Raw genomic sequence first — 114,004 nt, 5'->3', positions numbered from 1 at the left:
ACGCACGACGACGCTCCGCTGCTGGCGGACCTCATGCCGTGGTCCGTCGCACCGCTGCGGCCGGGCCGCGCCTGGCCGACGGCACCCGACGCCGGCTCGCTGCGGGCCCGCTGGGACGCCCTGCTCAAGGCCGAGGGCCCCGTGCGGCAGGCCCTGTTCGAGCCGACCCGCTCCCGCACCCTCGACTCGGCGGTGGGCCAACTGCCCGGCCGGTCCACCGGCACCGAGCGGCTGGCCCGCGCCACGGGCCCCTGCGCGGAGCCGGCCCGCGTCCTGGCGGCGCCCTTCGACGAGCAGTGGCTGATCCCGGACCAGCGGCTGATCGACACCGCCCGCCCGGAGCTGTGGCGGGTGGCGGACGCGCACCAGGTCTTCACGGTGGAGACCGGCGACGCGGAGACCCCGCTGCTGGCCACCTCGCTCCTGCCCACGCTGCGCCCCGGCCGCGTCCGCCCCCTGCACCGCCGCCCCGGCGGCACCGAACCGAACCTGGCCCCCGGCCTCCTGGACCACCTCTCCGCCCGCCTGTCCGACCGCCCCACGGCGCCGGACGTGCTGGCCTGGATCCTGGCGACGATCCGCCCGGACCTCACCGTGCCGCTCACCGACGACACCCGACTGTGGCGTACGGGCGTCGAGTTGGGCCGCCGCATGCTGTGGCTGATGCGCCGGGACGGCGCACGCCCCAAGCTGCCGGGGGGCCGCCGCCCCTACGTCCGCGCACCGCTGCCGGCCCGGCCGCTGACCCTGCACTACGACGGGGACGAGGAGACCCTCCACCTGGACGAGGGCCGCATCTCCCCCGTCCCGCGGCAGGCCTGGGACTACGAGGTGGCCGGAGTCAGGGTCCTGGAGTCCTGGTTCACGTCCCGCACCACCCCGGCCGCGCCGGGCACCCTCAGCGCGATCCGCCCGGCGACCTGGCCGCAGGCCTGGACGTCGGAGCTCCTGGAACTGATCACGGTCCTGGCCCTGCTGGCGGAGCTGCGGCCGCAGCGGGCCGGCTTGAAGGCGACCTCCGCGATCACGGCGGGCGATCTGAGCGAGGCCGGCGTTCTCCCGGTCCCCGGCCAGGCCCGCCGTCCGGCCTCGGTCCTGGACCACCACGAGGAGGGCCCGGAGGGCCAGTTCGCGCTGATCTAGCGGCGCTCCAGGGCGGCCTCCCAGGCCTCCGGAGCCTGATCCCGGCCCGGCCGTGAGTACCGGTCCTTCCTGGTGCCGGGGCTGCTGGTGGCGACCGCGGCCCGCGGCCTGGTGACCGGCATGTTCCAGGCCGCCGCGGACACCCACCGAGGCGTGAGGGACCGGTTCCGCACGCTGCCGGTGAGCCGGGCCGCCGTACCGCTGGGGCAGGCGGTCGCCGACCTCGTCGTCACGGCCCCCGGTACCGTGCCGCTGCTGCTGGCCGGGCTCGCCGTGGGGTGGCGGATCAGGGGGTCGGCGATCGACGCGGCCGGCGCTGTGGGGCTGCTGCCGCTCTTCCGGTTCGCATGCACGTGTGCCGGGATCTTCCTCGGGCTGCTCACCCGCAGCGAGGACGCGGCCGGGCAGCTCGGCGCCTCCTCCTTCGTCCTGCCCCCGCTGTCCAACGCCTGCCGGGCCGGCTGCGCACGCTCGCCGAGTGGAACCCGGTCAGCGCGGTGACGACCCCGCTGCGGGACCTCTTCGGCAACGCGCCCGTCCCAGCGGACTCCGCCTGGCCGGTGGCCCACCCGGTAGCCGGGTCGCTCGCCTGGAGCCTCGCCCTGACCGCGGTGTTCCTGCCCCTCGCCGTACGCCGGTACGCACACGGGGAACGCTGCGGCAGCACGGCCGGGCTGCTGACAAACACGCCGGTCGCGGGCCATGATCCGGTCATGGAACAGCCCACGGATCAGCAGCCCCTGCCCCTCGCGGGCATCACCGTCGTCGCCGTCGAACAGGCCGTGTCAGCGCCTTTCGCGACCCGGCAGCTCGCCGACCTGGGTGCCCGGGTCATCAAGGTGGAACGGGTCGACGGCGGCGACTTCGCACGCGGCTACGACGCCGCGGCCCGCGGTCTGGCCTCGCACTTCGTGTGGTGCAACCGCGGCAAGGAGTCGCTGGCTCTGGACCTGAAGGACCCCCGCGGCCTGGACGTCGTACGGCGGCTGATCGCGGACGCCGACGTGTTCGTGCAGAACCTCGCCCACGGCGCCGCGGCCCGGCTCGGTCTGGACGCGGCCACGCTGTGCGCGGCGCATCCCCGGCTGATCGCCGTGGACATCTCCGGGTACGGGTCCTTCGGGCCGTACGCGGACAAGCGGGCGTACGACATGCTCGTGCAGTGCGAGGCGGGGCTCGTGTCGGTGACCGGGACGCCGGAGCAGCCGGTGAAGGCGGGGGTGCCGGCGGCGGACATCGCGGCGGCCATGTACGCGTTCTCGGGTGTCCTCGCGGCTCTTGTGCGGCGCGGGACGACCGGGCGCGGCGGTCCGGTGGAGGTGTCGATGCTGGAGGCGCTCGCGGAGTGGCTGGGGCATCCGCTGCACCATGCGATGCACGGGGGTGAGCCCCCGGCGCGTACCGGCCTCGCGCACGCCGTCATCGCGCCCTACGACGCCTATCCGACGGCGGACGGCGGACGGGTGCTGCTGTCCGTGCAGAACGACCGTGAGTGGCGGCGCCTGGCCGAACAGGTCATAGGACGGCCGGAACTCGGGAGGGATCCGGCCTACGCGACGAACGCGGCACGGGTCGCGCACCGGAGGAAGACGGACGAGCTGGTGGCGCGCGCACTCGGCGCGCTGGACGCCGAGGAGGCGCTGGCCCGGCTGGAGAAGGCGGGCATCGCGTGTGCCCGGTTGCGGGACCTGCACGAACTGGCCGGGCATCCGCAGCTGGCGGCCCGGGAGCGGTGGCGTGAGGTGGGGTCGCCGGTCGGGCCGTTGAAGGCGCTCCTGCCTCCCATCACGCTGCCGGGCGGGGACGAGGCGCGGATGGGTGATGTGCCCGCGCTCGGGCAGCACACCGAGGCGCTGCTGCATGCCGTGGGGATGACGGACGACGAGATCGCAGCGATGCGCCGGGACGGTGTGGCGGCCTGAGCGCCGACACCCCTGCGAGCGGACTTCGGGGGCGGCTCAGCAGCCGCTCAGTGTCCGCCGAACAGCGAGCGACGCAGCCTGCGCAGCGGCGCGAACAGGGAGACGCGGCTGACCCGCTTGCCCCGGTCACTGCGCTGGTGTGCCCTGTCACGCGCCGTCAGTTCGAGCATCAGCGAGGTCGCCTCGACCGTCTCCCGCTGCGGTATGGCGGGACCCGCCAGTACCGACAGATGGCGGTCGAGGCGCGAACTGGTCGCGCTGCTCCCGCAGGTGATCGCAGGGACCCTCGCCCTGCTGCGCACTGTTATCTGTTCCATGTCACTCCCCACCCGTACGAGTCCACCCGGCCCGGGCAGGGTAACCCTATCGCCCCAGGGGGGCACGCGTGTATCTCGGCCACAGGATTCACCTTCCCTGTAAGGCGGTTGACCATCCCTCACTGACTACTCTCCGAATCCGACCGAATTCAGGGAGAGTTGGACAACGGGCTGGCTGGTCGGCTGGGCTGAGCCGCCGCCAGGCTCGATGGTTACGGCGAGTGACGACGACGACGTGGCGAGGCCCTTGGCGACGAGGGGCGTGTCGCCCGCGAGGAGCCCGAGGGAGCGCGGCCCCGCGCCGGGGCGCACGAGCCAGAGCTGGTGGACGCGGCCGCCGGGCGGGGTGCCGTATCCGCTGAGGGTGACGACGGCCTCCCGCTCCGATGCGGAAGCGATCACTCCGATACCGCGGCCCCGAGCGTCCTTGCTGGTCGTCGCCCGGGCGTCGGGCGCGGCCAGAACGTGGGCGATCTCACGTGCCCGGGACCGCTCCGCGGTCAGCCGGTCCTGGGTGCGGTGCGCCTGCACGGCGAAGAGGGAGGCGACGACGAGGGCCGCCGCCGCGGTGGCCGTGGCGAACGGCACGAACAGGGAGCGCGTGCGGGGCGTACGGGTGCGTCCCGGAGGGGGCTGCGTGCCCCAGACGTGCGGAGGCAGTTGCGGCGTGCGCTCCCGGGCCGGGGCGGACCGCTCCTGCGGGGTGGTGCGTACGGCGGCGAGCACCCGCTCGCGCAGGGCGGCGGGCGCGGGGGCCGCCGTGGACCACGCCAGTCGTACGGCGTCCTCGGCGAGGTCCCGCACCTCCGCGGCACAACGGTCGCAGCCCTGCAGGTGTTTCGCGAACCTGCGCCGCTCGCCCGGCTCGAGGGCGTCGAGCGCGTAGGGCGCGGCGAGGGAGTGCGGGTCCTCCCGGCGCAGCAGCCGGCCGAGGATGCTCATGCGGCGCCTCCCAGGCACTCGCGGAGCCGCGTGAGCCCGTCGCGCATCCGCGTCTTGACCGTGCCGAGCGGCAGCGCGAGCCGCTCGGCCACCTCACGGTAGGTGTAGCCGTCGTAGTAGGCGAGGGTCACGGACTGGCGCTGCAGGTCCGTGAGCCGGCGCAGACAGCGGCGCACCCACTCGCGCTCCATGCCGGCCTCGACCTCCTCGGCGACCTGGTCGAAGGCGGGCTCCCCGGCCCGCAGGGCCTCCCGCTGCTCGCGTTCGCCGGCCGCGCGGGCGCTGCGCACCCGGTCGACGGCCCGGCGGTGGGCGAGGGTCAGGATCCAGGACAGCGCGCTGCCCCGGCCGGGGTCGTACCGGGCGGCCGAACGCCACATCTCCAGCAGCACCTCCTGGGCGACCTCCTCGGACTGGGCGGGGTCGCGCACCACCCGTCGCACGAGCCCGTACACCGGCCCGGACACCAGGGTGTACAGGTCCTCGAACGCCCGCTGGTCACCGCCCGCGACGAGCACCAGCAGCTCGTCCGCCCGCATGCGGGCCCCCTCTCCGTGGCCGCAACCGGCCCTTCCGTGCACTCCACGCATCCGCACGAACGCACACCTCCCGCGAGTGATACGGATCGGCGGGCCGAAAACGCGGGTCGGGAAGGGTCCAAAAGTTTTTCTCCGTCCGACCCATCCGATCGGGTCGTCGGCTCCGTATACCCGTCCGTCAAAGGCAAGTCGGCACTGAGGACGGACGGCATGACACCTCTCTTCTCCAGGAGCGGCACGGGACGCACCGGCCTGGTCACGCTCATCTGCGGTGCGCTGGCCGCCGGAGGGCTCACCGCCGCCGGCGCCGCCGCGCTGGCACCCGGGGAGGCCTCCGCCTCCTCCCACCGGGAGGCCCCGCTGATCTCGGGCACCCCGCAGTACGACAACACCGACCTGTACGCGTTCGTCAGCCCGGACAAGCCCGACACGACGACGATCGTGGCGAACTGGATCCCGTTCGAGGAGCCGGCGGGCGGTCCGAACTTCTACACGTTCGCCGACGACGCCCAGTACGACCTGCACATCGACAACAACGGTGACGCGCAGGACGACCTGGTGTTCCGCTACACCTTCACCACGCACACCAAGAACGGGAACACGTTCCTGTACAACACGGGCCCGGTCACCAACCTGGCGGATCCCGACCTCAACATCACGCAGACGTACGACATCGATCTGCTCCACCTCAAGCACGGGCACGCGGTGTCGAAGACGAAGGTCGCGGACGATGTGCCGGTGGCACCGTCGAACGTCGGCAAGGCGTCCATGCCGTACTACGGCAAGCTGCGTGACCAGGCCATCTACAAGGCCGCGGGCGGTGCCACGACCTTCGCCGGGCAGGCGGACGACCCGTTCTTCGCGGACCTGCGTGTCTTCGACCTGCTGTACGGCGGCAACCTGAGCGAGGTCGGCCGGGACACCCTGAAGGGCTACAACGTCAACACCATCGCCCTGCAGGTACCGAACGACCTGATCCGCGAGTCGGCGGGGCAGCCGGTCGTCGGCATCTGGTCCACCACCCAGCGCCGCAACGCGCAGGGCTACTACACGCAGGTCTCGCGCCTCGGCAACCCGCTGGTCAACGAGGTGGTCAACCCGCAGAAGGACAAGGACAGGTTCAACGCCTCCCAGCCCGCGTACGACGCCCAGTTCCTGAAGAACGTCACCAACCCCGAGCTGCCGAAGCTCATCGAGTCGATCTACAAGATCAAGGCGCCGGCCGAGCCGCGCAACGACCTGGTCGACGTCTTCCTGAAGGGCGTGAAGGGCCTGAACCAGCCGCCGAACGTGCGCCCCTCGGAGGAGCTGCGCCTGAACACCTCCGTCAAGCCGAGCATGCATCCCAAGCGGCTGGGCGTCCTGGACGGCGACAACGCGGGCTTCCCGAACGGGCGCCGGCTCACCGACGACGTGATCGACGAGGCGTTGCAGGTCGTCGAGGGTGAACTGGTCGGTTCCAAGAACGACCTGGGTGACGCGGTGGACAAGAACGACAAGGGCTTCGAGAAGTACTTCCCGTACGTCGCCGAGCCGACCTCCGGTTCGCGCGGCCCGCTCGCCAAGGGCACGACCGCGGGCACGGACGTGCGCAGCCAGCTCGGCGACGCCCTCCAGCCCGCCGATTCCGCCGGCGGCTCGGGTTCCGGCAACACGGTGCTGATCGCCGCGTCGGCGGCCTCGGGTGCCGCCGCGATCCTGCTGCTCGGCACGGCCATCGGATGGTGGCGCCGGCGCATCCGGCGCCCGTACTGACCCTCGCACCCCCTCAGACCGGCGCGGCCCGCATCCCCCTCCCCCACGGCGGGCCGCGCCCTCCCTCCGACCAGCACCAGGCGACCGAGGAGCGACCATGTCTCCGCGTACGAACGACGACGAGGCCGGCGAGCGGCAGGTGAACCCGCGGGAGGCGTCGGCCGCGGCGCGCCCCGCCGCAGGAGGCGCCCCGTCCGGGACGGGCGCCGACGGCGCCGGGCCCGCTTCGGCGGGCTCCCCGGCCGCCGGTCTCGAACGCACGCCTCCAGGTCCGGAGGAGCCCTCGGCCGGCGCCGCCGCGCCCGCGGCGCCCGGCTCCGAAACGCCCCCGGCCGACGACGGCGAGCACGCGGCACCCCGCGCGGAGCACACCTCCGCCTCCCCCCGCGAAGAACCCCCGGCCCACGCCGCCGGGTCCGGCTCCCACGAGCCCCCGGCCGACGGCGGCGCCGCGCCCGCGGCGCCCGGCTCCGGGGTGGCCCCGGCCGCCCGCCGCGACGAGCGCGTGGTCAGGCTCCGGCGGTTCGCCGCTGCCGGGCGGAGCTGGCGGGGCGTCCAACTGGCCGGCTGCGCCGCCCTGCTGGCGGTCGCGCTGACCGGAGGGGCGATCGCCATGGGGGCGGGCCCGGCGCCCGCCACCGTGCCGGCCGCCTCCACCGCCGTGGACCCCGGTGTCCTGGGCGGCGGGGACCTGGACGCGAGCATCACCGCTCTCCAGGCACATCTGCGCACCCAACCCCGGGACTTCGGCGGTTGGGCGACCCTGGGCCTGGCCTACGTCGAGCAGGCGCGGACCAAGGGCGACCCCTCCCGCTACCCGCAGGCCGACAAGGTACTGCGGCGCTCCCTCTCGCTGGCCCCGGACAACGACCAGGCGCTGGCCGGCCGCGCCGCGCTCGCCGCCGCCCGGCACGACTTCAAGGACGCCCTGACCTACGCGGACGAGGCGCTGCGGCAGAACCCTTACAGCGAGCGCGCACTGTCCTCCCGTATCGACGCCCTGGTGGAACTCGGCCGGTACACCGAGGCGGCGAAGGCGGCCGAGACCGCCGACGCCCGCAAGCCGGGCGTGCCCGTCTTCACGCGGTACGCGTACGTGCACGAGCTGCGCGGCGACGTGACGACGGCCCGCCGGGTGCTCGAACAGGCACTGGCCGGCGCCACTTCGAAGGGCGACGTCGCCTACGTGTCCGCCCAGCTCGGTCAACTCGCCTGGAACCAGGGCGACTACAAGACCGCCCTCGGCTGCTACGCCCGTGCCCTCGCCGCCGACGACACCTACCTCCCGGCGCTGGAGGGCCGGGCACGGGCGCAGGCGGCGAGCGGCGACCGCGCCGCGGCGGTCAAGGGGATGGAGACGGTGGTGTCCCGGTATCCGCTGCCGGGCCCGCTCGTCGAACTGGGCGAACTGTACGAGGCGCGCGGCGCGGCCGGCGACCGGGCCAGGGCACGGCGCCAGTACGCCCTCGTGGACACCTGGGTCGCGCTGGCCCGCGCCAACGGCGTCAACGCCGACCTCGACACCGCGCTGGCGGCCGCCGACCACGGCGACAAGGCGGCCGCCCTGCGCGCGGCCCGCGCCGAATGGTCCCGCCGCCGCACCGTACACACCGCGGACGCCCTGGCCTGGGCGCTGCATGTGAACGGCCATGACGCAGAGGCCCTGCCGTACGCCCGCAGGGCCACCGCCACCGGCTACCGCAACGCCGCCTTCCTCTACCACCGCGGCATGATCGAGCTGGCCACGGGCCACCGCACGGCCGGCCGCGCCTCCCTCACCTCGGCCCTGCGCCTGAACTCCGGTTTCTCCCCGCTCGGCGCGGCCGAGGCCCGCAAGGCGCTGGAGGCCGCGCGGTGAAGCTCCGCCTCCCCTTCCTGCTCCTCGCCATGACCGCGCTCGCGCTGCTGCCGGCCGGCCCGGCGAGCGCGCACCCGCTCGGGAACTTCACCGTCAACCGCTACGACGGCCTCGTCGCCGCACCCGGGCAGCTCCGCGTGGACCATGTGGAGGACCTCGCCGAGATCCCGGCGACCCAGGCCGAGCCGGACATCGAGCGGCTGGGCATGACGCGGTGGGCCCGACAGCGTTGCACGCAGGCCGCTCGGGGCAGCGCGGTGACGGTGGGCGGGCACAGGGTCGCCCTCACGGCGCGGGACGGCAGGGCCCGCCTGCGCCCTGGCCAGGCCGGCCTCAACACCCTGCGGGTGGAGTGCCGTTGGACCGCTGCACTCCCGCGGACCGGCGCGCTCACCCTCGGCTTCCGCAGCGCGGTGAACTGGTCCGGCCCCGGCTGGCGGGAGATCACCGCGCGCGGCGACCGTATGACGCTCACCGCGACCGACGTACCGAAGACCTCGGTCTCGCACGAACTGACCACGTACCCGAAGGACCTGCTGTCCTCCCCGGCCGACACCACCACCGCCTCCGTGCGGCTGCGCTCCGGCGGCCCGGCCCTCGCCGAGGAGGCGCGGCAGGAGCCGGGTGCCGCCGTCCTGCCGCGGGGCGCCGACCGCTGGACCCGCGCGCTCGACGACCTCGTGGCCCGGCACGACCTCACCGTCGGCTTCGCCTCGCTCGCGCTGCTCGTCGCGGTCGTCCTCGGTGCGATGCACGCGCTCGCGCCGGGCCACGGCAAGACCCTGATGGCCGCCGCGGCGGCGGCGCGCGGTGGCCGGGCCCGCCTGCGCGACGTGCTGCCGCTGGCCGCGTCGGTCACGGTGACCCACACCCTGGGCGTGGTCGCGCTGGGCCTGCTCGTCACGGCCGGCTCGGCCGCCGGCCCGTCGGTGATCGCCTGGCTGGGCCTCGCGAGCGGCGCGCTGGTCCTGGCGGCAGGCGCCAACCTCGCACGGCGGGCCTGGCGCAACCGGGCCCACGGACACGCCCCTTCCCCCGCCCACGACCACCCCCACGAGCGCCCCCACACCCACGCGCACTCCGACGACAACTCCCACACCCATGACCACCCCCACTCCCACGAACACGCTCACTCCCACGACCACGACCGCTCCCACGAACACGACAGCTCCCACGAACACGCTCACCCCGTCGAGCACACCCACGGGGGCCACACCCATACCCACCCCACCGCCCCCACCCTCCGCGGCACGATCCTGCTCGGCTTCGCCGGAGGGCTGGTGCCCAGTCCGTCCGCCGTGGTGGTCCTCGTCGGTGCCGCCGCGCTCGGCAAGGCCTGGTTCGGGCTGTTGCTCGTCGTGGCCTACGGTGCCGGACTCGCGCTGACGCTCACGGCCGCCGGGTTCGCCGTGGTCCGGCTGGGCTCGGGGATGACCCGGGTGCTGGAGCGGCGCCCGAGCTGGACCGCCCACCCGGTGGCCACGCTGGTGCGCCGGTCCGTGCCGCTCGCGTCCGCGCTGGTCGTCCTGGCCCTGGGCGCCGGATTGGTGCTCAGGGGGGCCGCATCCGCGCTCGGCTGAGCTACTTTGGGGAGACGTCACGCGACTTGCCTGGGGGCGCCCGTGTCCGAAGAACCGGGCCGCGAACGTGTGATCGCGGGCCGCTACCGACTGCTGTCCCCGCTGGGCGAGGGCGGCATGGGCGCCGTGTGGCGCGCCCGGGACGAGTTACTGCACCGCGAGGTGGCCGTCAAGGAGGTACGGATCCCGGCCGGTCTGCCGGCGTCCGACGTGGAGCGGATGTACGCGCGCCTGGAGCGCGAGGCGTGGGCGGCGGCGCGGGTCGCCCACCGGAACGTGGTCACGGTGTACGACGTGACGCTGGAGGCCGGCCGGCCGTGGATCGTGATGGAGCTGGTGCGCGGGCTGTCGCTCGCCGACCAGCTGGAGGCGGACGGTCCGCTGTCGCCGCAGCGGGCCGCGCACATCGGCGCCGAGGTGCTGGCCGCGCTGCGCGCCGCACACGCCGCCGGGGTGCTGCACCGGGATGTGAAGCCCGCCAATGTGCTGCTCGCGAACGACGGCCGGGTGGTGCTGACCGACTTCGGGATCGCCTCGGTCGAGGGCAGCTCGGCGCTGACCATGACCGGCGAGGTGGTCGGCTCCCCCGAATTCCTCGCCCCGGAGCGGGCGTTGGGGCGGACACCGGGGCCGGAGTCGGACCTGTGGTCGCTGGGGGTGCTGCTGTACGCGACCGTGGAAGGCGTCTCGCCGTTCCGGTACGACACCCCGATCAGCACCCTGCGGGCCGTGGTGGACGAGGAGTTGCCGCCGCCGCGCCGGGCCGGGCCGCTCGCCCCGGTCGTCGAGGGGCTGCTGCGCAAGGACCCCGCCGAGCGGCTGGACGCCGAGCGGGCGGAACACGAGCTGCTGGTCGTCGCGGCCGGGGGTGCCCCCGCGCAGGGCCGCACGCCGCGGACGGCGCCGCTGCCGGTGCCGCCGTACCCCGACCCGGCGGACGCGGGCCGGGCGCGTCAGCCGTCCCCGCAGTCCCCCACTCCGCCGGCGCAGCTGCCCGGCGGCACGCCGCCCGAGGTGCCGGAACGCTCCCGGCGGGCCGGTGCGGTGCTGGTGGCGGGCGTCCTCGCGGTCGTGCTCGCGCTGGCGGGGCTGACGTACGCGCTGCTGCACCGGGGCGAGGGCGGCGGTCAGGGGAAGCAGGGCGGCGGCCGGGCGAGCGGGAGCGCGCACTCGCCGACCGCTCACCGCAGCACGGACTCGGACACCGGGACGCCGGCCCCGAGCGGCAGCACCGCGTCGAGCGCCCAGCCGGCGCAGTCCGTGCGCGTCACCCTGGCCGGCACGGACACGACGTACTCCGGGGGCTGTCCGCCGCCGGCCGCGCAGACGCCGGCCTTCACGGCGACGTTCACCGTGGGGCGGCTGCCCGCGCGGCTGGAGTACCGGTGGGTGACGACCCGCGGGTCGGTGTCGGATCCGGGGTGGCGGACGCTGTCCTTCCCGGCCGGCGGCGAGAAGACCCAGCAGGTGCGGGTGACGCTGACGGTGTACTCCGGTTCGGGGACGACCGAGGACCGGATGGGGGTGAAGGTGCGCGGTCCCGTGCAGACCACGTCGAACGCCGTCCCGTTCTCGGTGAGCTGTACGGCGACGCCGACGCAGACGGCGACGGAGACCCCGACGGGCGGGGCCTCCGCTTCGGCCTCGGGCTCACCGCAGGCTTCACCCTGAGGGGCGAGCCCGTTCGGATCACGCGTTGTTCGTGAACACCGGCAGATAGCCGCCGGACTGGCCGGCCGCGGTGGGGTGGTACGACTCGCCGATGTCGAGCCAGTTGACGCTGTGCAGCCAGGAGTCGCCGGAGCAGATCTCATGGCTGGAGAACGCGGAACGGATGTCGCCGAAGACGAAGCCGTGGGCCTGGGCGCGCTTCTGGATGGCGGCGTCGATGTAGTCGGCCGCGCCGTTGATCGCCGACCGCTTGGTGTCGGAGAGTCCGAGGCAGGTCTGGCCGAGCAGGTAGAAGCGGGGGTAGCTGAGCACGACCACCCGGGCGCCGGGGGCCTTGGCGCTGATCGCGTTGTAGACGGTGTCGAGCTTGCCGGGGAGCGTGGAGTCGACGTACGCCTTGGCGGTGGCGATCCGGGAGAGGCAGGCGCTGTCGGACTGGATCACACAGGTCGTCATGACGTCGGAGAAGCCGGCGTCGTTGCCGCCGATGGTGAGGGACACCAGCGAGGTGGAGGAGTTCAGCGAGCCGAGCTGGTTCGCGAGGACGTCGTCGGTCGTGGCGCCCGAGCAGGCGTTGAAGGCGAACGAGGACGGGTTGTGCGCGGCGTTCCACAGATAGGGGTACGCCTTCGTGCTGCGGTCGCAGCTGCCGCTGGAGCTGATGTAGCTGCCGGCTCCGACTCCGGAGGAGTAGGAGTCGCCGAGTGCGACGTAACCACCGCTCGCGGCGGTCGAGGACGCCTGCGCCGAAGCGGCCCCGGTGAGACCGAGGCCGGCGGCGAGGAGGAGCGAGGTAACGAATCCGGTAAGTCGGGAACGTCTCATGGAACCTCCCTTTAGCAGGATCTCTGCCACAACTGTCGTAGCAACTACGCGTGTTGACGGGAAGTGTCCATGCCAAGACTATTCGGTTCTCAACAGGATCGACCCGAGACATTCACCGGTCATCTATTGCATGTGCATGCCAGATCTGTTGACGGTTCGACAATCGCCTTCTTGACGACCCCCCTCGGTCCGCGCCACAGTGAAGCCCGGCATCCGGCGCGTCGGGGGGCAAAGTCGCCAATGCAGACCTTAGGGATCAAGTCACCTTCATCAGACGGCGCCACCGAACACTCCGGCGCAGCGCGGACCGGGTCGGGGAGGGCCCTGTCACCGCTGCTCGGAGGGGCGGCGACCGCCATCGGGGGCGTCGGCGCGGTGCTCGCGCTCGTCGACTCCCCCTCGGTACTGCGGGGCCCGTGCGCCCTGTTCTTCCTGCTCGCGGCGCCGGCCGTGGCACTCGCCACGGTCCTGCGCGGGCTGGATCGGTTCGGCCGGACGCTCTGCGCGCTTGCGGGCTCGGTCGTCCTCAACATGCTGGTTGCCCAAGGCATGCTCGCGGTCCACCACTGGTCGGTACGCGGCGGGGTGGTCACCGTGACCGTGCTGAGCGTGCCGCTTCCGCTCGCGGTCCTGCTTCGGGAACGCATTTCCGGAAAACGCACATGAAACCGAACAACACCGGCCAAGGCTGTGTAACGGCCAAACCAACAAAAACGTGAGGGAGCCCTTCAGGGGTTGCCTTTCGGGTTCAATCGTCAATACCGTCGTACATCTCACCCGCACCGGCACGTCGGCACACGGCTCCAGGGGAGGGCTCAGGGCCGCGGCGTCACCGGCGCGGGGCGCGGTAGGGGGGTGCCGTGCTCGGTGACCGCACCAGTGACCGAGTCGTGCCGCGCGACCGGCTGCCGTTCTTCTCCGGCGGACCGGCCAGCTTTGCCAGCTCATCGGCGTGCACGGAGATCAGTTCGCCGCGCCGAAGATGAGTACCCCCCTTTCGAACCGGACACAGAGCCGGGCTGCCCGGGGGCGGGCGGTCCACCGGACGAGAGGGAAAAGACCCATGAGTTCTGTTCTGCGGCCGCCGAGTTCCGGGCGCGATCCTTCGATCGCCGCGCACTACCGGCCGATCTCCTCCCACCTGGCGATCACTCCGCCGGTGAGCGTGGTGATTCCCGCCATGAACGAGGCGGAGAATCTGCCCTACGTCTTCAAGACGCTTCCGGACTGGATACACGAGGTCGTCCTGGTGGACGGCAACTCCACCGACGACACCGTCGACGTGGCCCGTTCCCTGTGGCCGGACGTCAAGGTCGTCGAACAGCACGGCAGGGGCAAGGGGGATGCCCTGATCACCGGGTTCGAGGCGTGCAGCGGCGACATCATCGTGATGGTCGACGCGGACGGCTCGGCCGACGGCGGAGAGATCGTCAGTTACGTCTCCGCGCTGGTCTCCGGCGCCGACTTCGCCAAGGGCTCACGCTTCGCCAACGGCGGCGGCACCGACGACATGACCTTCATCCGCAAGCTCGGCAACTGGGCGCTGTGCACGGTCGTCAACCGCAAGTTCGGCGCCCGCTACACCGATCTGTGCTACGGCTACAACGCGTTCTGGCGGCACTGCCTCGACAAGATCGACCTCGACTGCACCGGCTTCGAGGTCGAGACGCTGATGAACATCAGAGTGGTCAAGGCCGGCCTGAAGGTGCAGGAGATCCCGAGCCACGAGTACCTGCGCATCCACGGCACCAGCAACCTGCGGGCCGTGCGCGACGGCATCCGGGTGCTGAAGGTCATCCTCAAGGAGCGCTCCAACCGGCGCGAACTGCGCCGCCAGGAACACCACTCGCCGATGCTCGACACGGTACCGGGAGAGGTGTCTTGACAGATCCCGGCATCTCCGTCGTGATCTGCGTGTACACCGAGGACCGCTGGGAGGACATCCTCGCGGCGGTCTCCTCGGTGCGCGCGCAGTCGTACCCGGCCCTGGAGACACTCCTGGTCGTGGACCACAACCCGGCCCTGAAGGACCGGCTGGCCCGCGCGTACGAGGACACTGAGGACGTCCGGGTCCTGCCCAACGCGGGCCCGCGCGGACTGTCCGCCGGCCGCAACACCGGCATCGCCGCCTCCCACGGCGAGGTGATCGCCTTCCTCGACGACGACGCCGTGGCCGAGCGGGACTGGCTGCGCCGCTTCGCCGAGGGGTACGCCGACCCGCGCGTGATGGCGGTCGGCGGCCGTACGGAACCGGTCTGGGCGTCGGGCCGGCGGCCTGCCTGGTTCCCGGAGGAGTTCGACTGGGTGATCGGCTGCACCTACAAGGGACTGCCACCGGGCCGGGTGCGGGTGCGCAACGTGCTCGGCGGAAACGCCTCCTTCCGGCGTACGGCCTTCGAGGCGGCGGGCGGCTTCGCCACCGGCATCGGCCGCGACGGCGACCGCCGCCCACTGGGCTGCGAGGAGACGGAACTGTGCATCCGTCTCACCCGCGCCCGCCCCGACGCCGTCCTCCTCATCGACGACCGCGCGGTGATCCACCACCGGGTGCCCGCACCCCGCGAGCACTTCGCCTACTTCCGCACCCGCACCTACGCCGAGGGGCTGTCCAAGGCGCTGGTCGCCCGCAGCGTCGGCGCCGGCGAGGGGCTGCGGTCCGAACGCCGGTACACCACCCGGGTACTGCCCGCAGGGGTCGCTCGTGGCCTGCGGGACGCCCTGCTGGCCCGGCCGGGCGGCGCCGGACGCGCGGGCGCCATCGTCGCGGGGGTGCTCAGCGCCGCCGGCGGCTACGCGCTGGGGACCCTGCGGGCGCGCCGGAACGGTACGGCCTTCTCACCGGTGCCGGTCCCCGAGGGCGGCGAACCGATCCGGCGCAGCACCGAACCGGAACCCGGTGCGGCCGCGCCGGCCCACGCCGAACGCGCCCGCGGCGGCGGAGAGCCGGCCCGGGGAGGCGGCCATGGCTGACACCCCCGTGCCCATCCTCATGTACCACTCCGTCGCCACCGCTCCCAACGACGCCACCCGCGCCCTGTCGGTCGCGCCCGAGGCGTTCGCCGAGCAGATGGCGCTGATCGGCGACCTGGGCCTGACCCCGGTCACCACCGCCGGCCTCGCGGCCCGCTGGCGCTCCGGACGCCCGCTGCCCGCGCGGCCGGTGCTGATCACCTTCGACGACGGCTACGAGGGCGTGCACCGGCACGCGCTGCCCGTCCTGTCCAGACACGGCTTCCCGGCCACGCTGTTCGTGTCCACCGGCTGGCTCAGGGGCGCCCACGACACCGGGGGCGGCCTGGACACCATGCTCGACTGGCCGCAGGTGCGGGACCTGGCCGCCGCCGGCGTCGAGATCGGCGGGCACAGCCACAGCCACCCGCAGCTCGACCAGCTCGACGACGCCCCGCTGCGCACCGAGCTGAGCCGCTGCACGGAGATCGTCGCGGACGAACTCGGCACGCGCCCGGTGTCGTTCGCCTACCCGTACGGCTACTCCAGCCGCCGGGTCCGCGAGGCCGTGCGCGCGGACGGGTACACGCAGGCGCTCGCCGTCGGCAACGCCCTCGCCCGCCGCCGTCAGGGGCCGTACGCGCTCCAGCGGGTCACGGTCCGGCGCGGCACCGGCGTGGAGGAGTTCGAGCGACTGCTCCAGGGCCGCGCCATCGCCCGCACCTTCGCCAGGGACCGTGCCCTCACCAAGGGGTACGCCCTCGTCCGCAGATCCCGCCAGGTCCGCCGGAAGGCCATCCGTTCCCGTGTCTGACACGACCACCACGACCGAGGCCGCGACGACCGGCGCCGAGCCGCCCGCGAAGTCCGGGCGCCGCCTGAGGCTGCCCGGTACGGGCCGGTCCCCCGGCGGCAGCCCGCTGTTCCGCAACGCCTACGCGCTGATGCTCAACACCGGCATCTCCGCCGTGCTCGGCCTCGGCTTCTGGCTGGCCGCGGCCCGCTACTACTCCGAGGACGCGGTCGGACAGGGCTCGGCCGCCATCGCCGCGATGAAGTTCCTCGCCGGACTGACCGCGGTGACCCTGACCGGCGCCCTGGCCCGCTTCATCCCGGTCGCCGGGGCACGCACCGGCAACCTGGTCTTCCGCACCTACGCGGGCAGTTCGCTGCTGGTGGCACTCGCGGGGGGCGTCTTCCTGCTGACCCTGGACACCTGGGGGCCGTCGTACCGGTTCCTGCACGGGACGGTCAACGGGCTCGGCTTCATCATGGCCGTCGTCGCCTGGAACGTGCTCACCCTGCAGGACGGCGTGCTGACCGGGCTGCGCAGCGCCACCTGGGTGCCGGTCGGCAACACCGTGTTCTCGGCCGTGAAGCTGGCCCTGCTGGTCGCCTTCGCCGCGGCCCTCCCGACCTCCGGTGTCTTCGTCTCCTGGGTGGCCGCGATCGCCACCTCGGTGGTGCCGTTGGGCTGGCTGGTGTTCCGCCGGCTGGCGCCCCGGCACGTCAAGGCGACCGAGGGCCACACCGAGCCGCCGACGCTGAAGCAGGTCGGCAGGTTCCTGGCGGGGGACTACACCGGCTCGCTGTTCTCGCTCGCCGTGATCTACCTCGTGCCCGTGCTCGTCGCCGCGCAGGTCAGCTCGGCGGAGAACGCCTACTTCTACATCGCCACCACCATCGGCGGCACCACCGACCTGCTCGCCATCAACATGGGCGCGTCCCTCACGGTCGAGGGCTCGCACGACCCGGCGCGGCTGGCCGCCAACACCCGGGCCGCGCTGCAGCGGATGGCCCGGATCATGCTGCCGATCGCGGCCCTGTGGATCATCGGCGCGCCCTGGATCCTCGGGGTGTTCGGCCAGGGCTACGCGCAGGCGGCGACCCCGCTGCTGCGCTGGCTCGCCGTGGGCTCGGTGCTGCGGGTCGTGATCGAGACGTACTTCGCGGTGCTGCGCGCGCGCAGCCGCACCGCCGGACTCGCCTGGCTGCAGGGCCTGTTGTGCCTGCTCGTGCTGGGCCTGACCCTGCTGCTCCTGCCCCGGATGGGGCTGACCGGCGCGGGCGTCGCCGAAGCCGCCAGCCTCGCGGTGATCGCGGCGATCGCCGCGCCGAGGCTCTGGAGGACGATCCGGACCGCGGCCGACGCCGTGCCCGACACCGCGGCCCCCGACGGCGATCTCGCCGACCTGGGGGCGCCCGAGGTCCTCCCGTCCGCGCCGGCGCGCCGGCGCAGCCCGGCCTGGGCGCTGGACTCCGACACCCTGGCCCTCGGCATCCACGTCGACTTCGACCATGTGGAACGCCGTCCGGACGTCCGCCCGGGGCCCGGCACCCCGCCCGCGGGTACGCCGGTGCCTCCGGGCGGGGTGCCGGCGGGGCTTCCCGTGGGGCTCCGGGCCGGACTTCCGGTGGGGCTTCCGGTGGAGGAGAGAGAGCCCGGCAGCGAGGCCTCGCTCGGCCCGGCCGAGGCCGAGCTGCTGCGGGAGGCGGAGGCGGCCCAGGTGGACGCCCCGTTCACCGAGGAGGAACGGCGGGCGACCTTCGACAAGCCCGGCCGGACCGCCCCGGACACCGCCGCCCCGGACGCCGCCGTACCGGACGAGACCGCGTTCGAGGAGCCCGTGCCCGACGAACCGCCGGCGCCCGTGCCGCTCCGGCAGCGGCTGCTGCCCACCCGCCCCGGCGTCGTCCTCGGCTGTCTGCTGATCGCCGCGCTGCTGCTGTACTGGGTGCCCGCGCTGCGGCTCGGCGAGGCCGATCTGCACGGGATGGGCGGCCTCGGGCTGATCTCGGTGCTGCCGCTGCCGACCCTCGTCGGAGCGGCCCTGCTGGTCGTCGTCTTCTCCGCGCTGCTCTGGCTGCGCCGCGAGCACCGGGCACTGCTGCTGGTCACGCTGGTGGCGACCGTGGTGTCGCTGCACGCGCTGCCCGCCGTGATCGAGACCGAGCCGCGGTTCCCGACCGCCTGGCAGCACCTCGGGTTCCTCGACTACATCGACCGCACCGGGTCCGCCGTACCGGACCTGGACGCCCGCTGGAGCTGGCCTGGCTTCTTCGCGGTGGCCGCGTTCGTCGGCAGGGCCTGCGGGGTCACCGACTTCACCGAGGTCATCCGCTGGTGGCCGACCGCCGTCCAGCTCGCCTATCTGGCCCCGATGTTCCTGCTCACCCGGTCACTGCGGGCGAGCTGGCGGGCGAAGTGGACCGGCGTGTGGCTGTTCGTGCTGTGCGGCTGGGTCGGCCAGGACTACTTCTCCCCGCAGGGCTTCACCTATCTGCTGTATCTGATGTTCGTGGCGATCCTGCTGGTCTGGTTCCGCCCGCCGCGCGTGATCTGGACGGGGTTCCGCCCGGGCGAGGCGGAGGTGGAGCCGGTGGACCGGCGCGGGCGGGCGGTCCTGCTCCTGGTGCTGATCGGTCTGTACGCGGCGAGCGTCCCCGCGCACCAGCTCACGCCGTTCGTCATGCTCGGTGTGCTCGCGGCCCTCGTCCTGCTCGGCCGGTCGGAACTGCGCGGCCTGCCGCTGCTGTTCGCGGTGCTGGTCGCGGTGTGGGTCGGCTTCATGGCCGAGCCGTACTGGTCAGGACACTTCAACGACCTGTTCGGCGGCGTCGGCGGGGTCGGCAGCAATGTCTCGACCTCTGTCTCCGGCCGGATCCAGGGCGGCAGTTCCACCCACAAGCTGGTGCTGTACACCCGGGTGCTGCTGGCGGGCTCGGTGCTGGCGTTCGCCTGCTGGGGCTGGTGGCGCCGCCGCTTCCACCGCTACCGGGAACGCACCCTGCTGGTGCTCACCTTCGTGCCGTTCCTGGGCTTCGGCATGCAGTCGTACGGCGGTGAGATGGCGCTGCGCGTCTTCATGTTCGCGGTGCCGGGCGCGACCCTGCTCGGCGCCCTCGCCCTCTTCCCGCGCACCGGCGTCACCGCGAAGGAGCGCGAGAAGGACCGGGTCAGCCTCGCCCCGCTGGCCGCGCTGCTGGCCGGGCTGCTGCTGATGGGCGGCTTCCTCGTGGCCCGCTGGGGCAACGAGCCGTTCGAGCGGGTCCGGCCCGGCGAGGTCGCGGCCATGAACTGGGTGTACGCCCACGACAAGCCGACGCTGCGGCTGCTGTGGCTCACCCAGGACACGGTCAACGACGTGACGCCGGCGATGCCGTGGGGCGCGAAGGACATGGAGCGGGTGGACTATGTGCCGACGCTCGCACCGACCGACCCGGTGCTGGTGTCGGGCCTGGTCAAGGCGCTCAAGGACGCCGGTCCGAACTCGTATCTGATGGTCGACCGGAGTCAGGTGACCTATCTGCAGCTGGACGCGGGCTACTCCGCGACCTGGGAGCCCCGGCTGGTCGAGAACCTGGACGACCGGCAGGAGCTGACGAAGGTCCTGGTCAACGACGACGTCACGGTGTTCGCGCTGCGCAGGCAGCCGGCGGGCGCGGTGCCGAAGCCGCACCCGGGCCCGATCGGGCCGCAGGTGACCTGGACCGCGTGGTCGGTGGTCGGCGCGCTGGCCGCCGTCGTCCTGGTCCTGCTGCTGGCCGCACGGGAGGTCGTACGGGTCGCGGTCCGGCCGGGGGTGCGCCAACTGCGGGTGATGCAGGGCACGTTCTGGTTCTCGCTGCCGATGCTGGCGGTGGTGCTGGCCTCGCTGGTGCAGCGGTTCCTGACCATGAAGTGAGGGTGGCCCGGCCGTTCAGCGGTCGAGCCACCTCACCTCGTACGGCCCCATGTCGAACCGCTTGCCGTCGACCTGGGCGCTGATCGTCCGGTTCAGCGTGTTGACCACCAGGGCCGTGCTGCCGCTCGCGAGGACGCGGACGTTGGGCAGGTCGTCCGGGGCCACGGACACGTTCTCGTACCGCGTCCCCGGCGGGAACGCCTTCGCGAACCGGGACACCAGGCCGTACATGGGCAGGACCCGGCCGCCGCCGGCGCGGTCGGTGGGGGTCCACAGACAGCCGGCGCAGCCTGTGCCCGTCTTGTCCTCCGGGTTCCAGTAGAAGCCGGAGTCGGCGCCGCCCTTGACCATGGCGATCATGCCGGTGGCCTGGACGGCGACGCGGTGCGGCTCGGTCCAGCCCTTGCGGTCGTCGTTGCCGTCGCCGGGCTCGACGTAGTACTCGGCCCACCACAGCGGCAGGTCGTGGGTCTGCCGCCGCACCCACGCGCCGACCGCCGTGAGCTTGTCGGTGGCCGCGAACGCGTCGGGGAGCAGCTCGTCGTCGCGGGTGTAGCTGGAGCCGTCGACCACGGTGAAGTCGGCGCCCGCCCTGTGGGCGTTCCAGTACGAGAAGGCGTCGAGCACCCGCTGGTCCATGGCGCCCCAGGGCCCCTTCAGCGCGGTGGAGGCGTTCGTGTCCCGTGGGTCGACGCTGTCCATCACCAGATAGGGGCCGCCGACCATGATGTCCTTGTCGACCTTCTTCAGCGCCTGGTACACGAGGTTGTACAGCCTGGTGTACCCCTCGTAGTCCCAGCGGCCCCTGGCGTCGTTCCAGAAGCCCTTGAACTCGTTCCAGACGATGAAGTGCCTCACGTCCGGGTAGCGCCGGGCGACGGTGGCGGCGAGGTCGGCGAAGTCCTGGTAGTGGTCGGGGGTGGGCGCCTTCTCCAGGGAGGGCCGGCTCCAGTCCGTGTGGTCGACCCCGGCCCTGCCGCCCTTCATCCAGTCCGGGGAGCAGCACAGGGTGATCACCGGGGTGCCCCCGGAGGCCCGCATGAAGTCGACACGGCGGTCCAGCGCGCCGAAGTCGTAGTGCCCCCGGACCGGTTCGGGGTTGTCGGCGCCCCAGCCCATGATGTGCTGGTTCTGCGCCAGCCCGGCGTTCCGCCCGAGCAGCTGCCGCACGCTCGCGGTGGCGGCCGTGGCGCCCTCGTCGGCGCTGTACTGGGTGTGGGTGAAGCCCCAGCCGACGTACGGCTCGGGTTTCGCGTCGGGCGTGGCGGGGGTGCCGTGCACCTTGTCGCCGTCGCGTATGGTGCCGGCCGTGCTGGGCCCGCCGGACAGCGTGCTGAAGAGGGTCACCACCAGGGCCAGCGCGGCCGCGCCGACACCGAGGAGAGCGGTGAGCCGCCACCGCCGAGCATCCGAATTCCACCCATGGCGTGCCATCAAGGACAACAGTAACGGCGGAACGGGCGGCTCGGGCGGGACTTGGGAACACAGGGGGCGCCGCTCCCGTGGGAGCGCCGCGGCGGGGGCGCGGGGCAGTGTCGTGGTGCGGCTCCGCCGCGTGGGCGCGACCGGCCGCGGACGGCCCGCGCATCAGAACCCGGCCCTGCCACCCCAGTGAAATGCCGTGCGCACAGCACATCCGTGCCGGATCATGGCGGCATGTCTGCGAACCCACACGACGCTCTGCCGATCCGGCTCCACGTCGACGACTCCGACTCGCCGTCCGACGTCGTCGACGCGCTGTTCCTCGGCCGCTTCGCGACGGGCGAGCAGCCGTACTCGCACGCGGCCAACATCGACCGGGTCCGCTCCGGCGCGACCCTGGTGCCCGACGGCGCCCGCGTGCTGCGGGTCGCCCGCGACGACGACCGCAGCGCCACCCTCGCCGAGGGCGACGGCTGGACGCTGCTGGTCTCCCGCTGGAACCGCGGCGCGGACGTCACGGTGACCGCGACCAGCGCCGAACTGGCCAAGCGGGTCCTGGACCAGGCCACGGACGGCGCCGCCGACGAGCCGGAACCCCAGCCCGAGAACGTGACGATGGGCTTCTGGTACGTCTCCCCCAGGCGCGGCCCGCACCGCACCACCCGCCAGATCTCCGCGGGCACCTGGGACGAGATCCGGCCCAACTACACGGCTCCGGTGGCGGACGCGATGGACCGCCTGATGAAGACGACCCCGGAGGACATCGCCGGCCGGCTGCTCCTGCTGCACGGCCCGCCCGGCACCGGCAAGACCTCCGCCCTGCGGACGCTGGCCCGCTCCTGGCGCGACTGGTGCCAGGTGGACTGTGTCCTGGACCCGGAGCGGCTCTTCTCCGACGTGGGCTATCTGATGGACATCGCGATCGGCGAGGAGGACAGCGCGGGCAAGGGCCGCTGGCGCCTGCTGCTCCTGGAGGACTGCGACGAGCTGATCCGCGGCGAGGCCAAGCACACGGCGGGCCAGGCCCTGTCCCGGCTGCTGAACCTCACCGACGGCCTGCTCGGCCAGGGCCGTAACGTGCTGGTCGGTGTCACCACCAACGAGGATCTGGAGCGCCTGCACCCGGCCGTGGTCCGCCCGGGCCGCTGCCTGGCCCGCATCGAGGTCGGTCCGCTGACCCGCCGGGAGGCGGTGAACTGGCTGGGCACCGAGGAGGGCGTCGGCCGGGAGGGAGCGACGCTCGCCGAGCTGTACGCGCTGCGCCGGGGCACGGCACCGACCTCGGTGCCGGGGGCCCGGGACGGCGCGGACGCGGGGCTGTACCTGTAGTGCTTTGATGGTGCTGTGACCTTGTTCGTCGGCACCTCCGGGTGGCAGTACAAGGACTGGCGGGACCTCGTCTATCCGGCCGGGGTCCCGGCGCGGCTGTGGCTGGAGGAGTACACGCGGCTGTTCGCCACGGTGGAGATCAACAACGCGTTCTACCGGCTTCCGTCCCGGGAGAACTTCGAGGCCTGGCGGGAACGGGTCCCCGCGGACTTCGTCGTCGCGGTCAAGGCCAGCCGCTACCTCACCCACATCAAGCGTCTGAAGGAGCCCGCGGAGCCGGTCCACCGCCTGATGAGCCACGCGGCGGGCCTCGGCGACCGGCTGGGCCCGGTCCTGCTCCAGCTCCCCCCGACCCTGCGCGCCGACCCGTCCCTGCTGGACACCTGCCTGGCCTGCTTCCAGCCCGGTACGAGGGTCGCGGTCGAACCCCGCCACGACTCCTGGTGGACACCCGAGGTGCGCGAGGTGCTGTCGGCCCGGGGCGCGGCGCTGTGCTGGGCGGATGTGCTGGCCCGCCCGGTCACCCCGCTGTGGCGCACCACCGGCTGGGGGTACGTCCGCTTCCACCAGGGCCGCGCCCACCCCTGGCCCCGCTACGGCCGCCGCTCCCTGGAGACCTGGCTGGACCGCATCGCGACGACCTGGCCGGACGGGGAGGACGTGTACGCGTACTTCAACAACGATCCGGGGGGCGCGGCGGTCCGGGACGCGGTGACCTTCGGACGGGCTGCGGGGAGGGCGGGTCTGACGGTGACACGCACACCGGAGCCTGCGACCCTCCCACACTGACGCCTCACGGGGCCGGACCGCGACTCCCCGGCCGCCATGACGGTGACTCCCGGGGCCCAGCTCTCGCTCCTCGGCCACAGCCGTGACGTCCCGGCCGCAGAGGTGACTCCTCGGTCGGCAACGGCGCCGGCTCCCCGGCCACGGCGGTGGCTCGCGGCCTCCTCGTGACTCCCCGGCCGCAGCCGCGACTCCTCGACCGCCGGCCGACTCCCTGTCCGCCGCAACCGCGCTCAGCCGCGACGGCGCTGTCCGGCGGCGCCGAACTCTCCTCAGCCGGGCACCAGGTCACTCCCCATACGCCGCCCGCAGGGCATCCCGCACGGCGGCCAACGCCTCCTCCTCGGTGAGCCCGAGCCTGCGCACCCGCTCGGCGTACGCCTGCGCGGCCGAGGACGCCTCGCGCACCGCGGCCGAGCCGGCGGCGGCCACGAACGTGCCGTTGCGCCCCCGCGTCTCGATCACCCCGTCGTTCTCCAGCGCCCGGTACGCCTTGGCCACGGTGTTCACGGCGAGGCCCAGGGACTCGGCCAGCCCCCGCACGGTCGGCAGCCGGTACCCCACCGGCAGCGCACCGGACCTGGCCTGCTCGGAAATCTGCGCCCGCACCTGCTCGTACGGGGGCGCACTGTCTTCGATGCGGATCTTCAGGCTCACGGGGCGATTGTCCCGCACCGGGCGGAAAATGAGAGGCAACCCCGGTCCGCCTCCGCCTACCGTGCCTGCTCATGACAGTGATCGTGCGCGACCTGCGCCCCGATGTGCCGGCTGACACCGAGGGTTTCGCCCGGGTCCGCCATCTGGCCCTTCCCTACATCCTGTTCACCCCGGACTCGATCCGCCACAACGCCCTCCACCTGCCGCCCGAGGCGCGGTACCGTCCGCTGATCGCGGAAGAGGACGGCGAGGTGATCGGCACGGCTCAGGTCCATCTGGCCCACGACAGCACCGAGCCGGGACAGGGCCTGCTGAACATCTACGTCCGGCCGGACCGGACCGGTCGCGGCGCCGGCCGGCTCCTGCTGCGGGCCGCCGAGGAGCACCTGACCGCCCAGGGAGCGACCCGGCTGCTCAGCTGGGTCCTCGACGAGCCGGCCAACCGCGCCTTCGCCGAGAGCCACGGCTACCACAGCAGCCGGTCCGCCCACTTCCTGCGCCTCGACCTGGCGGACTCCGCCCTGCCTCCCGTTCCCGGGACCCCGCCGGGCATCGAGCTGCGGACGGCCGCGGACTTCGCGGACGATCCGCGCCCGCTGTTCGAGCTGGACGCGGAGACGATGCGGGACGAACCGGGTGACCTCGACTACGAGTACAGCGACTACGAGGCCTGGATCGAGCAGCACTGGAAGCATCCGCTGCTGAACCACCACCTGACGGTGGCCGCGTGCGCCGAGGGCCGTCCCGTCGCCTTCAGCGTGGCCTACACCGACGGCGGCACCCGCTACACCACCGCGATGACCGGCACCGCCCGGTCCCATCGCGGGCGCGGCCTGGCCAAGCTCGCCAAGATCCACTCCCTGTACCGGGCCCGGGCGGCCGGCATCACCGAGGCCTTCACGGGCAACGACGCCGGGAACGAGCCGATGATCGCGATCAACAGATGGCTCGGCTACGAGATCTGCGCGACGGAGGTGCGCTATGCCCGCGATCTCGTCTGAACCGACGATCTGGTGGGAGGTCGTGCTGGTCAAGGCAGGCCGGACGAAGATCCGTTATCCGGCCGCGCTGGTCCAGGACGACGGCACCCGCATCACCGTACGCGCGCCCTGGGCGGGCTCCGGTGTCCGCGACTTCGGCTTCGTCCGCTTCGAACCCGGGGACGTCTTCACCGAGTACTACTGGCGCGACCGCTGGTACGCGGTGAAGGAGGTCCGCGCCGCGGACGGCACCCTGAAGGGCTGGTACTGCGACATCACCCGTCCGGCGGTCCGCGGCGACGGTGAACTGGTCGTCGAGGACCTCGACCTGGACCTGTGGCGCTCCGCCGACGGCTCGGACGTACGGCGTCTGGACGAGGACGAGTTCGCCGAGAGCGGGCTCACGCGGACGGACCCGGAGGCCGCGTCCGCCGCCGTGGCCGCCCTCGGCGAGCTGGAGACACTGGCCCGCACCGGCGGTTTCGAGGCGCTGCTGGCCTGACCCCCTCAGCCGCCGCCGGCCGCGCTCACACCGTCGCCACCACGGCGTACCGCTCGTCGTCCACGTCCCTCCCCCACAGCAGAGGGTCGTCGGACAGTCGCTCCACGCGTACGTCGGGGCTCAGCGGTGCGAGCAGCGCGGCGAGCCGGCCGGCGGGTATGCCGACGGGGTGGACGGTGCCCCAGACGCCCTCCACCAGCACGAAACGGCCTCCTGGCCGCAGCAGGGCCCGCCAGTGCCGCAGCACCCGGTCGGGCCCCGGCAACGTCCAGAGCACATGCCGTACGAGGATCACGTCGAAGCGCTGCTCCCCCACCGGCGGAGCCCCCGCCTCCCCGTGCAGGACCACCGCGTCGCGCCCGGCGAGCTTGGCGCGGGCCCGCTCGACCATCGCCGGGGACGCGTCGACGCCCGTCACCCGGTGTCCCTGTTCGGCCGCGAGGAGCGACAGGCTGCCGGTGCCGCAGCCGAGGTCGAGGACGTCGGCGGGGCGCTCGGGCAGCCAGGAGCGAAGCCGGTCCGCCCAGGCCGCGCGCACCCCGGGGTCGCGCAGGCCGTGGTCCGGCTCCTCGTCGAAGGCGGCCGCTTCGGCGTCCCAGTCCAGATCGCGGAGTTCAGGGGCGCCCACCGCACCTGTTCGGGCAGTCTCGTTCGTCATGCCGCAAGAGTGACACCCGCCACTGACAACCCGGCTCCGATGAGGAACGCTCCCCAGGAGCGTCTACCTTCGCGACAACGCGGAACTCGGTAGGCACTGAAGGAGGCAGCCATGCGCCGCGTGACCGTGCAGAAGCCCCTGAAGAGGACGGACAGCCGCCGGATCCCCGACGAGGCGGAGGAGCGCCCCACGAGGCGCCCCGAAGTGCGCAGGGACATCGCCCGCACCTGGTGGCCCGACGGTTGACCCGCCGGGACCCGTCAGTCCAGCCGCTTGCGGTAGTGAATCCGGTCGTACGGTCCGTCGACACGGCGTTCCACGACCTCGTATCCGTACTTCGGATAGATCTTCTGGTTCTCCCACATCAACGCGTTCGTGTAGAGCCTGATCTCGCCGAGCCCGAGCTCACGCGCGCGGGCGTCGACGAAGTGCAGCAGCCGCCGCCCGACGCCCGTGCCGTGGGCGTCGGGCCGGACGGCGATGCTGTCCAGGAAGAGATATCCGGCGAACGCCTCGATCACCACGAGCCCTTGGACGGGCTCGCCGGTGACGAACACCTTCCCGGCGGCCACGTTGGCGGCATGGTCCGCCTCCATGGGCTGCGGCACCACGCCGATGCGCTCGATGTAGGGCTGATAGGCCGCGTCCGTCACCGCGCCGACGGCCGCCACATCACCACCGACGGCCGCCCGCACGCGCTCCGGGTCGTTCTCGCTCATGGACGCACGTTACCTGTCCGAGCGCGGTCTGAGCCGGGTCGGTGCGGGCGCCCCGGGCGGACCGGGAGCGCTTCGACGCTGTTGCCGATGAAGCTGCGCTGGCGGGGCAGTTCGGCCTCGGGGACGGCGAGGTCGAGGTCCGGGAAGCGGGTGAAGAGCCGTTCCAGGGCGATCGTGGCCTCAAGGCGGGCGAGCGGGGCGCCCACGCAGTAGTGCGCGCCCTGTCCGAAGGAGAGGTGCCGGGCCGCGCCGGGCCGGGTGACGTCGAAGCGGTCGGCGTCCGGGCCGTGGAAGGCCTCGTCGCGCCCGGCGGCGGTGTAGCCGGCGAGGACCGGGGTGCCCTGCGGGATCACGGTGCCGCCGAGGGCCAGGTCGCGGGTGGGGTAGCGGAAGGGGAACCAGCTGACCGGGCCGTCCCAGCGCAGCGTCTCGTCCACCACGTCCGACCAGCTGGCCTCGCCCTCCAGGACCAGCGCCAGCTGGTCGCGGTGGGTGCACAGGGCCCGTACGGCATTGCTGATCAGGTTGAGGGTGGTCTCGTGCCCGGCGACCAGCATCAGGCGCATGGTGCCGATGAGTTCGGCCTCGCTGAGCCGGTCACCGCCGTCCTCGCGGGCGGCTATCAGGGCGCTGGTCAGGTCGTCGCCGGGGGCGGCCCGGCGGGCGGCCGCGATCGTGCCGAGCAGCTCGACGAGCTCGTGCACGGCGGCCATCACCTCCGCCGGGGTGGTGTCGGTGGCGATGACCACCGTGTAGGTGAGGTCGTGCAGCCGGGCGCGGTGCTCGGGGTCCACGCCGAGCAGCTCGCAGATGACGCTCATCGGGAGCGGGAGCGCGAAGTGGGTGCGCAGGTCCGCGACGCCGTGCGGGTCCTCGGCGGCGGCCCGGCCGAGGTCGTCGAGGAGGCCGGCTGTCAGCTCCTCGACGCGCGGCCGCAGCCGCTCCACCTGGCGGGCGGTGAAGGCGTTGCCGACGAGGGAGCGCAACCGGCGGTGGTCGGCGCCGTCGGCGGTGTGCATGCCCTGGGCGTTGGCGAAGACCCGCAGCGGCCAGTCGGCGGGGATCGTGCCGTCGTTCAGGGCCGGGCAGTGGCGGGCGTCCTTGGCCACCTCGGGGTGGGAGAGGAACTCCTTGAGCGCGTCGTGCCCCAGGACGACCGCCGCGGGCACCCCGCCGGGCAGGACGATGTCCGCAACGGGCCCCCGCCCCCGCAGGTCGGCGTTCAGAGCGTGCGGGCAGCCGCCGGCGGGGTCGACGACGTGAGCGGGGGTGTGCGTGGACAAGCCGGGACTCCTGACCGTATGGACGAATACCGGCCAACAGTGCGACGCCAAAGGCCGGTTACACAAGTCCGTCCTGCCTGAGCTGCCGGTTAGTCCGGCCTTAACGGCACCGTAAGAGCCCAAAGGCCCCGTAGAGCAGCGTTTCCGCAGTTCAGAGGCGGGGCCTTGGGGGCTCCTCTAGCCTTGGGGAGCCAAACAGGGAGCCACGGCTGCGAAATCAGGGGCCGTCTGGGCAGTCGTCCTCGACCGCCTCCTCATTGTCCCCAAAGATGTCGTCCATGGCCTCTGCTCCCTCGGAGATGACCGGGCGCAGTTGCTTGCGATAGACCCTCTCGGTCGTTCCACTGCCGTTGTGCCCAACGAGACGCGAGATGACTTCGATCGGGATCCCGTGGTCCGACAGCACGGACACAAAGCTTGTCCGCAGCTCGCGCGGAGTCCACTCCTTCGGGTTCGCGAAGCCGGCCTCCTTGAGCAGGGTCCTGAAGTTCCGGCGTACGTTCAGGGCACTGCGGAGTTCACCCGTCTCCGTCGGGAAGACGAGTCGTTCATCGGTCCACTCCCTGCCGGCTGCGACGCACGCAGCCTGCTCGCGGCGCTTGTGAGCCCTCATGACGACGACGGTCTGCTGCGGCATGGCCAGCGAGCGTCTGCTCTTTCGGGTCTTCGTCTCACCATGCCGGCGTACCGAACGCCACACGTCCACGTGCGGCTTTTCCTTTCCTGACCGTGACAGGTGAACGTGCGACCAGGTCAGGGGCCGTGCTTCCTCCGGCCGGACACCTACAAGTAGGGACAGAACTACGTAGGCGTGAATCCAGGTTCCTTCCTTCGCACGGAGAACAGCAGCAGCCTGCTTCAAAGAAAGCGACTTACTCGGCCGCCCCGATCGCCCCTCCGGTACCTCGACCAGGTCAGCGACGTTACGGACAGCCCTGCCTCTCCTCTGAGCATGGCTGATCGAGCGTCGTAGGACCGAGTGCACCATCTTCAGAGACTGCGTTGCGAGAACCTCGGCCTCAGCCTCCAACCACGCATCCAGGTCGTCAGCTTCAAGGTCCCGCAGCTTGCCTTTCCCGAGCTGCGGGATGATGTGGTTGTCAGCAAGGCTCCTGTACGTGTCGACGCTGGTCGCTTCCCTCCCCTTGAGTCCTTGGGCAAGCCAATCGCTCACAGCTTGAGCAACGGTGTAGTTGGCGGGCGTCTTGACGCCCGCAGCCAGCTCCTTCTTCAGCTCGCGGAGTTTCTGGCGAACTTCAGCCTTCGTCTTGCCTGACACCTTCGGCCGATTGCGCTTGCCAGCCGGGGTGTAGCCGAGAGACACGGCGCCGATGTACCTGTTCTTGGACTTGTCCCAGTAGATCGAGTCGTCGCCATGCCCGGCCCTGGTACGCCGCTCGGGCGCCTCAGTCATTGTCTTCCCTCCCAAAAGGAGCAGGGCCGCGCTCGGAGGCGCGGCCCTTCGTTGCGGCTGCGGTCAAGCGGAGGCCTCGGCCTCACGCTTGAGAAGTTCGACGTATTCGTCGATCCACTCGGTGGGCACCAGACGCCGGCGGCCACAACGGACGGTGCGAAGGCGCCCGAGGCGGATCGCGTCATAGGTCGCGGTACGACCGATCCCGATGAGCGCGGCCGCAGCTTCCACGCTGTGAAGACGGCGCTGTACCGAAGAGGCGGTAGCAGCCGTATCCATGGGTTCCTCCCTCATAGGTCGCTCGCTGCGTAGCCCTTCTGGAAATCCGCAACATCCGCCACGCCGCAACATTGCTGGTCAACGGCTTGAATTTGTGGCGGATGGCGGTTGTGTTGCGGATAGGTGCCGCCGCGTGGTGGCGCGGCGGCACCGTGGGAGCCGGGGGCGTCAGCCGACGGCGCGCAGCGGGCGTGTGTCGGCTTCCGCAGACGTGTGGCGGCTTTCGTCGGGGTCTTCCGCCACGGATTCACCCCCGTTGACCTGCGGTGTTGCGGCTGTTGCGGATGTTGCGGACTTCTCGGGGGGTGGGGGGCAGTAGCGGGCCCAGGCGTCGGTCAGATCCTCGGCGTAGTAGCCCTTGGGGGTTCCGCTGCCGACCCGGATGCCGCGGGGGCGGATGGGGGTGTTGTCGGGGCGGACGTACTGGCTGAGCAGCTTGGACAGGCCGCGGGCGGTGAGGGGTTTGCCGTCGTCGTTCAGGTCGGCCCAGGGGGCGTCATCGAGCCGGTGGAGGACTTCGAGGATGGCGGCGGTGGGCATGCGGTCGGCGCCGCAGAACACCTTGTCGCGCAGGTCGGTCAGCAGGCGGACCCCGAGGGAGGCTTCGTCGCCGTCCTGGGCGGCCTTGATGAGTTCGACGCAGGCGGCGCGGGCGCGCTCGGGCCAGTGGCCGCCGGCCGCGTCGGCGACGGCGAGCAGGGGTTCCCACACGTCGGCAGGCCGGTCGGAAACTCCGTCGGGCATCTCGGGCCAGGCTTCGGCTACCTGGTCGTGCACGGTGGCGGCCCACTCGGCGAGCCGGTCACGCAGGGCGTGGCCCTGCTTCTCGTGGACGCGCCGGCGGTACGGTTCGGCCTTCTCGTTGGGGGCCTTCTTGCGCATCCGGATGATGACCGAGCGAGTCAGGATCGTGTCCGGCAGGGAGCCGAGTCCGGCCATGGCGACGGCGCAGAACGAGGAGAACCACTCGGTGGACTGGTTCGAGCCGTCCCCGACGCAGCGCAGGGACTTCGCGCCGCGCCGGTAGCCGGAGTTCAGGAACCCGCGGACCTCTTCGTTGCCCCCGGCCTTGGGCCCGAACACGGTGTCGATCTCATCGAAGAGCAGCGTCGGGGTTCCACCGTCGGCCTCCACCAGCCGGAACAGGGCGTTGGCGGACGCGTTGACTGTAGTGACCGCACGCGGGGTGAGCGTCTCCACGATCTCCAGCGCGCGGGACTTGCCCGACCCCGGCTCGGGCGAGAGGAACGCGAGGCGGGCAGTGCCGTCGAAGGCGTCGATCAGGTGCGCGTGCGCGTCCCACAGCGTCACGGCCACGTACGCGGCCTCGGTGGGGAAGATGTTGAAGCGGCGGTGGAACGCTTCGACCTCATCGAGCAGGGCGGCGCCGTCGATGAACGGGGCGGACCCGTTGGTGTTGGTCATGCGGCGTTCCTCCTTTCGGTGTGCGTGACAGGCGTGCCGGTGCAGAAGTGCTTGTGAGCGGCGTAGTCGGTCACCAGGGCGGCCACGTCGTCCCGGCCGCGGGCCGTGCCGGTCTGGCCGCAGGGGCAGGCGTAGGCGGCCGTGGGGGTGTCGCCGTAGCGCTTGGACCAGCGCGCGCCGTCGTAGTGGTGGCGATAGAAGGGCGGGGCGTAGATGCGGATCCCCGGCCGGTCCGGCGTCGGATCCTCGCCGTCGGGGCGGGCGTGGCCGGTCGGGTGCGGGCCAGAACGAAGAGCTGAAAGGACGGCCTGTCGGCCGTCGCTCTTCGTGCCACGGCCTCCGTCGGCGCCGTGACCAGCCGGGCGCAAGCGCTCGGACGTGGGTGCGGTGGGCTTTTCAGGGCGGGGGGTCATGCGGCGTCCCTGGGCCGGCAGGTGCGAATCGACCAGTCCAGGGCGCTGCGGATGGTGGCCCGGCACTCGCCCGGTGCGAGTCCGGCCGCCTCGCCGGCCGCCTGAAAAGCCTCCTCCACCACGTCCCGCGGGATCTCGCCCCATGCGACGAACCGACCCAGGGCGCGGGCGCCCTCCAGCAGCCGGTTGTTCCGGCCGCCCTGTCCGGTGCCCCGGACGGCAGCGGTCTCGCGTTCCAGGGCGACCGTGGCTCGGCGGGTGGCCGCCCCGGGAACGATGAGCGGCGCGACGGTCACGGGGGCGGGGGCGGGGCGCTGTAGCTCCCGCATCAGCCACGTGGGCAGTTCCGTCACCGGGCACCGGTTGATGGCCTCGTAGACGCCCTGGGGGGTGATGCTGCCCGCCGCGACGACGTTGCCGCCCCATGCGCGGGTGTCGACGTACGGGGCGAGGGTGCGGGCGCTGTTGTGCAGCTGGGTGCCGGGCCCCACCGTGAAGTACAGGTGCATGCCGCCGCTGGGCGTCCGCACCGTGTAGGTGGTCGGCCATGGCTGTCCGGCGCGCTCGCAGAGCGCCGAAAAGGATGTCGCGCCGCAAGGCGCGTCCGAACTGTTCTTCCCGTTCTGCTTGGGGACGTCCAGGTCGATGACGACCAGGCCGGACGGGCCGGTGGCGATGCCGACGTTGTAGGGGCCCGTCGTCCAGGCGGCGCGGATGCGGTCGGGGTCGGTGGTGGCGCGCTGCTCCCACTTCACGTGGCCGCCGGCGCACGGGCCGCTATGCGGGCAGGCGTGCTCGCCGTGCAGCGCGGGGGCCTTGCCGCCGGGGCGGAGCGGGTGGACGTGCCAGCCGCGAGCGGCGGCGGCCAGAGCGGCGGAGAGCAGCGCCGCTGGGGTGGGTTGGTGCATGCTGGTGGTTCTCCTGTTCTGTGGTCAGGACAAGGGAGCCGGGGCGGCCACGGACTTTGGCGAGACGGTGGCTGCCCCGGGCGCTTCTACTGGCCGTGCGCGAGGGGGAGTTCCTCGCCGGTGATGGCTTCGGTGACCATGGCGACCAGGTCGCGTGCGGCGGGTGGGGTGACGGCGTTGCCGAGCATGAGCACGCGGGTGCGCTTGTCGCTGGCGAGCAGCTTGTAGCCGTCGGGGAAGGCCATCGCGGCGGCGTACTCGTGCGGCTCCAGCATTCGGAACCGGCACTCCTCCACCGTGCTGACGGTCCCGCCGTACAGGGCGCCGTGCCGGTCGACGGTGGTCACGGTGGGCAGCGGCCAGCTGGCCGGGCGGGCGGCTGAGTTGCTGTAGTACGGCACCACCAGGTCGGGAGCGGTGACGATGCCGTGGTGGTTGCCACCAGCGGTCACCGTCGCCAGCGGCTGGGTGATGGCGCGGTGCGAGGAGCCGCCACCGCGCAGTTCCACCATGTACGGCGGCAGGGCGAGCCCGGTTTCGTTCCGGGTCGTGACTGTCCGCAGTGGAGCCGAGACGGGTGCGGCGCGCTTGCCGTCGCGGCCCTCCACCGGCACGGCGACCGGTTCGGCGAACGCGGTGAACCCGGCCCGGATGCGGCGCAACGTGTCCGCGGCCAGGGGTCGTTTGCGCTCACCGATGCTCTGCGCGGGAAGGTTCCAGTCGATGACCTCCGCAGCCGGGCGCACGGCCGGCTCCACCACCTGGTTACGGCACTCCACCCGCGGGCAGCGCCACACGTACTGGGCACGCTTGCCGTACCGGCCCCAACGCCGGTCCGGCCTCTTGAAGCCCTGAATGGGCCGGATACGGCCGTGGACGGGGCAGTCGGCCTGCGGGCGGGTCCACTTGTCGAAGTCGGGGATGCGCTCGCCCTTGCGCCACAGCACCACATACATCCGGTCCCTCGACTGCGGGGCGGGCGGACCGTAGGCGGCGGCATGCATGGAGTTCATCCACACGATGCGGTGCTCGTATCCCCAGGCGTGCAGGGCGGACAGCCACGCGGAGAACGCCGCGCCGGGCGCCTGCTCGGGGCCCCACCAGTAGGCGTCCACCACGTTCTCCACGATGATCGCCCGGTAGCGGTGGACCTCGGCGAAGCGCGGCACGTCGTGCATCGTCGCCCGCGAACGTATCGCCGCTTCGTCAGCGCCGGAAGCGGCGAACAGGCCATCGGTGTGCTCGCCGTGGCCCCGGCGCCGCCCCTTGGCGATGGAGTGGTTGGTGCACTCCGGAGACGCCCACAGGATGTCCGTCGTCGGGTAGCGGCGCGGGTCGACCTGTGAGACGTCCGCGCAGTCGTGGTCGGTGTCGGGGTGGTTGGCCTGGTGAGTGTCGACCGCGTGGCGGGCGTGGTTGGCAGCCATCCGCACCCGCACGCCAGGCACGGCGACGGCGCCGGTGGAGGATCCGCCGGCGCCGCAGAACAGATCGGTCAGGGTCAGCACGTAGCAGCTCCTGTTGTGTGGTCAGGACAAGGGAGCCGGGGCGGCCACGGACTTTGGCGAGCGATGGCCGCCCCGGGCATCTCTAGAACGGCGGTTCGATGCCCTCCGCCCCGCTGGCCCCGCCGGTGGCGGGGGCGTTGGTCGCGACCCACGGGTCGTCACCGGCTTGGCCCTTCTGGGCGGGCCGCTTGCCGTTGATGGTCACGGTGGTGAAGCGGACGGACGCGCCGATGTCGTCGACCTCGACGGCGAGCATCGAGCGTTTCTCGCCGGTGTCGGTGGCCCAGTCGTGCTGTCGCATCCGGCCCATGGCCACCACGCGGGATCCCTTGCCCAGGGACTCTGCGACGTGTTCGGCGAGGGTGCGCCAGGCAGCGCAGCGGTAGAACGCGGTGGTGCCGTCCTTCCACTGGTTCGACGCGCGGTCGAAGCTGCGAGGGGTGACGGCGATGGTGAACTTCGCGAGCGCGGCACCGCCCTCGGTGAACTTCAGTTCCGGGTCGTCGGTCAGGTTGCCGACGAGGGTGATCGGGGTCTCTCCGAACGACATGTGATCACTCGCTTTCGGGTGTCGTGGGCTGGTGGTCGGCGGTGAAGTACAGGCGCACCCGCTTGCCGTCGCGGGTGGGGCACTGGCGTGTCGGGCCGGTGACGAACGCGGCGGCCAGGGTGTGGCCGATGCAGGCGGTGTCGGCTCGGTCGCAGATGACGCGGATCTCGAACACGGCGCTCCTCTCGGGTCAGCCGTGGAAGTGGTTGCGCTTGATGACGGCCTTGCGGATGTTGACCGTGGTCCCGCCGCGGTCGTGGTGGCCGGTGGCGCCGAAGATCTGCACGGCGATCCATCCGCCGAAGATGACGGCGGCCAGGATGATGAGCTGGGTGATGAAAGCGGTCAGGGCGGCGATGAACGAGGTGAGCAGGAACAGGCCGCCGCACACCGCGGCAAACCCGATGCCCCCGAGCGCGATGTTCACCGCTGTTCGCGAGACGGCCGGCCGCGTGTCGACCGGCGCCGGGGCGGGCGCGGAGGTGAGGGTGTAGCCGGTGACGACGCGGCCGTCCGGCAGGACGACGCTCTGCACGGCCGGCGGTGGGCCCGGCAGCACCGGTACGAAGGGCGCGGTGGGTGGGTGCACGGTGACCGGCTGGGGGTGGTGGATCTCGACGGCCGCGGGCCGCTCGGGGTGGCTCACGGGGACTCCCTTCGGGACGGCCGCGGGCCCGCGTCACCAGGGGTGAACGCGGGCCCGCGAGAGGGTGTTACGAGCAGGTGTTAGGCCGCGTCACCGGCCGCTGTTAGGGCGGGTAACACGCGTGCCTGCCTAGGGGTTTGGGTGTTAGGCGGGCGTAACGCGTTACGGGCGTCAGGCGGCCGTGAGGGCGGGGACGATGCGCCACCGGCCGGTGGTGTTCGTCGCCTCCAACCGGCCCTCCTGCGCCGCCTCCTTCAGCCGCAGGGACACCCAGGAGCGGGACAGGTTGTGCCGGTCGCACCAGTCGGTGAAGTCCTTCGGGCCCACGATCATCCGGCCCTCGCTCTCGAACTCCGCCAGCGCGTCCGCGAACAGGCGCCGGGCCTCCTCCGGCGACGGCTTGCGTCCCGTCTCCTGACCGAAGATCGGGGCATCATCGCCCTCCTCCGGCGCGGGGAGGGCGGCCTCCGGCTCGATGCCCTGGTCTTCCGGGTCGACCAGCAAGCCGCCCTGCTCCATGTCGTCCTCCTCCTGCTCGACGGCCCGCAGGGCGGTCGGCTGCTCGGTGCCGGACGCGGCCCGGCCGGTGTAGGCGCGTCCGGCGACGCTGGAGGCGGCGCCAGCGGTGACGGGGTCGGCCTTGGCGCCGTTGCGCTGTGCCCAGGTAGCGAGCAGTTCCATGACCGGCACCGCCCGGTGCGTGAAGCGCCGGGTACGGCCCGGCGAGGGATAGCGGTCCTCCGGGATGCCGGGCGAGACGACGTAGCAGTAGCCCGGACGCCGGTTGCCCCACGCCCCGGGGTGGGCGCCCGCGGCCAGGACCTCGTCCGGCAGCGAGAACCCCTCGTCGCGTGCGTCGCAGCCCAGCGCGATCACCGACGGCAGAGAGGCGCGGGTGGAGGTGGACATCTGGTCGTACGACGGCCGCTGTAGCGACACGATCAGCGAGATACCGGCGGAACGGGCTTCCTGCGCGATGCCAGTGAACGCGTCGTCGCCCAGCGCGCGCAGGGTGTTGGCGGCCTCCTCGAACCAGGCCACCAGGAACGGCATCCCCTCACAACCGCACGGCCGCCCGTCCGGGCGGCAGGTGTGCTCAGGGCTGTTCTGTGCCTGCGCCGCCTCCGGCACCCACTGCCGGTAGCCGTGGGCACCCAGCCAGCGCGTACGCGCCGGGATCGCGGCCTCGACGGCCGCAACCATGACTTCGGTCGGGGTGCCGCCCTCGACGCCCCAGTCCAGCCCGGGGCGCAGGGCAGCGAAGTCCTGGAACGCCTTCGGGTCGGAGAACCACACAATCACGTCCCGGCGGGACAGGATCTCTGTCAGCAGGTTCAGGGCCGTGTCGCCCTTGCCGGACCCGGTACCGCCTGCCACCAGGACGTGGGTGGAGTTACGGCCCGCCTCCGGGTCGCCCGGAAGCCAGATCACCAGCAGGGCGCCGTCGTCGTACCGGCCGATGACGAGCGGCCCAGCGATCGAACCGCCCAGGTTCGACGGCCCTTCCCATTCGACGACTTCCGCCAGCATATCTTCGGGCACGATGACCAGTTCCCCGCGCCGTGCGGAGCCCGGGTCCGGGGTGTAGCGGACGGCGGACTTCGGCAGGTCCAGGGCGGATGCGATGTTGCCCAGTGCCTTGGTCATGTCGTCGTTGGTCTGGGTGCCGGCTTCCAGCGCGACCGGTGCCGTGACGCGGTTCGGCTCCACCTTGGCGTTGCCGATCTGCGCCCTGGCCAGCCCCACCTTCTCCAGCAGCCCCTTGTCGGAGCTCTCGCCGGACGCGTCGGGGGTGTGCCGCAGGACCAGGCGCACGTTCCAGGACAGGGCCAGGGCGGGCCCGCCCATCAGGTACAGGTCCCCGACCGGATTCGCGGTGGGGCCCGCCAGGCAGGCAGCAGTCAGCCAGGCGGAGCCCGCGGCCACGGTGATGGCTGAGTGCAGGCGCCGCTGCTGGCTGGTGTTCTTGCCGATCAGCCAGGTGGCACCTGTCAGCACCACCGACCCAAGGGTGAGGCCCACGGCCGCCGGTGCGCTGTCGGCCCACCGCAGGTGACCCAGCACCCCGGCCAGGCCGGTCCCGACCCAGCCGAGCCACGGCGGGATGTGCGGCTTGGCCCGGTGCAGCAGGTACTTGCCCACCCCGCCGGCGTCCGAGCCGCCCCGGAGCTGAAGTTCCAGCAGCTCAGCGAGCTGATGCTGTGCGTCGCGCTCAGCCATCGAATGATCCCCCTTCTTACTGCTGAGCCCAGTTCATGACCGGTTGCTGCGGCCGGCGGGCGCGGTGGCGGACGCGGTTGATCTCTTCCTCGTACTGCTGCTGGAAGGTCGAGTAGCAGGCCGCGGCGTTCTTCGCGGCATCCCGCAGCGCGTCGGCGGACTTCTGCATCTTGCGGGCCACCTTCGCGGCGCGGGCCCGGGAGCCGAACGGGCGCCCCTCGGGGTCCGGGACCGCAGCGAGCACGCCCTTCATGATCTCCGCACCCATGGCCACCTCGATGGACAGCGTCACGGCCGCCGCGCGCAGGCTGTTGCAGTAGTTCCGCACCTGCGCGGGAGAGGTGAACTCCGGGGCCGGGAGCAGCGCTTCCGCGCTGCTACGGCCGTTGGCGCCGGAGCCGTTGGCGACGGCGGCCACGCCGTTGTTGGTCTTGTTGGCGTTGACGTTGATGGTGAAGCCGGGCGCGAACGTCGCGCCGAAGTTCTTGCTGTTCATCGCGCGCTTGGCCTGCGAGCCGTTGGCTCCGGCGGTGGGAGCGGCGTGGGAGGTTGCCATCAGACAGGTCCCTTCGGGTCAGCGGGAGCGCCGGACGATGAGCCACGCGGTCTGAGCGACCAGCCAGGCCAGGAGCCAGATCAGGGGCAGCGGTCCCGCGAGCGGCCCGAACCCGGCGGCCAGCGCCAGCCAGGCGAACCCGGCCGTGGCGAGCAGGGCCAGACCCGCCCGCCAGACGACCGCGGCCGTGCGCGCCGGGCGGCGGATCTGGACGAAGCCGAGCCACAGCACGGGAGCGACGGCCAGGGGCGCGATCAGCAGACCGGACCACCAGGCGAGCGCGTGCAGGATCCAGGCCAGCGGCCAGGCCAGCACGGCCAGGAAGGTGGGAGCGAGCGCCCCGCGGAAGCGCCACAGCACCCATCCCAGGAACCCGAGCGCTTCGCGGGTCAAGGAAGGCTGCTCCGGAACGACGACCACGAACGGCTGAGCACGCCGGCGCCCGCGCTGACGCGGGATGTGGATCGTGTGGACACCCGCGGCCGTCTTCACGCCGCGGGTGCGGGTACGGCTGGACACAGTGACGTCTCCTTGTCAGACGGTGCGGTGAGGGTGGTTGCCGGCGATCTCCTGCCAGCGGCGGTTCTCCGCGGCGTCCACGCCGGTCAGCCAAACCTGGAAGTCGCAGCCGGGACGGGAGCAGCGGTGCGTGGTCGACGACAGCGCGTCGACCAGTCGGAACAGCAGGCTCATGAGGCTGGTCTGAAGAGAGAAGGCACAGGCCAGCAGGAGCACGAGGGGAACGCCGTAGGCGTCCAGGCGTACCCCGATCACCACGGCTACCGCGGTAACGGCGGTGAAGCCGAGCAGGATCAGGCCGTGACGGGTGACGGATGTGCGGTTCACCAGGAAGTCCCCTTCAGAGGATGGAAGTTCAGACCGTGTGCTGAGGCTCACCGGGTCTGCTCACCGGGTCTGCGAGGGTGCCGCTCGCCGGGGCTCACCGGGTCTGCTTCACTGGTGCGGTCGACTGCTTCTGGCAGTCGCAATGAGGGCCAGCCCAATTGCCGTGGGCTGGCCCTCATTGATGGTGCCGGACTGTCGGTTCAGGCTTCCGATTCCTCGTGGGACATCAGCGAGCCCCACGCCTTACGCACCCGCTGCTCACCGCCGACGAACCCGCCCTCACGGAACGCGGTCACGGCCTGGCGGTAGGACAGCGGCGGGTCGTCGCTGTAGCGCAGGTGCCTAAGGACGACGATCAGTTGTTCATCCGTCAGCGGTTCCCCGGGCTGCGGGGTCGCAACGCCGGCCACAGCTGCGATCTCCTCCAGCGTCACGGGGGGTGTGACGGGAGGCGTCACGGGCGTAACGGCCCCGGCCGGGACCGTCTCGAACTCGGCGGTGACCTGCGTGTCTTCCTCCGTCACGGCAGGCGTGACGCCCGTGACGCCCTCATCGCTCGCAGCCTCGACGGCGGCCGGTTCGGGAGCGGCCGTCACGCCCGTGCCGGGGGCCGTGACGGGCAGGGCGAACATGCCCACGAGCGCGGCATCGGCGCCGGCCGTCATCCGCTCGCGCTGCACGTGGACCAGGTGCGCCCCGAGCAGAGCGTCACCCGCGCCGACCTTCTTCGCGAGCTTCCATGACTTCAGCTCCGAGTCCTTGCGCGCGCCCTCGTCGGGGTGGTTCGCGGCGCGGGCCCGGTGGTAGGCGAGCCGCTGCATGACGGCGGCGTTGCGGCGCTGCGCTTCGGTGTCCACTCCGGTGCGGTAGACCACGATCCGGCGGGCCAGCAGGCCCATGCCCTCCGCGGCCACGCACATGGCCATCGGGGTGAACGCGAACACCACCGACTCCGTTCCCGTCGGCGCGACTGCCGCGCCGGTCAGGGAGGCCACCGCCGGCAGCGTCCACAGACCGAATCGCACGGCCGCCGGGGAGGACTGGCCCAGCATGGTCAGGCCCACCAGGGTCAGCGCCAGGACCAGCGTGGCGCCCTCTCCCGCGGCGACCACACCGAGCGCGGTGGCGGAGCGGTGGAAAACGGATGTGATGTTGCTGTAGGTGCCCCACGCGCCCAGGCCGCCGAAGCCAACCATGGGCAGCGCCGTGGCGCCCAGTACGAGTGTCTGGCCCCAGCTTAGGGACTTCTCCGGGGGATGCTTCACTGCTCTGTCTCCTTGTCGGGTGGATGACCGCCTGACCGGGCCGGTCAGGCGGCGCGCTGGTCGTCGGGGTAGGCGCAGGGGACGCACACCCCGAGGGATGCGGGGATGACGTAGCCAGCGTCCGTGCGGCACTGCGGGCAGGTCCGGCGGGCGCGCATCGCGCTCTCCAGTGCCCGGCGCTTCGCGTCCGTCATCGGTCGGACCGGCTTGGCCTGGTCGAGCCGGTAGAGGTAGGCGACCAGCGGCCCTCGCCGGTGACGGAGGCGGAGGACCTGCGCGGCGACCGGCTGACCGCCCGGGCGCAGGCCATAGGCCCGTAACTGCCGCCTGGTGAGCAGCCCGTCCGGCGCACAGCGCCACGGGTAGGTGGGAATGCCGTGCCGGGCGCCGCTCGGGTCGAAGCACTCGGCCAGCGCCGCCATCAGGCCGCCGCTCCGACCAGCGCTGGGGCGGGCACGTCGGCGTAGGCGACCAGCTTCACCATGGCGCCCGTGTACTGGCCGAAGGCGAGCAGGACGCGCGTGCGGCCTTCGCTTTGCGCGCTGTGCGTCACGGCGTCCGGGGCGATGCCCAGCGCGTCGCGCCACGCCTCGAAGTCGGCCAGGTCGCCGTGGAACGACAGCTCCAGCCGGTCCGGCCAGATGGTGCTCACCCCGACGGTCGGGGCGGCGAGGTGACCGAAGTCCGCAGCGAGCAGGCGCAGCGCCCGCAGCGGCACGGCCAGGTCGTCCAGCGTCAGGCCCTCGTTCATGCCGCGACCCCCTTGCGCGGCACGCGGCGGGAGGGGCGGACCAGCGGGACCACGTTGAACAGGTCCGGGTGGTCCTCGACGACCCGCGCGGCCAGGCGAATCAGGTCGTCGGACAGGTCGCTGAACTGGGGATCGGAGAGGATGTCGCGCGCCGCGTCCAGACGGGCCGCACGCTCCTCCTCGCTCTCGCCGTCGACCCCGAGCCACAGCTCAACCGGGGTGCCCAGCGCCAGCTCCGCGAAATCCGCGCCGGTGACGGCCTCATGACCAGCAACGATGCACTTCATGGGATGGACTCCAGTGAGACGGGAACGGCCCGAACAACAGCGGCTCCGGTGTGCCAGCACCGGAGCCGCGAGCCGTTGAAGCGGGTAAGTCCGGCTCCCCGCGCCTCGCCCGTACGACCGACGCGCCAAGCGCGGGACCGGACGGGCGAGGGAGGCAACCGGCCGCAGCGCTAGCCGCTGCGATGGCAGGTACAGAGCGGACCGGATCGGCCGCGAGCGCACGTTCCGCTCACCGACCGGGATGACCTACTGGCGTCGCCGACCGGTCCGTCGCGGCGGCGCCCACAGTCTTCGTCGGTGCACTGGATTTCCCATCAGGCGAGATCAACAGGGGTGTGAAGCACTGCAAGGGGGACCACGTCCCCACTCTCCGGCCGTTGCTCGCGGTCACCGGGCCACCTCGCCAGTCGGGTCGAAGCCCTGTCCTCTGGCCTTCAGCGGGATTGCAGCGTCCCCGCCTTCTGCGCATGCGGCATGAAGCCGCCTTCCGACCGAGGTGTTTCGTTCGGTCGAGTAGTACCTGTTTTACAGGTACTGCATAAGGTCCCGTCAAGTACGCCGACGGAACCGCCTGGTTTTCGCGCCGGAACTTCTTGGCGCACACTCAGAATCGCGGCAGGTCAGGGGAGTTGGTCAGCCCGCACGTGGACAGCTCCCGGCCTTCTGGCTACGGTCAAGAAGTCCTAGAAGTCCCTACGGGGGTGCAGATGTCGAACGAGCGTCTACGGTCCGCCCTCCTCGCCCGCGGCATGACCGTGCAGAGCCTCGCCGAAGAGATCGGCGTCATCCCGAAAACCGTCGAACGCTGGATCACCCAGGGAAAAGTGCCGTACCGGCGTCACCAGTACGCAACAGCGGCGGCGTTGAACGTCGACGTGACGACGCTGTGGGATGACAGCCGGGCCGTCGACAGCGCTACGGATCTGACCAAAGCCGAGATCGTTGCTGTCTACCCGCATCGACACACGGTGCCGGCCAGTCTCTGGCGTGACCTCTACGAGCGAGCCGAGAGCAACCTAGACGTTCTCGTCTACTCCGGGCTCTTCCTGTCTGAGGATCCGTTGTTCCACGGGCTTCTGAAGAAGAAGGTGGAGGGGTCCACGCAGGTGCGGATCCTGCTCGGGGACCCAGACTGCGAAGCCGTCCGACAGCGTGGCATAGATGAGGGGCACCGAATCATGGATGGCAAGATCCGGAACGCCTTGGTGAACTATCGGCCCCTCATGGAGAGCCACCCTGAAATCGGCTTCCGGCTCCACGCGACCACGCTCTACAACTCCATCTACCGGTCCGATGACGAGATGCTCGTCAACCCCCACGTCTATGGCATCGGCGCCTACATGGCGCCCGTCTTCCACCTGCGGCGTATGCCGGGCGGCGGCCTGTTCGACACCTATGCGAATAGCATCGAACAGACCTGGGGAGGCGCCCGCCAGGTCACGAACCGCGACATCACAGGAGCCTGAGCATGGGACGCATTGATTACCTGCACGACCCCGACGCCCCGCCGGCCAATTCGGTCGTGCCGTCCGTCGTCGCGTTCGTGCAGAACAACGCTGGTCAGGTGCTGGTGATTCAGCGGTCCGACAACGGGCGCTGGGCACTGCCCGGGGGCGGTCACGACGTGGGCGAGTCGATCAGTGACACCGTCGTGCGTGAGGTCTGGGAAGAGACCGGGATCAAGGTGGAAGTCGTCGACGTGTCCGGGCTCTACACGGACCCCGGGCATGTGATGCAGTACGACGATGGCGAGGTGCGCCAGCAGTTCAGCATCTGCTTCCGTGCCCGGCCGGTCGGCGGTGAACTTCGTACGAGCGACGAGACGACTCAGGTCCGCTGGGTCGACCCTGCGGACCTGGCGTCGCTGGACGTGCACCCCACCATGCGCCTCCGGATCGAGCACGCCATGGACCAAACGCGCACGGCGCCCTACATCGGCTGACGTTTGGTCGCGGCAACCCGTTCAAGGACGCGGGACGTGCACGCGAGGATTTCGGGCTCCGCCCGGCGGATGAATGTACCGATCAGGCTGTCCGGCCCGTACCGCCCGGCGATCTCGTTGATCCGATCGACCGGGTTCGTGGGCGTGCCATCTGGTGTGGTGTTCATGTCGCAATAGCAGAGCGCGTCGTTCAGGTGCTCCCGCTCGCGAGGGAACTCACTTTCCAGCTCCTCCCGCATGCCGCGCGCTTCCGCCTCCATCCAGGCACAGGAGTGGTGGGCTACCAGGTTGATCACGCGTTCGTCGGCGCCAGCCACGTCCCGGAGGTAGCGTGCGCCGTCCAGCGGGTGAAAGCCCGTTTTGGCCAGGTCCGGCGCATAGCCGATGTCGTGCAGGACCGCTGAGGACTCCAGCAGATCCGCATCCTGGTCAAGGATGAACGCGACCGTACGCGCCCGCTCGGCGACCCCGAGGCAGTGCTTCCACCGCTGCGGCAACGATTCGGCGAGCAGGGACTCAGCCAGGGGATAGGCCCACTCCGTCAACTTCGGCAAGCTACGAACGCTCCTCTCGCGTCGGCACGGCGCGGACCGTCCGCACCCTGCCCTGTCCGCCCCCCGCCAGCACGCCGGCGGCCTCCAGCTTCTCCAACGCCTTGGTCACGGTCGGTCGTGAGACGTCGAACCGCTCGGCAAGCGCCGAAGCACTCGGAAAGGCTTCCCCTACTTCAAGGCCATCAGCCGTGATGACGTCCGCGATCCTCTGATGGAGCGGACGCCGGTCGACTTGCGCCCCCGAGCGCACGACGCGCCACCGTTCGCCCGGCGCGGGTTCGGCAACACCTTCCTGCTTCAGCACGCCGAACGCGCGGACAGCCACGCCACGCGAAACCTTGAAATCGCGCACGACCTCGGTCAGTGACGGCAGCACCGTCATGTCCGGGTCTTCCTCGATCCGCGTCTTCAGCGCGTCAGCGATCTTCAGGAAAGTTCCCCGAGGGTTGGCCTGCTGCGACACCCGCTCTCCCTCTCGGTCAGCCAATCGTCCCGTCCCAGCTTCCCACGCTGGAAAGGACCGTGAGGCTGGTCAGACCTCTCTGGCCCGTCGGCTTGATGGAATCTTCTCTACCTCGTCAAGGCGGCTCGCTCCGCTCCCCGCGCGCGGCCCGGCCCCCGGCCGGGCCTGCGCTCCTGCCTTCGTCCCGCTCCAGCCCGGCCGGCGCCCGTCCCGCGCGCACAGCGATCAGCCGCCTGACGTCAGAGAAGGGGTACGTCGTGGCTGGGGCGGTCGGCTCCGCGATTTTAGGCAGCCACTTTGGCGCGAGCCTCGCAGATCATGGCCCCAACGTCGTGCTTTACCGGGCAGGTCCACAGACTGCCCGACGTGCCGCAAGCTTACGGGGCCATGATCACTCGCGCCAAAGCAGCTCCAGCCCAAAATCGCTCCACCGACCGCTCGTATGGCGTCGCACAGAGCTGGGAACCATCCCCCTCAACGAGCCATGGACAAACAGCCTGGTAGCAGATTCCGGCAGAACGAAGAAACAAGGGGTAAAACATGAAACTCTGGCGAAACAGACACTTCCCGTGGGGTATCGCCGTTGCCACAATCGCCACCATCGCGCTGACCCCATTAGTCCTCAAGGGTCTCTCATTCCTCGGAGAAGACTGGCAATCACTCAGTAACGTCGGACAAGCCTACGGATTTCTCTCCGTGATCTTCTCGGGTGCAGCACTAATTGGGGTTGCAGTATCTCTCGCCTATCAAGCTCACCAGACCGACATATCCAACGAGGAAGAGCGGCGTGCTGCGCACCGCGAGCTGGCGCTTATGTCGATCAACGATCCTGAGCTTCTCGTTTGCTGGGCACCATCGCAGAGCCCACTCCCTTTGACTCTAGCAAGGCAACTCCACTTCACACATTTGATCGTTACACAATACTACTCCGATTATTTGCTTAAGCGTGTGAACGACGACGCAACACGTGTCCAGCTTGAGTTGCACTTCCGGGGCGAGCGAGCGCGAGATCATTGGGTCGATCGTTCCGCAGGCTGGCGCGAGTTTGCAGAGGCGACAGGGGATGCGCGGCAGATTCGATTTGTCGACCTGATGGACGAGGCATACGAAAATGCTGCGGCTGCCGGACCGTCGATAGCGGCCTCCTCTTATTTCGCCCCTGATCCGGGATCATAATTCCGCATGGATCTGTGATGACGTTGTACAGCAGCGGAGTACAGCAACCACAGCAACCGGCAGCGCCCCATACCGGCTCTCAGAAGCGTCATGGCAACCTGTTTGACCTTCAATGACCGACCTCTGTAGAGCTACGGATCAGAAGGTTGCGGCCGTGGTATGCGCACCATGGCCGCACCACAAGCGCACCACGGGAGCGCACGAGTGTTGTAGGGCGTATGGGACCGGCACGACCGGACGGCCAGAACGCTGACAGTGGTCGCCATCAGTCAGCGGTTGTTGGGGCTCAGCAGCGTGGCGGCCGCGGCGATGAAGGCGACGGATGCTTCCTTGGCCGCATGCCGCCGGGCGTCCAGCTCGGTCCGGTCGATGGCCTTGCGCAGCGCGTACGTGGCATCTGCGGCCTGCTGTGCGGGGCCGGCCAGCTCGGGGACCAGGACCTGAAGGCGGATGTGGGGCGCGGTGATTGCCGCCCGGGTGTCGTGGGACCTCGTCTGGGCCTCCAGCTGGTGCTCGGTGCCTGCCTCCGTCAGGGCCAGACGCTCCCGATGGAACATCGCCGAGCGGTGCGCGTCCAGGGCGGCCGCGAAGTCGGTGACGGCACCGAGCTGGTCCCGGCGGTGGTTGTCGGCGCGCTCCTCGGCGCGTGCGGTGCGTGCCGAACGGTGCTGGAGGAGTCCGGCGGTCAGGGCACCGGCGAGGGTACCGAGTACGGCAACGACCGAAGGCCATATGGACATCAGGTGTTGGTCCTCTCGGGTAGTCGGCTTCAGTGTGAGGTCGGCGGACAGCAAGGTACGCGGCGGCGCCATCGGTGGCGGGGTTACGCCTGCGGCGCTCCGGACCTACCCTGGCGGCCAGTCTGCGGCTGAGGGCAGAGATCTGGAGTCCGGGGCCATGATCACTTGCTCCGAGTCGACCAGCACACGAGACGGCCGGGGGCAAGTACCGGCGCGCTCCCAGAACTCAGCGACATGATTCTTGTCGCTGACGGAGCGTTTCCAGCGGTGACCAACAAACGTTGCTGGCTCCCGGCCGTAAAACCAGGGCACCGACGGAGTCGGCCATCCGAGCCGTCTGCTCGCCGCGTGCCACAGTCGTGCCAGATGCAGGGGTCAGCCGCGGTCAAGGGTGGTGACTGGCAGGCACCACCGTGCCGACTAGCTCGACCGAGGTATCCGCAGGTCGTCTGCCTTGTCACCCACCCTCTCTCCTAAAGCGGTGGTCACGGACACCGTGGGACTATCTGTGGACGGGCCTAAGCCAACCAAGCGGCACCTACCAGCAGCTTTCCCTGAGAGCCCAGGCGCCTCCGAAGCCATGTGCATAGGTTCCTGGCGCAGGATGCCTAGGCGCAGCCGGGAGCCAATCCGGGAGCCAATCGGGGCGTCCGGTCGCGGACGAACACGGACTGCCACGGACGCTAGGACTGCTCGGGTGCAGTTGGGCAGGACGGTCCCTCGTCCGCTTCCTGAGCCCTCGGTTAGTCCGGCCTTAACGGCACCATAAGGATCGCCTCCCCCCGCCCTCAGCAGGCGATCCGGCGGTTTCCTGGGGCTAGTTTCGGATCACCCCACGGGATCCAGCCCCGCCGGAGGACCGTCTTCGAGGAGTTCCGCATGTCCGCTCGTGCCCGTCGCACGGCCGCCGTCGTCGCCGTGCTCGGTCTGCCGCCGCTCGCCCTGACCGTGCTCGCCGCAGCCCCCGCGTCCGCGCACGGTTCGATGGGGGATCCGGTCAGCCGGGTCTCGCAGTGCTACGCGGAGGGGCCGGAGAGCCCGAAGTCGGCCGCGTGCCGGGCGGCCGTGGCGGCCGGGGGCGCGCAGGCGCTCTACGACTGGAACGGCGTCCGGATCGGCGACGCGGCCGGCCGGCACCGGCAGCTGATCCCGGACGGCAAGCTGTGCAGCGCGGACAACGAGGAGTTCAAGGGTCTCGACCTGGCCCGGGCCGACTGGCCCGCCACACGCGTGCACCGCGGGTCGTACACCTTCAGGTACCGGGTGACCGCCCCGCACAAGGGCACCTTCAAGGTCTATCTGACCAAGCCCGGTTACGCCCCCGCGAAGCCGCTGAGGTGGTCCGAGCTGGATCTGGGGCACCCGGTGGCCACGGTCACCGACCCGGTCGCCTCGGGCGGTTTCTACACGTTCTCCGGCACGCTTCCCGCGCGGTCCGGGCGGCAGTTGCTGTATGCGGTATGGCAGCGCTCGGACAGTCCGGAGGCGTTCTACTCCTGCTCGGACGTGGACTTCGGCGGCGCCGGTACGGGGCCCACGGGCGCCGGCCCCGCGCCGACGGCCTCCGCACCCTCCGACCAGCAGATCGCGGCCGGTGCCGACAAGTCGACGATGCTGCACCACGGTCACGGCGGCGACGGCGACGGCACGCCGGCCCGGCGACCGACGCCGTATACGACCCGGGGGGCCGCGCGGCAGGCCACCGCCGCTTCCTTTGCGCCCAAGGCGGCGGGTTCCTCGGACAACCTCGCGGAGACCGGTGCCTCCTCGGGCACCTCGTACGTCGCGCTCGGCGGCGCGGCGGCGCTGGCGCTCGGTTCGGCGGCGCTGTTCCTGTCGGTGCGGCGGCGCGCGGCGGGTGGCACCCACCGCCGGTGAGGGTTCCGGGGCCTGTCCGGCGGCTCAGGTCGGACAGGCCCCGGCGGCACGTCAGCTGAAGGCCGACGCGCAGGTGGTGGCCGTGGCGTGGGCCGGGTCGAGCGCGTTGGCCACCTCGTGGAAGGCGATGCGGTCGAACAGGCCGATGGCGACGTGTTCGGAGAGGTCGAGCGGGCACAGGTCCTGGAGCAGGACGTTGTGGACGTCGGAGCCGCTCAGGTACTGGCTCCGCCAGGGGGTGGCCACCTCGTCGTACTTGGTGGCGATGACCGTGTAGTGCACGCCGGGGACGGTGTCGCCGTCCGCGTTGAGCTTGGTGAGGAAGTCGGAGCCGGGGATCTGGTCGGCGAGGCCCGGGGTGGTGGCCTTGATCAGGTCGCCGGCGCCGGGGAAGTACGGCAGCAGGTTGGTGAGGCCGCTCATACTGGCGCCGTGGTTGTCCGGGGCCAGCCCGACGAGGGCGTTCACCTTGGCGGCTCCGCCGAGGAACTTCAGGTAGTAGCGGGGCATCATGCCGCCCTGGGAGTGCCCGACGAGGTCGGCCCTGCCGGTGCCGGTCGCGGCGAGCACCCTGTCGACGAAGGCGGAGAGCTGCTCGGCCGACTTGTCGATGGGGCCGAGGCCGTAGAAGAGGGGAACGCCGGACAACTGGCCGTAGTCGAGGGAGAAGACGCAGTATCCGCGGTCCTTCAGGTACGGGGCGAGGGAGAGCCAGTTGTCGACCGAGTTGCCCAGGGTGCCGTGCACCAGGACGACCGGGCGGGGATGGGTGGCGGAGGGCTTGCAGGAGAAGTCGTTCCAGCCGCTGCTCGGGGCGTCGGAGGCGTGGGCGGCGGCGGCCGGAACGGCGGCGACGGCGGCGGTGAGGAGCAGTGCGGCGAGGGGTCTGAGCGCTCGCTTCCAGGGCAGCATCGTGTGATCTCCTTGCGGCTCAAGGGAGGTGCGACGGCCTTACCTTGTGATCCGGATCACGAGGATGCTGTTCACTTGTCAAGTTACGGGCGAGTAGTGCAAGTGTGAAGTTACGCGTCAGTAAAAACTTCCAGTGATAACCAGCGCCCCACCGGACCCTGACGGATCGTCACCAGACGGGCCTGATCGGACCATGGGGAGCGATCCGCACCAAACGCTCCCTCAGCGCACGCATCTCCCCCTCGCCCAGCCGTCCGGCCCACTCCCCGACCACCTCGGCCGCCGCCTCCTCGGCCGCCCGGGTGCAGGTCCACCCGCGTTCGGTCAGCACGATCAGCCGGGCGCGCGCGTCCTCGGGATGCGGCCTGCGCTCGGCGTACCCCTTGCGTACGATCTCGTCCACCAGCTGGCTCGCCGCCTGCTTGGTCACCCCGAGGTGCGCGGCGAGGTCGGTGACGGTGGCGCCGCCCGGGGCGAGCCGGGCGAAGGCGAAGCCGTGGGCGGGCCGCAGGTCGGTGAAGCCACGGGCACTCACCCCGTCGTGGATGCGTTGCGTGAGGTCGCCCGCGGCGGCGAGCAGGGCGGCGGACAGGGCCATGGCTTCGGAGTTCTGCACGGAGGCATTGAAACACCCTTGACAGGAAGGTCAAGCAGCTTGACCATATAGTCAAGCTGCTTGACCTTATGAACGGAGACCACCGCCATGCCCATCGTCCGCTCGTCGGCCGCCGTCACCCACGAGATCCACGGCGCCCGCTTCGTCTCGTACGCCACCCCGCTCACCGGCAGCAAGGAGCTGTGCGCCTGGCGCGGTGAGATCCCGGCCGGCACCAAGGCGCCCGCCCACACCGTCAACCGGGAGGAGATCTTCCACCTGCTCGTCGGCGAGCTGCTGATGACCCTGGACGGTCACACCGAGCGGATCGCGGCGGGCGACACGGTGATCGTCAACCCCGGTGCGACCCTGGCCGTGGAGAACCCCACCGACCACACCGCGATCTCCTGGGTCACCACCTCCATCGGGCTGGAGGCGCGGCTCGCCGACGGCACCCGGGTCACCCCGCCCTGGGCCAACTAGGGCCTCACCATGGGGAGTCACGCGGCCAAGGTGCCCGGCATCACCGCCCTGGGCCCGAACTTCGCCCGCGCGCGGTCCGCGACCTCCTCGATACGGCGGACCTTCTCGTCCACGGGGTCGAAGGTGAGCTGGTGGGAGGCCTGGCCGGCGGGGGCCAGGCCCTCCGCGCGCAGGGCGAGCGCGCGGACCCGGGCGCGCTGCAGGCCGAGCACCTCGTACATGCCGTAGGCCACCTCGGTCAGGGCCGGCGAGTGCGCGGTCGGCTCCTTCAGGGTGCGGCTGCGGGTGGTCGAGGAGCGGTCGGCGTAGCGCACGGTGAGGGTCAGGGTGCGGCAGATCTTCTCCACCGCGCGCAGCCGGCCGCCCAGTTCCTCGGCGGCGGACAGCAGCGCCCTGCGGTGCCGGCCGGGGTCCAGCTCGTCGATGCCGAAGGCGCGCTCCGCCGTCAGCGACCGTGAGACGGCGTTCGGCACGACCCGGCCCCGGTCGAGGCCGCTCGCCCGCTCCCTCAGCTCGCGGGCCGCCTTCGCGCCGATCAGCCGCTGGAGCGTGGACAGCGGCGCGGCGGCGACCAGGCCCAGGGTGTCCAGGCCGTACTCGCCCAGGGTGCGGGCGGTCGCCGTGCCGACGCCGGGCAGCGCGGACACGGGCCGCCCGGCGAGGAACGCGGCGATGCCCTCCGGGTCCTCGGGTACGGCACACGTCACCCCCGGCCGGGCGTCGCGCAGCGCCACCCGGGCCAGCGTCGGCCCCGGACCGGCGCCGATCGCGCAGTCGACGCCGTACCGGGCGAGGGCACGCACCCGGATCACCGAGGCCAGCTCCACCGCGCTGCGCCCGAAGTACCGCTCGGCCCCGCGCAGGTCGGCCAGCGCCCCGTCCGGGGGCAGTGCCTCCACGACCGGGGTGAAGTCCTCCAGCAGACCGAGCAGTCCCGGCAGGGCCGCCTCGTACATCGGCGGCAGCTGGAAACGTACGCAGAGAATGGTCATCCCGCACTCCCCGGACTCTGGTGCCACAACTTCCGTATGGCAGCAGGCCCTTGTGAGGCCTCCTGCCCCGCGGGCCGCAGATCGGCCCACGGATGCATCTCGTATCCGGTGGGCAGCTGGATCCGGCGCCCACCGGTCGGGTCGCCGCCCGCACCCCCGGCCACCGGCTCCGCGAGCCGCGCCGCCACCTCGTCGAGACCGCCCGCGGCCCGCAGCTCCACCAGCTCGGCGAGGTTCCAGGCGGCGGAACCCACCACGCTCAGGCTGCGCGGACCACGCCGCTGCACCACTCCGCGCACCAACAGCAGCCATGAATGGAAGACGGTGTGGGCGCACGCCTCGTGCGAGTCGTCGAAGAACGCCAGATCGACCAGCCCCGTGCCGTCGTCCAGCGTGGAGAAGACGACCCGCTTGCCGGAGCGGATCGGCGGCGTCTGGGTGGCCGCCTTGGCGCCCGCGACCAGCACGGTCTCACCGTGCCGCACCTCGCGCAGCCGGCGTGCGGAGATCACGCCCAGCTCCTTGAGGAACTCCCGGTGGTCGTCCATCAGATTGCGCGAGGCGTCCATGGACAGCACACCCAGCTCGGCGCTGAGCCGCTCCGCCGACGTCAGATCCGGCAGGCCGGCCGAGGCGGTCCTCCGCCCGCCCGCCAGGGGAAGCTGCCCGCCGCCACCGCCCCGGGCGCCCCGGTGCAGTTCGGTCAGATGCAGCTGCAGATCCCGCCGGTTGGCGCCGAAGGCGTCCAGCGCCCCCACCTGAGCGAGTCTTTGGGCCAGCGGCCGGCTGGGCCGGGCCCGCTCCCAGAAGTCCACCAGCGAGGAGTACGGCTGCCCGGCCGCGATCCGTTCGGCCTCGGCCTCGCTGATGCCGTGCACGTCGTGGAGGGCGAGCCGCAGCCCCCACACCTTGGACTCGGACACCAGTTCGATCCGATGGGCGGCCCCGGACACATTCACGTCCAACGGCAGGATCGGCACCCCACGCCGCCGCGCGTCGGCCAGCAGCAGCCGCTTCGGATACATCCCGGGATCGTGGGTGAGCAGCCCGGCGTAGAAGGCGGCCGGGTGATGCGCCTTCAGCCAGGCCGACTGGTACGTCGGCACGGCGAAGGCGACCGCGTGCGCCTTGCAGAACCCGTAGGACCCGAACGCCGCCACGATCTCCCAGGTCCGCCGGATCGTTTCCGCGCCGTACCCCCGAGCCGCCGCGGCCTGCGCGAACCACACCTTGATCCGCCCCTGCGACTCCGGGTCGGACAGGCCGCGCCGCACCCGGTCGGCCTCGCCCCGCCCGCAACCGGTCAGGACAGCGACGATCTCGATGACCTGCTCGTGGAAGACGACGACGCCGTACGTCCCCTCCAGCGCCTCCTCCAGATCCGGGTGCGGACAGCGCACCGGGGCCCGCCCGTGCCGTGCCTCGATGAACGGCCGCACCATGTCGGCGGCCACGGGGCCGGGCCGGAACAGCGAGATGTCGACGACCAGATCGTGAAAGGTGCTCGGCTGCAGCCGCCCCACCAGATCCCGCTGGCCCGGCGACTCGATCTGGAAGCAGCCCAGCGTCTCGGTGGACCTGATCAGCCGATACGTCTCCGGATCCCCCTCCGGCACCGCGTCCAGATCGATCCGCTCCCCGCTCACCCGCTCCACCTCGGCGACCGCGTGCGCCATCGCCGACTGCATCCGCACGCCCAGCACATCCAGCTTGAGCAGCCCGAGGTCCTCCACGTCCTCCTTGTCGAACTGCGACATCGGCAGCCCCTCACCGCTGGTCGGCACCACCGGCGTACGCGCAAGGAGCGAGGCGTCGGACAGCAGCACCCCGCACGGATGCATGGCGACCCCGCGCGGCAGGGCGTCGAGCGCCTCGACCAGCTCCCACAGCCTGCCGTACCGCTCCCCCTCCCGCCGGAACTCCCTCGCGAGCTGCTTCAGCTCGGGCAGTTCCTCCAGCGCGGCCCGCGCGTCCCGGGCCCGGATGTGCGGAAAGGACTTGGCCACCCGGTCGATCTCGGCCGGGTCCATGGACAGCGCGGCCCCCACGTCCCGGATGGCATGGCGCACCCGATAGGTCTCCGGCATGGACACGGTCGCGACCCGCTCGGTGCCGAACCGGCCGATGATCGCCCGGTAGACCTCCAGCCGGCGCGCGGACTCCACATCGATGTCGATGTCCGGCAGCACGACGCGCTCCTTGGACAGGAAGCGCTCCATCAGCAACCCGTGCTCGACCGGATCGGCGTGCGCGATGCCCAGAAGATGATTGACGAGGGAGCCCGCACCGGAGCCGCGGGCGGCCACCCGGATCCCCATGCGCCGCACGTCGTCGACCACCTGGGCAACCGTCAGGAAGTAGGAGGCGAAACCGTGGTGGGCGATGATGTCCAGCTCGTGGTGCATCCGCTCCCAGTACGCGCGTTTCCCGCCGTACCCGAGCCGCACCATCCCCGCCACCGCCCGCGAGGCGAGGGCCCGCTGGGCGGTACGCCGCCCGGCGCCCACCAGATGCGCCTCGGGAAAGTGAACGGTCCCGACCCCGAGGTCCCCCTCGGGGTCGACCCGGCACTCCTCGGCCGTGGCCAGGGTCTGCTCCATCAGCCGCAGGGCGGCCTCCCGCCGGTACCCGGCGGCCTCCGCCACCCGCTCGGCGACCCCCGCCATCGCCCGCGCGTCCTTCAGCCACGCCTCCCCGGAGTCCAGCTGCCCGCGCGGGTCCACCGGAACCAGCCGGCGGGCGGCATCCAGCACATCGGCGACCGGGCCCGCCCCGGGATCGGCGTACCGGACGGCGTTGCCGAGCACCGGACGCACCCCCTGTTCGGCGGCGAACCCGACGGTACGGGCGGCCAGCCGCAGGGACCCGGGCCCCGTACCCGTACGCCCGTGCCACACGGCCTCCAGCCGCAGCGCGTCACCGTAGACCTCACGCCACGCACCCAGCAGCCTCGCGGCCCGATCGGGACGCCCCGCCGCGAGGGCCCGCCCCACATCCGACCCCGGCCCGAGCAGCACGGTCAGGCCGTCACCGTGGTTGCCCGGCCAGGGCAGCTCGGGCACACCCCCGCCCGCGTGCGCCGCCGAGACGAGCCGGCACAGATCAGCCCAGCCCCGGGCGCCGTCCCGGGCGAGAAAGACCACCCGAGGGGCCGACTCGTCGACGAAGGCCCCGCCCCGCACCGGCGCCCGCCGCCGCTCACGCCGTACGGCCTCGGCCTCGCCCAGCGCCAGATCCACCCCGAAGACCGGACGCACCCCCGTCCCGGCGCAGGCCTTGGCGAAGCGCACCGCACCGGCGACGGTGTCACGGTCGGTGAGAGCGAGGGCGTCCATCCCCCGCTCCGAGGCGCGCTCGGCCAGCCGCTCCGGATGGGATGCCCCGTATCTCAGGGAGAACCCGGAGACGGTGTGCAGATGCGCGAAGCCCGGCACACGCACCTCCCGCACTCGTGAGCCCCGAACAGCTCTCGAACATCAGTTCCCTACTTCCACCCCCACCATACCCCCATTCTCGAACATGCGTGCGACACCCGGGAGGGCGCCGCTCACCTGCGCGAACGCACACCAGGAAGCCCCGCTCCCACCCGGGAACGGGGCTCCACGCGACAGACGCCCGACGCGTCAGCCGATCTTCGCCCCTGTGGCGGAGAGCGCGGCGGTGACCGGCTGGAAGAACGTCTCGCCGCCGGAGGCGCAGTCACCACTGCCCCCGGAGGTCAGCCCGATGGCGTTGCTCCCCGAGAACAGCGAGCCGCCGCTGTCACCGGGCTCGGCGCACACATCGGTCTGGATGAGACCGCTGACGGTGCCCTCCTGGTAGTTCACCGTGGCGTTCAGGCCGGTGACCGTACCGTCGTGCACATGGGTCGTCGACCCGCTGCGCGTCACCTTCATCCCGACCGTCGCCTCGGCGGCACCGGTGATCTTCTGGGTGGACCCGTTGTACAGGTCCACCTCGCTCGGGTGGTCCACCTGCGCCGTGTACTTCACGAGTCCGAAGTCGGTCCCCGGGAAGTGCGACTCCGCGTTCTGCCCGATCTGCTTGCCGCTGGAGTCCGACCAGCTGGTGATGTCCGCGGTGCAGTGCCCGGCGGTCAGGAAGTACGGCTGTCCGTCCTTGACCACGTTGAAGCCGAGCGAGCAGCGCCCGCCCGACCCGCTGATCGCGTCGCCACCGGCGATGAAGGGCTTGAACCGCCCCTGCGACCGCTTCAGCTCGGCCTTGCCGCCGAGCCCGTCGACGACCTTGCTCAGCTTGGTCCACCGCGCGCCGGAGACCGTCTTGTCGGCGGTGACGACGACCTTGTTGCTGACCGGGTCGGTCGCCCACGAGGTGCCGGGGATGGTCGCGTCCTGCTTCAGCGTGGTCCGCGCGGCGTCGAGCGCGGCGAGCGAGTTGGTGACGAGTCTCGCCTTGGCCCCGGCCGCCTCGACGGTGTTCGCCGCGCCCTGGTCGAGCACGTTGACGACGAGACTCCTGGCCTGGGTGTCGTAGTAGCTGCCGGCCGCGCCGGAGCCGAGGTTCTTCAGCAGCGTCGATGCGAGGTTTCCAGCCGCCGGAGCGGACAGAACCCGCAGCTGCGGAGCGGACTTCGCAGGCTCGCTGGCGTTCGCATTCTGCAAGGTGACACCCGCGGCGACCAGTGCGGCGATTCCCGCACCGGCCAGGGCGGCCCGCCGCCCGGATATGCGTCGGTGCTTCAACTCACGTCCTCCTGTGGGGGGATGGTCCGCGAGTTGTGGGGACCCGACGGACCTGAAGGCTGGTTGACGAGCGCCCACTCTTCCGAACGACCCAGGGAGCACACAAGGTTGACTTCAGGACGCGCGCGCAGAGGGCTCGCACACCCCCGCAGATTTGACTGAGCACGGTCACGCCCGGAAATTCGCACTGCAAACACTACCCGCGAGGAGTCCACAGCGGAACGTCACGACAGTGCATGGCTCGTTCTCCACCCTCGCCGGGCAACGGAAGAGCCCCCGTACGCGCCTCGCGCACGGGGGCTCCCCAGCAGGCCGGACTCGCCACTCGCTAGGGCAGCGTGACCCCGTAGTAGCTCAACGCCTCGGTCACCGGCTGGAAGAACGTCGTACCGCCGGACGTGCAGTCACCGCTGCCCCCGGACGTCAGTCCGTAGGCCACGCTCCCCGCGTACAGCGGACCACCGCTGTCACCGCCCTCGGCGCACACCGTGGTCTGGATCAGCCCGTAGACGATGTCGCCGCCGCCGTAGTTGACGGTGGCGTTCAGCGCGGTGACCCGGCCGCTGTGCGTGCCGGTGGTGGAACCGCGCCGGTAGACGGTCGCGCCCACGGACGGCGTGGCCGCGCTCGTGATGGACTGGCTGCCCACGGAACTCGGGTGTGACACACCGGAGTTGGTGTACCGGACCAGCGCGAAGTCGTTGCCCGGGAAGCTGTAGCCGACGTTGGTGCCGAGCACCGTGCTGTGGCTGGAGTTGCTGTACCAGGTGGAGGCGACCTGGCCGCAGTGACCGGCGGTCAGGAAGTAGTAGGTGCTGCCGCTGTGCACGTTGAAGCCGAGCGAGCAGCGGTAGGAACCGCCGTAGATGGCGTCACCGCCGCTGATCAGCTTGCTGAACCTGCCGGGGGTGCGCTTGATGGTGAGCGCGCCCGCGCCGGAGCCGGCCTGCCGCTTGATCCTGGCGATCTCGGCCTTGGACACCGTGCTGTCGACGGTGACGACGACGCGGTCGGTCCTGCTGTCCACCGCCCAGGCCGTGCCGGGTACGTCGGCCTTCAGGACGGAGTCGTCGACCTTGCTGAGCTGGGCGGCGCTGAACGTGTGGCCGTCGTCGCCGGCGTTCGCGGTGGGGGCGGCGAACGCGGCCGCGGCCAGGAAGCCGGTGGCCACGGCGATCAGCCGGGTCCGTCTCGCGGTGCCGTTGCGGGGAGTGGTGCGCTTGATCCTCACTTTTCGTTCCCTCCCAGGGGAAGTCGGGGGCCCGCGTGGGGTCGGGGCCCGTGAGGCGCAGCCAGGGGGTGTGGCCGGATTCCGAACACGCATGCCCCCTGACAAGCGCTGAGGGGGAGTATTCGGCCGAACGACCGGTCGCCACAAGAGTGCCTTTCGGCCGTCCGACTTTAAACCACTCATACGCAGCAGCCTCCTGACGTCAGCTCAGCGCACGCTCGCCCGCCTCGATCGCCGCGTCGAGCGTGTTGCCCGGTGGCGGGAAGGGGCAGACGAAGTGGTCGGCGAAGGCGCACGGCGGCAACTGGGCGCGGTTGAAGTCGACGGTCGTACGCCCCTCGGTGTCCGGCGCGGCCGGGTACAGGAAGCGGAACCGGTAGCTGCTGTCACCGCTGGTGGCGTCGGCGAACACCGCCCACAGCCGCCCGTCGCCCTGCTGCGCGACCCGCAGCGTCAGTTCCCGGCCCGCCAGGGTGAAGGCCAGCTCGCCGGCGAGGGCGAGGCCGCGCTCGCGTCCGTCCGCGTTGCCGACCCGCACGGTGCGCGTGCCGTCGTACGGTGTGAACCGCCCCGGCACCGACCAGCGGGGGTCGTACGAAGTGGCCTCGACGCCCTTGAAGGCGCGCCGGGTCCCGGACTCGGGGTCGTAGACCCGCACGCCCCAGACGCCCTCGCGGACCAGCACGAACAGCCGCTTCCTCGCCAGCGCGACCCGCGAGTCGGCCTCCGGCCCGGGGTCGGCGGCGAGCCGGACCTCGCCCGCGAAGGGCTGCCCGTCCACGGTCAGTCCGTCGGTCTCGGCGGCGGTGAGCACCACGCCCTCCCCATCCGCCACCCAGGTCCCGGGAATGCCCGGAAGCCGCCCCTCCGGTTGGTCCGGGAGCCAGTGCGTGGCGGTCAGTGCGAGCGGCCCGTAGGGCGCCGAGACCGTCTCCACGCGTTTGTCGTGCCACTGCTGCCACGCCTCGGTCGCGTCCGTCGTCATCCGTCGGTTCCTTTCGTGGGCCGGGCCAGACCCAGGTGCTCGCGCAGGGTGCCGCCCGGGTAGAAGGTACGGAACAGGCCGCGGTGCTGCAGGAGCGCCACCGTGCCGTTGACCAGCCGCTCCAGGTCACGGCGCGGCTCGACGGGCCTGAGGTGGAAGCCGTCGGTGACACCGTCGGCGTACCAGCCGGCGACCAGTTCGGCGAGGTCGACCGGGCCACCCCGGTACAGCGGCCCCCGCGCGGTCGGCCGGGGGCCGCCGCCACCGTGTCCGGGTTCGGCCGCGTACTCGCCGTCGCCGAGGTCGATCAGCAGGCTCACCAGGGTCCGCAGGGTGTCCGGGTCCCGCCCGCACGCGGCGGCCCGCGTGCGTAGTTCGTCGCGTACGGCGGCGGCGTGCGCCGGGGTCGCGGCGCGGATCAGGGCCACGTCCGCGTGCCGGGCGGCGACGGTACGGGCCCGGCTCCCGGTGGCGTCGACCACGCGGACCGGGTGGCCGTGCGGCGGCCGGGGCACGGTCGAGGCGCCGCCGGCAAGGAGGTCGCCACCGGTGAAGTCCGCGCGGTGCGGCCTGTCCCGGTCCAGGAGCCGGACGGCCGGCACGTCCCGGCTCCCGGCGCCGTCCGCCCGGCCGTCCCGCGGTTTCACGGTGACGTCGGTGGCCTCGGTGACGGCGGTGACGGCGGTGACGGCGGTGGGAGCCTCGGTGACTTCACCCGCCTCGTCCCCCAGCGCCGCGGCGGGCGCCGTCCGGCGCCGTCCGAAGGGCCGGGCCTCGTCCTCGCCGGCGGACACCTCGATCCGCCAGCCGGCCCGGCCCCTGCTGACCCAGTCCAGCGTCGCCACGGCGGCCTGCGCCCGGAAGGGCCCGGGGGGCGCGGTGGGCGCGTTGGGCCCGGTGGGCGCGGTGACGACGGTCGGGACCAGGCCGATGCGCCGGGTCGCGGGCGCCGCCCGGGACAGCACGGCGAGCGCCGCGGGGCCGGGCCGGGTGGAGGAGTCGTCCAGCGTCACGAAGTCCAGCCCGCCGCGCTCGGCGAGCCGGACGAGTTCGACGTACGGTCCGGCGTCGAAGCAGCCCGGCAGATCGACGGCGGCGGCCAGACACAGCAGCCCGCGGCCGTAGCGCGCGCTCACTCCGACGCCTCCCGCCGCCACGCTCCGCCTGCCGGTCCGGGCCGGCGCGACGGCGGACGACCACGGCGGCGCGCACCGGCACTGTCCCGCCCGCCACGACCGGCCTCCCCGCCCATCCTCACAGCACCTTCGCCAGGAACGCCCGCGTCCGCTCCTCCCGCGGAGCGCCGAGCACCTCACCCGGCGGCCCCTGTTCGACGATCCTGCCGTCGGCCATGAACACCACCGTGTCGGCGACCTCACGGGCGAACGCGATCTCGTGCGTGACGACGATCATCGTCGTGCCCCGCTCCGCCAGGTCCCGGATGACGTCGAGGACTTCGCCGACCAGCTCGGGATCGAGCGCCGAGGTCGGCTCGTCGAACAGCAGCAGCTTCGGCTCCAGCGCGAGGGCCCGCGCGATGGCCACCCGCTGCTGCTGGCCGCCGGACAGCTGCCGGGGATAGGCGTCGGCCTTGTCGCCGAGCCCCACCCGCTCCAGCAGCCGGCGCGCGGCCGCCACCGCCTCCTTCCGGGGCCGTCTCAGCGCGGACACCGGCGCCTCGACGACGTTGTCCAAGGCCGTGAGGTGCGGGAAGAGGTGGAAGTTCTGGAAGACGAACCCGATCCGGGTGCGCTGGCGGAGCACCGCGCGCTCGGGCAGCTCGTACAGCTTGTCCCCGGCGCGCCGGTACCCCATCGGCGAACCGTCGACGCTGACCTCGCCGCGGTCGGCCTTCTCCAGATGGTTGATGGTGCGCAGCAGCGTCGACTTGCCGGAGCCGGAGGGGCCGAGCACGACGGTCACCTCGCCGGCGCGCACCGTCAGGTCGATGCCCTTGAGGACGTCGAGCGGGCCGAAGCTCTTGTGCACGGACCTGATGTCGACCATGACGCTCATCGCGCGAGTTCCTTTACGTGTGAGGCGCTCAGAAAGGCCAGCGCAGCCCGGGCGGTGGCGTCGTTCTGCCGGAACGCTGCCCCGCCGGTGCGGGGCCGGGTGAAGGCTCCGGGGGTACGGGCATCGGTGTAGGGGCCGAGCGCGAAGCGCCGGGGATGCGGTCTCCCGGCTCCGTCGAGGATCCGGCCGTCGCCGGGATCGACCCGGAGCAGCCCTTCGGGGGTCTCGGCGGCGCCGTCGGCGTGCAGTTCGCGCAGCAGGCTGTCGCGGGCCCGGCCGAGGGTGGGCTCGGGCAGCCGGGCCTCGACCAGCGCGCGGGCCTCGACCGAGAAGCCGGGCACGGTGGGGCTGGTGGCCCGGAACACCCCGTCCTCGGCGGTGACGGTCATGCCGGCGCCGACGAACTTCAGCAGGCCGGCCCGGGACAGCGCGAGCATCTGCCGCAGCCGGGGTCCGGGCGGCCCGGACGCCAGGTAGCTGAAGAATCCGTGCCACCAGGGGCCGGTGTTCCCGAGCCGCACGAGCTGCCCGTAGACGGAGAGCAGCCCGAGGAAGACGCCCAGGTCGGCGCTGTGCGACGGGTCGTGGCGTCGCTTCAGGTCGCCCTCGACGTACGCCCGCAGCCCGTCCTGGAAGTCCTCGTGCGAGGTGTACCGCACCCCCGCCAGCGGGTGGTCGAGCGCGGTGAGGTCGAGCCGGTCGGCGGGGTCCGGTACGGCGGCGGTGACCAGCGCCAGGGTCTCGGCGGGGCCGGCGGCGGCCGCGTACCTCTGCTCGAAGTCGGTCCAGGCCATCGCCGTGCGCTCGGCGTGGGCGGTGAACAGCCGGTGGTAGTGGGCGTAGCCCAGCTCCTTCTCCACCAGCGGCCACACATCGCGCCGGAAGTCGAAGCCGTCCGGGCGGGCCAGCAGCGCCTTCGCCTCGGCCGGGCCGAAGAAGCGGGGCAGCGGGGGCCGGTCGCCGGTCCAGTCGTAGCCGATCTTCGAGTGGTACGGCACTCCGCGCCGGGAGCCGACGTGGAGCACCGGCTCCCGGCCCGAGGGAAGGTACACCTCGCCCTCGTACCGCCCGCCGCGTCCCTCGGTGAGCAGCACCATCAGGTCGACGAAGGCCAGCCCGAAGCCCCGCACGAGGACCGGTTCGCCGGGCCGCAGCGGGGACAGGTCGCTGTCGGCGGTGAAGTCGGGCGGCAGGTGCACCAGGCCGTGTTCACGGGCGTAGGCGGCCAGGGCGGCCTGCTCGTCGTCGGGTTCGGCGTCGAGGTGGCCGAGGGCGAGGACCACCAGGTCGGCGAGGAGGGGGCGTGAGCGGCCCTCCAGCCACACCTGCTGGCGGCCCTCGCGCGGGCCGCTGACGCGCAGGGCGCGCCGGGGGTGGTGCCGGACGGTGACGCCCGGCGGCAGGTCGGCCAGGGCCTGCTCGTACACCCAGCGCAGGTAGCGGCCCTGGAGCTGCCGGTCGGCGAAGGTGCCGCCGTCCAGCGCGGCCCACTCGTGCAGGGTGGGGCCCGTGCGCACCGGGCCGTCCATGGTCACCGTCTCGTCCGTGAACATCGTGACGTCCTCGGCGTGCGAGTTCATCCACAGCAGCGGCGACTGGGCCTGGCGCCAGATGCGGCCGCCGCCGGGCGGGTGCGGGTCGACCAGATGGATGTCGAGTCCTGAACCGGTGTACAGCTCGGGGGCGTTGGCGGCGATGCGCTCCAGGAGTCCGGTCGCCCGCGGCCCGGCTCCCACGATCACCAGCTGCGGCCTCATCGGGCGTTCTCCGTCCCGCGCGCGTAGTACTTCTCGACGTAGTGCTGTCCGATGCCGAGCAACGAGGTGACGACCGCGTACCAGAGGGTCGCGACCATGAGCAGCGGAATGACCTGGTAGGTGCGGTGGTAGATCAACTGGGCGGAGAACAGCAGGTCGTTGACGGCGATGACGCTGACGATCGAGGTGCCCTTGAGGGTGCCGACGAGCATGTTGCCGGCGGGCGGCACGATGGAGCGCATGGCCTGGGGCAGCACGATCCGCCACCAGCGCCGCCACCGGCTCAGGCCGAGCGCCTGGGCGGCCTCGATCTGCCCGCGGTCCACGGAGAGGATGCCGGCCCGGACGACCTCGGCGGCGAAGGCGGCCTCGTGCAGGGTGAGTCCGACGATCGCGACGGCGACCGGGGTGAGCAGGTTGACGGTCCGCACGCCGAACACCTGTGGGTACAACGCCCCGATGTTGAACCACAGCAGCAGCTGCACCAGGATCGGGATCGACCGGAACAGCCACACATAGCCCCAGCCGACCGCCCGCAGCACCGGGTTGGCGGAGAGCCGGAAGGCGGCGAGCAGGGTGCCGAGGGCGAAGCCGAGGACCATCACGACCGCGGTCAGCCACAGGGTGAGCCACAGCCCGCGCAGGATGGAGTCGGTGGTGAGGTAGTCGGCGACGACGTCCCACTGGAACGCCTTGTTGCGCACGACGGAGTTGACGGCGAGCCCGAGCAGCACGAGGACGGCGGCGGCCGCCGCCCACTGGCCGTAGCGGCGTCGCGGGACGATCCGCGGGGCGTTTGCCGGCTCGGGGATCTGTGCTGCGGTGGGGAATTCGGCGAGGGTGTCGGATGACATGCGAAGGCTCCGTGACGCTTGGTCGAACGTCAGAACACGGGTGGTGCCTTCACACGGCCGAGCCCCTCAGCAGGGCCGTCCGACGAGAGTACGTGGGCGTTTCCCGCCGCTGTCAAGGCTGTCCGTACTGTGAGCCGTACGTCTCAGGTCAGTTGACGCGAAACCGGATGCCTGTTCCACTTGGCCCATGCATCCACAGCAGTGGCTGGTCACCCGCTCCCACATCGACTTCGGTCGCGTGTGGTCCTCTTCCTGTTGAGCTGACCCCCCTGCGCACGCCTGCCGGTCGGCAGGCGTGCTCGCGTTCTCCCGTTCCTCGCCTTCCGCCACGCCTTCACACGCGCACCCCTCCCCTCGCGCCCCCGCGTCACTTCCGCCCTCCGCGCCCTGCTGCCCACAGGAGACGACTGCTCGATGCGCTCACGCCTTTTGCTGCCTTTTGCCATGATCACGTCGGCCACCCTGTTCCTCACCGCCTGCGGCTCCGGCTCCGGCGGCCCGGGCGGAACGGGCGCATCCGCGGTGGCGGCCGGGTCCGGCGGGGTACCCACCACGGACGTCGTCTCCGCCGAACGGAAGGACGACGCGGCGGCCGCTCTGCTGCCCGCCGGCACCACCCGGCTCACCGTCGCGATCAGCGTCGGCGGCACCCCGCCCGGCACCACCTACCTGTCCGACGGCACGACGCTGACCGGCCAGGACGTCGACTTCACCAAGGCGGTCGCCAAGGTGCTCGGGATCCGGCTCAAGGTGGAGCAGGCGAGCTTCGAGGCGATCCTGCCCGCGCTGGACAGCGGCAAGTACGACTTCGGCGCGAGCAACTTCGGCGTCACGGACGAGCGCCGCAGGACCATCGACTTCGTCACCTACGTCAACGACGGCCAGGGCTTCGCCACTCGCGAGGACAGCCAGCTGACGAAGATCACCGACCTCAGGCAACTGTGCGGCCTGAACGTGGCGACCGGCGCCGGCACCACCTTCGAGGCCACGCTGGAGGAGAACAGGCACGTGTGCGCCGACGCGGGCAAGAAGGCGTACCAGGTGCAGACGTACTCCGAGCAGAGCGCGATCTGGTCGTCGGTGCAGCAGGGCCGCAGTGACGTCGTGATGTCCACGATCAACGGCCTGCGTTACGCCGTGGCCCACCAGCCGGGCCTGAAGTTCCTGGGCGAGTACCACCGCCTGGACGTGGGCTTCGCCTTCAGGAAGGGCACGAAGCTGGCCCCGGCCTTCCAGGCGGCGGTCAACAAACTGCTGGCCGACGGCACGTACGCCAGGATCCTGAAGAAGTGGGGCACGACGGGCTCGGCCATCGGGAAGTCCCGGATCAGCCCGCCGGAAGTGAAGAGCCCGGCGGACCACACGGCCTGATCCTCCGTCAGGAGCGAGCGCCGGTGCATGTCATCGTTCGTCACGATGAGCGCACAGTCTGACGATCCCGCACACGACGATCCCCGGTGATGTGGTACGAGGTTGACGTTCACCCGGACGCACCGGGCGTCACCCGTCCGCCGCCGACTATCATATTTCACTCTCAGTCAGCAGCCGTATGAGTCGGGACCCTTGGGGCACAAGGACTCTCGACGGATCGTCTGTGCACCAGTACCGTCACAAACCCCCCGCGCGGCGTCTATCCACTTGGCGCGCCGTCCGCATCATGGATGACCATAGGGATGCGGAAAGCAAGAATGACCGCTGTGAGAGGAGGCGTCCATGGGATCGGTACGCAAGGCGAGTGCGTGGCTCGGCCTCGTCGACGACAACGATGACGAGCGTTACTACGACGACGAGTACTCCGAGGGCACCGAGTCCGGGTCCGGGGACGCCTGGGTCACGGACCCCCGGGTGAAGGTGGCCGCGGACACGGCCGAGGAGAAGGGCCGCCGGATCGGCACGGTCACCCCGGACAGCTTCCGGGACGCCCGCGCCATCGGCGAGCTGTTCCGGGAGGGGGTCCCGGTCATCATGAACCTCACCGCGATGGAGCCCGCCGACGCCAAGCGCGTGGTGGACTTCGCGGCGGGGCTCATCTTCGGTCTGCGCGGCTCGATCGACCGCGTGTCCAACCGGGTGTTCCTGCTGACGCCCGCCGACACGGAGATCATCAGCGGCGAGGCGTCCGCCCACCGCGAGGACGGCTTCTTCAACCAGAGCTGAGGCAGGGCCGCTCACCGGCCCTGCCTCCTTGGGGGGCTCACCGGAAGGCGTCGAGCCCGGTGAGCGCCTTGCCCAGCACGAGCTGGTGCATCTCGACGGTGCCCTCGTAGGTGAGCACCGACTCCAGGTTGGTCGCGTGCCGCATCACGGGGTATTCGAGGGAGATCCCGTTGGCGCCGAGGATCGTGCGTGCCGTACGACAGATCTCGATGGCCTCGCGGACGTTGTTGAGCTTGCCGAAACTGACCTGCTCGGGACGCAGGCGGCCGGCGTCCATCCGCCGCCCGAGATGGTGGGCGAGCAGGATTCCCTTGTGCAGTTCGACCGCCATGTCGGCGAGCTTGGCCTGGGTGAGCTGGAAACCGCCGATGGGGCGCCCGAACTGCTCGCGCGTCCTCGAGTAGTCCAGGGCCGCCTCGAAGCTGCTGCGCGCCGCGCCCATCGCGCCCCAGACGATGCCGTACCGGGCGTGGGACAGACAGCTGAGCGGTCCGCGCAGGCCGGTGACGCCGGGAAGCGCGGCGGTGGCGGGCAGCCGTACGTCGTCCAGTACGAGCTCGCTGGTGACGGAGGCGCGCAGGGACCACTTGTGCTTGATCTCGGGCGCCGAGAAGCCTCGGCTGTCGGTGGGCACGACGAATCCGCGGATGCCGTCCTCGGTCTGCGCCCAGACGACGGCCACGCCGGCGACCGACCCGTTGGTGATCCACATCTTGCGGCCGTTGAGGATCCAGTCGTCGCCGTCGCGCTTGGCGTGGGTGCGCATGGCGGCGGGGTCGGAGCCGTGGTCGGGCTCGGTCAGCCCGAAGCAGCCGATCACCTCGCCGGCCGCCATGCGGGGCAGCCACCGCTGCTTCTGCTCCTCGCTGCCGAACCGGTGGATCGCGTACATGGCGAGGGAGCCCTGCACGGAGACGAGGGACCGGATCCCGGAGTCGGCGGCCTCCAGCTCCAGACAGGCGAGCCCGTACTGCACGGCGCTGGCCCCCGCGCAGCCGTACCCGCTGAGCGACATGCCGAGCGCCCCGATCGCGCCGAGCTCCTGCGCGAGCTCATGGACACCGGGCAGCTCCCCCTGCTCGTACCACTCGGCGATGTGCGGCAGCACCCGGTCCGCCGCCCAGGCCCGCACGGTGTCCCGTACGGCCAGGTCTTCCGGTTCCAGCAGGTCGTCGATCCCGAGCGGGTCGGCGGGATCGAAGGGGGGCAACTTCGAGGACGCGGACATGGGGAACCCTCCGGCACGCACGAAAACTAGCACCGCTAGTTACATTTCGACGCCGACGTTACGGTGCAGTGTCCCGCACGTCCAGTGGTCTTCGTGTCCCGTCAGGCCGAGACGCGGGACTCCGCCACTTCCCGCGGCGCGGGCAGCTCCACCGCCGCCGCGGGCTCCCCGCACTGCATGACCCGCGGCAGCCGCAGCGCCATCACGGCGCCCAGCAGCAACAGGACCGCGCTCACCAGCAGCGTCACATGCAGCCCGTGCACGAAGGAGTCCCGCGCGGCCCGGCGCAGCGCCGCGCCGGCGGGCCCGCCGAGGCGTCCGGCGATCTCGTAGGCCTCGCCGAGCGAGTGGCCCGCGGCGTCCGCGGCGGGTCGCGGCACGCCCGGCACCCCGCGCAGACCCGGGGCATAGGCCGCGTTCATGACGCTGCCGAGCAGCGCGATGCCGATGCCCGCACCGAGCTGGTACGAGGTCTCGCCGATCGCCGCCGCCCCGCCGGCCTGATCCGCCGGGGCCTCACTGAGCATCGACTCGTACGCCCCGAAGAGCGTGGTCTCCAGGCCGAAACCGAGCAGCACGAAACCGGACAGCAGCAGCGGTGCGTTGTCGGTGCCGCCCATCGCGGTGAGCGTCACCACCGCCGCCGCGGTGAGGCAGAAACCGAAGCAGACCATCCGGCGCGGCCCGAAGCGGCGCAGCATCCGCGCGCCCGCCAGACCCGCCGCCATGGCCGCGATGGTCAGGGGCAGCAGCCTGAGGCCGGTCTGCAGCGGGGAGAGGCCGAGCACCAGTTGCAGATACTGGGCGGCGATCAGCTCCAGACCGACGAGCGCGAGCATCGCCAGCACGATGCAGCCCACCGAGGTGCTGAACGCGGGCCGGCGGAACATCCGCAGGTCCACGAGGGGATGCGGGAGCCGCCGCTGCCGTCGCAGGAAGAAGAACAGAAGGGCCGCGCCGGCCAGCAGCGGCAGCACCGTGAAGGGACTCGCCGGTGCCTCCCCGCCGCCCAGCCGCTTCACACCGAGGACGACGCCGAAGAGTCCGCCGGCCGCCATCAGGGCGCCGGTGACGTCCCAGGGGCCGCCCTGGTCACCGCGGGACTCGGGCAGCAGGATCCGGCCCACCGGCAGGCTGACCAGCATCAGGGGGATGTTCACGAGGAAGACCGCGCCCCACCAGAAGTGCTCCAGCAGGAACCCGCCGAGCAGCGGTCCGACGGCCGCGCCGACGGCGGCCACCGCGCTCCAGATGCCGATGGCTAGGGCGCGCTCGCGCCGGTCGGGGAAGACCTGACGCAGGATCGACAGGGTCGCCGGCATGATCATGGCGCCGCCGACGCCGAGCAGCGCGCGGGCGAGGATGAGCATCTCGGCCGTCTGCGCGAACGCGGCCACGGCGGACGCGACACCGAACAGGCCGTAGCCGAGCAGCAGGACGCGCCTGCGGCCGATCCGGTCGCCGAGGGTCCCGAAGAGGATCAGCAGCGAGGCGCAGACCAGCGGATAGACGTCGACGATCCAGAGCAGTTGTATGGCACCGGGCTTGAGGTCCTCGGTGACGGCGGGCACGGCCACGTGCAGCACGGTCGCGTCGAGGGCGACGAGCAGCAGGCTGACGCACAGGACGACGAGGACGACCCAGCGGTTGGCACTGGCCCCGGCCGCCCGACGGCGCGGCCGTACGGCAGCCGTGGTCGTCCCGGACATGTACGTACCTCCCAGATGAGCCTCGCGTCGGGGCGGACCGACAGGGTGGGGACTCCCTGTCGTACGGCCGGAGAGGAGCGGTGTCTCCGGCCCGCGCAAACCCACGCGGGTGACTCGTCAGCGTACGCGAGTTCGCCACGGGGGCACGTGGCGGACCTCTCACACGCACGACGGAACCCGTGTGGCGTACGCCACGTCGCTCTCCCTCGACCACGCCCCGGGGACCGGGACGGTTCCGCCCCCGGTCGATAATCGAGTCCGTGACCGATCTTGACACGCGCGTGACCCCGCCCCGCGCCCCCCTCCTGCGCCGGGCGGCCCCGGCCCTCCTGGGCTATGCGGCGGTCCGAGCCCTGGGGCTGGTCGTGCTGGCGGGGTGGAGCGCCGCGCGCGGCAAGAGCGCGCACACCTTGCTCACCGCGCGCTGGGACTCCCTGTGGTACTCGCGGGTCGCCGAACTGGGTTACGGCTACGAGGTGCGGCTGCCGAACGGCGACGTGCACTCCAACCTGGCGTTCTTCCCGCTGCTGCCGTGGCTGGAGCGGTTGCTGCACGCGGCCCTGCCGCTGTCGTACGCGGACGCCGGTCTCGTCGTCAGCCTGCTCGCCTCGCTCGCCGCGGCCTGCGGCATCTTCGCGGTCGCCGAAAAGGTGTACGGCGCCCGGGTGGGCGTCTACGCCGTCCTGCTGTGGGCGGTGCTGCCGGTGGGGATCGTGCAGTCGATGGCGTACAGCGAGTCGCTGTTCACGGCACTGGCGGCCTGGTCGCTGTACGCGCTGCTGACCGGCCGCTGGCTCACCGCGGGCACGCTGGCCGCACTGGCGGGGCTGACCCGGCCGGTCGGTGCGGCGGCGGTCGCGGCGGTGTGGGTGGCGGGCGTGATCTCGTTCGTGCGGGAACGGAGCGCGATGCGCACACCCGGCGCACGTAACGCCGGACACGCCCAGGCGCATACGCCGAGCGCACCTAATGGAAAGAACGCCCCGGCGCACGCACCTGGCGCACCAGAAGGCACACACACCCCAGCGCCCGCTCCAGGCGCATCCGCCACCACCCGCACTCCAGGCGCACAGGCCCCAGCGGCCGCGCCGGACGCACGCCACACGCCGGACGTCCCGACGGTGTCCGGCCGACGCCGTGCGCTCGGCATGCTCATCGCGCCGCTCGGGGCCGCCGGATATGTGCTCTGGGTCGGGCGGCGGACCGGGAGGGGCCCGCTCGGATACCTGGACGTGCAGGCCGGATGGCGCAACGGCTTCGACGGCGGTTATGCCTTCGCACGCTTCGTGGCCGACAAGTTCACGTCATTTCCGTCCGCCCTGGCCGGCACCGGCCTGGTCGTCGGGGTGGCCCTGCTGCTGTGGCTGTACGTGACCGGTGTGCGCCGGCGTCAGCCCGTCGAACTGCTGGTGTACACGGGTGTCGTCCTCGCGCTCGCCCTGTGCGCGTCGAGCTACTTCGGCTCCAAGCCGCGGCTGCTGCTGCCCGCCTTCCCGGTGCTCCTGCCGCTCGCCTGCGCTCTGGCCCGGCTGCGCACCTCCCGATCGGTGCTGGTCATGGTCGTGTCGGCCCTCGCCTCGGCGGTCTACGGGGCCTTCTGGCTGAACGGCTCCGGTCCGCCATGATCGACATCGCCGGCCGATGACACCCCGGAGAATTCCGCGCCAGGACCGGGTTAACGCATTCATAAGCGCCATATAAACAACGCCCGGCATGATCAAAGGAATTGAAGAGAACACCGTCGCTGGATAGCGGAATCGCTTGAATTCGGACCGCGCTTGAGACGTTTCCCACATCACATCGTCATCACAAAGCCCCTGTTTCGACCGGGAACACAGCTCACTCGCTGTAACGTCGATTGGGTGCGTACCGAACGAAACCTCACCCGGCGTCTGGACCGGGTGTTCGCCAGACTCGACCGTGAGCCGGAACGGCCGGCCCACATCGACATGCCAAGGATGAGCCGCCACCGGGTCGTTCTCTTCACCGCGACCCTGGCTTTCTACCTGGCCATCGTGTGGGCCGTGGTGATCACGTCCTGGCTGGTCCGGCTCGACTGGCAGGTCATGTTCTTCCGGCCGTACCAGCAGTGGCCCCAGATCCACGCCTTCCTCGACTACTACGTGGTGCTCGGCCAGCGCGGCCCCACCGCGGTGATGGTCGCGGCCTGGCTCGGCTGGCGCTCCTGGCGGCAGCACACGCTCCGCCCGCTGCTCACCCTGGCCACCTCCCTGCTGCTGCTGAACATCACGGTCGGCGCCGCCAAGCTCGGCATGGGGCGCCTCGGTCCGCACTACGCGACCGTGATCGGCTCGAACGAGATGGGCCTGGGCGGCGATATATTCCCCAGCGGCCACACCGCCAACGCGGTGGTCACCTGGGGCATCCTGGCCTATCTGGCCTCGACCCCGAGAGCACGGCGCTGGCTGTCGGCGCTGTCCGCGATCACGGCGCTGGGCGTCGGCCTCACCACCGTCTACCTCGGTACGCACTGGCTGAGCGACGTCCTGCTGGGCTGGGCCGCGGGCCTGCTGATCCTGCTCGCCCTGCCGTGGTTCGAGCCGCTGATCGCCAGGGCCGAGACCGCGCTGTTCGATCTGCGCGACCGCTGGCGCGCCCGGCGCGGCCGCCCCGTGCCCGAACCGGCCGTCCCGGTCACGCCGGTGGTGCTCCGGCCGCGCGCCACACCGGCCGAGCAGCCGACGCCGGCGCGCGAACCGGTCGCCTCGACCCGCGCCTCGCGGGGGCTGGCCCATCTGGCCCCGGGCCCGCACACGACCCGTTCGGAACGCACCCCGGTCACCCCGGCGGGCAGCCGCCGCCCCCCGCACGCCGACCACCGCCTGCCGCGCGGCACCACCCAGCCGGCCCGGCCGCTGACAGGCGGCTGACCGCGGGAACGGACACGGGGCCCGGTACGCGCCTCTGCCCCGCACCACGACGAAGGCCCCGTACTCCGAGGAGGGAGACGGGGTCTTCGCCTGCCGGACGCGGGCAGCGCGCCGACAGGGCGCGGGGGGCCGCGCGACGAGCGGCGACGGGCCCGCGGAGGGACGACGACCGGCCCCGGCCCGTGCGATGCCGGCCGGACCCGGCAGGGCGTCAGCCCTTCCAGGCGCGGGCCACCCGGCCCTCGCTCACCTCGAAGTTCAGCCGCCCCGCCCGGTACTCCATCGTGATGACCGCGCCCGGCGGCAGCGACCGTACCGTCGGCCATCCGCGCTCCCGCGCGAGCCGCTCGGCGTGCGCCGCGTCGAGGCCGACGTACCCGTCCGGACTGTCCTGGGGCTCCGCCGGCGGAGTGGGAATCGATGCCATGCCGCCACGCTACCGCGCAGCGCAGGGTAAGAGTCCTATCAGACTCCCGTCACACTTCTGTCACAGCTTCCCGACCGGCGTATCCCTCGAACTCCTTCACACGTACGAGGGTTTCCGTAGGGCTCAGCGGTGTAATCCCAGACAATTCACGTGTCGCGCAGCACCGCTTCGAATTACTCCGCGAAAAGTGCCGCAGCGCCGTTCCGGCTGCTGCCCGGAACGGGATTCCCCAGCCAATCCGGAGTCGTCCCCGGGCAGCTGACGCCGCATAGGAATTTCACGGATCCGGCACACGACCGCCGCACGCCCCCCGGGGGGAGCAGGCGGCCCCGCGCGCATCATGGCGCCTGCTCGCGGGTACGCGTGCCGCGGGCTGGGGCGGGCCCGAGCGCCGGACGCGGAGGGGCGAGCGAGCGATGGGGACCGAGACCGTACGGGCGACGGCAGGACCGGTGCGCGGCAGGAACCGGGCCGGACGGGTGGTGGTCGACTGGCTCACCACCACCGACCACAAGAAGATCGGGCATCTGTATCTGATCACGGCGTTCGGCTTCTTCCTGGCCGGCGGGGTCATGGCGCTGCTGATGCGCGCCGAGCTGGCCCGGCCGGGGCTGCAGATCATGACCGCCGAGCAGTACGACCAGCTGTTCACCCTGCACGGCACGATCATGCTGCTGCTGTTCGCGACCCCGAGCTTCGCGGGTTTCGCCAACGAACTGATGCCGTTGCAGATAGGCGCTCCTGACGTGGCGTTCCCGCGGCTGAACATGCTGTCGTACTGGCTGTTCGCCTTCGGCGGGCTGATCGTGCTGGGCTCGCTCCTCACCCCCGACGGGCCGGCCGACTTCGGCTGGTTCGCCTACGCGCCCCTCAACGACGCCACGCACTCCCCCGGTGTCGGGCCCGACCTGTGGATCATGGGTCTGGCCCTGTCGGGCTTCGGGACGATCCTCGGCGCGGTCAACTTCGTCACCACGATCATCGGGATGCGCGCACCGGGCATGACCATGTTCCGGATGCCGGTCTTCACCTGGAACACCCTGTTCACGTCGGTCCTGATCCTGCTGGCGTTCCCCGTGCTCGCCGCCGCGCTGCTGGTCCTGGAGGCGGACCGGCGGTTCGGGTCACAGGTGTTCGAGGCGGGCGACGGCGGGGCGCTGCTGTGGCAGCACCTGTTCTGGTTCTTCGGGCATCCCGAGGTGTACATCATCGCGCTGCCGTTCTTCGGGATCGTCACGGAGATCATCCCGGTCTTCAGCCGGAAGCCGGTCTTCGGCTATCTGACCCTGGTCGGCGCGACCATGGCGATCACCGGGCTGTCGGTCGTGGTGTGGGCGCACCACATGTTCGCGACCGGCGCGGTGCTGCTGCCGTTCTTCTCCTTCATGTCGTTCCTGATCGCCGTGCCGACGGGCGTGAAGTTCTTCAACTGGACCGGCACGATGCTCGGGGGTTCGCTGTCCTTCGAGACACCGATGCTGTGGTCGGTGGGCTTCCTGGTGACGTTCCTGTTCGGCGGGCTGACCGGGGTGATCCTGGCCTCCCCGCCGCTGGACTTCCACGTCACGGACTCGTACTTCGTCGTCGCGCACTTCCACTACGTGGTCTTCGGCACGGTCGTCTTCGCGGTCTTCGGCGGCTTCTCCTTCTGGTGGCCGAAGTTCACCGGCAAGATGCTGGACGAGCGGCTCGGGAAGATCCACTTCTGGACGCTGTTCGTCGGCTTCCACACCACCTTCCTCGTGCAGCACTGGCTGGGCGCCGAGGGCATGCCCCGCCGGTACGCCGACTATCTGGCGGCCGACGGCTTCACCGCGCTCAACACGCTCTCCACGATCGGCGCGTTCCTGCTGGGGCTGTCGACGCTGCCGTTCCTCTACAACGTCTGGAGGACGGCCCGGTACGGGCAGAAGGTCGACACCGACGACCCCTGGGGCTACGGCCGCTCCCTGGAGTGGGCGACCTCCTGCCCGCCACCCCGGCACAACTTCGTCACGCTGCCCCGGATCCGCTCGGAGTCCCCGGCGTTCGACCTGCACCACCCGGAGTACGCGGGGCAGGCGCCGCGCCCCGGGCCAGAGCCGCGTCGAGCCGGTCCCGGATCCTCGTGATCGCCTCGGTCAGCTCGGCGGGCTCGATCACCTCGAACGGGAAGCCCAGCATCATGACGTGAACGACCATCAGGTCCGGGTTCGCCGCGCCGGAGCGCAGGACGCACGCGTCCTCACCGTCGGCCTCCAGCGTGCCGGCGGACGGCGAGATCCGCTCGGCGGCCTCGTGCAGCGGCACCAGCAGCCGTACGGCGGACTGCGTGGCGTACGCGCGCGTGGAGACGCCCTTCGAGACATAGGCGGCCAGGTCCTCGGCGGGCGGCTGACGCGGGGTGAAGCGGGGCCCGTGCGGCGGTCTGGGGGTGATCCGGTCGACGCGGAACGTCCGCCAGTCCGCCCGGTCGACGTCCCAGGCGACCAGGTACCAGCGCCGCTCGCTGCACACCAGCCGGTGCGGCTCGACGGTACGCCGGCTGGCGGCCCCGTCGTGGCTCCGGTACTCGAAGCGCAGCCGCTCGGCGTCCCGGCACAGGTGCGCGAGTTCGGTGAGCAGCGCCGGGTCGACCGGCGACACGGTCGGACCGCCGCGCAGCATCGGCACGGTGAAGGCGTTCAGGGCGCTCACGCGGCGGCGCAGCCGGTTCGGCAGCACCTGCTCCAACTTGGCGAGGGCGCGTACGGAGGTCTCCCCGATGCCCTCGATGCCCTGGCCCGCGGCGGTGCGCAGGCCCACGGCCACGGCGACGGCCTCGTCGTCGTCCAGCAGCAGCGGCGGGAGCTCGGCGCCCGCGCCCAGCTGGTAGCCGCCGCCGGTGCCGGGGCTGGCGTTGACCGGGTAGCCCAGCTCGCGCAGCCGGTCCACGTCCCGGCGGACCGTGCGCGGGGTGACGCCGAGCCGGCCGGCGAGTTCGGCCCCGGACCACTCGCGGTGGGCCTGGAGCAGCGACAGGAGGCGTAGAAGGCGTGCCGAGGTCTCCAACATGGGTGCGAGTCTGCCAGGGGATGCGGACAGCCACTGTCCTCGATGGGGACAGTGGCTGTCTCGGGCAAACCGGGCGCGGCTCAGAGCGCGAGGCGCTGGCCGGGCACGATCAGGTCGGGGTCGTCGCCGATGACCTTCTTGTTGGCGGTGTAGATCCGCTGCCAGGTGGTGCCGTGCCGGGCGGCGATGGCGCTGAGCGTGTCACCCTCGCGGACGGTGTAGTCACCGCGGGAGGCGCTGCGGCCCGTCGGGGCGGCCGGGCGTTCCGGCGTGGTGGCCGGGGCGGACCTGGCCGGCGCGGACCTCGGGGTGGACTTCGTCGTCACGCCCTTCGAGGCCGCCGTGCCGGAGGAGCCGGTGTGCGCCGCCGCGGGTGCGGCACCGAAGGCTCCGGCGCGGGCCGAGCAGACGGGCCAGGCGCCCCAGCCCTGGGCGTGCTGGACCTTGGTGGCGACGGCGATCTGCGCGCCCTGGGAGGCCTGGTCGGCCGTCGGGGCGTAGGCGGTGCCGCCGTACGCGCGCCAGGTGCCGGCGGAGAACTGGAGCCCGCCGTAGTAGCCGTTGCCGGTGTTGATGTGCCAGTTGCCGCCGCTCTCGCACTGGGCGATGCGGTCCCACACCCCGTTGTCCGCCGCTGCGGCGTTGCCGGTGGCGGCCAGCAGACCCAGCGGGGCCAGCAGGGCGGCTCCGGCGAGCGCGGCCGTCGTCCGGCCCTTGCGGGCGCTGTCGTGACGGGCGGTGCTGCGGGTGGTATCGGCACACTCGGACATGTAATTCCCTCTCCACGAACCCGGGCTCCCCCGGGCGGCGCACGCCTCGCCGCGCAGGAGCGCGGTTGCTCGTGCCCGCCCCGTCCGCGTGGCCGGTGCCGGCGGTGGTGCCGTGCCGGTGCCGGTCGTCGGACGTACCCGAGCGGTGCTCGTTGCACACGGCGGAGGAATGTAGGGAGGTCGAGCGGCCGGAATCAACCAACTGCCCGTCCTTCCAGGCCAGTTGCCCGTTACCGCGAGTATCGGCAATTTTCAGCCACCCACTACATGCGCTGATTTCCTGATTTATCGACCAACGACGGAAGCGATCTGTGACCCACTTCACCCTGTCAAGTTCCTTGACGCGGCAAGGAGTTGACCGTGAGTGGCGGATTCCGCACACAAGGTGACCGTGTGCGCTGGTTGGTTCGAACCGGTTGTCGCCGGGGCGTGACCCCCACCACAGGACGCCCGTTGTCTTCTTCATGAGCCCGGAACCCCGGGGCTCATCGGCCGGGAGCCACCCGGCCGACCCAGCACAGCATCCCGAGGGAGCCACCGTGCCGCGCATGCTCGACGTCAGCGACGCCGTACGCGCCGAGATCGGCGACGAAGAAGCCGACCGGCTGCTCGCCGGAGAGAACGCCCCGGGCAGTTACGACTGCACGTCCTGCCGCACCCCGGGCGACTCCGAGCAGGAGCGCACCAGCACCGTTCTGTTCGTCGGCGACGAGACCGCCGTCCTCGCCTTCGCCCACGCCAGCTGTCTTCCCTCGCAGGTCGTCCAGGTCACCGAGGAGCAGCTGCAGGGCGCCGTCCGCTCCATCGGCGGGATCGCCGGCGGGGCCGCCACGGGCGGGCCGCGGCAGGCGGCGGCCGAGCAGGCGGTGCTCGGCGTGACCAGCGGACTCGTCCTGGTCGAGGGCGAGTTGCACCCGGCGCTGGTCGTCGAGCCGACCTCGCCGATCGTGCGTCCGGGCACCACCGGGGACGGCGACGACTTCCTCCCGCTCCTCATCGAGCAGGGGTTCATGCCGGTGACCGAGCTGACGTCGGTGCCGCCGGTGCTGCACGGCTGGTCGGTGCTGCTGGCCGCGGGCCAGCTGCACGCGGTGCTGCAGCCGTCGGCGGGCGGCGGGCAGCCGGTCGCCTGGTGGCAGGCGCATCAGCCGCTGCAGGTGACGGACAGCTGGCGGGCCGCCGCCAACAAGCACCAGCAGGTGCTGATGTTCGCGGCGCCGGTGGGGTCGATCGGGCGGCAGCCGCGCGAGGACCTGCTGCGGGACTCCCTCGACAAGGCGGCGGCGAACGGGAAGCTGGTCGCCGCGGCGATGCCTCTCGCGGGTACGTGATCTTCTCGCCTGCGGGGCGGGGCGCTGTGGTGCGTGGGCGGCCGCGGGTGGTACGCGGTGGTTCGCGCAGTTCCGCGCGCCCCTAAAGGCATGCTGCGGGACCGCATCTCTTTAGGGGGGCCGTCGTTTGGACATACGTGCACGCATACGACACTTCTCCCCGCCGGTCCTCGTTCTCCTCCATTCCCTCCGCCCGGACGGGGCAGGAAGGGGCTGGTGGTGCCTCGGCCACGCCGATCTACGACTCGCTCTACGCGGAGTGGGTCAAGAGTTTCCGCACGCTGCCGGGCGACCGGAGCGGGGAGGAGGGGCTGAGGTTCAGCCCCTTCGGTCAGCTTCCGGACCGCACGGGCGGCTACGGCGGGCACCGGGCGGGGTCGTTCAGCAGCTCGTACAGCGCCTACAGCGCGGGGGCCTACAGCGCGCGGCAGCAGTCGCAGTGGCAGCGGATCGGCACGCTGGGCCGGCAACAGCACGACACCGGGATGCAGCATGTGCCGGCGGCCCTTCCTCCGGGGCCGCGCCGGGGCGTGTGACCGGCGCACGGTGAAGGGCGGCACCTGGTTCTCCAGGCGCCGCCCTTCACGTCGTACCGCTGTTGCTACTTCTTCTTCGCGCCGCGCTTCTCGCGCACCCGCACCGAGATGTGGATCGGGGTGCCCTCGAAGCCGAACTCCTCGCGCAGCCGGCGCTCGATGAAGCGGCGGTAGCCCGCCTCGATGAAGCCGGAGGCGAACAGGACGAACCGCGGCGGCTTGGTGCCGGCCTGGGTGCCGAACAGGATGCGCGGCTGCTTGCCGCCCCGGACCGGGTGCGGGTGGGCCGAGACCAGCTCGCCGAGGAAGGCGTTCAGGCGGCCGGTGGGGACGCGGGTCTCCCAGCCGGCGAGGGCGGTCTCGATCGCCGGGACCAGCTTCTCCATGTGGCGGCCGGTGCGCGCCGAGACGTTCACGCGCGGGGCCCAGACGACCTGGCCCAGCTCGGTCTCGATCTCCCGCTCCAGGTAGTAGCGGCGCTCCTCGTCGAGGGTGTCCCACTTGTTGTAGGCGATGACCATCGCGCGGCCCGCCTCGACGGCCATGGTGATGATCCGCTGGTCCTGCACGGAGATGTTCTCGGAGGCGTCGATCAGGACGACCGCGACCTCGGCCTTCTCCACGGCGGCGGCCGTGCGCAGGGAGGCGTAGTAGTCGGCGCCCTGCTGGAGGTGGACGCGCTTGCGGATGCCGGCGGTGTCCACGAACTTCCAGGTCTTGCCGCCGAGTTCGATCATCTCGTCGACCGGGTCGCGGGTCGTGCCCGCCATCTCGTTGACGACGACGCGCTCCTCGCCCGCGACCTTGTTCAGCAGGGAGGACTTGCCGACGTTCGGGCGGCCGATGAGCGCGATGCGGCGGGGGCCGCCGATCGCGGTGCCGAAGGACTGCTCGGGCGCGTTCGGCAGGACCTCCAGGACGGCGTCGAGCATGTCACCGGTGCCGCGGCCGTGCAGGGCCGAGACGGGGTGCGGCTCGCCGAGGCCCAGGTTCCACAGGTAGGCCGCGTCGGCCTCGCCGCTCGGGCCGTCGACCTTGTTGGCGCACAGCACGACCGGCTTGCCGGCCTTGCGCAGCAGCCGGACGACGGCCTCGTCGGTGTCGGTCGCGCCCACCTTGGCGTCCACGACGAAGACGACGGCGTCGGCCGCCTCGATCGCGTACTCGGCCTGGGCGGCCACGGAGGCGTCGATGCCGAGGACGTCCTGCTCCCAGCCGCCGGTGTCGACGACCTTGAAGCGGCGGCCGGCCCACTCGGCCTCGTAGGTGACGCGGTCACGGGTGACGCCCGGCCGGTCCTCGACGACCGCCTCGCGGCGGCCGATCATCCGGTTCACCAGGGTCGACTTGCCGACATTGGGGCGGCCGACGACGGCGAGCACGGGCAGCGGACCGTGGCCCGCCGCCTCGATGGCGCCCTCGACGTCCTCGATGTCGAAGCCCTCTTCCGCGGCGAGCTCCATGAACTCCGCGTACTCGGCGTCGCCGAGAGCCCCGTGGTCGTACTCGTGCGCGCCCTCGTACGCGTCCGAGCCGTCGGGCTGGATCTGGTCGTTCATGAAGTCCGTACCTCGTTCGTTCGTGGTGATCGGTGGATCGCCCGGCTTTCTCCCGGCTGATCCACTACTCAAGTGTCGCCTAGCGCCCGGTCAGGCGCCTGGCGTTTTCCAGGTGGCTGGTGAGCTGCTTCTGGATGCGCTCGGTCGCCTCGTCCAGCGCCCTGCGCGTACGCCGTCCGCTGCCGTCCCCCGCGTCGAAGGGGTCGCCGAAGACGACGTCGATGCGCGAGCGCAGGGGCGGGAGCCCCTTTATCAACCGTCCGCGCCTGCCGGAGCTTCCCAGGACGGCGACGGGCACGATCGGCGCCCCGCCGCGGACCGCGAAGTAGGCGAGCCCGGCGCGCAGCGAGGCGAAGTCGCCCTCGCCCCGGGTGCCCTCCGGGAAGATGCCCAGCACTCCCCCGGCCTCCAGCACGCCGAGGGCCCGGCCGATCGCCGTGCGGTCGGCCGCGGCGCGGTCCACCTTGACCTGGCCGATGCCGGTCAGGAAGGGGTCCAGCGGGCCGATGAAGGCTTCCTTCTTGATCAGGAAGTGCGTCGGCCGGGGGGCCACGCCCATGACCATCGGGCCGTCGATGTTGTGGGAGTGGTTCACCGCGAAGATCACCGGGCCGGTGGCCGGCACCTTCCAGGCGCCGAGCACCCGCGGCTTCCACAGTCCGTGCATCAGGCCGACGCCGATGCGCCGGCCGACCTCGGCACCCCGTGCGGAGGGAAGGCCGTCCTCCCCGCGTGACGGAAGGCTCACTTCCCGGCCCGCTTCTCCTCGACCAGGGTGACGACGCACTCGATGACCTGGGCGAGGGTGAGCTCGGTGGTGTCCACCTCGACCGCGTCGTCGGCCTTGGCGAGCGGCGAGGTCTTGCGGCTGGAGTCGGCCGCGTCCCGCTTGATCAGCGCCTCACGCGTGGCGTGGACGTCGGCGCCCTTCAGCTCGCCGCTGCGGCGGGCCGCGCGGGCCTCCGGAGAGGCGGTGAGGAAGATCTTCAGGTCGGCGTCGGGGAGGACGGTCGTACCGATGTCACGTCCCTCGACGACGATGCCGCGCTCCGCGCCGGCGGCCAGCGAGCGCTGCAGCTCGGTGATCCGGGAGCGCACCTCGGGCACCGCGCTGACCGCGCTGACCCTGGAGGTGACCTCCTGGGTGCGGATCGGGCCGGCCACGTCGATGCCGTCGACGGTGATGGTCGGCTTGTCCGGGTCCGTGCCGGAGACGATCTCCGGCTTGCCGGCGACGGCCGCGATGGCGGTCGGGTCCTCCAGGTCGATGCCGTTGGTCACCATCCACCAGGTGATCGCCCGGTACTGGGCTCCGGTGTCCAGGTAGCTCAGGCCGAGCTGCGCGGCGACGGCCTTCGACGTGCTCGACTTGCCGGTGCCGGAGGGGCCGTCGATCGCGACGATCACGGGCTTGGCGGTCGGGGCGGCGCCGTTTTCCACGGAGGGACACCTTCCTGGTGCGGTGCGGGCGGGATGCGGGGAGCGAGAGCGCCCTGCACAAGGTTACTGGGTGCGGGTCACTCGTCCGGACGCACACGGGATCCGCCGGCGGTCCCTACTGCCGCAGAGCCCACCCGCGCTCACGGAGCGCCTCCTTCAGGACGGCTGCCGCCTTGGGCTCCACGGAAAGCTGGACCAGACCGGCCTGCTGCCCGGTGGCGTGCTCGATGCGCACGTCCTCGATGTTGACCCCGGCCCGTCCCGCGTCCGCGAAGATGCGGGCCAGCTGGCCGGGCTGGTCGTCGATGAGCACGACGACGGTCTCGTACACCCGCGGGGCGCTGCCATGCTTGCCGGGTACCCGCACCTGGCCCGCGTTCCCGCGGCGCAGCACGTCCTCGATGCCGGCGGTGCCCTCGCTCCGCTTGGCCTCGTCGGCGGACTGCAGGGCGCGCAGGGCCTCGACGGTCTCGCCCAGGTCGGCGGCGACGTCGGAGAGCAGGTCGGCGACCGGTCCCGGGTTCGCGGACAGGATGTCGATCCACATGCGCGGGTCGGAGGCGGCGATCCGGGTCACGTCCCGGATGCCCTGCCCGCACAGCCGTACGGCGGCCTCCTCGGCGTGCTCCAGGCGCGCGGCGACCATGCTGGACACCAGGTGGGGCATGTGCGAGACGAGGGCGACGGCACGGTCATGGGCGTCGGCGTCCATGACCACCGGGACGGCCCGGCAGTGGGAGACCAGCTCCAGGGCGAGGTTCAGCACCTCGGTGTCGGTGTCCCGGGTCGGGGTGAGCACCCACGGGCGGCCTTCGAAGAGGTCACCGGTCGCGGCCAGCGGGCCGGACTTCTCCCGGCCGGACATCGGATGCGTGCCGATGTACGCCGTCAGGTCGAGGCCGAGCGCCTCCAGCTCGCGGCGCGGGCCGCCCTTGACGCTGGCCACGTCCAGGTAGCCGCGGGCCACGCCGCGGCGCATGGCGTCCGCGAGGACACCGGCCACGTGCGCGGGCGGGGCGGCCACGACCGCCAGGTCGACGCGGCCTTCGGGGGCCTCATCGGTGCCGGCGCCCAGCGCGGCGGCCGTGCGGGCCTGTTCGGGGTCGTGGTCGGCGAGGTGGACGACGACGCCGCGCTGGACGAGTGCCAGGGCGGCGGAGGTGCCGATGAGGCCGGTGCCGATGACGAGTGCGGTTCTCACTGGGCGATGTCCTTGCGCAGGGCGGCCGCGGCACCGAGGTAGACGTGGCTGATGTCGGCGCGGGGCCTGTCCGACTCGATGTGCGCGAGGATCCGCACGACCCGGGGCATGGCGCCCTCGATGTCCAGCTCCTGCGCGCAGATCAGGGGCACGTCGACGATGCCGAGCTTGCGGGCGGCCGCGGCCGGGAAGTCGCTGTGCAGGTCGGGGGTGGCCGTGAACCAGATGCTGATCAGGTCGTCGGTGGTCAGCCCGTTCCGCTCCAGGACCGCGGTGAGCAGGGCTCCGACCTGCTCGTCCATGTGTCCGGCCTCGTCCCGCTCCAGTTGGACGGCCCCCCGGACCGCTCGTACCGCCACGGCGCTGCTCCCTGCTGACGTGCGGATCTGTTCTTGGTCCGTCCAGCGTAGTCAGCCCGCGCGGACACGGCGCACGGCGCCCGATCGCTGAGACGATGCGGCTGATCCGGTATGCACCGGTTCAGCCCTTTGTTCTTCAACGGACCCTGTCCTCCAACGTCTGTACGGAGTGGTGACATGAACCAGCCCGCGACGCGGCGCACGGCTTTGGCGACGGGCGCGGCGGCGCTCGCCGCGGGATGCGTGGGATGCGGCGGCAGCAACGGCAAGAGTTCCCCGGTGGCGTCGTCCGCGAAGCCCTCGTCTCCGGCGCCCGCCTCCCCGGCCCCCACCTCCCCGGGCTCCGGGGCACCGGTCTCCGGCTCCTCCCACGGGAAGGATCTGGCGCAGACGAGTGACATCCCGGAGGGGGGCGGGAAGATCTTCAAGGAACAGAAGGTCGTCGTCACCCAGCCGAAGAAGGGCGAGTTCAAGGCCTTCTCGGCGATCTGCACCCACATGGGCTGCACGGTCGGCACGGTCGCGGACGGCACGATCGACTGCCCCTGTCACGGCAGCAAGTTCCACATCGCCGACGGCGCGGTGGCCCACGGCCCCGCGACCAAGCCGCTTCCGCAGAAGTCGATCACGGTGGAGGCGAATTCGATCCACCTGAGCTGAGGGGGCCGCGTACGCTCCCGGCATGCAGCCCGAGACCCTGGTACGCGACCACACCGTCTACGCCTGTGTCATGGGTTCCCGGGCCTTCGGTCTGGCGACGGACACGAGCGACACCGACCGGCGGGGCGTGTTCCTCGCCCCCACCTTCCTGTACTGGCGGTTCGAGAAGCCGCCGACGCATGTGGAGGGGCCGGGCGAGGAGCAGTTCTCCTGGGAACTGGAGCGGTTCTGCGAGCTGGCGCTGCGGGGCAATCCGAACATCCTGGAGTGCCTGCACTCCCCGCTCGTGGAGCGCATGGACGACACCGGCCGGGAGCTGCTGTCCCTGCGCGACGCCTTCCTCTCCCGGCAGGTCTACGGCACCTTCACGCGCTACGCCCTCGGCCAGCGCAGGAAGCTCGACGCCGACGTCCGCACGACGGGCGCCCCGCGCTGGAAGCACGCCATGCACCTGCTGCGTCTGCTGATGTCCGCCCGCGACCTGCTGCGCACCGGCGAGCTGCGGATCGAGGTCGGTGACCAGCGGGAGCCGCTGCTCGCGGTGAAGCGGGGCGAGCTCCCCTGGGCCGGCGTCGAGGCGTGGATGGCCCGGCTGGGGGCGGAGACGGAGCGGGCCCTGGACCACACCCCGCTGCCGGCGGAGCCGGACCACGCACGCGTGGCCGACTTCCTGTTCCGGGCACGCCGGGACTCAGCCGTGCGGGCGCACGCCTGCCCCGGGGACTCAGCCGTGCAGACGGAGCCGTATGACGAAGTCGTGCAGGGCGTCGTACGCGGTGGGCGCCTCCGGCAGGGATGAGGCGGCCTGGGCCTCGTCGAGCAGGGTGTGCAGCCGCTCCACGTCGGCCGCCACGTGCGCGTGCTCGATGCCGGCCGCCCCGTGCTCCCGCTCGCCCTTGGCCGCTATGAGGTCCGGCACGTAGCCCGGTGCGCCGACCAGCTCCAGGAGCGTGGGCAGGTGGGCCTGGACCTCGCCGCTGCGCATGAGGTGGATGCCGGTGAGCAGCACCCGGAACGTGTAGAGCAGCGGCTTGAGTTCGCCGGTCTTCTCGAACAGCCGCCACTGTGTCAGCGCGAAGCCCCGGTAGTGGTGGGCGTGGTGGCCGGTGAGGACGCCGGGCACGAGCGCGGCCAGCTCGCGGTGCGCCTCGGTGGTCCGCACGACCAGGGGCGAGAGGAGCTGCTCCAGGACATAGCCGTTGCGGCGCAGCATCAGCCGGACGAACTTGCGCAGGTCGTGGGTGACGAGGTCCAGCTCGACGCCGTAGCGCACCCAGGTCCGTGAGCGGGTCTCCTCCGGCTCGCGCAGTCCGACGAGGTCGGCCGCGGGAAGCAGATGGACGCCCCGCAGGTCCACGTCGGAGTCCTGCGAGGGGAAGCCGTACAGATGGGCTCCGGAGACGGTCGCGAACAGCAGGGGGTCGGGCTGTTCCGCGACCACGGGTGCGAGGTCGATGTCGAGATCTTCGATCATGGGGCTAAGCGTCCCAGAGTGCGCCCAGCGCCAACAGGTCCTCCCGGTGCTCGATCCGCGCGGCCCAGTCGGCCGGCCAGGCGTCCGCGCCCAGCCAGGCGCCCGCGAAGGCGCCGGTGAGGCAGGCGATGGAGTCGGAGTCGCCGGAGGAGCAGGCGGCCCGGCGCAGGGCGGTGACGGGCTCGTCGGGGAAGAGCAGGAAGCACAGCAGCCCGGTGGCGAAGGCCTCCTCGGCGATCCAGCCCGCTCCGGTGGCCAGGCACGGGTCGGTCTCCGGCGAGACGGTCCGCACGGCCTCCTGGAGCCGCTCCAGGACCGCCAGGCACTCGTCCCAGCCGCGTGCGACGAAGTGCTCGGGGCTGGGGTCCTGGGACCGGGTCCACAGGTCGCCGAGCCAGGTGCGGTCGTACCGGGTCCGGTGGTCGAGCGCGTACGAGCGCAGCTGTCCGACGAGTCCGACCGGGTCGGCGCCCTGGGCGAGCAGACGGACGGCGTGCGCGGTGAGGTCGGAGGCGGCGAGCGCGGTGGGGTGGCCGTGGGTGAGGGCGGACTGCAACTGGGCGGCGCCGGACCGCTGTTCGTCACTCAGGCCGGGGACGAGCCCGATCGGCGCGACCCGCATGTTGGCGCCGCAGCCCTTGGAGCCGATCTGGCTGGCGTCCTGCCAGGCCCGGCCGTCCTCCTTCAGCAAGGCGCACGCGGTCAGGCAGGTACGGCCCGGGGCGCGGTTGTTCTCCGGCGAGTGGTACCAGTCCACGAACTCCTCGCGCAGCGGCCGCTCCAGCCGCTTCGGGGCGAGGGCTCCGCGCTCCATGGCGGTCCGCAGGGCGCGCCCGAGGGCCAGGGTCATCTGCGTGTCGTCGGAGACGCGGGCGCGTCCCGGCAGCTCCATCTCACGCCAGGGCCCCCACGTGGCGAGGATCTGCGGCACGTCGTGGAACTCGGCCGGAAAGCCGAGGGCGTCGCCGAGGGCGAGGCCGAGGAGTGCTCCCGTTGCGGCGCGTTCGGACACGCGAATCACCATCCCCTTTTATCGTCACTCTGACAATAAGCGGGGATGGTGATCACAGCAAGGCGGTTTAGAGGTCGACTTCCTTCATCAGCATGCCGACCTCGGTGTTCGACAGGCGCCGCAGCCAGCCCGACTTCTGGTCGCCGAGGGTGATCGGGCCGAAGGAGGTGCGCACCAGCTTCTCGACCGGGAAGCCGGCCTCCGCCAGCATCCGGCGCACGATGTGCTTGCGGCCCTCGTGCAGGGTCACCTCGACCAGGTAGTTCTTGCCGGTCTGCTCGACCACCCGGAAGTGGTCCGCGCGCGCGTAGCCGTCCTCCAGCTGGATGCCGTCCTTCAGACGCTTGCCCAGGTCGCGCGGGATCGGGCCGACGATCGCCGCGAGGTAGGTCTTCTTCACGCCGTACTTGGGGTGCGTGAGGCGGTGCGCCAGCTCACCGTGGTTGGTGAGGAGGATGACGCCCTCGGTCTCGGTGTCCAGCCGGCCGACGTGGAAGAGCCGGGTCTCGCGGTTGGTGACGTAGTCCCCGAGGCACTGGCGCCCCTCCGGGTCCTCCATCGTGGAGACGACACCGGCGGGCTTGTTCAGCGAGAAGAACTGGTACGACTGCGTGGCGACCGTCAGGCCGTCGACCTTGACCTCGTCCTTCTCCGGATCGACCCGTCGGCCCTGCTCCAGCACGATCTCGCCGTTGATCTCGACCCTCGCCTGCTCGATCAGCTCCTCGCAGGCCCGCCGCGAGCCGTAGCCCGCCCGCGCGAGGACCTTCTGCAGCCGCTCGCCCTCCTGCTCGGCGCCCGGGAAGGTCTTGGGCAGCTTGATGTCCTTCTTGCCCTCGTAGCGCTCCCGGTTGCGCTCCTCGGCGCGCGTCTCGTACTCCCGCGAGCGCGCCGGAGCGGTACGCCCGCGCCCCTGCTGGGGCTTCTTCGGGCCGCCCTTGGCGCCGCCGCGCGCGCTGCCGCCGCGCCCGGACTTGGGGCCGTCCTGGGAGGCGCCGGGGCCCACGTCGTAGCGGCGCTCCTCGGGGCGGGGCTTGCGGGGACGGCCCTGCCCCTGCCGCTCGTCCCTGTTGTTGCCGGCACCGCGGTGGTTACCGCGTCCGCCGCTCTTTCCGCTGCCGCTGCTTCGCATCAAAGTTCCGTCTTAGTCGTCTGCGTCCTCAACACCGGGCGCGTCGGGCGCGTCCGGATCGAACGACGGGACTCCCTCCTGGGTCTCGGCCTCGATCGCCTCCGCCTCCGGGAGGAAGGGCGCGAGCTCCGGAAGCTCGTCCAGGCCACGCAGGCCCATCCGCTCCAGGAAGTAGTTCGTCGTCCTGTACAGGATCGCACCTGTTTCGGGTTCCGTGCCCGCCTCCTCGACCAGACCGCGCTGCAGCAGGGTGCGCATCACGCCGTCGCAGTTGACTCCGCGTACGGCGGAGACGCGGCTGCGGCTGACCGGCTGGCGATAGGCGACCACCGCGAGGGTCTCCAGTGCCGCCTGGGTGAGGCGGGCGGTCTGGCCGTCCAGGACCAGCCGCTCGACGGCCGGCGCGTACGCGGCGCGGGTGTAGAAACGCCAGCCGCCGGCGACGAACCGCAGCTCGAAGCCGCGGCCCTGCACGGCGTACTCGTCGGCCAGTTCCCGCAGTGCGTCCGCCACCTGGCGTCTCGGCCACTCCAGCAGCTTCGCCAGGTGCTCCTCGGTCGCGGGCTCGTCCACGACCATGAGCATCGCCTCCAGGGCGGGCTTGAGGTCGAGACCGGCCACGGACCGCAGCCCGGCCGGTACCTCCGTGGTCTGCTCGCTCATGGCTTCTTCTCCTCCTTGGGCGGCTCGGGCGGCCGGTCGAACTCGTCGGTGACCATCGGTGCCGTGTCCGCGTCCCCGCCGGTCCAGCGCACGAGCAGCTCCCCGAGCGCGGTCTCCTGCTCCAGGGCGACGGCCTTCTCGCGGTACAGCTCCAGCAGGGCGAGGAACCGGGCCACGACGGTGAGGGTGTCCCCGGTGTCCTCGACCAGCACCCTAAAGCTCGCCTCGCCCAGTTCCCTGAGCCTGGTCACGACGAACCGGGCCTGCTCCTGCACGCTGACCAGCGGGGCGTGGATGTGGTCGACGTAGACCCGGGGCTTGGGCTTGGGCTGCATCGCCTTGACCGCGAGTCGGGCGAAGCCCTCGGGGCCGATGGTGATGACGACCTCGGGCAGCAGCTCGGCGTGGTGCGGTTCCAGGCCGACGGTACGGGGCCGGCGGCGGGCCTCGTCGTCGAGGCGCTGGTTGAAGATGTCGGCGATCTGTTTGTACGCGCGGTACTGCAGCAGCCGCGCGAACAGCAGGTCGCGGGCCTCCAGCAGCGCGAGGTCGGCCTCGTCCTCGACCTCGGCGGCGGGCAGCAGCCGGGCCGCCTTCAGGTCCAGCAGCGTGGCGGCGACGACGAGGAACTCGGTCGTCTGGTCGAGGTCCCAGTCGGGGCCCATGGCCCGGATGTGCGCCATGAACTCGTCGGTGACCTTGGAGAGGGCCACCTCGGTGACGTCCATCTTGTGCTTGGAGATCAGCTGGAGGAGGAGGTCGAAGGGGCCCTCGAAGTTGGCGAGCCGGACCTTGAAGACGCCGTCACGGGGTTCTCCGGGCCCGGGAACCGCAGAGGGCCCGGCAACCGCGGGCTCTTCGGCAACCGTGGACTCTTCAGGTACCGCGGGCTCCTCGGGTACCGCGGGCTCCTCCGGCACCGCGCCGGGCGCCTCGTCCGGTTCCGCGCCACCGGGCTCAGCCGGGCCCGCGACCTCGACCGGCGAGACCCCCGGGCCCCGCCCCAACGCACGCCGACGGCCGGCTCCGGTGCCGGGGAGGGGAACGTCCTTCGAGGTCATAGCCCCCGCAGGCTACCCCTACCGCCCCCGCAGCCGCCGTACCAGGATGCTCGCGTCCCCGCGGGACTCCAGGTCGGCCAGGACCACGGCCACCGCCTCCCGCACGATCCGCCCGCGGTCGACCGCGAGCCCGTGCTCGCCCCGGAGCACCAGACGGGCGTGCTCCAGGTCCATCAGCTCCTCGGCCGAGACATACACCGTGATCTTCTCGTCGTGCCGCTCGCGCCCGCTGGGCCGCCGCGACGCCGCCCGCCCCCGCTTGCGCGGCTGAGCGGCGCCAGAACCTTCCTGCGCCGCCTGCCGCCGGGACGGCCGGGTGCGGGACTCGCCGGCGTCGGCGGGTTCCGCCTCCGCCGCGGCGTGCTCCGCGCCCTCTCCGTCGCCGCCCTGGACGGGCACCGACTGCGGTGCGTCCTCGCCGGCGGCCATGTCGTCGCTCTCCCCCGCGGGAGCCGGCACCCGGGCCTCACCGTTGGCCGCGCGCCGGGGAGTCGACGGCTGAAGTGCCATCCCCCCTGTCGTACGGAAGAGTTCGTCGGCCCCGGGCAGACTCACTCGGCGTGACACCGGGCGAGCACCTCCCTGGCGAGCTGACGGTAGGCGGCGGCACCGACGGAGTTGGAGGCGTAGGTGGTGATCGGCTCTCCGGCGACCGTGGTCTCCGGGAAGCGGACCGTGCGGCCGATGACCGTGTGGTAGACGTGGTCGTCGAAGGCCTCGACCACGCGGGCCAGCACCTCACGGCTGTGGACCGTGCGCGAGTCGTACATCGTGGCGAGGATGCCGTCCAGTTCCAGCTCGGGGTTGAGCCGCTCCTGGACCTTCTCGATGGTCTCGGTCAGCAGGGCCACACCGCGCAGGGCGAAGAACTCGCACTCCAGCGGCACGATCACCTTGTGAGCGGCCGTCAGTGCGTTGACGGTGAGCAGGCCGAGCGAGGGCTGACAGTCGATCACGATGTAGTCGTAGTCGGGCATCACCGGCTTGAGCGCCCGCTGCAGGGTCGACTCGCGGGCGACCTCCGAGACCAGCTGGACCTCGGCGGCCGACAGATCGATGTTGGAGGGCAGCAGGTCCATGTTGGGGACCGCCGTCTTCAGCAGGACCTCGTCCGCGGACATACCCCGCTCCATGAGCAGGTTGTAGACCGTCAGGTCGAGTTCCATCGGGTTGACACCGAGTCCCACCGACAGCGCGCCCTGCGGGTCGAAGTCCACGAGGAGCACGCGCCGGCCGTACTCCGCGAGCGCGGCACCCAGGTTGATGGTCGACGTCGTCTTGCCGACGCCGCCCTTCTGGTTGCACATCGCGATGATCTTCGCGGGGCCGTGGTCGGTCAGCGGGCCCGGGATCGGGAAGTACGGCAGCGGGCGCCCGGTCGGGCCGATGCGCTCGCGGCGCTGGCGGGCCGCGTCGGGCGCGAGCGTGGCCGCGTACTCGGGATCGGGCTCGTACTCGGCGTCGGGGTCGTAGAAGTGCCCCTCGGGCAGTTCGTCGTAGTCGGCGAATTGGTTGTGGGGCGCGCCACTTCCGTCGCCGGCCATGGCGTTCACGTGATGGCCATCCATGCTCTGGTGTGCTGTCCGGGCGGTCTGCGGTCCCGGACTCTGGTGGGCTGCGAAGGTGCGCACAGCTACGGAGCCGACAGCCTCGAATCCCGCGGAGCCCTGGCCCCGTACAGGCATTCCTGGTTGACCACCCCCGGGAGAAAATGTCGACTCATTCACAAGTCGTCTTACCTCCTTGGTGACCAGGAAACTTCTAGACAAGGTCAGCGTGGCACCATGCCGACGGTTGGCGACTCTATGGCGTGTCGGCGGTCCGCAGCAACACAATCCGCCGGACCCGGCAGGATGTGTCGGCAATGAAACATCTCGCTGTCAAGGGCGTACGGCCGTCGCACAGCAGGTTTCACCGGTGTACGAATCGGTCGAAGGGTTGCGTTCGAGGCGAGTTGACCAAGAGTCGCCAAGTGACCATACACACATCCGGCCGGACCTTGTCGGGCAAGGTCCGGCCGGATGCGCGGGGTTGACGACATGTGTTGACGAATCGCCTTTTACCTGATGCTGACTTAGCGGTCCGTCAGGCCACCGGGGTCGGCCGGGCGTCAGCCGAGCAGGGACTCCAGCTCCACGTACTCCAGGCCGTGCGCCTCTGCGACCTCCTTGTAAACGACCTTGCCGTCATGGGTGTTGAGACCCTTGGCGAGCGCGGCGTCGCGGCGCAGCGCCTCGACCCAGCCGTTGTTGGCCAGCGAGACGATGTACGGCAGCGTCGCGTTGGTGAGGGCGTTGGTGGAGGTGCTGGGCACCGCGCCGGGCATGTTGGCGACGCAGTAGAAGACCGAGTTGTGCACCTTGAAGGTCGGCTCGGCGTGCGTCGTCGGGTGGGAGTCCTCGAAGCAGCCGCCCTGGTCGATCGCGATGTCGACAAGAACACTTCCGGGCTTCATGCGGGCCACCAGCTCGTTGGTGACCAGCTTCGGGGCCTTGGCGCCCGGGATGAGGACCGCGCCGATGACGAGGTCGGCGTCGAGGACGGCCTTCTCCAGCTCGAAGGTGTTGGACATGATCGCCTTGACCTTCGTACCGAAGATCTTGTCGGCCTCGCGCAGCTTGTTGATGTCGCGGTCGAGCAGGGTCACGTCGAAGCCCATGCCGACGGCGACCTGGGTGGCGTTCCAGCCGGAGACACCGCCGCCGATGACGACGCACTTGGCCGGGGTCACGCCCGGGACGCCGCCCGGCAGCACGCCACGGCCGCCGGCCGCGCGCATCAGGTGGTAGGCGCCGACCTGCGGGGCGAGCCGGCCCGCGACCTCGGACATCGGGGCGAGCAGCGGCAGCGCGCGGTTCGGCAGCTCGACGGTCTCGTAGGCGATGGCCGTGGTGCCGGACTCGATGAGCGCGTCCGTGCACTCCTTGGAGGCGGCCAGGTGCAGGTAGGTGAAGAGGATCTGGTCCTTGCGGAGGCGGTGGTACTCCTCCGCGATGGGCTCCTTGACCTTCAGCAGCAGGTCGGCGGTGGCCCACACCTCGTCGGCGGTGTCGAGGATCGCGGCACCGGCGGAGACGTACTCCTCGTCCGTGATCGAGGAGCCGAGGCCGGCACCCCGCTCGACGACGACCTGGTGGCCGCTGCGCACCAGCTCGTGCACACCGGCGGGGGTGATGGCCACCCGGAACTCGTTGTTCTTGACCTCGCGGGGGATGCCGACCTTCACGTCGATCACGGTCCTTGGCTCAGAGGGTATGGGGGGGTGCATTACATGACATACCCAGGCATGCAGAGCACACCGGGAGACACCGCAGGAGAACGTGCGGCAGAGCCAGTTTAATGAAGGCGTTCCGCCTGTCTAGCCTTTCATTGCATCAATCTTCGTTGGATGCACTACGGATTTCGCAGGCGTTAGCGTCTTGATTCGGGCTTGTCCCACTCTCCTGGGCCTCCTCGTCCAGCATGCGCCCGGCCGCCGCGCGGTGCAGACGGGCGGCGGTGGGGTCCCCGAGGTGCTCCAGCGTGTCGGCCAGCCGGAGCTGCACCGCGGCCTGCAGTCGGACGTCCTCGGCGCGCCGCGCCCACTCCACCGCCTCCTGGCAGGTGCGCAGCGACTCCTCGAACCGCCCCGCGTACTCCTGCACCCGGGCCAGCTCGCTCAACGCCCGCGCGTGCGCCGCGACATCGCCGCGCCTGCGGTGACCGGCGACGGCGGCCCGCCAGTTCCTGAGGGCCTCGCCGTAGCGGCCCGCGTAGGTGTGGGTGGTGGCGATCCGGCCGTACAGCCGGGCGACCTGCTCGCGCTCGCCGCGGGCCAGCCGCTCGGCCAGGGCCCGGCCGAACCAGTCGGCGGCCCGGTCGTAGTCACCGAGCTCCTGGTACGCGCCACCTACGGATTCCATTGCGCGACCCGTGGCGTACGGGTCATTTGCTCTGCGTCCGGCGTCCAGAGCCAACCGATATCGTGCCAGCGCGGCCCGGGTACGGCCGGTCTGCGCGTCCACGTCACCCAGGTTCAGCAGCGCCGCGGCCTTCTCCCGGACCAGTCCCCGCCGCTCGGCGACATCGAGGACGAGGCTGTGCACGTCGTACAGGTCGGCGGCGGCCGCCTGGGTGCCGACATGCGCGACCAGGGCCCTGACCAGCTGGGACATCAGCCGCCGGGCCAGGGTGTCGAGCTCGCCGTCGGCCACCGCGAGACGCGCGGACGCCAGCAGCGCGGGCCGCCGGACGAGCAGCCAGTCGGCGGCCGCCCGGGGACTGGGGAAGCGCACCTCGCGCGGCATGGCGTTCAGCTTCTCCCGGGCCTGCGGGCTGTCCGTCTCGGTGATCGCCCGGCAGGCCTGCAGCAGCCGCACGGTGCGCTCCAGCATCCGGGCCCGGGCCAGCTGCAGCTCCGCGGGCCGCTCCTGCCCCTCGGCGAGGGCGCGCAGCAGGGGGTTCAGACAGCCGGGGACCTTGTACTGGGGCAGCGGGGAGTCCACCGTGCGCAGCAGGCCGACGGCGACGAAGTCGTCCAGGGCGGCGCGGGCGGCGTCGACCGAGCAGCCGGCGAGGGCCGAGGCCGTGTGCGGGTCGATCAGACCGGCCGGGGCGAGGGAGAGCAGGGGCAGCATCCGGGCGGCCGGGCCGGGCAGCTCGCTGTACACGTGCCGGAAGACGCGGGCCAGCGGGGTGCCGTCCGTGCCGTCGTCGGCGGTGTGCAGCCGCTTGGCGAGGTCGGAGACGGCGGACTTGGGACGGGCGGCGAGCCAGCCGCCGGCCAGCACGAGCGCTGCCGGATGACCCTGGCAGGCCTCGACCAGGCTCTCGGCGGAGCGCGGATCGACCGTGACGCGGACCGCGCCGGTGTAGCGGATGAGCAGTTCCACCGCGGACTTGGTGTCCAGACCGCCCAGGGTGCAGGGCCTGACGTCCGCGATGCCGGTGAGCGGACCCGAGGAGACGGCCACGACCAGGCAGTCCGGGGCCTCCGGAAGCAGCGCGTCGACCTGCTCGGCGCCGGCCGCGTCGTCCAGCAGCAGCAGGGCGCGCCGGTCGGCGAGGGCGGTGCGCAGCGCCGCGGTGAGGTCGTCCTCGGCGGCGCCGGCCGGGGCGGGCAGCTCCAGTGCGGCGAGCAGCTCGCGGGCGGCGCGCGCGACCGGGACGGGGGTGCCGTCGGGTTCGCTGAGCCGGGCCCGCAGCACCCCGTCCGGGTAGCCGTCCGCGACCTGTCGTACGAGTTCCTCGGCGAGGGCGGTGCGGCCGGAGCCGGGGCGGCCCGCGATCAGGAGCACGCGCGCGCGGGGCGCCTTGCGGCCGGAGAGGGTGTCCAGACCGGCGCGCTCGATGTCGGCGCGCAGCTCCTTCAACTCCCTTGTACGGCCCAGGAAACGGTCGTCCGCGTCCGCGTGCGCCGACAGCCGCACGAAGCCTGTGTCCACCGCCTGATCCGTCACGGGCCACACTCCCGTCCCACCGCACGCGCAGGCCCGGCGGATCTCCCGCCACGAACGTGCGCCTCTCCTGGCTCGCTTCTTGGCTCGCTCGCGACGAGCCTAGTTCACGCGCTGCGACGGGCCGGGAGGAGCGCGGCGGACGAATCCCCTGATCGGATCAGGCGATGGTCACACCAGTACGCCGAACGGGTGCGGTTCAGGAAGCGAAGGGGCGGGCCGGCCAGGGGGCGTCGGCCGGGCGCAGCGCGTCGAGGCCGTCGCCGCTGCGGGCGGCCATCAGGGAGAGGACCCCGACGACCAGGCAGTTGTTGTGCAGACCACCGGCCAGGACGCCGCGCACCAGTTCCTCGACCGGCACGCGCGCGTGCTCCATGTCGGTCTCCTCGTGCTCCGCCGCGAACCGCTCGCCCTCGGCGGCGGACAGGTCACGGGCGAGGAAGATCCGTACGGCCTCGTCGCAGCCGCCGGGCGTGGTGTAGACGTCCGTCAGCACCCGCCAGTCATCGGCCTTGACGTGCGCCTCCTCGTACAGCTCGCGCTGGGCGGCGTGCAGCGGGTTCTCACCGGGCACGTCGAGCAGGCCGGCCGGGATCTCCCACAGCTTGTGGCGCACCGGGTGGCGGTACTGCTTGATCAGCAGGACCCGGTCCTCCCGGTCCAGGGCGAGGACGGCGACCGAACCGGGGTGGACCTGGTAGTCGCGGCGGACCACCGAGCCGTCGGGCATGACCACCTCGTCGGTGCGCACGGAGGTCTTGTTGCCCGTGAAGGGGGTCTCCGTCGCCCGGATCTCCCACTCCTCCGCGGTGTCCTTGATCGTCATGCCCTGTCCTTCCACACATGCACGAGCGGCCGGGGCGCGATCGTTCTGAATGTCCGCGCCCCGGCCACCGTACAACTCTTGTGTTACTGCGAGATCTTCCGCTCCACGGCGGCCTTCACCAGGCCGGCGAACAGCGGGTGCGGACGCGTCGGCCGCGAGCGCAGCTCGGGGTGCGCCTGCGTGGCGACCAGGTACGGGTGGACGTCACGCGGGTACTCCACGTACTCGACGAGCTTGCCGTCCGGGGAGGTGCCCGAGAACTGGATCCCTGCCTTCTTCTCCAGCTCCGTGCGGTAGGCGTTGTTCACCTCGTAGCGGTGGCGGTGCCGCTCCTCGATGTACTCCTTGCCGTCGTACACCTCGCGCACGATCGAGCCCTCGGCCAGCTTGGCCGGGTACATGCCCAGGCGCATGGTGCCGCCCATGTCGCCCTCACCGGCGACGATGTCCAGCTGCTCGGCCATGGTGGAGATGACCGGGTGGCCGGTGGCCGAATCGAACTCGGTGGAGTTGGCGTCCGGGATGTCGGCGAGGTTCCGCGCGGCCTCGATCACGATGCACTGCAGGCCCAGGCAGAGGCCGAGCAGCGGGATCTTGTTCTCGCGGGCGTAGCGGATCGCGCCGACCTTGCCGAGCACACCGCGGTCGCCGAAGCCGCCGGGGATGCAGATGCCGTCGACGTCGCCGAGCTGCGCCTTGGCGCCCGCCGGGGTCTTGCAGTCGTCCGAGGTGACCCACTTGATCTTCACCCGGGCACGGTTGGCGAAGCCGCCGGCGCGCAGCGCCTCGGTGACCGACAGATAGGCGTCGGGCAGGTCGATGTACTTGCCGACCAGGGCGAGGGTGATCTCGTGGTCGGGGTTGTGGACGCGGTCCAGCAGGTCGTCCCAGGTCGTCCAGTCGACGTCACGGAACGGCAGGTCGAGCTTGCGCACGACGTAGGCGTCCAGGCCCTCGCCGTGCACGGTCTTCGGGATGTCGTAGATCGAGCGGGCGTCCGGGCAGGCGACCACGGCGGCCTCGTCGACGTCGCACATCAGCGAGATCTTCCGCTTGATCGCGGTCGGGACCTCGCGGTCGCAGCGCAGCACGATCGCGTCGGGCTGGATACCGATGTTGCGCAGCGCGGCGACCGAGTGCTGGGTCGGCTTGGTCTTCAGCTCGCCGGAGGGGCCGATGTACGGCAGCAGCGAGATGTGCACGACGAAGACGTTGTCCCGGCCGACCTCGTGGCGCACCTGGCGGACGGTCTCCAGGAAGGGCAGCGACTCGATGTCGCCGACCGTGCCGCCGACCTCGGTGATGACGACGTCGACCTCGTCCGTCGCCATGCGCCGGATCCGGTGCTTGATCTCGTTGGTGATGTGCGGGATGACCTGCACGGTGTCACCGAGGTACTCGCCGCGCCGCTCCTTGGCGATCACGGTCGAGTAGACCTGGCCTGTAGTGACGTTGGCGCTGCCGTCCAGGTCGCGGTCGAGGAAGCGCTCGTAGTGTCCGATGTCCAGGTCGGTCTCGGCACCGTCGTTGGTGACGAAGACCTCACCGTGCTGGAAGGGGTTCATCGTGCCCGGATCGACGTTGAGGTACGGATCCAGCTTCTGCATCACGACGCGCAGGCCACGGGCCTTGAGCAGCATGCCCAGGCTGGAGGCGGTCAGGCCCTTGCCGAGCGAGGAGGCGACACCCCCGGTGACGAAGATGTGCTTGGTCGTCGTGGCTGTGCTGTGTCGGAAAGCAGCGGGCGGCATGGCCAAGAGGGGGCTCCCGTGGTCGCGGTCTGTCGTGCGGTGCGGCTGCCGGCCCGGAGGTCTCCGGGGGTGCCGTCGCTGCGGTTCGGGGGTTTCAGGCCCACCGGTCCACGGGCTACCAGGGTATCAGCGCCTGGACGAGATGGCTTCCGGCCACGCTCCGCGCTCGGCCGGGCACGGGGCGGCTCCGTCGCGCCGCCCCGGAGTGACTCGCTCACCCGCCGAATCCAGGGCAGGTCGCCCCATGCGTCAGCACAGGCACACAGAAGTCACACGTTCATCACCCGCTGCTCACCCGTTCGGCCCACACGGGTTGCCCGGAGCGGCACGCAGATCATCTACGTGCGTCGTATCCTGCTCGGACACTCGCTGCCGAGCCCGGCCGGAACGACGGCACACCCCCGCCTGCACCACCCGGAACAACGAGAGCGCGGCAGTTCGTTGAGCAAAGACTGTCGTGTTGCCTCAGGGCTCGGCAGGCTGCTTTGCTTCACCGCTCAACGACGCACAACAACGACCCCTTGACCGCACTAGCGACAGCCCCCTGTGCGGGGGTGACGTGGCCGTTCGACTGGAGTTGCACGTGGCCGGGCGCATCGAAGACTACGCACTCATCGGAGACATGCAGACCGCGGCACTGGTCTGCCGGGACGGCACGGTGGACTGGCTGTGCCTGCCCCGCTTCGACTCGCACGCCATCTTCGCCGGCCTGCTGGGCACCGAGGAGCACGGCTTCTGGCGGCTCGGCCCGGCCCACGCGGCCGACGCGCAGCCGCCCGCGGCCGCCCGGCGGAGCTACCGCGGCGACTCGCTGATCCTGGAATCGGAGTGGGACACCCCGCGCGGCACGGTCCGGGTGACCGATTTCATGCCCCCGCGTGAGGGCGCGCCGCAGCTGATCCGGATCGTGGAGGGCGTCACCGGCCGGGTGCCGATGCGCTCCGCCCTGCGGATGCGGTTCTCCTACGGCCGTGTGGTGCCCTGGGTGCACAAGCACGAGGGCCGCACGGTGGCGGTCGCCGGGCCGGACTCGGTGTGGTTCGACACGGAGGCCGAGACCTACGGAAAGTCGCTGACCACGTACGCCGACTTCACCGTCGCCCCGGGTGACCGGATCGCGTTCACCATCTCGTGGCAGCCCTCGCACAAGGAGCCGCCGGCGCTGCCGGAGCCGGAGACCTCGCTGGAGGCGACGGAGGACTTCTGGCGGGAGTGGGTCGAGCACTGTACGTACCACGGGCCGTACCGCGAGGCGGTGGTCCGTTCGCTGATCACCCTGAAGGCGCTGACGTACGCCCCGACCGGCGGCATCGTCGCCGCGCCCACGACCTCGCTGCCGGAGGACATCGGCGGCGTCCGCAACTGGGACTACCGCTACACCTGGCTGCGCGACGCCGCGATCACCCTGTCGTCCCTCCTGCGCACCGGCTACCGCGAGGAGGCCCGCGCCTGGCGCGAGTGGCTGCTGCGCGCGGTCGCCGGCGACCCGGAAAACCTGCAGATCATGTACGGCATCGCCGGCGAGCGTGAGCTGGGCGAGGCCGAGCTGGACTGGCTGCCGGGCTACGAGCACTCCGCCCCGGTCCGGGTCGGCAACGGCGCGGCGCACCAGCTGCAGCTGGACGTCTACGGCGAGGTCACCGAGGCCCTGCACCTGGCCCACATGACGGGCCTGGCCCGCAACGACTACGCCTCCCTGCTCCAGCTGAAGCTGATCCGCTACCTGGAGGACCACTGGCAGGAGCCGGACGAGGGCATCTGGGAGGTGCGCGGCCCGCGCCGGCACTTCGTGCACTCCAAGGTGATGGCCTGGGTCGCGGTGGACCGCACCATCAAGCTGATCGAGTCCGGGGACGCGGACGGCCCGCTGGAGCGCTGGAAGGAACTGCGCGACGACATCCACCGGGACGTGTGCGAGAAGGGCTACGACAAGGAGCGCAACACCTTCACGCAGTCCTACGGCTCCCAGGAGCTGGACGCCTCGCTGCTGCTCATCCCGCAGATGGGCTTCCTGCCGCCGGACGACAAGCGGGTGATCGGCACGATCGAGGCGATCCAGCGCGAGCTGTCCACGCCCGACGGGTTCATCCTGCGCTACCCGACGGAGGGCGACCACGCGGGCGTCGACGGTCTGCCCGGCGACGAAGGGGCCTTCCTGGCCTGCTCGTTCTGGATGGCGGACGACCTGGCGATGATCGGCCGGGTGGACGAGGCCCGCAAGCTGTTCGAGAAGCTGCTCGCGCTGCGCAACGACCTCGGTCTGCTGGCGGAGGAGTGGGACCCGCGCCTGCAGCGGCAGGTGGGCAACTTCCCGCAGGCGTTCAGCCACGTGCCGCTGATCGACACGGCCCTGCGGCTGACGGCCTCCGGGGCGTACGGCGGTTAGGTCCCCGCGCCCCTTCGGGGGCGCACCGCCCGGCCTAGGCTGGAAGGTGGACCCTGCCGGAAGGGGGCTGCCATGGCTGCCCGTTCCAAGGCGGGCGCGGCGCTGACCGCGCTCCGCGAGGATCTGGTCGGGGACGTGTTCGCGCCGGGGGACCCCGGTTACGACGACACCCGGACGGCCTTCAGCACCCTGCCCGACCGGCGCCCGGCCGTGATCGCGCAGTGCGCGGACGCGGCCGACGTGGTGCGTGCCGTCCGCTTCGCGCGCGAACTGGACCTGCGCGTCGCGGTGCGCGGCGGCGGACACGGCCTGGCAGGGGCCCGGATCGACGGCGCCCTCGTCGTGGACCTGCGCCGGATGCACCAGGTGACCGTCGACCCGGCGGCCGAGGCCGTCCGGATCGGGGGCGGCGCCACGATCAGCCACCTGGACCGGGCCACCCAGCCGTACGGCCTCGCGACCACCGGCGCGCGTGCCTCCACCACCGGTGTCGGCGGCTTCGTCCTGGGCGGCGGCACCGGCTGGCTGGACCGGGCCTTCGGCCTCGCCGTCGACAACCTCCTCGGCGTGGAACTCGTCACCGCCGAGGCCGAGCGGGTGCACGCGAACGCCGACGAGAACCCGGACCTGTTCTGGGCGCTGCACGGCGGGGGCGGCAACTTCGGCATCGCCACCGCGCTCACCCTGGAGCTGCACGAGCTGCCGGAGTTCTCGGTCGTGCAGCTGCTGTGCCTGCCGGAGTCCGGTCCGGACGTGGTCCGCACCTTCCGCGAGATCATCCACAGCGGACCCGACGAGGTGAGCGGCGCCGTGCGCTACCGCACCGGGCCGCCCGCGCGGTACACACCGCCGGCGCTGGTCGGCGAGCTGGTCTGCGCGGTCCTGCTGACCTACGCCGGCGGCGAGGACGACCTGCGCAAGCTCGCCGAGCCGCTGCTCGCGCTGCCGCACGAGGCCGAGCTGGCCGGTGACCTGCCGTACGCCGACCTGCAGTGCCTGCTCGACGATCCGCCCGGGCTGCGCGGCCACTGGTCGGCGGAGTACCTCGCCGCGCTGCCGGACGACGCGGTCGACCTCTTCTGCGCCCGCGCCGCCGGCATGCCGGTGCCGGCCGGCGCCCAGCACATCCTGTTCCCGCAGGGCGGGGCGATCCCCGCCGGTCCCCGCGCGTACCCGGTGGCGTACCGGGACGCGCCCTGGGCGGTGCACCCGTTCGCCCTCTGGGAGGACCCGGCCGACGACGGGCGGGCCATCGCCTGGGTGCGGGACGTACGCGCCGCCGTCCGGCCGTGGAGCACGGGTGCCGTCTGCCTCAACCTCATCGGTGACGAGGGCCCCGAGCGGGTCAGGGCGGGCCTGGGCGAGGAGAACACCCTGCGCCTGGCGAAGGTGAAGCGGCGCTGGGATCCCGACAACGTCTTCCGCTTCAACCACAACATCCGGCCGATCTAGCGAGGAGCTGTCCTGCGGGCGTTTGCGCAGGTAGCGTCCGCTGCATGGACAGCCGCACGGACAACCGACTCGACACCCAGGGCGCCGGGATCACCCTTCAGCGGGCGCTGGAACTGCCCGGGCTGCGCAGCGGGCTGCCGGAGATCCTGGCGGGTGCCGACCGGCTGGGACGCACGGTGCGCTGGGTGCACGCGGGCGAGGTGCCGAACATCGCCTCGCTGCTCAAGGGCGGCGAGCTGCTGCTCACCACCGGCTACGGCCTCGGCACCCGCCCGGCCGAGCAGCGGGCGTTCGTGCGCACGCTCGCCGAGCGCGGGATCGCCGCCCTGGTGGTGGAGCTGGGCCCGCGCTTCACGCGCTTGCCGGCGGCCCTGGTGGACACCGCCCGCAGCGCGGGGCTGCCGCTGGTGCAGCTGCACCGCGAGGTGCCGTTCGTGACCGTGACCGAGGAGATCCACACCGAGATCGTCAACGGCCACTACGCACTGCTCCAGCGGGCCGAGGAGGTGCACCGGCGCTGCACCGAGGCGCTGCTGGGCGGCGGCGGGGTGCCGCAGGTGCTGGGCATCCTGGCCGGCTTCAGCGGCAACCCGGTGTTCCTGGAGACGGCCGACGGCCGGCTGCTGTACGCGGCCGGGGAAGGACCCGAGGGCGCCGATCCGCTCCAGGTGTGGGAGGGGCTGCGCGGCCCGCACAAGGACGCGCCGCCGCCCACCGGCTCGGTGCTGGTGGACGTGCCCGGCGGCGGCCCGGGGACGGCGGGCTCGGTGCGCGCCCGGCTGGTCCTGCTGCCGGTCCGCTCCCCGCTGACCCCGGTCCACCGGATCGCCGCCGAGCGGGCCGCGGGCATCCTGGCCGTGGTGCTGATGCAGGCCCGGCAGGAGGAGGAGCTGGCCGCCCGGGGGCGCGGTGACTTCCTCACCGATCTCGCCGAGGGCCGGATCACCGCCGAGGACGCCCCGGCGCAGGCCCGGGTCCTCGGCTTCAAACCCGGCGACAGCCCGCTGCTGCCCGTGGTCATGCGGATCGGTGACTCCCTCTCCCCCGGCGGCGGCTGGGCGGTGCTGGCGCGTGCGGTGTCCGAGGAACTGGCCGCGGTCGGGGTGCCGGTGCTGCTGGGCGTGCGGCCGGTGGAGGGGCGGGTGCTGGTGCTGCTGGGCCTGCGCTCGGAATCGGAGCGGTCGACGGTCGCGGACCGGGTGGCGGCGGCGCTGCGGGCGGGCGTGGAGCGGGCCGGGATGCGCCGGCCGGGGTCGCCGCCGCCGGTGGTGGTCGTCGGTGTGGCGGGCGGCTGGGCGGCGGCGTCGGCCGGGCTCAGACACGCGGCGGAGACGGCGACGGCGGCCCAGGGCCTGACCGACCGGCCCTGGTACGACGCCCGCCGCCTCGACATCGATCTGCTGATGTGGCGGCTGCGCGACCACCCTGACCTCGCCGCGTTCGTGGACCGCGCGATCGGCCCGCTGCGCGACCACGACCACCGCTCCAAGCCGCCGCTGCTGCCGACCCTGGAGACCTATCTGGCGCACGCGGGGCGCAAGGCCGAGACCGCCCGGGAACTGCACCTCAACCGCCAGACCCTCTACAACCGCCTCGCCCGTATCGGCGAGTTGCTGGGCACCGACCTCGACGACCCGCAGACGGTCCTGGCGTTGAGCCTCGCCCTCCGGGCCCGCCGGCACGTGCCCTGAGGCGGGCTCAGGGCAGCGGCCGGGGCTGCGTCAACTCGTCGTACACGCTGAGCACCTGGGCGACCGTCTCGTCCTCGCTCGGCCAGCCGGCGGCCTGCCGCACGCCCCGCTCGCGCAGCTCCTCCCGGCGCTCGGGGTCCGCCAGGAGCCGTACGACCGCGTCCGCGAGCGCCTTCGGGTCGGCGTACGGGACGAGTTCGGCCGCGTCGCCGACGAGGTCGGGAATGCCGCCGACCCGGGTCGCGACGAGCGGCACGCGCGCGTACAGCGCTTCCTGGGCGAGGACGGACCGGGACTCCCAGCTGCTGGTCAGCAGGGCCAGATCCGCGGCGGCGAGCAGCTCGGGCACGTCCTCGCGGCGCCCGATGAGCCGCACCGGCAGCTCCTCGTCCTCGATCCGCCGCTGCAGCAGCGCCCGCAGCGGCCCCTCTCCCGCGATGACGACCAGCGGCACGGGGTCCAGGGCGCGCCAGGCCCGGGCAGCGTCGAGCAGGACCTCGTAGCCGCGCCGGCGGTCGAGGGAGCCGACCGCGACGAGCAACGGACGGCCGGTGGCGCCGAGTTCGGCGCGGACCTTGGGGCGCAGCAGGTCGGGGTCGTCGAGCACGACGGGCCGGCGCTGTCCGGGCAGGCCGACGGCGGCGAGCCGGGCGTCCCTCGCCCCGGTCCGCCTGGCCCGGTCCACCAGGTCGGAGCTGGTGCCGAGGACCACGGCCGCCGTCCGCATCACCCGTCGCTCCAGCAGCCGCAGCAGATGCGCCCGCGGGCCCTCCGCCTCGGCCCGGTTGTGCCAGGTGACGACGAGCGGGGTGGGCCGGCCGCTGAGCGCGAGGACGGCCCGGAAGGAGGCGTGCAGCCCGTGCGCGTGCACCAGGTCGGCCCTCGCGCAGGCCGTCCGCAGTGCGGCCACCGAGACGGGGTCGCTGCTGCGGGGCACGTGCACGTGTTCGGCACCGGCGCCGGTGAAGTCGTAGGCCCGGTCGGCCTCGACGGGGGCGCACACCGTGACCCGCACGCCCCTCGCCGCGAGCCCCTCGGTCAGCGAGCGCACATGCGCGCTGCTGCCGGCGTTGCCTCCGCCCAGCACCTGCACGGTGCGCAGCGGCGACTGGCCGTGCGGTGCGTTGCTGCTCAGGGGGGTCACGGGGGCCGGCGCTCCTGGTTCGGCGTGGGCGGTCACGAGGAAACGTACAGAAGGTAGCGGGATCATGGGGGCGGAAGGTCGTACCCCGCGCGCCTCCCGCGCGGACCGTGTCCCCTCAAGCATGCCAGGGGGAGCCGCCGTTACGGGAAATCCGGAGGGCGCACAGTGCGGCGGGCCGGGGCAATGCGCCGGAGCACGTCACCCACACGGGTGAGTGAGGCCCGGCGAGGCCGACCGGCGCCCCCCGCCAAGGGCGAGGTCAGACCCTCACAGCGCCCGCGCCCAGGCACTCACCCGGTCCCCGTGCACCGTGGCGGCCACGACCGCGACGGCGTGCGCGAGAAGACCAGGGCGCTGGTTACCGGCCACCACGGCCGCCCCCAGCGCCGCGCCGAGGGCATGCGCCCCCGTGTCCCCGATCATCGCGCGCTCCCCGAGATCGTCGGGCAGGACGGCCGCGGCGGCGCCCACCGCGGCGGCCGCCAGCTCCCCCGCCGGACCGCCGCGCAGCAGCCCCGGCGCCCCGAGCGCGAGCACGGCACCGGCCGCCCGGCCGGGCCGTACGTCGAGCAGGTTGACGACGTGCGCGGCCCCGGCGATCACGACACCGGCGAGCACCCTGTCGAGGAACCGCTCCTTCATCAGCGCACCGGCCACCAGCCCGGCCGCCGATATCCCGAACAGCTTCACGGCCCCGCTGGTGATCTCGCCCTCCCGCAGGGCCCCCAGATGCGCCCGGAACCCGCGCCGCGGGTCCCCGGCCCCGGCGACGTCGTCGTACGCCCCGCACACCCCGGCCGCGAGCACGGCGAGCCCGGCACCGGGGTACGCCCGGCCGGCTCCGACGGCGGCGGAGACGGCGCAGGCGGGCCCGGCGTACAGCTCGACGGTCCGCCCCGCGTAGTTCGTCCGCTCCCACCGCTCCCGTCCGCCGGGCGGCCGACTGCGGAACAGGGCCTGCCCGGCCCGGGTGAGCGCGGCGGACAGGAGGAAGGAGCGGGACTTTCGCCTGGTGATCATCCCGCCACCCTGGAACCCGCCTACAGGTCGGCCCGCGCCGTCGCCAGCAGTTCCTCCGCGTGCGCGCGGGCCGTCTCGGAGTCCTCCTGGCCGGCCAGCATCCGCGACAGCTCGCGGACGCGCTCCTCGCCCTCCAGCACCTTCACGCCGGACCGGGTGACCGTCCCGTCGTTGGTCTTCTCGACCAGCAGCTGCCGGTCGGCGAACGCGGCGACCTGGGGAAGGTGGGTGACCACGACGACCTGCGCGGTCCGGGCGAGCTTCGCCAGCCGCCGCCCGATCTCGACCGCGGCCTTGCCGCCGACACCGGCGTCGACCTCGTCGAAGAGATACGTCGGCACCGGGTCGGTGCCCGCGAAGACGACCTCGACGGCGAGCATCACCCGGGACAGCTCACCGCCGGACGCACCCTTGGCGATGGGCCGCGGCGGCGCGCCCGGGTGCGGGGCGAGCAGCAGCTCGACCTCGTCGACGCCCGCCGGGCCGTAGGCGACCGGACGTCCACCGACCTCGACGCCCTGCGGGTCCTCGGTCTGGCGGATGTCGAAGGACACGCGTGCGTGGGGCATCGCCAGCGAGGCCAGCTCGGCGGTCACGGCGGCGGCGAACCGCTCGGCCGCCTCGGCCCGCGCGTCCGTCAAGGCCTGCGCGAGCCCGCCCAGTTCCGAGCGCAGCGCGTCCCGCTCGGCGGCCAGCTCCCCGATCCGCTCGTCGTCGCCGTCCAGCTCGGTCAGGCGCGCGGCGCTCTGCTCGGCCCAGGCGAGTACGGCGCCGACGTCGTCGCCGTACTTGCGGGTGAGGGTGGTGAGGGCCGCCCGGCGCTCCTCCACGGCGGCCAGCCGCAGCGGATCGGCGTCGAGGTCGTCGGCGTACCCGGCCAGCTCCCCGGCGACATCGCCGAGCAGGATCCCGATCTCCCCGATCCGGTCGGCGAGGGAGGCCAGCGCCGGATCGTGCGACCGCACGGCCTCCAGCGCCCGGTGGGCGCCCGCGACCAGCGTCGAGGCGTCGATGCCCTCGGGGTCCTCGGGATTGCCCGCGAGAGCGGCGTGCGCGACCGCGGCGGCGGACGACAGGGCCTCCGCGTGCCCCAGCCGCTCGGCCTCCTCGGCGAGCTCGGCGTCCTCGCCGGCCCGCGGCTCGACGGCGGCGATCTCCTCCAGCCCGTACCGCAGCATGTCGGCTTCCTGCGCCCGCTCACGCGCGCGCGTGGTGATCTCCTCCAGCTCGGCGGAGACGGCCCGCAGCCGCCGGTAGGCCTCGGTGTACTTGGCCAGCGGTACGGCGACGGCGTCCCCGGCGTACCGGTCCAGGGCCTGCCGCTGCCGGGACAGCTTCAGCAGCCCCTGCTGGTCGGTCTGCCCGTGCACGGCCGCCAGGTCGTCGGCCAGCTCGGCGAGCAGCCCGACCGGCACCGAGCGCCCGCCCAGATGGGCGCGGGAACGTCCCTCGGCGGAAACGGTACGGCTGATCAGCAGGGCCCCGTCGTCCAGCTCGGCCCCGGCCTCCTCGGCGCGTACGACGGCGGCGGCGCCCGCGGGGACGGTGACCCGCCCCTCCACGACCGCCTTCCCGGCCCCGATCCGCACGAGCGCCGGGTCCGCCCGCCCGCCGAGCAGCAGCCCCAGGCTGGTGACCACCATGGTCTTGCCCGCACCCGTCTCACCGGTGACGGCGGTGAACCCGGGCGACAGCTCGACGACCGCGTCGTCGATGACCCCGAGCGACCGTATCCGCATCTCCTCCAACACGGAACAGACCATACGAGGTCCGGGGCGGGGAGTGCACACAGGCCGCTCTTTCTAGTGAGGCGCCCCTCGCCACCCGGTGGTCGGCAATGCGAACTTCGCCACGAGCCGGTCGGTGAAGGACGAGTGGTGCAGCCGGGCCAGCCGCACCGGCACCGCCCCCCGCCGCACCTCCACCCGCGCTCCGGGCGGCAACTCCACGGTCCGCCGCCCGTCGCACCACAGCACACCCGGCGGGATGTGCGGCAGAACCTCCACCGCGAGCACCGAGTCCGGGGACGTGACCAGCGGCTTTGCGAAGAGCGCGTGCGCACTGATCGGCACCATCAGCAGCGCCTCCACCTCGGGCCACACCACCGGCCCGCCGGCGGAGAACGCGTACGCCGTGGACCCCGTGGGCGTGGACAGGATCACCCCGTCACACCCGAACTCCGACACCGGGCGCCCGTCGATCTCCAGCACGACTTCCAGCAGCTTCTCGGCGCCGGCCTTCTGCACGGCCGCCTCGTTCAGCGCCCAGTCCGTGTGCACGATGTCGCCGTTGCGGTGCACGACGACATCGACGGTCATCCGCTCCTCGACCTCGTACGACCGCGCCACCACCCGGTCGACCACCCGATCGAGGTCATCGCGTTCCGCCTCCGCGAGGAACCCGACGCGCCCCAGGTTGACGCCGAGCATCGGCACCCCGGACGCCCGCGCGAACTCCGCGCCCCTCAGCAGCGTGCCGTCACCGCCGAGTACGATCAGCAGCTCGCACCCGTCGAGGCACTGCGGAGTGGCCTCCTTGACCAGCTGCACCTCGTCCGGCAGCGGCAGGTCGCGCGCCTCCTCCTCCAGCACCCGCACCCCGATGCCATGCCGCAGCAGGCCCTTGACGACGAGTTCCGCACTGCGGATCGCCGCGGGCCGCCCGGTGTGGGCGAGCAGGAAAACAGTACGCGCCAGGTTCTGTGTCAACGCGGCCCCTCCGCCACTGCACGGTCGACGTCGGCCGGGTCCACCTGGGGTGCCCCCGCCCGCAACCAGAGAAAGTACTCGACGTTCCCCGAGGGCCCGGGCAGCGGACTGGCGGTGACTCCCCGCACCCCGAGCCCCAGCTCCCAGGCCTTCTCGGCCACTCCGCGCACGGCCTCCGCCCGCAGCTGCGGACTCCGTACGACACCTCCGCTGCCGAGTCGCTCCTTACCCACCTCGAACTGCGGCTTGACCATCATCACCAGGTCGGCGTCCGGCTTCACGCACCGCTTGAGGGCCGGCAGCACCAGTCCGAGCGGGATGAAGGACAGATCACCCACGACAAGATCCACAGGTTCCCCATCGATCGCGTCGAGCGTCAACTCGCGTACGTTCGTACGGTCCTTGACGGTGACGCGTTCATCACTCTGCAAAGTCCAGGCGAGCTGTCCGTATCCGACGTCCACGGCGACGACGTGCGCGGCCCCGGCGCGCAGCAGGACATCGGTGAAACCGCCGGTGGACGCGCCGGCGTCCAGCGCGCGCCGGCCCCCGACCACGAGCCCCTGCGGCACGAAGACCTCGAACGCTCCGGCGAGCTTGTGCCCGCCGCGGGAGACGTAGTCCGGGTCGCTGTCGTCGGCCTGGACCACGATCGCGGCGGCGGTCTCCACCTGCGTGGCCGGCTTGGTCGCCACGGCCCTGCCGACGGTGACCCGGCCGGCGGCGATCAGCTGGCTGGCGTGCTCACGCGAACGCGCGAGCTTGCGGCGGACCAGCTCCGCGTCCAGACGGCGACGTGCGACTCCTGCCACGTTCGGTTCAGCTCCTGCTCTGGTGGTACGACGATCAAAAGGTGCCACCCGAAGGATCTCACTGAGGGGCGGCGGTCGGGTGACGGGTGGGAGCCGGAGGTCCCGGCCGGGCGTCGAGCGCGGTGAGCGCGTCGCGCAGCCCCCGGTGCACATCCTCGTACACCTCCATGTGCCCGTCGGTGCCGAGGTGGTCGGCGTCGGCCAGCCGCTCCAGCAGGGCGTCGACCGCGGCGTTGCCGGTGGGGGTGCGGGGGACGGCCAGGGGGGCCGGGGCCGCGGGGTCGTACGGGGACTCGGCCGCGGTGACGCTCCGGGCCTCGGACACGGACTCGCTCATGCCCAGACGCTACCCCGAACCGCTGGGGTACCGTCGTGGGCGATGGCCACGATCGAGGAGTGCCGCACCGCGCTGGGAAAGCTTTCGGACAACATGCAGGGCTCCGAGGGCGACGTACGCGCGGCCGCCGCCCTGGACCGCTCGGTGAGCTGTCACATCACCGATCTGGGCGTCACCTTCGTCGGCCGGATGACGGGCGGCCGGATCGAGGTGGACGAGACGCATCCCGGGCCGCCGCGTGAGAGGGCCCAGATCAGGCTCGCCATGGCCGGGGACGACCTGGTGGCCCTGGTGGGCGGCGAGCTGAACTTCGCGACCGCCTGGGGCTCGGGCCGGGTCAGGCTGGAGGCGAGCCTGCTGGACCTGTTCCGGCTCAGGAAGCTGCTGTGATCCGCTCCGCCCGGGCCTTGCGCGAGGCCGGCACCACCAGCGGGGTCCCGGTCTCCGGGTCGTCGATGACCTGACACCGCAGCCCGAACACCTGCTCCACCAGTTCGGCCGTGACGATGTCGTTCGGTGCGCCCTCGGCGATCACCTCGCCACCGCGCAGGGCGACGAGGTGGGTGGCGTAGCGGGCCGCGTGGTTGAGGTCGTGCAGGACGGCGACCAGCGTCCGCCCCTGGGTCTCGTGCAGCTCGGCGCACAGGTCGAGGACGTCGATCTGGTGCTGGATGTCCAGGTAGGTGGTCGGCTCGTCCAGGAGCAGCAGCGGGGTCTGCTGGGCGAGCGCCATGGCGATCCACACCCGCTGCCGCTGCCCGCCGGACAGCTCGTCGACGTACCGGTCGGCCAGCTCGGCGACCCCGGTCTGCCGCATGGACTCCTGGACGACCCGCTCGTCCTCCGCCGACCACTGGCGCAGCAGGCCCTGGTGCGGGTAGCGGCCCCGGCCGACGAGGGCGGCGACGGTGATGCCGTCGGGCGCGAGGGACGACTGCGGCAGCAGGCCCAAGGTCCGCGCCACCTTCCTGGCGGGCATCGACTGGATGACCTGACCGTCCAGGAGCACCCGGCCCCCACTGGGCTTCAGCATCCGCGACAACGCCCGCAGCAGCGTCGACTTGCCGCACGCGTTGGGGCCGACGATCACCGTGAAGGAGTTGTCGGGGATCTCCACCGACAGCTGTTCGGCGATGACGCGCTGGTCGTAGGCGAGGGTGACGTTCTCGGCGGACAGGCGGTTCACGGTGCTCCTCTTGCTGTCTGACTCGGGGACGGCGCTCATATCCGGCCCGCCCTGCGCTCGGTGACCAGCAGCCACAGCAGATAGCCGCCGCCGAGCACACCGGTGACCACGCCGACGGGCAGCTGGTCGGCGCCGAAGGCACGCTGCGAGACCCAGTCGGCGGCGACCAGCAGGGTGGCGCCCATGCACAGGGAGGGCAGCAGGTTCGGGCCCGGCGAGCGGGTCAGGCGCCGGGCGAGCTGCGGCGCGGTGAGCGCGACGAAGCTGACGGGGCCGGCTGCCGCGGTGGCGGCAGCGGTGAGCAGCACGGCGGAGACCATCAGCACCAGCCGGGTGCGCTGCACCCGCACCCCGAGGGCGTTCGCGACGTCGTCGCCCATCTCCATCATCCTCAGGCCGCCCGCGCCCGCGAGGACCAGCGGGACGAGGACGGCGCACAGGGCGAGCAGCGGCCAGACCTGGTCCCAGTCACGGCCGTTTAGGGAACCGGTCATCCACACGACCGCGCGGGCCGCGTCGACCAAGTCGGCCTTGGTGAGCAGATAGCCGTTGACGGCCGTCATGACGGCGGACACGCCGATGCCGACCAGCACGAACCGGTACCCGTGCACGCCCTGCCGCCAGGCGAGCAGGTAGATGGACAGCCCGGTGACCAGACCGCCGGCCAGCGCGCCCAGGGTCACCTGGGTGGCGCTGCCGGACATCAGCACGATCACGACCAGCGCGCCGGCCGTCGAGCCCTGGGAGAGGCCCAGCACGTCCGGGCTGCCGAGCGGGTTGCGCGAGACGGCCTGGAACAGTGCGCCGCCGAGGCCGAGCGAGGCGCCGACCAGGAGGCCGACCAGGACGCGCGGGAGCCGCAGCTCGTTGACGATGAAGTCCTGGTACGTGGTGCCGTTCCCGGCGAGGGTCCGCAGCACGTCGGCCGCGGGGATCTTCGCGTCGCCGGTGCCGATCAGCGCGACCCCCGCGGCACAGGCGGCGGCCAGCAGCAGGACGACGACGATCAGGGCCCGCAGGTCCAGGCGCAGGGAGAGCCCGCCCGGAGTGCGTACGGCCCGGTACACGGAGCGGGTCTTCACAGCTGGGCCGTCCTCCGCCGTCGTACGAGAAAGATGAAGACCGGCCCGCCGATGAGCGCGGTGACGATCCCGACCTGCAGTTCCGAGGGGCGGGCCACCACCCGGCCGATGACGTCGGCGCCGAGCAGCAGCGCGGGCGACAGGACCGTGGCGTACGGCAGGATCCAGCGCAGGTCGGGGCCGGTGAAGGAGCGCACCACGTGGGGGACCATCAGGCCGACGAACATGATCGGGCCGCACGCGGCGGTGGCGGCGCCGCACAGCACGGTGGCGGCCAGCATGGCCAGGGCGCGGGTGCGGCCCAGGTGGGCGCCGAGGGCGCGGGCCGTGTCGTCGCCCATCTCCATGGCGTTCAGCGGCCGGGCCAGCACGAGCGCCAGGACGGCGCCGGCCGCGAGGAACGGAAGCACCTGCCAGATGGTCGAGTCGGTGGCGGAGGCCAGCGAACCCACCGTCCAGAAGCGCATCTTGCCCAGCGCCGCGTCGTCCATGATCATCACGGCCTGGAGGTAGCCGTACAGCGCCGCACTGATCGCCGTACCGGCGAGCGCGAGCCGGACCGGGGTGGCGCCCCGGCTGCCACCGAGGAACCACACCAGCGCGCCGACGGCCGCCGCGCCGAGGAAGGCGAACCACACATAGCCGGTGAGGCTGGTGACGCCGAAGTAGGTGACGGCCGTGACGACGGCCGCCGAGGCACCCGCGTTGATCCCGAGCAGTCCGGGGTCGGCCAGCGGATTGCGGGTGAGCGCCTGCAGCACCGCGCCCGCGAGGCCGAGCGCGGCACCGGCCAGCAGGCCCAGGAGCGTGCGCGAGAGCCGCTCGTCGACGACCACGTCGCCGTACGTGCCCCTGTCGTGGAACAGACCGTGCCAGACCTGGTCCAGCGAGAGCGCTTTCGCCCCGATCGCGATGCTCGCCACGGCGACGAGCACCATGATCGCGACGGACAGCAGGAGCCCAAGGGCCCTGGCCGCCTGGCGGGTTGGGGGCGCGGGGGCGGTCTCCGCGCGCTGTTCCGGAGGACTGTCGACCAACACGAGGTTAGGTTAGCCTACCCTCGGTGCCGCTCTCGATCCCCGGGTACGCAACGCGTCAGAGTCCCAGCCGCGCCAACGCCTTCCCCCCGTCCAGCGCGCAGGAGCCCTCCCCGGCCGCCGTCCAGGCCGCCGCGCACAGCGCCCGCAGGCCGTCCAGCGCCTCGCCGTCCCCCTCCAGCTCCAGCCGGTCCGCCCCGGCCGTCGCCGTGAACCCGCCGCAGCGAAAGCCCCCCGAGAGCGCGGTCACCTCCGGCTGCCCGGTGAGCAGCCCGCGCAGATCGGCGTCCACGTACGTCGGCCGGTGCCGGGGCGGCGCGGCCAGCAGCTGGAGCCCGTCGGTGACACCCGTCAGCACCAGCAGCGAGTCGACCCCGCCGTTGAACGCGCCCTCGATGTCCGTGTCCAGCCGGTCCCCGACCACCAGCGGCCGCTCCGCCCCCGTCCGGATGATCGTCTCGCGGTGCATCGGCGGCAGCGGCTTGCCCGCCACCTGCGGCTCCGCGCCCGTCGCGATCCGTACGACCTCCACGGCCGCCCCGTTGCCCGGCGCGATACCCCGCCCGCTCGGAATCGTCAGATCGGTGTTGGAGGCGAACCACGGCACCCCGCGCGCCACCGCGTACGACGCCTCCGCGAACCTCCCCCAGGCCAGATCCGGCCCGCCGTACCCCTGCACGACCGCCGCCGGATCGTCGTCCGCCGACTCCACCGGGGTCAGCCCCCGCTCGCGCAGCGCCACCCGCAGCCCCTCACCGCCGATCACCAGCACCCGCGCCCCGGCCGGCACCTGCTCACTGATCAGCCGCGCGACCGCCTGCGCCGACGTGATGACGTCGTCGGCACCCGTCGGTATGCCCAGCTCCGTCAGATGCCCGGCCACCGCGTCCGGGGTCCGCAGCGCGTTGTTGGTGACGTACGCCAGATGCATGCCGCCCGAGCGCGCCACCGCCAGCGAGTCGACGGCGTGCGCGATCGCGTTCCCGCCCGCGTACACCACCCCGTCCAGATCGAGCAGCGCCGTGTCGTACGCCTCGCTCAGGGGCTGCCCACTGCCCTCGGGCCTCGTCCTGACCGCCTGGCTCATTCCACATCGCTCCTCGTTCGAAGGCCTTTCCCCCGATCATCCCGCACGCCACTGACACACGTACGATGCCGGGATGAACACTGCAGGTCACTCGGAAGCAACGGCGCGCCGAGGCCTGGAACTCAACCCGTTCCGCGGCCTTCGCTACGACCCGGACCGGGTCGGCAGCCTGGCCTCCGTCACCTCCCCGCCGTACGACGTCGTCGTGCGCCCCGACGGGGTGCACCACCTCCAGTCGGCCGACCCGCACAACATCGTTCGGCTGATCCTTCCCCAGGCCGGCACCCCCAGCGCCCGCACCGAACAGGCGGCCGACACCCTGCGCCGCTGGCTGGACGAGGGCATCCTCACCGCTGACCCGGAACCCGGCCTGTACGTCTACGAACAGCGCGACGGCAACGGGATGCTCCAGCGCGGTGTCATCGGCGCGCTGCGGGTCTCGGAACCCGCCGAGGGCCTGGTGCTGCCGCACGAGGACGTCATGCCGCCCGTGGTCGCCGACCGCGCGGCCCTGATGCGGGCCACGCGCGCGAACCTGGAGCCGCTGCTGCTGACCTACCGCGGCGACGGCACGGCGGCCGAGGTCGTCGAGCGCACGGCGGAGAAGCCGCCGCTGCTGGACACCACCACCGAGGACGGCTTCCACCACCGCCTCTGGTCCATCACCGACCCCGCCGACCTGGCCCGCGTCCAGTCCGAGCTCGCCCGCCAGCAGGCCCTGATCGCCGACGGCCACCACCGCTGGGCCACCTACCTCCGGCTGCGCGCGGAGCACCCCTCCCCCAGCCCCTGGGACCACGGCCTGGTCCTGCTCGTCGACACCGCCCGCTACCCGTTGCGCGTCCGCGCCATCCACCGTCTGCTGCACGGCCTGCGTGTCGCGGACGCGCTCGCGGCGGTGGAAGGGCTGTTCCGGGTACGACACCTCGAGGTACCGCTCGCCGAGGCGCTGGAGACGCTCGCCGACGCCTCCTGCGCGGGCAACGCCTTCCTGCTGGCCGGCGACGGCGCCTTCCACCTGCTCGACCACCCCGACCCGGACCTGCTGGCCCGGACGATCCCGGCCGACCGCCCGCAGGCCTGGCGCTCCCTGGACGCCACGGTCCTGCACGCCACACTGCTCGACCACGTCTGGCACATCCCCGAGGACTCCGCGGCCCACATCGCCTACATCCACGACACGGCCGCGACGGTCGCCAAGGCGGAACACGACGGCAGTACGGCCGTCCTGATGCACCCCGTCCGCGAGGAGGTCGTACGCGACCTGGCCCGCCAGGGCGTGACGATGCCCCGCAAGTCGACGTCGTTCGGCCCCAAGCCCGCGTCGGGGCTGGTGTTGCGGGCCCTGGAGATCTGAGCGCCGGAGACGCGAGCGCCCGGAACGCCCAAGAGGGCAGGCTCCGCGGGGAGCCTGCCCTCTTCTCGTCCACCGGCCACTCGTCGGCCGGCTGGGACGTCAGTCCTCGTCGCCGTCCTCCTGGGACGGCTTCTCGGGCTCGCTCTCGCCCTGGCTCTCGCCGTCGCCCTCGCCGTCGCTCTCGCTCTCGTCGAGGGCGTCGACGAACTCCACGCCGTCCAGCTCGGCCAGCCGGTCCGAGGCATCCGTGCTGCTGTCCCGGTCGGCCTCGACGGCCTTCGCGAACCACTCCCGCGCCTCGGCCTGCCGGCCGGCGGCCAGCAGGGCGTCGGCGTAGGCGTACCGCAGACGCGCGGTCCACGGCTGGACCGCGTTGGAGGCCAGCTCCGGGCTCTGCAGGGTCACGATGGCGGCGTCCAGCTGACCCATGTCACGCCGGGCACCGGCCGCGACCAGCCGCATCTCGACCTGACCCGCCTTGTCCAGCTTGTGCACCTCGGAGGCACCGGCCATGTCCAGCGCCTTCTCCGGCCGCCCGAGCCCACGCTCGCAGTCGGCCATCACCGGCCACAGCTCCACGGCGCCGGTCATCCGCCGCGCGGCCCGGAACTCGGCGAGGGCCTCGGAGTACTTCTGGTTCGCGTACGCCGCGAACCCGGCGGCCTCGCGTACGGCGGCCACGCGGGACGCCAGACGCAGGGCCACCCTCGAGTAGCCGTAGGCGCCCTCGGGGTCCTCGTCGATGAGCCGGGCCACCATCACCAGGTTCTTGGCGACGTCCTCGGCGAGCGTCTTGGGCAGGCTCTGCAGCTCCTGCCGGACGTCCTTGTCGATCTCGTCGCCGGTGACGTCCTCCGGGATCGGCAGCCGCTTGATCGGCTCCCGGTCACGGTCACGGTCACGCTCATCGCGGAAGCGGCCACCGCCCCGACGGTCGTCGCGCCGGTCGTCCCGACGGTCGTCACGCCCCCGGAAGCCGCCGGGCCGACCGCCGCGGTCGTCCCGGCGGGGTCCACGGCCACCACGGTCGTCGCGACCGCGGAACCCACCGCGCTCGCCCCGGTCGTCTCGCCGGTCGTCGCGGCGGTCGTCGCGCCTGTCGTCACGGCGGAACCCGCCACGGTCGCCGCCGCGGTCGCCGTAGCCGCCACCCCGGTTGTCGTCGCGGTCACGCCG

Annotated in this window: 107 protein-coding genes and 1 pseudogene (1 of these 108 cut by a window edge); 36 read left to right on the top strand and 72 right to left on the bottom strand. The window is 72.0% G+C overall.

Annotated elements, in window-relative coordinates; genetic code table 11:
- The 3 genes and pseudogenes from IE244_RS15925 to IE244_RS15915 form a co-directional block, all read left to right on the top strand.
- Window positions 1-1,143, top strand: the 3' portion of a protein-coding gene (locus tag IE244_RS15925) for a type ISP restriction/modification enzyme (RefSeq protein WP_191874186.1). The gene continues 12 nt to the left of window position 1, outside the view; only the last 1,143 of its 1,155 coding nucleotides appear in the window; the start codon falls outside the window, past its left edge; it ends in the stop codon at window positions 1,141-1,143.
- A 45-nt stretch (window positions 1,144-1,188) separates the two neighbouring features.
- Window positions 1,189-1,799: pseudogene (locus IE244_RS15920) on the top strand (ABC transporter permease); the annotation flags it as partial.
- A 57-nt stretch (window positions 1,800-1,856) separates the two neighbouring features.
- The gene (locus IE244_RS15915) at window positions 1,857-3,065 is read left to right on the top strand and encodes a CaiB/BaiF CoA transferase family protein (RefSeq protein WP_191874399.1); all 1,209 of its coding nucleotides are present in this window, start codon (window positions 1,857-1,859) and stop codon (window positions 3,063-3,065) included.
- Between the two features lie 47 nt (window positions 3,066-3,112).
- Here IE244_RS15915 and IE244_RS15910 read toward each other — a convergent pair whose 3' ends face one another.
- The 3 genes from IE244_RS15910 to IE244_RS15900 form a co-directional block, all read right to left on the bottom strand.
- Complete coding sequence (locus IE244_RS15910) at window positions 3,113-3,382, bottom strand: hypothetical protein (protein WP_031162291.1); 270 nt, start codon at window positions 3,380-3,382, stop codon at window positions 3,113-3,115.
- A 126-nt stretch (window positions 3,383-3,508) separates the two neighbouring features.
- Complete coding sequence (locus IE244_RS15905; protein WP_191874185.1) at window positions 3,509-4,324, bottom strand: anti-sigma factor; 816 nt, start codon at window positions 4,322-4,324, stop codon at window positions 3,509-3,511.
- Window positions 4,321-4,863, bottom strand: a complete 543-nt coding sequence (locus IE244_RS15900) for a sigma-70 family RNA polymerase sigma factor (protein WP_191874184.1) — start codon at window positions 4,861-4,863, stop codon at window positions 4,321-4,323. The genes IE244_RS15905 and IE244_RS15900 overlap by 4 nt, the downstream gene beginning before the upstream one ends.
- A 210-nt stretch (window positions 4,864-5,073) precedes the next feature.
- Here IE244_RS15900 and IE244_RS15895 point away from each other — a divergent pair, with 210 nt between their 5' ends.
- From IE244_RS15895 to IE244_RS15880, 4 genes are all read left to right on the top strand, one after another.
- On the top strand, window positions 5,074-6,618 hold the full coding sequence (locus IE244_RS15895) for a DUF4331 domain-containing protein (RefSeq protein WP_191874183.1): 1,545 nt from the start codon (window positions 5,074-5,076) through the stop codon (window positions 6,616-6,618).
- A gap of 97 nt (window positions 6,619-6,715) precedes the next feature.
- Window positions 6,716-8,476 carry a tetratricopeptide repeat protein gene (locus IE244_RS15890; protein WP_229854147.1) on the top strand — a complete coding sequence of 587 codons (1,761 nt, stop codon included), beginning with the start codon at window positions 6,716-6,718 and terminating at the stop codon, window positions 8,474-8,476.
- A 29-nt stretch (window positions 8,477-8,505) separates the two neighbouring features.
- The gene (locus tag IE244_RS15885) at window positions 8,506-10,056 is read left to right on the top strand and encodes a HoxN/HupN/NixA family nickel/cobalt transporter (RefSeq protein WP_191874397.1); all 1,551 of its coding nucleotides are present in this window, start codon (window positions 8,506-8,508) and stop codon (window positions 10,054-10,056) included.
- Between the two features lie 42 nt (window positions 10,057-10,098).
- Window positions 10,099-11,727 (top strand): serine/threonine-protein kinase, encoded by a 1,629-nt coding sequence (locus tag IE244_RS15880; RefSeq protein WP_191874182.1) that lies wholly within the window; start codon window positions 10,099-10,101, stop codon window positions 11,725-11,727.
- A gap of 18 nt (window positions 11,728-11,745) precedes the next feature.
- Here IE244_RS15880 and IE244_RS15875 read toward each other — a convergent pair whose 3' ends face one another.
- Window positions 11,746-12,552 (bottom strand): SGNH/GDSL hydrolase family protein, encoded by an 807-nt coding sequence (locus IE244_RS15875; RefSeq protein WP_191874181.1) that lies wholly within the window; start codon window positions 12,550-12,552, stop codon window positions 11,746-11,748.
- Between the two features lie 375 nt (window positions 12,553-12,927).
- Here IE244_RS15875 and IE244_RS15870 point away from each other — a divergent pair, with 375 nt between their 5' ends.
- The 5 genes from IE244_RS15870 (at window position 12,928) to IE244_RS15850 (ending at window position 20,186) form a co-directional block, all read left to right on the top strand.
- Entirely contained in the window at window positions 12,928-13,218 is a 291-nt protein-coding gene (locus tag IE244_RS15870) for a hypothetical protein (RefSeq protein WP_229854146.1), read from the top strand.
- 397 nt (window positions 13,219-13,615) lie between these two features.
- Window positions 13,616-14,437, top strand: a complete 822-nt coding sequence (locus IE244_RS15865; RefSeq protein ID WP_191874180.1) for a glycosyltransferase family 2 protein — start codon at window positions 13,616-13,618, stop codon at window positions 14,435-14,437.
- Window positions 14,434-15,522 carry a glycosyltransferase family 2 protein gene (locus tag IE244_RS15860; protein WP_191874179.1) on the top strand — a complete coding sequence of 363 codons (1,089 nt, stop codon included), beginning with the start codon at window positions 14,434-14,436 and terminating at the stop codon, window positions 15,520-15,522. Before IE244_RS15865 ends, IE244_RS15860 begins: the two co-directional genes overlap by 4 nt.
- Window positions 15,515-16,315 carry a polysaccharide deacetylase family protein gene (locus IE244_RS15855; protein ID WP_191874178.1) on the top strand — a complete coding sequence of 267 codons (801 nt, stop codon included), beginning with the start codon at window positions 15,515-15,517 and terminating at the stop codon, window positions 16,313-16,315. The genes IE244_RS15860 and IE244_RS15855 overlap by 8 nt, the downstream gene beginning before the upstream one ends.
- Window positions 16,308-20,186, top strand: coding sequence for a polysaccharide biosynthesis C-terminal domain-containing protein (locus IE244_RS15850; RefSeq protein ID WP_191874177.1), 3,879 nt, complete (start codon window positions 16,308-16,310; stop codon window positions 20,184-20,186). Before IE244_RS15855 ends, IE244_RS15850 begins: the two co-directional genes overlap by 8 nt.
- A 15-nt stretch (window positions 20,187-20,201) precedes the next feature.
- On the opposite strand, the gene IE244_RS15845 is transcribed toward IE244_RS15850, so the two are convergent.
- Window positions 20,202-21,620, bottom strand: a complete 1,419-nt coding sequence (locus tag IE244_RS15845; protein ID WP_191874176.1) for a GH39 family glycosyl hydrolase — start codon at window positions 21,618-21,620, stop codon at window positions 20,202-20,204.
- Between the two features lie 222 nt (window positions 21,621-21,842).
- Between IE244_RS15845 and IE244_RS15840 the strand changes: the two genes are divergently transcribed.
- Complete coding sequence (locus IE244_RS15840; protein WP_191874175.1) at window positions 21,843-22,937, top strand: DUF5925 domain-containing protein; 1,095 nt, start codon at window positions 21,843-21,845, stop codon at window positions 22,935-22,937.
- Window positions 22,938-22,952: 15 nt separating this feature from the next.
- Window positions 22,953-23,726, top strand: a complete 774-nt coding sequence (locus IE244_RS15835; RefSeq protein ID WP_191874174.1) for a DUF72 domain-containing protein — start codon at window positions 22,953-22,955, stop codon at window positions 23,724-23,726.
- A 285-nt stretch (window positions 23,727-24,011) separates the two neighbouring features.
- Here IE244_RS15835 and IE244_RS15830 read toward each other — a convergent pair whose 3' ends face one another.
- Window positions 24,012-24,380 carry a GntR family transcriptional regulator gene (locus tag IE244_RS15830; RefSeq protein ID WP_191874173.1) on the bottom strand — a complete coding sequence of 123 codons (369 nt, stop codon included), beginning with the start codon at window positions 24,378-24,380 and terminating at the stop codon, window positions 24,012-24,014.
- A gap of 71 nt (window positions 24,381-24,451) precedes the next feature.
- Here IE244_RS15830 and IE244_RS15825 point away from each other — a divergent pair, with 71 nt between their 5' ends.
- Entirely contained in the window at window positions 24,452-25,381 is a 930-nt protein-coding gene (locus tag IE244_RS15825; protein ID WP_191874172.1) for a GNAT family N-acetyltransferase, read from the top strand.
- Window positions 25,362-25,862: a ribonuclease FAU-1 family protein gene (locus tag IE244_RS15820; RefSeq protein ID WP_191874171.1), complete on the top strand. Its 501-nt coding sequence runs from the start codon at window positions 25,362-25,364 to the stop codon at window positions 25,860-25,862. Before IE244_RS15825 ends, IE244_RS15820 begins: the two co-directional genes overlap by 20 nt.
- A 25-nt stretch (window positions 25,863-25,887) precedes the next feature.
- Here IE244_RS15820 and IE244_RS15815 read toward each other — a convergent pair whose 3' ends face one another.
- Window positions 25,888-26,520 (bottom strand): class I SAM-dependent methyltransferase, encoded by a 633-nt coding sequence (locus tag IE244_RS15815; RefSeq protein ID WP_191874170.1) that lies wholly within the window; start codon window positions 26,518-26,520, stop codon window positions 25,888-25,890.
- Between the two features lie 111 nt (window positions 26,521-26,631).
- On the opposite strand from IE244_RS15815, the gene IE244_RS42790 reads away from it, so the two are divergent.
- Window positions 26,632-26,766 (top strand): hypothetical protein, encoded by a 135-nt coding sequence (locus IE244_RS42790; RefSeq protein ID WP_268252894.1) that lies wholly within the window; start codon window positions 26,632-26,634, stop codon window positions 26,764-26,766.
- A gap of 14 nt (window positions 26,767-26,780) precedes the next feature.
- Here IE244_RS42790 and IE244_RS15810 read toward each other — a convergent pair whose 3' ends face one another.
- From IE244_RS15810 to IE244_RS15720, 19 genes are all read right to left on the bottom strand, one after another.
- Complete coding sequence (locus IE244_RS15810; protein ID WP_191874169.1) at window positions 26,781-27,239, bottom strand: GNAT family N-acetyltransferase; 459 nt, start codon at window positions 27,237-27,239, stop codon at window positions 26,781-26,783.
- Window positions 27,236-28,522 (bottom strand): cytochrome P450 family protein, encoded by a 1,287-nt coding sequence (locus tag IE244_RS15805; protein WP_191874168.1) that lies wholly within the window; start codon window positions 28,520-28,522, stop codon window positions 27,236-27,238. The genes IE244_RS15810 and IE244_RS15805 overlap by 4 nt, the downstream gene beginning before the upstream one ends.
- A gap of 217 nt (window positions 28,523-28,739) precedes the next feature.
- A complete protein-coding gene (locus tag IE244_RS15800) occupies window positions 28,740-29,936 on the bottom strand; it encodes a site-specific integrase (protein WP_191874167.1) in 1,197 nt (398 codons plus the stop codon).
- Between the two features lie 63 nt (window positions 29,937-29,999).
- Complete coding sequence (locus IE244_RS15795; RefSeq protein WP_191874166.1) at window positions 30,000-30,215, bottom strand: excisionase family DNA-binding protein; 216 nt, start codon at window positions 30,213-30,215, stop codon at window positions 30,000-30,002.
- Between the two features lie 168 nt (window positions 30,216-30,383).
- Window positions 30,384-31,640 carry a DUF3631 domain-containing protein gene (locus IE244_RS15790; protein ID WP_191874165.1) on the bottom strand — a complete coding sequence of 419 codons (1,257 nt, stop codon included), beginning with the start codon at window positions 31,638-31,640 and terminating at the stop codon, window positions 30,384-30,386.
- Window positions 31,637-32,053, bottom strand: a complete 417-nt coding sequence (locus tag IE244_RS42020) for a hypothetical protein (RefSeq protein WP_229854145.1) — start codon at window positions 32,051-32,053, stop codon at window positions 31,637-31,639. The genes IE244_RS15790 and IE244_RS42020 overlap by 4 nt, the downstream gene beginning before the upstream one ends.
- Entirely contained in the window at window positions 32,050-32,961 is a 912-nt protein-coding gene (locus IE244_RS15780) for a bifunctional DNA primase/polymerase (RefSeq protein ID WP_191874164.1), read from the bottom strand. Before IE244_RS15780 ends, IE244_RS42020 begins: the two co-directional genes overlap by 4 nt.
- A gap of 86 nt (window positions 32,962-33,047) precedes the next feature.
- Window positions 33,048-34,469, bottom strand: a complete 1,422-nt coding sequence (locus IE244_RS15775) for a DNA cytosine methyltransferase (protein ID WP_191874163.1) — start codon at window positions 34,467-34,469, stop codon at window positions 33,048-33,050.
- Window positions 34,470-34,551: 82 nt separating this feature from the next.
- A complete protein-coding gene (gene ssb, locus IE244_RS15770) occupies window positions 34,552-35,019 on the bottom strand; it encodes a single-stranded DNA-binding protein (RefSeq protein WP_191874162.1) in 468 nt (155 codons plus the stop codon).
- A gap of 4 nt (window positions 35,020-35,023) precedes the next feature.
- Window positions 35,024-35,194 carry a hypothetical protein gene (locus IE244_RS15765; protein WP_191874161.1) on the bottom strand — a complete coding sequence of 57 codons (171 nt, stop codon included), beginning with the start codon at window positions 35,192-35,194 and terminating at the stop codon, window positions 35,024-35,026.
- A gap of 15 nt (window positions 35,195-35,209) precedes the next feature.
- Window positions 35,210-35,665: a hypothetical protein gene (locus IE244_RS15760; RefSeq protein WP_191874160.1), complete on the bottom strand. Its 456-nt coding sequence runs from the start codon at window positions 35,663-35,665 to the stop codon at window positions 35,210-35,212.
- Window positions 35,666-35,836: 171 nt separating this feature from the next.
- Entirely contained in the window at window positions 35,837-37,885 is a 2,049-nt protein-coding gene (gene traB / locus IE244_RS15755; protein ID WP_191874159.1) for a plasmid transfer protein TraB, read from the bottom strand.
- 16 nt (window positions 37,886-37,901) lie between these two features.
- On the bottom strand, window positions 37,902-38,441 hold the full coding sequence (gene traA, locus IE244_RS15750) for a plasmid transfer protein TraA (RefSeq protein WP_191874158.1): 540 nt from the start codon (window positions 38,439-38,441) through the stop codon (window positions 37,902-37,904).
- An 18-nt stretch (window positions 38,442-38,459) separates the two neighbouring features.
- A complete protein-coding gene (locus tag IE244_RS15745; protein ID WP_191874157.1) occupies window positions 38,460-38,960 on the bottom strand; it encodes a hypothetical protein in 501 nt (166 codons plus the stop codon).
- 15 nt (window positions 38,961-38,975) lie between these two features.
- Window positions 38,976-39,287 (bottom strand): hypothetical protein, encoded by a 312-nt coding sequence (locus IE244_RS15740; RefSeq protein WP_191874156.1) that lies wholly within the window; start codon window positions 39,285-39,287, stop codon window positions 38,976-38,978.
- A gap of 200 nt (window positions 39,288-39,487) precedes the next feature.
- Window positions 39,488-40,552 (bottom strand): hypothetical protein, encoded by a 1,065-nt coding sequence (locus tag IE244_RS15735; protein WP_191874155.1) that lies wholly within the window; start codon window positions 40,550-40,552, stop codon window positions 39,488-39,490.
- A 44-nt stretch (window positions 40,553-40,596) separates the two neighbouring features.
- A complete protein-coding gene (locus IE244_RS15730; protein WP_191874154.1) occupies window positions 40,597-40,974 on the bottom strand; it encodes an RRQRL motif-containing zinc-binding protein in 378 nt (125 codons plus the stop codon).
- Window positions 40,974-41,303: a hypothetical protein gene (locus tag IE244_RS15725; protein WP_191874153.1), complete on the bottom strand. Its 330-nt coding sequence runs from the start codon at window positions 41,301-41,303 to the stop codon at window positions 40,974-40,976. The genes IE244_RS15730 and IE244_RS15725 overlap by 1 nt, the downstream gene beginning before the upstream one ends.
- Window positions 41,300-41,590: a hypothetical protein gene (locus IE244_RS15720; protein ID WP_191874152.1), complete on the bottom strand. Its 291-nt coding sequence runs from the start codon at window positions 41,588-41,590 to the stop codon at window positions 41,300-41,302. Before IE244_RS15720 ends, IE244_RS15725 begins: the two co-directional genes overlap by 4 nt.
- Window positions 41,591-42,297: 707 nt before the next feature.
- Between IE244_RS15720 and IE244_RS15715 the strand changes: the two genes are divergently transcribed.
- Together IE244_RS15715 and IE244_RS15710 are read left to right on the top strand one after the other, a co-directional pair.
- Window positions 42,298-43,056: a helix-turn-helix domain-containing protein gene (locus IE244_RS15715; RefSeq protein WP_191874151.1), complete on the top strand. Its 759-nt coding sequence runs from the start codon at window positions 42,298-42,300 to the stop codon at window positions 43,054-43,056.
- Window positions 43,057-43,058: 2 nt separating this feature from the next.
- The gene (locus tag IE244_RS15710) at window positions 43,059-43,532 is read left to right on the top strand and encodes an NUDIX domain-containing protein (protein WP_191874150.1); all 474 of its coding nucleotides are present in this window, start codon (window positions 43,059-43,061) and stop codon (window positions 43,530-43,532) included.
- On the opposite strand, the gene IE244_RS15705 is transcribed toward IE244_RS15710, so the two are convergent.
- Together IE244_RS15705 and IE244_RS15700 are read right to left on the bottom strand one after the other, a co-directional pair.
- Window positions 43,520-44,086, bottom strand: a complete 567-nt coding sequence (locus IE244_RS15705) for an HD domain-containing protein (protein WP_191874149.1) — start codon at window positions 44,084-44,086, stop codon at window positions 43,520-43,522. The two genes, IE244_RS15710 and IE244_RS15705, sit on opposite strands and share 13 nt — an antisense overlap.
- A gap of 1 nt (window position 44,087) precedes the next feature.
- A complete protein-coding gene (locus IE244_RS15700) occupies window positions 44,088-44,549 on the bottom strand; it encodes a GntR family transcriptional regulator (RefSeq protein ID WP_191874148.1) in 462 nt (153 codons plus the stop codon).
- A gap of 540 nt (window positions 44,550-45,089) precedes the next feature.
- Here IE244_RS15700 and IE244_RS15695 point away from each other — a divergent pair.
- Window positions 45,090-45,725, top strand: a complete 636-nt coding sequence (locus IE244_RS15695; RefSeq protein WP_191874147.1) for a DUF6082 family protein — start codon at window positions 45,090-45,092, stop codon at window positions 45,723-45,725.
- Between the two features lie 269 nt (window positions 45,726-45,994).
- On the opposite strand, the gene kilB is transcribed toward IE244_RS15695, so the two are convergent.
- Window positions 45,995-46,465 carry a plasmid transfer protein KilB gene (kilB, locus tag IE244_RS15690; protein ID WP_229854144.1) on the bottom strand — a complete coding sequence of 157 codons (471 nt, stop codon included), beginning with the start codon at window positions 46,463-46,465 and terminating at the stop codon, window positions 45,995-45,997.
- Window positions 46,466-47,344: 879 nt separating this feature from the next.
- Between kilB and IE244_RS15685 the strand changes: the two genes are divergently transcribed.
- On the top strand, window positions 47,345-48,343 hold the full coding sequence (locus tag IE244_RS15685) for a lytic polysaccharide monooxygenase auxiliary activity family 9 protein (protein ID WP_191874146.1): 999 nt from the start codon (window positions 47,345-47,347) through the stop codon (window positions 48,341-48,343).
- 51 nt (window positions 48,344-48,394) lie between these two features.
- Here IE244_RS15685 and IE244_RS15680 read toward each other — a convergent pair whose 3' ends face one another.
- On the bottom strand, window positions 48,395-49,255 hold the full coding sequence (locus IE244_RS15680) for an esterase/lipase family protein (protein ID WP_191874145.1): 861 nt from the start codon (window positions 49,253-49,255) through the stop codon (window positions 48,395-48,397).
- A 169-nt stretch (window positions 49,256-49,424) separates the two neighbouring features.
- On the bottom strand, window positions 49,425-49,871 hold the full coding sequence (locus IE244_RS15675) for a MarR family winged helix-turn-helix transcriptional regulator (RefSeq protein WP_191874144.1): 447 nt from the start codon (window positions 49,869-49,871) through the stop codon (window positions 49,425-49,427).
- An 87-nt stretch (window positions 49,872-49,958) separates the two neighbouring features.
- On the opposite strand from IE244_RS15675, the gene IE244_RS15670 reads away from it, so the two are divergent.
- Window positions 49,959-50,333 (top strand): cupin domain-containing protein, encoded by a 375-nt coding sequence (locus tag IE244_RS15670; protein WP_191874143.1) that lies wholly within the window; start codon window positions 49,959-49,961, stop codon window positions 50,331-50,333.
- A 17-nt stretch (window positions 50,334-50,350) separates the two neighbouring features.
- Here the strand turns inward: IE244_RS15670 and IE244_RS15665 are convergent, their stop codons facing one another.
- From IE244_RS15665 to IE244_RS15625, 9 genes are all read right to left on the bottom strand, one after another.
- The gene (locus IE244_RS15665; RefSeq protein WP_191874142.1) at window positions 50,351-51,325 is read right to left on the bottom strand and encodes a DNA polymerase Y family protein; all 975 of its coding nucleotides are present in this window, start codon (window positions 51,323-51,325) and stop codon (window positions 50,351-50,353) included.
- Window positions 51,322-54,759, bottom strand: coding sequence for a DNA polymerase III subunit alpha (locus tag IE244_RS15660; protein WP_191874141.1), 3,438 nt, complete (start codon window positions 54,757-54,759; stop codon window positions 51,322-51,324). Before IE244_RS15660 ends, IE244_RS15665 begins: the two co-directional genes overlap by 4 nt.
- Before the next feature lie 189 nt (window positions 54,760-54,948).
- Window positions 54,949-56,031: a S1 family peptidase gene (locus IE244_RS15655; RefSeq protein WP_191874140.1), complete on the bottom strand. Its 1,083-nt coding sequence runs from the start codon at window positions 56,029-56,031 to the stop codon at window positions 54,949-54,951.
- A gap of 328 nt (window positions 56,032-56,359) precedes the next feature.
- Window positions 56,360-57,262 carry a S1 family peptidase gene (locus tag IE244_RS15650; RefSeq protein ID WP_191874139.1) on the bottom strand — a complete coding sequence of 301 codons (903 nt, stop codon included), beginning with the start codon at window positions 57,260-57,262 and terminating at the stop codon, window positions 56,360-56,362.
- A 202-nt stretch (window positions 57,263-57,464) separates the two neighbouring features.
- A complete protein-coding gene (locus tag IE244_RS15645) occupies window positions 57,465-58,247 on the bottom strand; it encodes a DUF1684 domain-containing protein (protein ID WP_191874138.1) in 783 nt (260 codons plus the stop codon).
- Window positions 58,244-59,383, bottom strand: coding sequence for an LLM class flavin-dependent oxidoreductase (locus tag IE244_RS15640; RefSeq protein ID WP_191874137.1), 1,140 nt, complete (start codon window positions 59,381-59,383; stop codon window positions 58,244-58,246). Before IE244_RS15640 ends, IE244_RS15645 begins: the two co-directional genes overlap by 4 nt.
- A gap of 118 nt (window positions 59,384-59,501) precedes the next feature.
- The gene (locus IE244_RS15635) at window positions 59,502-60,263 is read right to left on the bottom strand and encodes an amino acid ABC transporter ATP-binding protein (protein WP_308436267.1); all 762 of its coding nucleotides are present in this window, start codon (window positions 60,261-60,263) and stop codon (window positions 59,502-59,504) included.
- Window positions 60,260-62,020 (bottom strand): FAD/NAD(P)-binding protein, encoded by a 1,761-nt coding sequence (locus tag IE244_RS15630; RefSeq protein WP_191874136.1) that lies wholly within the window; start codon window positions 62,018-62,020, stop codon window positions 60,260-60,262. Before IE244_RS15630 ends, IE244_RS15635 begins: the two co-directional genes overlap by 4 nt.
- On the bottom strand, window positions 62,017-62,874 hold the full coding sequence (locus tag IE244_RS15625) for an amino acid ABC transporter permease (protein ID WP_191874135.1): 858 nt from the start codon (window positions 62,872-62,874) through the stop codon (window positions 62,017-62,019). The genes IE244_RS15630 and IE244_RS15625 overlap by 4 nt, the downstream gene beginning before the upstream one ends.
- A 444-nt stretch (window positions 62,875-63,318) precedes the next feature.
- On the opposite strand from IE244_RS15625, the gene IE244_RS15620 reads away from it, so the two are divergent.
- Window positions 63,319-64,245, top strand: coding sequence for an ABC transporter substrate-binding protein (locus IE244_RS15620; RefSeq protein WP_229854143.1), 927 nt, complete (start codon window positions 63,319-63,321; stop codon window positions 64,243-64,245).
- 342 nt (window positions 64,246-64,587) lie between these two features.
- On the top strand, window positions 64,588-65,031 hold the full coding sequence (locus tag IE244_RS15615) for a cell division protein SepF (protein WP_031162357.1): 444 nt from the start codon (window positions 64,588-64,590) through the stop codon (window positions 65,029-65,031).
- 37 nt (window positions 65,032-65,068) lie between these two features.
- Here IE244_RS15615 and IE244_RS15610 read toward each other — a convergent pair whose 3' ends face one another.
- Both IE244_RS15610 and IE244_RS15605 read right to left on the bottom strand, forming a co-directional pair.
- Window positions 65,069-66,259 (bottom strand): acyl-CoA dehydrogenase family protein, encoded by a 1,191-nt coding sequence (locus tag IE244_RS15610; protein WP_191874133.1) that lies wholly within the window; start codon window positions 66,257-66,259, stop codon window positions 65,069-65,071.
- A gap of 101 nt (window positions 66,260-66,360) precedes the next feature.
- Window positions 66,361-67,968: an MFS transporter gene (locus IE244_RS15605; protein WP_191874132.1), complete on the bottom strand. Its 1,608-nt coding sequence runs from the start codon at window positions 67,966-67,968 to the stop codon at window positions 66,361-66,363.
- 260 nt (window positions 67,969-68,228) lie between these two features.
- On the opposite strand from IE244_RS15605, the gene IE244_RS15600 reads away from it, so the two are divergent.
- Both IE244_RS15600 and IE244_RS15595 read left to right on the top strand, forming a co-directional pair.
- Entirely contained in the window at window positions 68,229-69,593 is a 1,365-nt protein-coding gene (locus tag IE244_RS15600) for a mannosyltransferase family protein (RefSeq protein WP_191874131.1), read from the top strand.
- Between the two features lie 237 nt (window positions 69,594-69,830).
- Complete coding sequence (locus IE244_RS15595; RefSeq protein WP_191874130.1) at window positions 69,831-70,859, top strand: phosphatase PAP2 family protein; 1,029 nt, start codon at window positions 69,831-69,833, stop codon at window positions 70,857-70,859.
- A gap of 211 nt (window positions 70,860-71,070) precedes the next feature.
- On the opposite strand, the gene IE244_RS15590 is transcribed toward IE244_RS15595, so the two are convergent.
- Window positions 71,071-71,286 (bottom strand): I78 family peptidase inhibitor, encoded by a 216-nt coding sequence (locus tag IE244_RS15590; RefSeq protein ID WP_191874129.1) that lies wholly within the window; start codon window positions 71,284-71,286, stop codon window positions 71,071-71,073.
- Window positions 71,287-71,702: 416 nt separating this feature from the next.
- Between IE244_RS15590 and ctaD the strand changes: the two genes are divergently transcribed.
- Entirely contained in the window at window positions 71,703-73,397 is a 1,695-nt protein-coding gene (ctaD, locus tag IE244_RS15585) for an aa3-type cytochrome oxidase subunit I (RefSeq protein WP_191874128.1), read from the top strand.
- Here the strand turns inward: ctaD and IE244_RS15580 are convergent.
- Window positions 73,279-74,319 (bottom strand): helix-turn-helix transcriptional regulator, encoded by a 1,041-nt coding sequence (locus tag IE244_RS15580; protein WP_191874127.1) that lies wholly within the window; start codon window positions 74,317-74,319, stop codon window positions 73,279-73,281. The genes ctaD and IE244_RS15580 overlap by 119 nt on opposite strands.
- An 80-nt stretch (window positions 74,320-74,399) precedes the next feature.
- Window positions 74,400-75,089, bottom strand: coding sequence for a transglycosylase family protein (locus IE244_RS15575; RefSeq protein ID WP_191874126.1), 690 nt, complete (start codon window positions 75,087-75,089; stop codon window positions 74,400-74,402).
- A gap of 539 nt (window positions 75,090-75,628) precedes the next feature.
- Here IE244_RS15575 and IE244_RS15570 point away from each other — a divergent pair.
- Window positions 75,629-76,420: a DUF8842 C-terminal domain-containing protein gene (locus tag IE244_RS15570; protein WP_191874125.1), complete on the top strand. Its 792-nt coding sequence runs from the start codon at window positions 75,629-75,631 to the stop codon at window positions 76,418-76,420.
- A gap of 137 nt (window positions 76,421-76,557) precedes the next feature.
- Window positions 76,558-76,956 carry a hypothetical protein gene (locus IE244_RS15565; protein ID WP_191874124.1) on the top strand — a complete coding sequence of 133 codons (399 nt, stop codon included), beginning with the start codon at window positions 76,558-76,560 and terminating at the stop codon, window positions 76,954-76,956.
- Between the two features lie 65 nt (window positions 76,957-77,021).
- Here the strand turns inward: IE244_RS15565 and der are convergent, their stop codons facing one another.
- The 5 genes from der to aroH all read right to left on the bottom strand — a co-directional run bounded on the left by der (window position 77,022) and on the right by aroH (window position 81,515).
- The gene (gene der / locus IE244_RS15560; protein ID WP_191874123.1) at window positions 77,022-78,515 is read right to left on the bottom strand and encodes a ribosome biogenesis GTPase Der; all 1,494 of its coding nucleotides are present in this window, start codon (window positions 78,513-78,515) and stop codon (window positions 77,022-77,024) included.
- 79 nt (window positions 78,516-78,594) lie between these two features.
- The gene (locus IE244_RS15555; protein WP_191874122.1) at window positions 78,595-79,302 is read right to left on the bottom strand and encodes a lysophospholipid acyltransferase family protein; all 708 of its coding nucleotides are present in this window, start codon (window positions 79,300-79,302) and stop codon (window positions 78,595-78,597) included.
- Entirely contained in the window at window positions 79,260-79,955 is a 696-nt protein-coding gene (gene cmk / locus IE244_RS15550) for a (d)CMP kinase (RefSeq protein WP_191874121.1), read from the bottom strand. Before cmk ends, IE244_RS15555 begins: the two co-directional genes overlap by 43 nt.
- 115 nt (window positions 79,956-80,070) lie before the next feature.
- Complete coding sequence (locus tag IE244_RS15545) at window positions 80,071-81,156, bottom strand: prephenate dehydrogenase (protein WP_191874120.1); 1,086 nt, start codon at window positions 81,154-81,156, stop codon at window positions 80,071-80,073.
- Complete coding sequence (gene aroH, locus IE244_RS15540; protein ID WP_031162390.1) at window positions 81,153-81,515, bottom strand: chorismate mutase; 363 nt, start codon at window positions 81,513-81,515, stop codon at window positions 81,153-81,155. Before aroH ends, IE244_RS15545 begins: the two co-directional genes overlap by 4 nt.
- 177 nt (window positions 81,516-81,692) lie before the next feature.
- Here aroH and IE244_RS15535 point away from each other — a divergent pair, with 177 nt between their 5' ends.
- Window positions 81,693-82,175 (top strand): Rieske (2Fe-2S) protein, encoded by a 483-nt coding sequence (locus tag IE244_RS15535; protein ID WP_191874119.1) that lies wholly within the window; start codon window positions 81,693-81,695, stop codon window positions 82,173-82,175.
- Window positions 82,176-82,197: 22 nt separating this feature from the next.
- Window positions 82,198-82,974 carry a nucleotidyltransferase domain-containing protein gene (locus IE244_RS15530; RefSeq protein WP_191874118.1) on the top strand — a complete coding sequence of 259 codons (777 nt, stop codon included), beginning with the start codon at window positions 82,198-82,200 and terminating at the stop codon, window positions 82,972-82,974.
- Here the strand turns inward: IE244_RS15530 and IE244_RS15525 are convergent.
- The 11 genes from IE244_RS15525 to pyrG all read right to left on the bottom strand — a co-directional run bounded on the left by IE244_RS15525 (window position 82,900) and on the right by pyrG (window position 95,529).
- Window positions 82,900-83,649, bottom strand: coding sequence for a nucleotidyltransferase domain-containing protein (locus IE244_RS15525; protein WP_191874117.1), 750 nt, complete (start codon window positions 83,647-83,649; stop codon window positions 82,900-82,902). The genes IE244_RS15530 and IE244_RS15525 overlap by 75 nt on opposite strands.
- Before the next feature lie 4 nt (window positions 83,650-83,653).
- Window positions 83,654-84,673 carry an ADP-ribosylglycohydrolase family protein gene (locus tag IE244_RS15520; RefSeq protein ID WP_191874116.1) on the bottom strand — a complete coding sequence of 340 codons (1,020 nt, stop codon included), beginning with the start codon at window positions 84,671-84,673 and terminating at the stop codon, window positions 83,654-83,656.
- A gap of 55 nt (window positions 84,674-84,728) precedes the next feature.
- Window positions 84,729-85,793, bottom strand: coding sequence for a pseudouridine synthase (locus IE244_RS15515; RefSeq protein ID WP_191874115.1), 1,065 nt, complete (start codon window positions 85,791-85,793; stop codon window positions 84,729-84,731).
- Window positions 85,794-85,805: 12 nt separating this feature from the next.
- Window positions 85,806-86,456 (bottom strand): SMC-Scp complex subunit ScpB, encoded by a 651-nt coding sequence (gene scpB / locus IE244_RS15510; RefSeq protein WP_191874114.1) that lies wholly within the window; start codon window positions 86,454-86,456, stop codon window positions 85,806-85,808.
- A complete protein-coding gene (locus IE244_RS15505) occupies window positions 86,453-87,517 on the bottom strand; it encodes a segregation and condensation protein A (RefSeq protein WP_191874113.1) in 1,065 nt (354 codons plus the stop codon). The genes scpB and IE244_RS15505 overlap by 4 nt, the downstream gene beginning before the upstream one ends.
- An 18-nt stretch (window positions 87,518-87,535) precedes the next feature.
- Window positions 87,536-88,084 carry a hypothetical protein gene (locus tag IE244_RS15500; protein ID WP_191874112.1) on the bottom strand — a complete coding sequence of 183 codons (549 nt, stop codon included), beginning with the start codon at window positions 88,082-88,084 and terminating at the stop codon, window positions 87,536-87,538.
- On the bottom strand, window positions 88,069-89,202 hold the full coding sequence (locus IE244_RS15495) for a ParA family protein (protein WP_191874111.1): 1,134 nt from the start codon (window positions 89,200-89,202) through the stop codon (window positions 88,069-88,071). Before IE244_RS15495 ends, IE244_RS15500 begins: the two co-directional genes overlap by 16 nt.
- Window positions 89,203-89,627: 425 nt before the next feature.
- Window positions 89,628-90,743, bottom strand: coding sequence for an alanine dehydrogenase (gene ald / locus IE244_RS15490; RefSeq protein WP_191874393.1), 1,116 nt, complete (start codon window positions 90,741-90,743; stop codon window positions 89,628-89,630).
- Window positions 90,744-90,891: 148 nt separating this feature from the next.
- On the bottom strand, window positions 90,892-92,955 hold the full coding sequence (locus IE244_RS15485) for a tetratricopeptide repeat protein (RefSeq protein WP_191874110.1): 2,064 nt from the start codon (window positions 92,953-92,955) through the stop codon (window positions 90,892-90,894).
- 196 nt (window positions 92,956-93,151) lie between these two features.
- Window positions 93,152-93,778 (bottom strand): NUDIX domain-containing protein, encoded by a 627-nt coding sequence (locus IE244_RS15480; protein WP_191874109.1) that lies wholly within the window; start codon window positions 93,776-93,778, stop codon window positions 93,152-93,154.
- Between the two features lie 83 nt (window positions 93,779-93,861).
- Complete coding sequence (gene pyrG / locus IE244_RS15475; protein WP_191874108.1) at window positions 93,862-95,529, bottom strand: CTP synthase; 1,668 nt, start codon at window positions 95,527-95,529, stop codon at window positions 93,862-93,864.
- A gap of 583 nt (window positions 95,530-96,112) precedes the next feature.
- On the opposite strand from pyrG, the gene IE244_RS15470 reads away from it, so the two are divergent.
- The 3 genes from IE244_RS15470 to IE244_RS15460 all read left to right on the top strand — a co-directional run bounded on the left by IE244_RS15470 (window position 96,113) and on the right by IE244_RS15460 (window position 101,058).
- Window positions 96,113-97,915, top strand: coding sequence for a glycoside hydrolase family 15 protein (locus IE244_RS15470; protein WP_031162419.1), 1,803 nt, complete (start codon window positions 96,113-96,115; stop codon window positions 97,913-97,915).
- Window positions 97,916-97,987: 72 nt separating this feature from the next.
- Window positions 97,988-99,367 (top strand): FAD-binding oxidoreductase, encoded by a 1,380-nt coding sequence (locus tag IE244_RS15465; RefSeq protein WP_191874107.1) that lies wholly within the window; start codon window positions 97,988-97,990, stop codon window positions 99,365-99,367.
- A gap of 44 nt (window positions 99,368-99,411) precedes the next feature.
- Entirely contained in the window at window positions 99,412-101,058 is a 1,647-nt protein-coding gene (locus IE244_RS15460) for a PucR family transcriptional regulator (protein WP_191874106.1), read from the top strand.
- Between the two features lie 7 nt (window positions 101,059-101,065).
- Here IE244_RS15460 and IE244_RS15455 read toward each other — a convergent pair whose 3' ends face one another.
- The 6 genes from IE244_RS15455 to IE244_RS15430 all read right to left on the bottom strand — a co-directional run bounded on the left by IE244_RS15455 (window position 101,066) and on the right by IE244_RS15430 (window position 107,079).
- Window positions 101,066-102,202 carry a glycosyltransferase family 4 protein gene (locus IE244_RS15455; protein ID WP_191874105.1) on the bottom strand — a complete coding sequence of 379 codons (1,137 nt, stop codon included), beginning with the start codon at window positions 102,200-102,202 and terminating at the stop codon, window positions 101,066-101,068.
- 267 nt (window positions 102,203-102,469) lie between these two features.
- Window positions 102,470-103,222, bottom strand: coding sequence for a hypothetical protein (locus IE244_RS15450; protein WP_191874104.1), 753 nt, complete (start codon window positions 103,220-103,222; stop codon window positions 102,470-102,472).
- A 20-nt stretch (window positions 103,223-103,242) separates the two neighbouring features.
- The gene (recN, locus tag IE244_RS15445) at window positions 103,243-104,985 is read right to left on the bottom strand and encodes a DNA repair protein RecN (RefSeq protein ID WP_191874103.1); all 1,743 of its coding nucleotides are present in this window, start codon (window positions 104,983-104,985) and stop codon (window positions 103,243-103,245) included.
- Window positions 104,986-105,024: 39 nt separating this feature from the next.
- A complete protein-coding gene (locus IE244_RS15440; RefSeq protein ID WP_031162432.1) occupies window positions 105,025-105,930 on the bottom strand; it encodes an NAD kinase in 906 nt (301 codons plus the stop codon).
- Window positions 105,927-106,742, bottom strand: coding sequence for a TlyA family RNA methyltransferase (locus IE244_RS15435; protein WP_031162435.1), 816 nt, complete (start codon window positions 106,740-106,742; stop codon window positions 105,927-105,929). Before IE244_RS15435 ends, IE244_RS15440 begins: the two co-directional genes overlap by 4 nt.
- Before the next feature lie 58 nt (window positions 106,743-106,800).
- Complete coding sequence (locus IE244_RS15430; protein ID WP_191874102.1) at window positions 106,801-107,079, bottom strand: hypothetical protein; 279 nt, start codon at window positions 107,077-107,079, stop codon at window positions 106,801-106,803.
- A 42-nt stretch (window positions 107,080-107,121) separates the two neighbouring features.
- On the opposite strand from IE244_RS15430, the gene IE244_RS15425 reads away from it, so the two are divergent.
- Entirely contained in the window at window positions 107,122-107,469 is a 348-nt protein-coding gene (locus IE244_RS15425) for a sterol-binding protein (protein WP_191874101.1), read from the top strand.
- Here IE244_RS15425 and IE244_RS15420 read toward each other — a convergent pair.
- Genes IE244_RS15420 through IE244_RS15405 form a run of 4 tightly spaced genes read right to left on the bottom strand, consistent with a single transcriptional unit; the run spans window position 107,453 to window position 111,471 of the window.
- Window positions 107,453-108,304 (bottom strand): ABC transporter ATP-binding protein, encoded by an 852-nt coding sequence (locus IE244_RS15420; RefSeq protein WP_191874100.1) that lies wholly within the window; start codon window positions 108,302-108,304, stop codon window positions 107,453-107,455. The genes IE244_RS15425 and IE244_RS15420 overlap by 17 nt on opposite strands.
- Window positions 108,301-109,347 (bottom strand): FecCD family ABC transporter permease, encoded by a 1,047-nt coding sequence (locus IE244_RS15415; RefSeq protein ID WP_191874099.1) that lies wholly within the window; start codon window positions 109,345-109,347, stop codon window positions 108,301-108,303. The genes IE244_RS15420 and IE244_RS15415 overlap by 4 nt, the downstream gene beginning before the upstream one ends.
- Window positions 109,344-110,387: a FecCD family ABC transporter permease gene (locus tag IE244_RS15410; protein WP_191874098.1), complete on the bottom strand. Its 1,044-nt coding sequence runs from the start codon at window positions 110,385-110,387 to the stop codon at window positions 109,344-109,346. Before IE244_RS15410 ends, IE244_RS15415 begins: the two co-directional genes overlap by 4 nt.
- Window positions 110,388-110,442: 55 nt before the next feature.
- Window positions 110,443-111,471 (bottom strand): HAD hydrolase-like protein, encoded by a 1,029-nt coding sequence (locus tag IE244_RS15405; RefSeq protein ID WP_191874097.1) that lies wholly within the window; start codon window positions 111,469-111,471, stop codon window positions 110,443-110,445.
- Between the two features lie 73 nt (window positions 111,472-111,544).
- On the opposite strand from IE244_RS15405, the gene IE244_RS15400 reads away from it, so the two are divergent.
- Entirely contained in the window at window positions 111,545-112,828 is a 1,284-nt protein-coding gene (locus tag IE244_RS15400) for a DUF1015 domain-containing protein (RefSeq protein ID WP_191874096.1), read from the top strand.
- 99 nt (window positions 112,829-112,927) lie between these two features.
- On the opposite strand, the gene IE244_RS15395 is transcribed toward IE244_RS15400, so the two are convergent.
- The gene (locus IE244_RS15395; RefSeq protein ID WP_191874392.1) at window positions 112,928-113,695 is read right to left on the bottom strand and encodes a tetratricopeptide repeat protein; all 768 of its coding nucleotides are present in this window, start codon (window positions 113,693-113,695) and stop codon (window positions 112,928-112,930) included.
- Window positions 113,696-114,004: the final 309 nt, after the last annotated feature.

It is taken from the genome of Streptomyces filipinensis, from assembly GCF_014649495.1.
GTDB lineage: Bacteria > Actinomycetota > Actinomycetes > Streptomycetales > Streptomycetaceae > Streptomyces > Streptomyces filipinensis.
This window is presented reverse-complemented; position numbering and strand designations above follow the sequence as displayed.

Coding starts and splice junctions, on each gene's coding strand:
- IE244_RS15915 (WP_191874399.1), top strand. CDS start 1,857: ATGGAACAGCCCACGGATCAGCAGCCCCTGCCCCTCGCGGGCATCACC.
- IE244_RS15910 (WP_031162291.1), bottom strand. CDS start 3,382: ATGGAACAGATAACAGTGCGCAGCAGGGCGAGGGTCCCTGCGATCACC.
- IE244_RS15905 (WP_191874185.1), bottom strand. CDS start 4,324: ATGAGCATCCTCGGCCGGCTGCTGCGCCGGGAGGACCCGCACTCCCTC.
- IE244_RS15900 (WP_191874184.1), bottom strand. CDS start 4,863: ATGCGGGCGGACGAGCTGCTGGTGCTCGTCGCGGGCGGTGACCAGCGG.
- IE244_RS15895 (WP_191874183.1), top strand. CDS start 5,074: ATGACACCTCTCTTCTCCAGGAGCGGCACGGGACGCACCGGCCTGGTC.
- IE244_RS15890 (WP_229854147.1), top strand. CDS start 6,716: ATGTCTCCGCGTACGAACGACGACGAGGCCGGCGAGCGGCAGGTGAAC.
- IE244_RS15885 (WP_191874397.1), top strand. CDS start 8,506: ATGACCGCGCTCGCGCTGCTGCCGGCCGGCCCGGCGAGCGCGCACCCG.
- IE244_RS15875 (WP_191874181.1), bottom strand. CDS start 12,552: ATGAGACGTTCCCGACTTACCGGATTCGTTACCTCGCTCCTCCTCGCC.
- IE244_RS15865 (WP_191874180.1), top strand. CDS start 13,616: ATGAGTTCTGTTCTGCGGCCGCCGAGTTCCGGGCGCGATCCTTCGATC.
- IE244_RS15855 (WP_191874178.1), top strand. CDS start 15,515: ATGGCTGACACCCCCGTGCCCATCCTCATGTACCACTCCGTCGCCACC.
- IE244_RS15845 (WP_191874176.1), bottom strand. CDS start 21,620: ATGGCACGCCATGGGTGGAATTCGGATGCTCGGCGGTGGCGGCTCACC.
- IE244_RS15840 (WP_191874175.1), top strand. CDS start 21,843: ATGTCTGCGAACCCACACGACGCTCTGCCGATCCGGCTCCACGTCGAC.
- IE244_RS15825 (WP_191874172.1), top strand. CDS start 24,452: ATGACAGTGATCGTGCGCGACCTGCGCCCCGATGTGCCGGCTGACACC.
- IE244_RS15820 (WP_191874171.1), top strand. CDS start 25,362: ATGCCCGCGATCTCGTCTGAACCGACGATCTGGTGGGAGGTCGTGCTG.
- IE244_RS15815 (WP_191874170.1), bottom strand. CDS start 26,520: ATGACGAACGAGACTGCCCGAACAGGTGCGGTGGGCGCCCCTGAACTC.
- IE244_RS42790 (WP_268252894.1), top strand. CDS start 26,632: ATGCGCCGCGTGACCGTGCAGAAGCCCCTGAAGAGGACGGACAGCCGC.
- IE244_RS15810 (WP_191874169.1), bottom strand. CDS start 27,239: ATGAGCGAGAACGACCCGGAGCGCGTGCGGGCGGCCGTCGGTGGTGAT.
- IE244_RS15800 (WP_191874167.1), bottom strand. CDS start 29,936: ATGACTGAGGCGCCCGAGCGGCGTACCAGGGCCGGGCATGGCGACGAC.
- IE244_RS15795 (WP_191874166.1), bottom strand. CDS start 30,215: ATGGATACGGCTGCTACCGCCTCTTCGGTACAGCGCCGTCTTCACAGC.
- IE244_RS15790 (WP_191874165.1), bottom strand. CDS start 31,640: ATGACCAACACCAACGGGTCCGCCCCGTTCATCGACGGCGCCGCCCTG.
- IE244_RS42020 (WP_229854145.1), bottom strand. CDS start 32,053: ATGACCCCCCGCCCTGAAAAGCCCACCGCACCCACGTCCGAGCGCTTG.
- IE244_RS15780 (WP_191874164.1), bottom strand. CDS start 32,961: ATGCACCAACCCACCCCAGCGGCGCTGCTCTCCGCCGCTCTGGCCGCC.
- ssb (WP_191874162.1), bottom strand. CDS start 35,019: ATGTCGTTCGGAGAGACCCCGATCACCCTCGTCGGCAACCTGACCGAC.
- traB (WP_191874159.1), bottom strand. CDS start 37,885: ATGGCTGAGCGCGACGCACAGCATCAGCTCGCTGAGCTGCTGGAACTT.
- traA (WP_191874158.1), bottom strand. CDS start 38,441: ATGGCAACCTCCCACGCCGCTCCCACCGCCGGAGCCAACGGCTCGCAG.
- IE244_RS15730 (WP_191874154.1), bottom strand. CDS start 40,974: ATGGCGGCGCTGGCCGAGTGCTTCGACCCGAGCGGCGCCCGGCACGGC.
- IE244_RS15725 (WP_191874153.1), bottom strand. CDS start 41,303: ATGAACGAGGGCCTGACGCTGGACGACCTGGCCGTGCCGCTGCGGGCG.
- IE244_RS15720 (WP_191874152.1), bottom strand. CDS start 41,590: ATGAAGTGCATCGTTGCTGGTCATGAGGCCGTCACCGGCGCGGATTTC.
- IE244_RS15715 (WP_191874151.1), top strand. CDS start 42,298: ATGTCGAACGAGCGTCTACGGTCCGCCCTCCTCGCCCGCGGCATGACC.
- IE244_RS15710 (WP_191874150.1), top strand. CDS start 43,059: ATGGGACGCATTGATTACCTGCACGACCCCGACGCCCCGCCGGCCAAT.
- IE244_RS15695 (WP_191874147.1), top strand. CDS start 45,090: ATGAAACTCTGGCGAAACAGACACTTCCCGTGGGGTATCGCCGTTGCC.
- kilB (WP_229854144.1), bottom strand. CDS start 46,465: ATGTCCATATGGCCTTCGGTCGTTGCCGTACTCGGTACCCTCGCCGGT.
- IE244_RS15685 (WP_191874146.1), top strand. CDS start 47,345: ATGTCCGCTCGTGCCCGTCGCACGGCCGCCGTCGTCGCCGTGCTCGGT.
- IE244_RS15680 (WP_191874145.1), bottom strand. CDS start 49,255: ATGCTGCCCTGGAAGCGAGCGCTCAGACCCCTCGCCGCACTGCTCCTC.
- IE244_RS15670 (WP_191874143.1), top strand. CDS start 49,959: ATGCCCATCGTCCGCTCGTCGGCCGCCGTCACCCACGAGATCCACGGC.
- IE244_RS15665 (WP_191874142.1), bottom strand. CDS start 51,325: ATGACCATTCTCTGCGTACGTTTCCAGCTGCCGCCGATGTACGAGGCG.
- IE244_RS15645 (WP_191874138.1), bottom strand. CDS start 58,247: ATGACGACGGACGCGACCGAGGCGTGGCAGCAGTGGCACGACAAACGC.
- IE244_RS15635 (WP_308436267.1), bottom strand. CDS start 60,263: ATGAGCGTCATGGTCGACATCAGGTCCGTGCACAAGAGCTTCGGCCCG.
- IE244_RS15630 (WP_191874136.1), bottom strand. CDS start 62,020: ATGAGGCCGCAGCTGGTGATCGTGGGAGCCGGGCCGCGGGCGACCGGA.
- IE244_RS15625 (WP_191874135.1), bottom strand. CDS start 62,874: ATGTCATCCGACACCCTCGCCGAATTCCCCACCGCAGCACAGATCCCC.
- IE244_RS15620 (WP_229854143.1), top strand. CDS start 63,319: ATGATCACGTCGGCCACCCTGTTCCTCACCGCCTGCGGCTCCGGCTCC.
- IE244_RS15615 (WP_031162357.1), top strand. CDS start 64,588: ATGGGATCGGTACGCAAGGCGAGTGCGTGGCTCGGCCTCGTCGACGAC.
- IE244_RS15610 (WP_191874133.1), bottom strand. CDS start 66,259: ATGTCCGCGTCCTCGAAGTTGCCCCCCTTCGATCCCGCCGACCCGCTC.
- IE244_RS15605 (WP_191874132.1), bottom strand. CDS start 67,968: ATGTCCGGGACGACCACGGCTGCCGTACGGCCGCGCCGTCGGGCGGCC.
- IE244_RS15590 (WP_191874129.1), bottom strand. CDS start 71,286: ATGGCATCGATTCCCACTCCGCCGGCGGAGCCCCAGGACAGTCCGGAC.
- ctaD (WP_191874128.1), top strand. CDS start 71,703: ATGGGGACCGAGACCGTACGGGCGACGGCAGGACCGGTGCGCGGCAGG.
- IE244_RS15580 (WP_191874127.1), bottom strand. CDS start 74,319: ATGTTGGAGACCTCGGCACGCCTTCTACGCCTCCTGTCGCTGCTCCAG.
- IE244_RS15575 (WP_191874126.1), bottom strand. CDS start 75,089: ATGTCCGAGTGTGCCGATACCACCCGCAGCACCGCCCGTCACGACAGC.
- der (WP_191874123.1), bottom strand. CDS start 78,515: ATGAACGACCAGATCCAGCCCGACGGCTCGGACGCGTACGAGGGCGCG.
- IE244_RS15535 (WP_191874119.1), top strand. CDS start 81,693: ATGAACCAGCCCGCGACGCGGCGCACGGCTTTGGCGACGGGCGCGGCG.
- IE244_RS15530 (WP_191874118.1), top strand. CDS start 82,198: ATGCAGCCCGAGACCCTGGTACGCGACCACACCGTCTACGCCTGTGTC.
- IE244_RS15525 (WP_191874117.1), bottom strand. CDS start 83,649: ATGATCGAAGATCTCGACATCGACCTCGCACCCGTGGTCGCGGAACAG.
- IE244_RS15520 (WP_191874116.1), bottom strand. CDS start 84,673: ATGGTGATTCGCGTGTCCGAACGCGCCGCAACGGGAGCACTCCTCGGC.
- IE244_RS15515 (WP_191874115.1), bottom strand. CDS start 85,793: ATGCGAAGCAGCGGCAGCGGAAAGAGCGGCGGACGCGGTAACCACCGC.
- scpB (WP_191874114.1), bottom strand. CDS start 86,456: ATGAGCGAGCAGACCACGGAGGTACCGGCCGGGCTGCGGTCCGTGGCC.
- IE244_RS15505 (WP_191874113.1), bottom strand. CDS start 87,517: ATGACCTCGAAGGACGTTCCCCTCCCCGGCACCGGAGCCGGCCGTCGG.
- IE244_RS15495 (WP_191874111.1), bottom strand. CDS start 89,202: ATGCCTGTACGGGGCCAGGGCTCCGCGGGATTCGAGGCTGTCGGCTCC.
- IE244_RS15480 (WP_191874109.1), bottom strand. CDS start 93,778: ATGACGATCAAGGACACCGCGGAGGAGTGGGAGATCCGGGCGACGGAG.
- pyrG (WP_191874108.1), bottom strand. CDS start 95,529: ATGCCGCCCGCTGCTTTCCGACACAGCACAGCCACGACGACCAAGCAC.
- IE244_RS15465 (WP_191874107.1), top strand. CDS start 97,988: ATGGCTGCCCGTTCCAAGGCGGGCGCGGCGCTGACCGCGCTCCGCGAG.
- IE244_RS15460 (WP_191874106.1), top strand. CDS start 99,412: ATGGACAGCCGCACGGACAACCGACTCGACACCCAGGGCGCCGGGATC.
- IE244_RS15450 (WP_191874104.1), bottom strand. CDS start 103,222: ATGATCACCAGGCGAAAGTCCCGCTCCTTCCTCCTGTCCGCCGCGCTC.
- recN (WP_191874103.1), bottom strand. CDS start 104,985: ATGGTCTGTTCCGTGTTGGAGGAGATGCGGATACGGTCGCTCGGGGTC.
- IE244_RS15430 (WP_191874102.1), bottom strand. CDS start 107,079: ATGAGCGAGTCCGTGTCCGAGGCCCGGAGCGTCACCGCGGCCGAGTCC.
- IE244_RS15425 (WP_191874101.1), top strand. CDS start 107,122: ATGGCCACGATCGAGGAGTGCCGCACCGCGCTGGGAAAGCTTTCGGAC.
- IE244_RS15420 (WP_191874100.1), bottom strand. CDS start 108,304: ATGAGCGCCGTCCCCGAGTCAGACAGCAAGAGGAGCACCGTGAACCGC.
- IE244_RS15405 (WP_191874097.1), bottom strand. CDS start 111,471: ATGAGCCAGGCGGTCAGGACGAGGCCCGAGGGCAGTGGGCAGCCCCTG.
- IE244_RS15400 (WP_191874096.1), top strand. CDS start 111,545: ATGAACACTGCAGGTCACTCGGAAGCAACGGCGCGCCGAGGCCTGGAA.